Source organism: Streptomyces antnestii (assembly GCF_004005495.1).
GTDB classification, from domain to species: domain Bacteria; phylum Actinomycetota; class Actinomycetes; order Streptomycetales; family Streptomycetaceae; genus Streptomyces; species Streptomyces antnestii.
Map to the genome: position 1 here is coordinate 57,672 of NZ_RZYA01000022.1, position 91,874 is coordinate 149,545.

The window sequence follows — 91,874 nt, forward strand, 5'->3', positions numbered from 1 at the left end:
GGCCGCCCCGCTCCCCATGCCAGGCACTACGCCTCCCGCCGCTCCCCCTGACAGGCCCTACGCCTCCCGCCGCACGTCGGCCCAGGCGCCGGGGAGCGCGCCGGCCACGTCCTGGGCCGCGACGGGCGCGCCGCCGGAGACGCGCCGGGCGGCAAGTCCATGCAGATACGCGGCCACAGAGCCGGCGTCGAGCACGCCGAGCCCCGCCGCGAGCAGTGACCCGGCGAGGCCGGACAACACGTCACCGCTGCCCGCGGTGGCCAGCCAGGGGGTCCCCGTGGGATTGACCCGCACCGCGCCGCCGTCGGGCCCGGCGACGAGCGTGGTGGAGCCCTTCAGGAGCACGGTGGCGTGATAGCGCGCGGCCAACTCCCGCACGGCGGCGAGCCGCTCCGCCTCCACGTACTCGCGCGGCGTGCCCAGCAGGGCGGCCGCCTCCCCGGCGTGCGGGGTCAGCAGCGTCGGCGCGGCCCGGCCCCGTACGGCCCGTGCGTCGGCGAGCCGCAGGCCGTCGGCGTCGATCAGGACGGGCACGTCGGCGGCCACCACGTCCGCGAGCCGCGACGCGTCGTCGCCGAGCCCGGGCCCGGCCACCCATGCCTGCACCCGCCCCGCCTTCCCGGGCGAGCCCTCCGAAACCAGCGTCTCGGGGAACCGTGAGACGACCGCGCCGGCCGCGGGCCCGACGTACCGGACCGCCCCGGCCCCACCGTGCAGCGCCCCGGCGACGGCGAGGACGGCGGCGCCCGGATAGCGGGCCGACCCGGCGACGACACCCACGACACCCCGCCGGTACTTGTCGCTCTCCTCGGTGGGCACGGGCAGCAGACGGGCCACGTCGTGGTGCTGGAGCGCCTCCAACTCGGCCTCGCCGTCCGCCGGTTCGAGCCCGATGTCCACGAACCGGACGGCGCCCGCGTACTCCCGCCCGGGATCGACGAGCAGCCCCGGCTTGTACGCCCCGAAGGTGACCGTCACATCGGCCCGCACCGCCTCCCCGGTGACCTGCCCGGTGTCGGCGTCGATGCCGCTCGGCAGATCCACGGAGACGACGACCGCGGGGGACTGCGCCGCGGCACGCGCCAGCGGCACCGCACGCTCCCGCAGCCCGCCCCGCCCCCCGATGCCCACGATCCCGTCGACCACGAGGTCCGCGCCGTCGAACACCGCCTCACCGGAGCCGGCGACGCGCCCCCCGGCGGCGCGGAACGCGGCGAGCCCTGCCCGGTGCGCGCGCTCCGCGTCGAGCAGGACGGCGACCACCCCGGCCCCACGGCGGGCGAGCCGGGCACCGGCGTACAGGGCGTCACCCCCGTTGTCCCCCGACCCGACGAGCAGCACGACCCGGGATCCGTAGACCCTGCCGAGGAGTTCGGCGCAGACGACGGCGAGGCCGGCCGCGGCCCGCTGCATCAGGGCGCCTTCCGGGAGCCGCGCCATGAGGGCACGCTCGGCGGTCCGTACGGTGTCCACGCTGTAGGCGGTACGCATAACCGCGAGTATCTACCCCTCGGCGATCACGACCGCCGAGGCGACACCGGCGTCGTGGCTCAGCGACACGTGCCAGGACTTGACGCCCAGCTCCTCGGCCCGCGCGGCGACGGTCCCGCTGACCTCCAGGCGCGGCTGCCCGCTCTCCAGGACGCACACCTCCGCGTCGGTCCACCGCAGCCCGGGCGGCGCCCCCAGCGCCTTGGCCAGCGCCTCCTTGGCGGCGAACCGGGCGGCGAGCGAGGCGATACCGCGCTGATGACCGCTGGGCAGCAGCAACTCCCGCTCCACGAAGAGCCGTTCGGCCATTCCGGGCGTGCGCGCGAGAGACGCCTCGAACCGCTCGATCTCGGCGACGTCGATCCCCACACCAATGATCAAAATCCCAGCCCCTACTCCACCGTCACGGATTTGGCCAGGTTCCGGGGCTGGTCCACCTCGTTCCCCCGGGCCGTGGCCAACTCGCAAGCAAACACCTGCAGCGGCACCGTCGCAACCAGCGGCTGGAGCAGCGTCGGCGTGGCGGGGATCCGGACCAGATGGTCGGCGTAGGGCACGACCGCCTCGTCCCCCTCCTCCGCGATGACGATGGTCCGGGCCCCGCGCGCCCGGATCTCCTGGATATTGGACACGATCTTGTCGTGGAGCACGGACCGGCCCCGGGGCGAGGGCACGACGACGACCACGGGCAAGTCGTCCTCGATCAGCGCGATGGGCCCGTGCTTGAGTTCACCCGCGGCGAAGCCCTCCGCGTGCATGTAGGCGAGCTCCTTCAGCTTCAGCGCGCCTTCCAGGGCGACGGGATAGCCGACGTGCCGCCCGAGGAAGAGCACGGTCTTCTTGCCGGACAGCGACCGGGCCAGCTCCCGTACGGGCTCCATGGTCTCCAGGACCCGCCCGACCTCGCCGGAGATGGCGGCCAGGTCCCGGATCACAGCGCGGATCTCGTCGCCCCACTTCGTGCCGCGCACCTGCCCGAGGTACAGCGCCACGAGATAGCAGGCCACGAGCTGTGTGAGGAACGCCTTGGTCGACGCGACCGCCACCTCGGGCCCGGCGTGCGTGTAGAGCACGGCGTCGGACTCGCGTGGGATCGTCGCCCCGTTCGTGTTGCAGATGGCGAGCACGGTGGCGCCCTGCTCACGCGCGTGCCGCAGCGCCATCAGCGTGTCCATGGTCTCGCCGGACTGCGAGACGGCGATGACGAGCGACCGCCCGCCCAGGATCGGATCCCGGTACCGGAACTCGCTCGCGAGCTCCACCTCGCAGGGGATACGGGTCCAGTGCTCGATGGCGTACTTGGCGATCAGGCCGGCGTGGAACGCGGTCCCGCACGCCACGATCACGACCTTGTCGACCGCCTTCAACACGGCCGCCGGGATCCGCAGTTCGTCGAGCGTCAGCGCCCCGTCGACCCCGATCCGCCCGAGCAGCGTGTCCGCGACCGCCTTCGGCTGCTCGGCGATCTCCTTGAGCATGAAGGAGGCGTAGCCGCCCTTCTCGGCGGCGGACGCGTCCCAGTCGACGTGGTACGTGCGTACGTCGGCGGGCCGCCCGTCGAAGTCGGTGACGCTCACCCCGTCCCGGCGCAGCTCGACGACCTGGTCCTGGCCCAGTTCGATCGCGGACCGCGTGTGCTCGATGAAGGCCGCGACGTCGGACGCGAGGAACGCCTCCCCCTCCCCCACGCCCACGACCAGGGGCGAGTTGCGCCGGGCGCCCACGACCACGTCCGGCTCGTCGGCGTGCACGGCGACCAGGGTGAACGCCCCCTGCAGACGCCGGCAGACGAGCCGCATGGCCTCCGTGAGGTCCGCGCACCCGGAGAACTCCTCGGCGAGCAGATGCGCGACGACCTCGGTGTCCGTCTCGGACGCCAGGACGTGCCCGCGGTCGGCCAGCTCGGCGCGCAGCTCGGCGAAGTTCTCGATGATGCCGTTGTGGACGACGGCGACCCGGCCCGCGTTGTCGTGATGCGGATGCGCGTTCGCGTCGGTCGGGCCGCCGTGCGTGGCCCACCGCGTGTGGCCGATACCCGTGGCCCCGGCCGGCAACGGCCGCTCCGCGAGCGCCTTCTCCAGGTTGGCGAGCTTGCCGGCCTTCCGCGCCGAGGCGAGGCCACCGTCGGCGAGCACCGCGACCCCCGCCGAGTCGTAACCCCGGTATTCGAGCCGCCTGAGACCGGCGAGCACGACGTCGAGCGCCGACTGAGATCCGACGTATCCCACGATTCCGCACATGGCGGCAGCCTACGACCGCACGGTCAGCCGCCCCGGACGATCCGGTCCCGCGCGTCCTCAAGGAGCCCCAGATACTCCACTTCCTCGCAGCGCGGCTTGCTGCCCATCTCGTAGAGGTCGAGGCAGTCGTCGAGGTCCTCGCGCAGGTCCTCGTCGGGCAGGTCCAGGGCGAGCTCGCTGTGCACCTGTCCGGCGAAGTCCTCGTCGACGGGGCCGGGTCTGCGCCGGACGAGGTCACGTAAGCGCGGCACGGTCATGACGGTCCCCTCCCAGCCCGGGCGGCGCGGGTCGGCCCCGGGTGCCGGGAACGTATCCCTGTTCCTCCGCCCGGTCCAGACCTGTGGCCGAGAATCGGTCACGAACCGTCCACACGACCCCCACCGGACCCCCGTTCCGACGCAAAGGTGACGCACCCCACCCCCCACCCCGTCCACACAGCCGTAACAATGGACTGTGATCTCTTCGGTCTCTGTGCCCGCGACGGCACCGCGGAGCGCCCACCGGCACAAGCCGGAGGCGACTCCCTACGTCGACCTCACCCGCACCGAGTGGAGCGCGCTGCGCAACAAGACGCCGCTCCCCCTCACCGCGGATGAGCTGGAGAAGCTGCGCGGCCTCGGCGATGTCATCGACCTGGACGAGGTCCGCGACATCTACCTGCCGCTCTCCCGCCTCCTCAACCTCTACGTCGGCGCCACCGACACCCTCCGCGGCGCCCTCAACACCTTCCTCGGCGAGACCGTCGAGAAGGCGTCCCAGTCCGGCACGCCCTTCGTCATAGGGGTCGCCGGCTCCGTGGCCGTCGGCAAGTCGACGGTCGCCCGCCTCCTCCAGGCGCTCCTGTCCCGCTGGCCCGAGCACCCGCGCGTGGAGCTCGTCACCACGGACGGCTTCCTGCTCCCCACCAAGGAGCTGGAGCGGCGCGGCCTGATGTCCCGCAAGGGCTTCCCCGAGTCGTACGACCGCCGCGCCCTGACGCGTTTCGTCGCCGACATCAAGGCCGGCAAGGACGAGGTCTCGGCGCCCGTCTACTCCCACCTGATCTACGACATCGTGCCCGGCCAGAAGCTCACGGTCCGCCGCCCCGACATCCTCATCGTCGAGGGCCTGAACGTGCTGCAGCCGGCCCTCCCCGGCACGGACGGCCGCACCCGCGTCGGCCTCGCCGACTACTTCGACTTCAGCGTGTACGTCGACGCGCGGGCCGAGGACATCGAGCGCTGGTACCTCAACCGTTTCAAGAAGCTCCGCCAGACGGCCTTCCAGAACCCGTCCTCGTACTTCCGCAAGTACACCCAGGTCTCCGAGGAGGAGGCGCTGGACTACGCGCGCACGACCTGGCGGACCATCAACAAGCCGAACCTGCTTGAGAACGTGGCCCCCACGCGCGGCCGCGCGACCCTCGTCGTGCGCAAGGGCCCCGACCACAAGGTCCAGAGGCTGAGCCTGCGCAAGTTGTAGGAAGCTACGCTTCGCGCATGCTGCACCTGCGCCTGATCTCCCCGGCCGACCGGACCGACGCCGTCGTCAGCCTGATCGAGAACACGGTCGGCGCCACCCACCTCGTGGTGCTGCCGGACGCGGCCCGCACCCCCGCGGGCGACGTGGTGATGTGCGACGTCGCGCGGGAGGCCGGCGACGAACTGATCGGCGGTCTGCGCGGCCTCCGCCTCGACACGACGGGCTCGATCGCCGTCGAGAACATCGACCTGTCGCTGTCGCGGCGGGCCGACAGGGCGGAGGAGGAGGCGCCGGGCGAGGGCGCGGACGCGGTCCTGTGGGAGCAGCTGACGGACGCGACGCACGAGGAGTCGACGCTCACCGTCACCTACGTGGCGTTTCTCGCCGTCGCGACGATGCTCGCGGCCTGCGGTGTGATGCTGGACAACGCGATCCTGATCGTCGGCGCGATGGCCGTCGGCCCCGAGTTCGGGCCGCTCGCCGGAATCTCCACGGCGCTGGTGCAGCGCGCTCCACGGCTGGTGCTGCGCTCGCTGTGGGCGCTGCTCGCGGGGTTCGCCGCCGCGATGGTGGTGACGGCCGGGTTCAGCTGGCTGATGGACCTCTTCGGCCTGTCCACGCGCTCGATGATCGAGGCGGGCCGGCCGAACACGGCGTTCATCTGGAAGCCGGACTGGATGTCGTTCGTCGTGGCGTTCCTCGCGGGGATCGCCGGCACGCTGTCCCTGACGTCGGCCAAGTCGGGCGCCCTGATCGGCGTCGCGATCTCCGTGACGACGGTCCCGGCGGCGGCGAACGCGGCGGTGGCCTTCGCCTACACGGAGTACGCCCAGATGTGGGGCTCCACCGGCCAGCTCCTGGCGAACCTCGGTGGCATCGTCCTCGCCGGCACGCTCACGCTGCTCGCCCAGAAATGGTTCTGGGCGAGGCAGCGCCGGCGTACCCCTACGGCTGAACCGGCCTAGCCCAGCGCGGACTTGACGACGTCGGCGAGGCGTCCCGCGACCGCACGGGCCTGCTCGATGTCGGCGGCCTCGACCATGACGCGGACCAGCGGCTCCGTGCCGGACGAGCGCAGCAGCACCCGGCCCGTCGCGCCCAGCTCGCGCTCGGCGTCGGCGACGGCGGCGGCCAGCTCGGCGGAGGTGGTGACACGGGTCTTGTCGACGTCGCGCACGTTGATCAGGACCTGCGGGAGGCGCTCCATCACGGAGGCCAGGTCCTGGAGGGTGCGGCCGGTCTCGGCGACGCGGGCCGCGAGCAGCAGACCGGTGAGCGTGCCGTCGCCCGTCGTCGCGTGGTCGAGGATGATCACGTGCCCGGACTGCTCGCCGCCCAGCGCGTAGCCGTGCTCCTTCATCGACTCCAGGACGTAACGGTCGCCGACGGCGGTCGCCACGAACTGGATGCCCTCGCGCTCCATGGCCAGCTTGAAGCCGAGGTTCGACATGACCGTCGCCACGACCGTGTCCTCGCGCAGCGCGCCGCGCTCACGCATCGACAGGGCCAGCACGGCGAGGATCTGGTCGCCGTCGATCTCGGCGCCCGTGTGGTCCACGGCGAGGCAGCGGTCGGCGTCACCGTCGTGGGCGATGCCGAGGGCCGCGCCGTGCTCCACCACGGCGGCCTTGAGGAGGTCGAGGTGGGTGGAGCCGCAGCCGTCGTTGATGTTCAGGCCGTCCGGCTCCGCGCCGATCGTGACGATCTGGGCACCGGCCCGCGTGAACGCCTCGGGCGAGACCCGGGCGGCGGCGCCGTGCGCCTCGTCCAGGACGATCTTCAGTCCGTCGAGCCGGTTGGGCAGCACGTCGATGAGGTGGGCGACGTACGCGTCGAGGCCCGCGTCGTAGTCGCTGACGCGGCCGACACCGGCACCGGTCGGGCGGTCCCACGGCGCACCGGTGCGGTGCTGCTCGTAGACCGTCTCGATACGGTCCTCCAGCTCGTCGGCGAGCTTGTGACCGCCGCGCGCGAAGAACTTGATGCCGTTGTCCGGCATCGCGTTGTGGCTGGCCGACAGCATCACGCCGAGGTCGGCGCCCAGCGCGCCGGTGAGATGCGCCACCGCGGGGGTGGGCAGCACGCCGACCCGCAGGACGTCGACGCCCGCGCTCGCCAGACCGGCGACGACCGCCGCCTCGAGGAACTCGCCCGACGCCCGCGGGTCACGACCGACCACGGCCACCGGACGGTGCCCCTCGAACGTTCCCGCCTCGCCGAGCACATGCGCCGCCGCCACGGAGAGTCCGAGCGCGAGCTCGGCCGTCAGATCCGCGTTGGCGACACCTCGTACGCCGTCCGTACCGAACAGTCGTCCCACTGGTGTCCTCCGAACTTTCAAAATTCTCGAAGAAGCGTCGGAAATCATCCGAGCATGCAAGTATCTGAGCGCCTTGTGCCGTTATACGCCCAGGGCCGGTATATACGAACGCCCCGGTGGCACACAGCGTGCCGCCGGGGCGAACGAAACGAACAAGCAGCAGCGATTTAGCGCTTGCTGTACTGCGGAGCCTTACGGGCCTTCTTGAGACCGGCCTTCTTGCGCTCGACCGCACGGTCGTCACGCTTCAGGTAACCGGCCTTCTTCAGGGCGCCGCGGTTGTTGTCCACGTCGGCCTCGTTCAGCGCACGGGCGACACCGAGACGGAGCGCACCGGCCTGACCGGAGACGCCGCCACCCGAGATGCGGGCGATGACGTCGTAGCGGTTGTCGAGCTCGAGCACCTTGAAGGGCTCGTTGACTTCCTGCTGGTGGACCTTGTTCGGGAAGTAGTCCTCGAGCGTGCGCCCGTTGACCTTCCACTTGCCGGTGCCGGGCACGATGCGAACGCGCGCGATGGCGTTCTTGCGGCGGCCCAGGCCGGCGGCCGGCTGCGGGTCGCCGAAGCGCGCGGCGTTCGACTCCGAGGTGTACTCACCCTCGACGGGGACCTCGGACTCGGTGGTGTACTGCTCGACGTCGACAATCTCGGTCTCTTCGACCGGCTGCTCAACGGTGGTCTCGGCCACGATTCTCCTCAGATTCTTTTCTGTCTTTGGGGGTGTGGCCGGAACTACTGCGCGACCTGGGTGATCTCGAACGGCACCGGCTGCTGCGCAGCGTGCGGGTGCTGGTCGCCCGAGTAGACCTTCAGCTTGGAGAGCACCTGACGGCCCAGGGTGTTCTTGGGGATCATGCCCTTGATGGCCTTCTCGACGGCCTTCTCGGGGTTCTTGTCCAGCAGCTCGTCGTAACGGACGGAGCGCAGACCGCCCGGGTAACCGGAGTGGCGGTAGGCCAGCTTCTGGGTCTTCTTGTTGCCGGACAGGTGCACCTTGTCCGCGTTGATGATGATGACGAAGTCACCAGCGTCGACGTGGGGGGCGTAGATCGGCTTGTGCTTGCCGCGCAGAATGTTCGCGGCAGTGGTCGCCAGACGACCCAGGACGACATCCTGAGCGTCGATGACGTACCACTGGCGAGTGATGTCGCCGGGCTTGGGGCTGTACGTACGCACTTAGCAGCCTTCTTCTTCAGTGGATGGGTGCTGAAAATGGCATCACTGAAGCGATCGTGCAGCTGGGGACGACAGTGCCGGGTTCAGCGCCCGTATGCCGCCCACTGGTAACTGCTCCAGGGAACCTGTGCATGACCCCTCACTCAGGAGCGAGCAAGCCAATACACACAACGACTAGGCAGGATACCCGCGCTTTCCCCTACGGGTCAAAACGCGGACCTGGACCCCGGCATCGCCGGGTCCGCCGCACCAGACGGCCCTGCCCTCGCCAGGGTAACCGCACCACGGCGGAGCCTGCACCGCACCAGTACTCCCCCGCCCTCTAAGATGCGCCCCATGAGTTTTGGGCAGGGGGGACCCCAGTGGGGGCCCGGGGGCAGCGGTGGTTCACAGGGACCGGACTGGGCGGCACTCGCCGAGGCGTCCGAGGCGCGCAACCGGCGCCGGCGCTGGCTGATGATCGGCGGCGGCGCGCTGGCCACCCTCGCGGTCGGCTCGGCCGTCGCGTTCGCCATCGTCACCGCGAACAGCAAGAACTCGGCCTCGAACAAGCCGGCCGACCAGCTGCCGACGACCGCGGACATCCCGAGCGACACGGCCGCGTCGGACCCCACGTTCGCCGAGACCACGCCGCCGCCCCCGCTCGACCCCAAGGACTTCATCTCCAGTGCCAAGAAGGACACGGCGCCGCTCGGCCCCGGCACCCTCTTCCCCGGCACCAAGCTGACCGTCGGTGACCGGGTCTACAAGAAGGGCGCCACAGCCGACACGAAGAGCTGCGCGTCGGCCACCCACGGCGCGCTCGGCGACGTCCTGACGGGCAACGGCTGCACCCGCCTGATCCGCGCCACCTACGCCAAGGACGGCGTCGCGGTCACCGTCGGCGTCGCCGTCTTCGACACGGAGGCCAAGGCCACCAAGGCCAAGAACCAGTACACCAAGGGCACCGTGACCTCCCTGTCCGGCTCCGGCGTCCCCGACTTCTGCCGTACGACGATCTGCCGCTCGACCACCAACTCGTACGGCCGCTACGCGTACTTCACGACCGCCGGGTTCACCGGCGGCGGGCGCGACGTGACCACCAAGGACCGCGGGGTCTTCACCACCGGCGACGACCTCGCCGAGTTCACGTTCCGTCAGATCACGCGGCGCGGCGAGGCGCAGGCATCGGCGGCGGCCGAGGCGCCCCAGTAGGGGCGGCTCAGCAGCACCCCGGGTCCGCGAACGGCGCCCCGGGCAGCGTCCGCCTGTTCCGGGCCTCCTTGCTGCGCGCGGCGAGCAACTCGTCGGCCGGATAACCCACTTCCTCGAGCGTCAGACCGTGCGGCCGCACCACGTGCACCGCCGAGTCCCGCACACCGGCGGCCAGCACCTTCCCCGGCCAGTCCGGCGGACGGTGCCCGTCACCGACGAACAGCATCGCGCCGACGAGCGAGCGCACCATGTTGTGGCAGAACGCGTCGGCCCGCACGGTCGCTTCGAGGATCCCGTCGGCCGACCGCTCCCACCGCAGCTCCAGCAGCGTACGGATCGTCGTGGCACCCTCACGCCGCTTGCAGTACGCGGCGAAGTCGTGCTCCCCGATCAGCCGGTCCGCCGCCGCGTTCATCGCGTCCATGTCCAACGCCCAGTCGTGCCACAGGACATGACTGCGCAACAGCGGGTCCACGCCACCGGGGTTGTCGGTCACCCGGTACACGTACCGGCGCCACACGGCGGCGAACCGCGCGTTGAACCCGCTCGGCGCCTCGGCCACCTTCCACACCCGCACATCGTGCGGCAGCCGCCCCGCGAGCCGGCGCAGCAGCTTGTCCTGGTGCTCGGCCCACACGTCCTCCGGCAGATCGACATGCGCGACCTGCCCCCGCGCGTGCACCCCGGCGTCGGTCCGCCCGGCCACGGTCAGCTCGTACGTCTGCGCGGACCGCGTCACGGTCCTCAGCGCGTCCTCGATCTCACCCTGCACGGTCCGCCGGCCGCTGGCCTGCTTCGCCCACCCGGAGAAGTCCTTGCCGTCGTACGACAGATCAAGCCGCACCCGCACGAACCCGGGCTCTACCTCGTCACTCACACACAAATCCTCTCAGGCAACGGCAGGGGCATACGAAAGCGGGCCCGCCCCGAAGGGCGGACCCGCTCACACATCAAGGCAGCTGCCTGAAGAAGCCTCAGGCCTCTTCGGTCGCCTCGACGGCGGCCGGAGCGGCAGCCTCGGCGTCCTTGGCGGCACGCTTGGTGGCGGCCTCGGCCTCACCGGTGGCCTGCTGCGCGACGGTCAGCGCCTCGACCAGCTCGATGACAGCCATGGGCGCGTTGTCGCCACGGCGGTTACCGATCTTGGTGATACGGGTGTAACCACCCGGGCGGTTCTCGTAGCGCGGGGCGATCTCGGTGAAGAGCGTGTGGACGACGCTCTTGTCCGTGATGACCGTGAGCACCTGACGGCGGTTGTGAAGGTCACCCTTCTTCGCCTTGGTGACCAGGCGCTCCGCGTACGGGCGCAGACGACGGGCCTTGGCCTCGGTCGTCGTGATCTTGCCGTGCTCGAAGAGCGACTTCGCGAGGTTCGCGAGAAGCAGCTTCTCGTGCGCAGCGCTGCCGCCCAGACGGGCACCCTTGGCGGGCTTCGGCATGATGTTTCTCCTAGGTGTCTGCCCCGGCCGTATGAGGTACCGAGGTCAGTGTCCGAGCAGGCAGGTTTGCCTGTCGGAGACCCCGCGCCCCCTAAGGGGCGCGGGGAACTGCGCGACCAGCCGAAGCCGGTCTGCAGCCAAACTCAAAACCGATCAGTACTGCTCGGTCTCGACAAAGCCGGCGTCCGCGTCATCGTCAGCGCCAAAGGCGTCGGCGGCGGCGGTCGGGTCGAACCCGGGAGGCGAGTCCTTGAGCGCAAGACCCATGCCGGCCAGCTTCGCCTTGACCTCGTCGATCGACTTCGCACCGAAGTTGCGGATGTCGAGCAGGTCCGCCTCGGAGCGGGCGACGAGCTCACCCACGGAGTGGATGCCCTCGCGCTTGAGGCAGTTGTACGACCGAACGGTGAGCTCGAGCTCCTCGATCGGCAGCGCCAGATCGGCGGCCAGGGCGGCGTCCGTCGGGGACGGACCCATGTCGATGCCCTCGGCGTCGATGTTCAGCTCGCGGGCGAGACCGAACAGCTCGACCAGGGTCTTACCGGCCGACGCCATGGCGTCACGCGGACGCATGGCCTGCTTCGTCTCGACGTCGACGATCAGCTTGTCGAAGTCGGTCCGCTGCTCGACACGCGTGGCCTCGACCTTGTACGTGACCTTCAGGACCGGCGAGTAGATCGAGTCGACCGGGATGCGCCCGATCTCCTGACCGACCTGCTTGTTCTGAACGGCGGAGACGTAGCCGCGACCGCGCTCGACGGTCAGCTCCATCTCCAGCTTGCCCTTGCCGTTGAGCGTGGCGAGGACGAGGTCGGGGTTGTGCACCTCGACACCGGCCGGGGGCGCGATGTCGGCGGCGGTGACCAGACCCGGGCCCTGCTTGCGCAGGTACATCACGACCGGCTCGTCGTGCTCCGAGGAGACGACCAGCTGCTTGATGTTGAGGATGAGGTCGGTGACGTCTTCCTTGACGCCCGGCACGGTGGTGAACTCGTGCAGGACACCGTCGATACGGATGGACGTGACCGCCGCACCCGGGATCGAGGAGAGAAGGGTCCGGCGAAGGGAGTTGCCGAGGGTGTAACCGAAGCCCGGCTCCAGCGGCTCGATCACGAACCGGGAGCGGAACTCGTCGACGACCTCTTCGGTCAACGAGGGACGCTGAGCAATCAGCATGTTGCGATCCTTCAGTCAGGGGCACCCACTATTTGATGCCCTGATTCTTGGTACAAGGGTACGGGCGATACGGCCCGTAAGAGCCGTACCGCCCGAAATCCTCAGCTCAAGCGCAGTGCGTCAGACGCGGCGGCGCTTGGGGGGACGGCAGCCGTTGTGCGGCGTGGGGGTGACGTCCTGGATCGAACCGACCTCGAGGCCCGTGGCCTGGAGGGAGCGGATCGCGGTCTCGCGGCCGGAGCCCGGACCCTTGACGAAGACGTCAACCTTGCGCATGCCGTGCTCCTGGGCGCGACGCGCGGCCGACTCGGCGGCCATCTGCGCGGCGAACGGAGTGGACTTGCGCGAGCCCTTGAAGCCGACGTGGCCGGCGGAGGCCCACGAGATCACGTTGCCGGTCGGGTCCGTGATGGACACGATCGTGTTGTTGAACGTGCTCTTGATGTGAGCGTGCCCGTGAGCGACGTTCTTCTTTTCCTTGCGGCGCACCTTCTTGGCAGCGCCCTGACGACCCTTGGGGGGCATCTATTACTCCTACGGGAGGTGGTCGGTCCTGCAGCGACAGCTGTCGATAGACCGCTGAGCGAGGACTACTTCTTGCCCGGCTTCTTCTTACCGGCGATGGCGCGACGCGGGCCCTTGCGGGTACGAGCGTTCGTGCTGGTGCGCTGACCGCGGACGGGCAGGCCACGACGGTGGCGAAGACCCTGGTAGCAGCCGATCTCGACCTTGCGGCGGATGTCGGCCTGGATCTCGCGACGGAGGTCACCCTCGGTCTTGATGTTCGCGTCCACGTACTCGCGGATCTTGATCAGGTCCTCTTCGGACAGATCGCGAACACGGGTGTTGCGGTCCACACCGGTGGCGTCCAGCGTCTGCTGGGACAGCGTGCGGCCAATGCCGAACACGTACGTGAGGGCGACCTCAACGCGCTTTTCGCGCGGGAGGTCAACGCCTTCAAGGCGTGCCATTCAAGGCTCCTGTTGATACTCGGAGGTCTGCAGCAGGACCATTCCCAGGTGCCGTATGAGGTACATCCTGGGTCCCCGGCCTCCGACCGGGGGTGTCGCCCTCCATTACCGATGGATCTGAAGAGGGACGGGTCCTGCAAGTGTGCTTACTTGCGTCGCGCGAAAATCTGCGAACTGCAGTCGTGCGTCAGCCCTGGCGCTGCTTGTGGCGCGGGTTGTCGCAGATAACCATGACCCGGCCGTGACGGCGGATCACCCTGCACTTGTCGCAGATCTTCTTGACGCTCGGCTTGACCTTCATTGGGTGAGGTTCTCCGGGTCAGTGCCATCACCCCGTAGAAGCGGGGTGCGGGCAAGATCTACTTGTACCGGTAGACGATCCGGCCACGCGTCAGGTCGTACGGAGACAGCTCCACCACGACCCGGTCGTCAGGGAGGATACGGATGTAGTGCATACGCATCTTGCCGCTGATGTGAGCCAGGACCTGGTGGCCGTTCTGGAGCTCCACCTTGAACATGGCGTTCGGGAGAGACTCGACGACAGTGCCTTCGATCTCGATGGCACCTTGCTTCTTGGCCACGCTTTGCCCTTCGAATCGACTACCTTGATCGACTCAGCACGTACATGCAGGCATGCGTGTGCACGAGAGCCGACGAGTCAGTCTACGTCAGGGCACCCCGAAAGACGAATCGAAGAAGTCTGCCCCACACCCGAGATCCTTACGCCAACGGATCGAGCGGCTGCGCCGGCCTCCGACCGGCGGGCGGGGGCCGGCCGTCGCGTCACGCCAGCGGATCCGGCGCCGCCGTCACGCCCAGCTCGGCCAGCTTCGCCTTGCCGCCGTCCGGCGATGTGAGTACCAGCGGGCCCTCTTCGGTCAGGGCGATCGAGTGCTCCCAGTGCGAGGACCAGGTGCCGTCGGTCGTGATGACCGTCCAGTCGTCCTCGAGCACCTCGGTCCGCGGCGTGCCCAGCGAGACCATCGGCTCGATCGCGAGGCAGAAACCGGGGACGAGCTTCGGGCCTTTGCCGCGGCGGCGCTCGACGTAGTTCAGCAGGTGCGGGTCCATGTGCATCTCGGTGCCGATGCCATGACCGCCGTAGTCCTCGACGATGCCGTACTTGCCGCCGCCGGGCTTGGGCTGGCGGCGGATGTAGGCCTCGATCGCGCGGGAGATGTCGACAAGCCGGTTGCCGTTCTTCATCGCGGCGATGCCGGCCCACATCGACTCCTCGGTCACCCGGGACAGCTCGACGAGCTCCGGAGCGTGACCGGTACCGACGAACGCGGTGTACGCGGCGTCGCCGTGCCAGCCGTCGATGATCGCGCCGCAGTCGATGGAGATGATGTCACCGTCCTTGAGGACGGTCTTGTCGTCCGGGATGCCGTGGACGACGACCTCGTTGACCGAGGTGCAGATGGTCGCCGGGAATCCCCCGTACCCGAGGAAGTTCGACTTCGCCCCGTGCTCGTCGAGCACCTTGCGCGCGACCTGGTCCAGGTCCCGGGTGGTGGCACCGGGAACTGCGGCTTCACGCGTCGCGGCGTGGATCGCGGCCACGACCAGGCCCGCCTCACGCATCTTGGCGATCTGCTCGGGCGTCTTGATCTGCACCATGGGGGCCTGCGCTCTCCGTCTTCCGTCTACGGGTTTACCTGGACAACACTACGGCCGCGGCGCCCTGGGGGTCCCCCCGGACGAAGTCTGGGGGCGGGCACCGCGGCCGTAGCTGCGTAACGACTACTTGTCGCGCTTGAGGGCGTCCATGGCCCGCGCGGTCACCTCGTCGACCTTGCCGAGCGCCGAGATCGTCACGACCAGGCCCTGGGCCCGGTAGTAGTCGATGATCGGCTCGGTCTGCGTGTGGTAGACCTCGAGGCGGTTACGGACAGTGTCCTCGCTGTCGTCGTCCCGCTGGTACAGCTCGCCGCCGCAGACGTCACAGACGCCCTCGACCTTCGGCTGCGAGTACGTCACGTGGAAGACGTGCGACGAGTCCTTGCGGCAGATGCGGCGGCCCGCGATGCGCTTGACCACCTCGTCCTCGGGGACCTCCAGGTCCAGAACCGCGTCGAGCTGCACATCGTCGGCCTTGAGCGACGCGTCGAGGGCCTCGGCCTGCGACACATTGCGCGGGAAGCCGTCGAGCAGGAAGCCGTTCACGGCGTCCGGCTGTGCCATGCGGTCCTTGGCCATCCCGATGGTGACCTCGTCCGGCACCAGGTTGCCGGCGTCCATGAACGCCTTCGCCTGCTTGCCGAGTTCCGTGCCCTGGCTGATGTTGGCACGGAAGAGGTCGCCCGTGGAGATGTGCGGGATCGACAGGTTCTTGGCAAGGAACGCGGCCTGCGTTCCCTTGCCCGCACCGGGCGGCCCGACGAGGACGATACGCATCAGCGGAGGAACCCTTCGTAATTGCGCTGCTGAAGCTGGCTCTCGATCTGCTTCACCGTTTCCAGCCCGACACCCACGATGATCAGGATGCTGGTACCACCGAACGGGAAGTTCTGGCTTGCCCCGAAGCCAACCAACGCCATCGTCGGTACGAGAGCGATCAGACCCAGATACAGCGAACCCGGCCAGGTGATCCGGTTGAGCACGTAACTGAGGTACTCAGCGGTGGGCCGGCCGGCCCGGATGCCCGGGATGAAGCCACCATACTTCTTCATGTTGTCCGCAACTTCCTCGGGGTTGAACGAGATCGCCACGTAGAAGAAGGCGAAGAACACGATCAAGAGGAAGTACGAAACGATGTAATAGGGGTGATTTCCCTTGGTCAGGTGGTCGTTGATCCAGGTTTTCCACCCGGAATTACCTCCCGCGAACTGCGCGACGAGGGCCGGGATGTAGAGCAGCGACGAAGCGAAGATGACAGGGATCACACCCGCCTGATTGACCTTCAGCGGGATGTAAGTGGACGTACCGCCGTAAGACCGGCGACCGATCATGCGCTTCGCATACTGGACAGGAATGCGGCGCTGCGCCTGCTCCACGAACACCACCAGGCCGACCATGACGAGGCCCACCAGGATCACGGTGCCGAACTCGATCCAGCCGCCGGCCAGGTCGCCCGTCTTCTTGATGGTCCACAGGGCGCTCGGGAAGGTGGCGGCGATCGAGATGAACATCAGGATCGACATGCCGTTGCCGATGCCGCGGTCGGTGATGAGCTCACCGAGCCACATGACGATGGCCGTACCGGCGGTCATGGTGATGACCATCGTGATGGTCACGAAGATCGACTGGTCCGGAACGATCTGGTTCGCGACGGGGCAGCCCTGGAAGAGGGCGCCGCTGCGGGCGGTCGCGACGAGGCCGGTGCCCTGGAGGATGGCGAGCGCCACGGTCAGGTAGCGCGTGTACTGCGTGATCTTCGCCGTACCCGCCGAGCCCTCCTTCTTCAGGGCCTCGAGCCGCGGGATCACGACAGTCAGCAGCTGCAGAATGATGCTCGCGGTGATGTACGGCATGATGCCGAGCGCGAAGATCGTGATCTGCAGGAGCGCGCCGCCACTGAACATGTTGACGAGACCGAACAGCCCCTGGGTGCTGCTGGCCGCGTCCATGCAGGTCTGGACGTTCTTATAACTCACACCCGGAATCGGTACGTGCGTACCGACTCGGTAGATCACGATGATGCCGAGCGTGAAGAGCAGCTTCTTGCGCAGGTCGGGCGTCTTGAACGCCCGGGCGAACGCGGTGAGCACGGTGCCTCCTGCGACCCCCGCGCACGTGCGTCAGAGGTGACGGTCTTGAGGTTCGATGAATGAGGGACTACGTAGTACGTAACAGTCGAGCGCCGGGTGAAGTTCCGTCAGAACTCGTCGCCTTCAGAACACATCTCCCGGCCCGGGGCGCGAGCCCCAGACGGATACAGCACAGTGCAGGCCACCATACCGGCGACCGTGCCCCCCTTGGAACGACCAACCGGGGATGCCCCATATGTGGGGCATCCCCGGTCGGGAAACGCTCATGTCATCGAGACGTCTGAAAAAGTCAGACGAGCTCGGTGACGGTACCGCCGGCGGCGGTGATCTTCTCCTTGGCGGAGCCGGAGACGGCGTCGACCGTCACCTGCAGTGCCACGGAGATCTCGCCCTGGCCGAGGACCTTGACGAGGCTGTTGCGGCGGACCGCACCCTTGGCGACGAGACCCTCGACGGTGACTTCGCCACCTTCGGGGTACAGAGCCGACAGCTTGTCGAGGTTCACGACCTGGAACTCGGTCTTGAACGGGTTCTTGAAGCCCTTGAGCTTCGGGAGACGCATGTGGAGGGGCATCTGGCCACCCTCGAAGCGCTCCGGAACCTGGTAGCGGGCCTTGGTGCCCTTGGTACCACGACCGGCCGTCTTACCCTTCGAGGCCTCACCGCGACCCACACGGGTCTTCGCGGTCTTGGCGCCGGGGGCGGGACGGAGGTTGTGGATCTTGAGCGGGTTGTTCTCCGCCATGATCAGTCGACCTCCTCGACCGTCACGAGGTGCCGCACGGTGTTAGCCATGCCGCGGAACTCGGGACGATCCTCCTTGACGACCACGTCGTTCAGGCGCTTGAGCCCGAGCGAACGCAGGGTGTCGCGGTGGTTCTGCTTGCTGCCGATGTACGACTTCGTCTGCGTGATCTTGAGGCGGGCCATTACGCACCCGCTCCCGCACGCGCACGAAGCAGAGCCGCGGGGGCGACGTCCTCGAGGGGCAGACCACGGCGAGCCGCGATCTCCTCGGGACGCTGCAGGCCCTTGAGGGCCGCCACGGTCGCGTGCACGATGTTGATCGCGTTGTCGGAGCCGAGCGACTTCGACAGGATGTCGTGAACGCCGGCGCACTCCAGGACGGCGCGCACCGGGCCACCGGCGATAACACCGGTACCGGGGGAAGCAGGCTTCAGCAGGACGACGCCCGCAGCCTTCTCGCCCTGGATCGGGTGCGGGATGGTGCCCTGGATACGGGGGACCTTGAAGAAGTGCTTCTTGGCCTCCTCAACACCCTTGGCGATGGCGGCCGGCACCTCCTTGGCCTTGCCGTAACCGACACCGACGGTGCCGTCACCATCGCCCACCACGACCAGCGCGGTGAAGCTGAAGCGACGACCACCCTTCACAACCTTGGCGACGCGGTTGATCGCGACAACGCGCTCAACGTACGCGGTCTTCTCGGCGGCAGCAGCGCCACCGTCGCGACCCTTCCGGTCCCGCCGCTCGCCGCCACCGGCACCGCTTCCGCGGCGCTGGGGTCCAGCCATTGGAATTACCTCTCTTCGTTTTCCGCTAGCTACGGAACCGGATCAGAACTTCAGACCGGCTTCGCGGGCGGCGTCCGCCAGGGCGGCGATGCGCCCGGCGTACTGGTTACCACCACGGTCGAACACGACAGCCTCGACGCCCGCGGCCTTGGCGCGCTCGGCGACCAGGGCACCGACCTTGACGGCCTGCGCGGACTTGTCGGCCTCGACACCACGGATCGAGGTGTCCAGGGTCGACGCCGACGCGAGGGTGTGACCCTTAACGTCGTCGATGACCTGGGCGACGATGTGGCGGTTCGAACGCGTCACGACCAGGCGCGGACGCTCAGCCGTACCCGAGATGTGCTTACGGATACGAATGTGACGGCGCTTGATGGCAGCACGCTTGTAAGCGTCGCCCTTAGCAATCTTGACACCGTATGCCATGGCTTACTTACCCGCCTTTCCGACCTTGCGGCGGATGACTTCGCCTTCGTACTTGACGCCCTTGGCCTTGTACGGGTCGGGCTTGCGCAGCTTGCGGATGTTGGCCGCAACCTCGCCGACCTTCTGCTTGTCGATGCCCTCGACCGAGAACTTGGTCGCCGATTCGACCTTGAACGAGATGCCCTCGGGCGCCTCGATCAGGATCGGGTGGCTGTAGCCGAGCGAGAACTCCAGGTTGGAGCCCTTCGCCAGGACGCGGTAACCGACACCGCTGATCTCGAGCTTCTTCACGTAACCCTGGGTCACGCCGGTGATCATGTTCGCCACCAGCGTGCGGGACAGACCGTGGAAGGCCCTGTTCTGACGCTCGTCGTTCGGGCGGGTGACGTTCAGAACGCCGTCCTCGCCCTTAGCGATCTCGATCGGCGCCACGATGGTGTGGGAAAGGGAGCCCTTGGGGCCCTTCACCACGACCGTACGGCCGTCGATGGTGACGTCCACGCCGGCGGGAACCGTGATGGGGAGCTTGCCAATACGCGACATTAGCTATTCCTCCGTTCCCGACTACCAGACGTAGGCGAGGACTTCCCCACCCACGCCCTTCTTCTGCGCCTGCTGGCCGGTGAGCAGACCGTGGGACGTGGAGATGATCGCCACGCCCAGGCCGCCGAGCACCTTCGGCAGGTTGGTGGACTTTGCGTACACACGCAGACCCGGCTTCGAGATCCGCTTGATGCCCGCGATGGAGCGCTCACGGTTCGGACCGAACTTGAGCTCGAGAACGAGGTTCTTGCCGACCTCGGCGTCCTCGGTCTTCCAGCCGGTGATGAAGCCCTCCTGCTGGAGGATCTCCGCGATGTGCGACTTGATCTTGCTGTGCGGCATCGCCACGGAGTCGTGGTACGCCGAGTTCGCGTTACGCAGACGAGTCAGCATGTCCGCGATCGGATCAGTCATGGTCATGAATTGGCCTTCGGCCTCTCTCGCCGGGGTTTCCTGTATGCGCCATCCCTCTCCCCACACAGAGGCGGGACGGGTGCGGCGCGGGGACCTACGGCGTAGTAAGTCGGTATGGGCGGCGGGCGCCCAACCCCACAAGCCTACGGCATGTGAAGGAGGGTTCCCGCCGACCAAATACTTACCGAGAGCGTCCGGGGAATCCCAACTAGGGGATTACCAGGAGCTCTTGGTCACGCCCGGCAGCTCGCCACGGTGAGCCATCTCACGAAGGCACACGCGGCACAGGCCGAACTTGCGGTACACGGAGTGCGGGCGGCCGCAGCGCTGGCAGCGGGTGTAGCCACGCACACCGAACTTGGGCTTACGAGCAGCCTTGGCAATAAGAGCCTTCTTCGCCATCTCGCTTACGCCTCCTTGAAGGGGAAGCCGAGGTGACGGAGAAGCGCGCGGCCCTCATCGTCGTTGGTCGCCGTGGTGACCACGGTGATGTCCATACCCCGGACGCGGTCGATCTTGTCCTGGTCGATCTCGTGGAACATGACCTGCTCGGTGAGACCGAAGGTGTAGTTGCCACGGCCGTCGAACTGCTTGGGGGACAGACCACGGAAGTCGCGGATGCGCGGAAGCGCGAGCGACAGGGTGCGGTCCAGGAACTCCCACATGCGGTCGCCACGGAGCGTGACGTGGGCACCGATCGGCTGGCCCTCACGCAGCTTGAACTGCGCGATGGACTTGCGGGCCTTGGTGATGGCCGGCTTCTGACCGGTGATCGTGGTCAGGTCACGGACGGCACCGTCCATGAGCTTCGAGTCACGGGCGGCGTCGCCGACACCCATGTTGACCACGATCTTCACGAGGCCGGGGATCTGCATGACGTTCTCGTACGAGAACTCCTCACGCAGCTTGCCCGCGATCTCCTCGCGGTACTTCGTCTTGAGACGCGGGGTCGTGGTGGTAGCCATCAGATGTCCTCACCCGTCCGCTTGGCAACGCGGATCTTGTTGCCCTCGTCGTCGAAGCGGTAACCGACACGCGTGACGACCTTGTTGCCGTCCTTCTCCACGACCAGCTGGACGTTGGAGACGTGGACAGGGGCCTCGGTCGTGACGATGCCACCGGCCTGCGAACCGCTGGCGGTGGGGCCGGCCTTGGTGTGCTTCTTGACCCGGTTGACACCCTCGACCAGGACGCGGTCCTCGCGGGGGAAGGCCGCGATGACCTTGCCCTGCTTGCCCTTGTCCTTACCGGTGATGACCTGTACCAGGTCGCCCTTCTTGATCTTCATGCTTACAGCACCTCCGGCGCGAGCGAGATGATCTTCATGAACTTCTTCTCGCGCAGCTCACGGCCCACCGGGCCGAAGATACGGGTGCCACGAGGGTCGCCGTCGTTCTTGAGAATGACAGCGGCGTTCTCGTCAAAGCGGATGTACGAGCCGTCCGGACGGCGGCGCTCCTTGACGGTGCGAACGATGACAGCCTTGACGACGTCACCCTTCTTCACGTTGCCACCGGGGATCGCGTCCTTGACGGTGGCGACGATGACGTCACCGATGCCCGCGTAGCGGCGACCCGAGCCACCGAGAACACGGATGGTGAGAATTTCCTTCGCACCCGTGTTGTCGGCGACGCGAAGTCGCGACTCCTGCTGGATCACGTCTATCTCCTGTTTGTCTGCCGGTTCCCGGCAGGGGCCTTATCCCTTACGGGAGTCGAGCCCCTGCCGAGCCTGGCGGAACTGAACCTGAAGGAAACCCTTCAGGTAATTACTTGGCCTTCTCGAGGATCTCGACGATGCGCCAGCGCTTGGTCGCCGACAGCGGACGCGTCTCCATGATGAGGACGCGGTCGCCGACGCCGGCAGCGTTCTGCTCGTCGTGCGCCTTGAGCTTGTTCGTACGGCGGATGACCTTGCCGTACAGCGCGTGCTTGACGCGGTCCTCGACAGCGACGACGACGGTCTTGTCCATCTTGTCGCTGACGACCAGACCCTCACGGGTCTTGCGGAAGCCGCGGGCGGCAGTCTCTTCAGTCACGTTGCTCTCGCTCATCAGGCGTTCTCCACCGTCTCGATGCCCAGCTCGCGCTCACGCATGAGGGTGTAGATCCGCGCGATGTCCTTGCGGACGGCCTTCAGCCGACCGTGGTTCTCGAGCTGACCGGTCGCCGCCTGGAAACGGAGGTTGAACAGCTCTTCCTTGGCCTCGCGGAGCTTGTTGAGGAGCTCCTCGTTGCCCAGTTCGCGCAGCTCGGACGCCTTGGTACCGGCCGACATCACGACTCACCTGCCTCGCGCCGAACAATCCGGCACTTCATCGGAAGCTTGTGAGCAGCGCGGGTAAGCGCCTCACGCGCAATCTTCTCGTTCGGGTAGGACAGCTCGAACATGACCCGTCCCGGGTGCACGTTCGCGATCCACCACTCGGGGGAACCCTTACCGGAACCCATGCGGGTCTCGGCGGGCTTCTTCGTGAGGGGACGGTCCGGGTAGATGTTGATCCAGACCTTGCCGCCACGCTTGATGTGGCGGGTCATCGCGATACGAGCCGCCTCGATCTGGCGGTTGGTCACGTACGCCGGCGTGAGGGCCTGAATGCCGTACTCGCCGAACGCAACCGTCGTACCACCCTTGGCCTGACCGCGGCGCTTGGGGTGGTGCTGCTTGCGGTGCTTGACCCTACGGGGGATCAGCATTTCGGTCAGGCCTCCGTTCCGGTGCTCTCAGCCGGAGCGGCAGCGGCGGGCGCGTCAGCCTTGGGGGCCTCGGCGGCCGGAGCCGACTGCTGCTGCGGCTTGCGGCCGCGGCCGCCACGCTCGCCACCACGGCCACCACGGCCGGCGGGACGGTCGCCAGCGCCGCCACCACGGGCCGGGCGGTTACCCGCACGGGCCGCAGCGTTCTCGGCGCGGACCTCGGCGATGTTCTTGACGTCGCCCTTGTAGATCCAGACCTTGACGCCAATACGACCGAAGGTCGTCTTGGCCTCGAAGAAGCCGTAGTCCACGTTCGCGCGGAGCGTGTGCAGCGGCACACGGCCCTCGCGGTAGAACTCCGAGCGGGACATCTCGGCGCCGCCGAGACGGCCACCACACTGGATCTTGATGCCCTTGGCGCCGGCCTTCATCGCCGTCTGCATGCTCTTACGCATGGCGCGACGGAAGGAGACGCGGGAGGACAGCTGCTCGGCAACAGCCTGAGCGACCAGCTGAGCGTCGGTCTCGGGGTTCTTGACCTCGAGGATGTTCAGCTGGACCTGCTTGCCCGTGAGCTTCTCGAGGTCACCGCGGATGCGGTCGGCCTCGGCGCCACGGCGGCCGATGACGATGCCCGGACGAGCGGTGTGGATGTCCACACGCACGCGGTCACGGGTGCGCTCGATCTCAACCTTCGAGATGCCGGCGCGCTCCATGCCGGAGGTCATCATGCGACGGATGGACACGTCTTCCTTGACGTAGTCCTTGTACAGCTTGTCGGCGTACCAACGGGACTTGAAGTCCGTGGTGATACCGAGCCGGAACCCGTGCGGGTTTACCTTCTGGCCCATTACCGGGTTCCTTCCTTGCTGCTGACGACCACGGTGATGTGGCTGGTCCGCTTACGGATCCGGTAGGCACGGCCCTGAGCACGCGGACGGAACCGCTTCAGGGTCGGGCCCTCATCCACGTACGCCTCGCTGATGACCAGCGAAGAGGCGTCGGTGTGGTCGTAGTTGTGTGCAGCGTTGGCGATGGCGCTGTCCAGCACCTTGCCAACCGGCACGCTCGCGGCCTGCGGGGCGAAACGCAGGACCGCCTGAGCCTCCGTGGCATCCATGCCACGGATGAGGTCCACCACGCGGCGGGCCTTCATGGGCGTGACGCGGATGTACCGCGCCTGGGCCCTGGCTTCCATGGTTGTCCCTTCAGTGTTCGTCATAGTCGATTCCACCCCGCGTTAGCGGCGCTTCGACTTCCGGTCGTCCTTGACGTGACCCCGGAAGGTGCGCGTCGGCGAGAACTCGCCGAGCTTGTGGCCGACCATCGACTCGGTGACGAACACCGGGATGTGGGTCTTGCCGTTGTGCACCGCGATGGTGTGACCCAGCATGGCCGGGATGATCATCGAGCGACGGGACCAGGTCTTGATGACGTTCTTGGTACCGGCTTCGTTCTGAGCGTCCACCTTCTTTACGAGGTGGCCGTCAACGAAGGGTCCCTTCTTGAGACTGCGCGGCATCTAAACCCGCTCCTAGCGCTTCTTGTTCGTCTTGCGGCGGCGGACGATGTACTTGTTCGAAGCCTTCTTCGGCGAACGAGTACGACCCTCCTTCTGACCCCACGGGGAGACCGGGTGGCGACCACCGGAGGTCTTGCCCTCACCACCACCGTGCGGGTGGTCAACCGGGTTCATCGCCACACCGCGGACGGTCGGACGAACGCCGAGCCAGCGCTTGCGGCCGGCCTTGCCCCAGTTGATGTTCGACTGCTCGGCGTTGCCGACCTCGCCGATCGTGGCGCGGCAGCGGGCGTCGACGAGACGGATCTCGCCGGACGGCATACGAAGGTGGGCCATCGTGCCCTCCTTCGCCAGCAGCTGCACGGAGGCACCCGCGGAGCGGGCGAACTTCGCGCCACCACCGGGACGGATCTCGATCGCGTGGATCGTGGTACCGACCGGGATGTTGCGGAGCGCCAGGTTGTTGCCCGGCTTGATGTCGGCCCCAGGACCGTTCTCGACGCGGTCACCCTGCGACAGGCCACGCGGAGCGACGATGTAACGCTTCTCGCCGTCGGCGTAGTGCAGCAGCGCGATGCGCGCGGTGCGGTTGGGGTCGTACTCGATGTGCGCGACCTTCGCCGGCACGCCGTCCTTGTCGTGACGACGGAAGTCGATCACTCGGTAGGCGCGCTTGTGTCCGCCACCCTGGTGGCGAACGGTCACACGACCGGCGTTGTTACGGCCGCCCTTGCTGTGCAGCGGGCGGACCAGCGACTTCTCCGGCGTGGACCGCGTGACCTCGACGAAGTCGGCGACGCTGGAGCCACGACGGCCCGGCGTAGTCGGCTTGTACTTGCGGATTCCCATTTCTCAGTCCTCGTCCGATATTCGGACCAAGGCGCTCCGTTAGGAGGCCTGGCCGAAGATGTCGATACGGTCGCCCTCAGCGAGGGTCACGATCGCGCGCTTGCTGTCCGCACGCTTGCCGAAGCCCGTCTTGGTGCGCTTGCGCTTGCCCTGACGGTTGATCGTGTTGACTCCGGTGACCTTGACCGAGAAGACCGCCTGGACGGCCTGCTTGATCTGGGTCTTGTTCGCACGCGGGTCCACGACGAAGGTGTACTTGCCCTCGTCGAGAAGCGCGTAGCTCTTCTCGGAGACGACCGGCTTGAGGAGGACGTCACGGGGATCCGTGAAGCTCTTGCTCAGCGGCGTCTCGACGGTGTTCTTGCCCTCGGCCTCGTGGCGCTTCGCCTTGGCGATGCGCGCGGCCTTGGCGGCCTTGGCCGCCTTGGGGGCAATGCTCGGGTGACGCGTAGCCATCAGGCTTCGCTCCCTTCGGTGTCATTGGCCTGCGGGCCGGACACGAAGGACTCGAAGGCGGCCTGGGTGAAGACCACGTCGTCCGAGACGAGAACGTCGTACGTGTTCAGCTGGCCCGGCTCCAGGATGTGGACCTGGGGCAGGTTGCGAGCGGAGAGCAGCGAGGCCTCGTCGGCACGGTCGATCACCAGGAGCAGGTTCTTGCGCTCTGAGATCTTGCCGAGCAGCGACTTGGCGGCCTTGGTGGAGACTCCGCCGTCGACCACGCCGGTGACGACGTGGATGCGAGCGTTGCGGGCCCGGTCGGTGAGGGCGTGGCGCAGGGCCGCGGCCTTCATCTTCTTCGGGGTCCGCTGCGAGTAGTCACGCGGCTGCGGGCCGTGGACGACGCCACCGCCGGCGAACTGCGGCGCACGGGTCGAACCCTGGCGCGCGCGGCCGGTGCCCTTCTGGCGGTAAGGCTTGCGCCCACCACCGCGGACCTCGCCACGACGCTTGGTCTTGTGCGTGCCCTGACGGGCAGCGGCCAGCTGAGCGACGACGACCTGGTGGAGAAGCGGGATGCTGATCTTCTCTACGTCGAAGATCTCCGCGGGGAGCTCGACCGTCCCGGCCTTGTCGCCAGCAGGCGAAAGGATGTCAATGGTGCTCATCGGTTCCTCAAACCCCCTTGGCCGCGGTGCGGACCAGGACGAGGCCACCGTTCGGACCGGGAACTGCGCCCTTGATGAGGAGCAGACCCTTCTCCGCGTCAACGGCGTGAACGGTCAGGTTCTGGGTGGTGACCCGCTCGTTGCCCATGCGACCCGCCATGCGCATGCCCTTGAAGACACGGCCGGGGGTGGCACAGCCACCGATGGAACCGGGCTTGCGGTGCACACGGTGGGCACCGTGGGACGCCTTGCCACCCTTGAAGTTGTGGCGCTTCATGACACCGGCGAAGCCCTTGCCCTTGCTCTTCGCGGTGACGTCAACCTTGACGCCCGCCTCGAAGACCTCGGCAGTGATCTCCTGGCCCAGCGTGTACTCGCTGGCGCCGGAGGTACGGAGCTCCACCAGGTGGCGGCGCGGGGTTACGTCGGCCTTGGCGAAGTGACCCTTGAGGGGCTTGTTCACCTTGCGCGGGTCGATCTCGCCGAAGGCGATCTGGACCGACTCGTAGCCGTCAGTGTCGTTCGTACGGACCTGGGTCACGACGTTCGGACCGGCCTTGACCACGGTGACCGGGACGACACGGTTGTTGTCGTCCCAGACCTGGGTCATGCCGAGCTTCTCGCCCAGGATGCCCTTGATCTGCTTAGCCATCTCTTCCGCGCCTCTCAGAGCTTGATCTCGATGTCAACGCCGGCCGGAAGGTCCAGGCGCATCAGCGAGTCAACGGTCTTGGGCGTCGGGTCGAGGATGTCGATGAGGCGCTTGTGCGTGCGCATCTCGAAGTGCTCGCGAGAGTCCTTGTACTTGTGCGGCGACTTGATGACGCAGTACACGTTCTTCTCAGTGGGCAGCGGCACCGGGCCTGCGACCGACGCACCAGTGCGGGTCACCGTCTCGACGATCTTCTTCGCCGAGGAGTCGATGACCTCGTGGTCGTAGGCCTTGAGCCGGATGCGGATCTTCTGTCCCGCCATGGCTACTAGTAGTCCTGTCTCTCGAAACGCTCTGGAACCTGATGGGTTCTATTCCGTCCTCCTCCGACCCACGCGGTCGGGCGTGTCGCAGTCTCACTGCAGAAATTTCCTTACGGATTTCCCTGCGAGGGACTGCGGCCCAAGGACCGCGAAGCCGGGGGAAGAAACCCACCGGGCGCCTGGCTGAACCACCTCGCTGCACTTCCCGAAAGATTCCCGTACGTCCGCCCTAGCGCTGCCTGCGGATCTTTCGATCTTCTGACAGATGGGGCGACGAGTACTGTGGGACTCGCTTCCGGTCCTCCCGGCGGGAGGCGCGCAGCATCGGCACTCAACCGAGCAACCCCGACAGTCTGCCATAGCACTGCGGCGCCTGGCCAATCGAGCCGTAGAGAGTACCCGGGGAGTGACGAAGGTCAAACCGGGGCTCGCGGAGGCGTGTGGCGCAGGTCATTGAGCCTTACGCCGGCTTGCCCACCCGTCTCACCCGAGCCGCCACAGGGCGTACGCCGCGAGCAGCATCACGAGCCCGGCGAACGCCATGAGCACGCCGAGGAACCGCAGGTACCCCACGCTCCCGAACATGGTCGGGGACCCGTCGAGCCGCCCCATCGCCGCCCACGCGTCCGCGTTCCTCCGCCGAATCCGCTCGGACCGCCGGGTCGCGATGCCGCGCACGTCGAACGCCCAGTTCACTCCGGCCCAGACCGCGACGAGCCCCGCGAGGAGGAAGACGGAGAGGAGGACGGGGGACGGGTCGTGCGCCCCTGCGGCGAGCACGGATCGTCGCCGAGCTGGCCGCCAACGCCGCCGCCCACGGCCGCGTCCCCGGCCGCGACTTCCGCCTCGCGCTCCACGGGTCCCCCGACACCCTCCGCATCGAGGTCACGGACACCCGCCCCGAAAGGCTCCCAGCGCCCCAACACCCGTCCGCCGAAGCCGAGTCAGGGCGCGGACTGGTGCTCGTAGACGCCCTCGCACACCGCTGGGGAGTAGCCGACGACCGCTTCCCCCGCAAGACCGTCTGGGCCGAACTGAGCCTCACGCCACCGGAACCCGCCCCCTCGTGCCCCGGTGCCACCGGCGCCTTTCCCCAAGAAACATGAGAGGGAGAAAGAACCCGCACCAAGCCCCACCCCACCCGCCCTGAGCCTGCGCTCACTCACGCGGGTGAACATCACCGGTTCCGCTAGCTTTCTCTACCCCCAACTCCCCTACTGTCAGCGGCAGTAAGCCAGGGAAGAACAGCAAAACAACCCCAGACATGCGACGGCCCCCGGCCGGGAGTAGCAATCCCGATCGAGGGCCTGACCACCGAGGAAGTAGGAGCTTCCCGATGGATACCCAGAACCTTAGCGCGCCCTCGCGCGCCCAGTCCCGCGTTGCCGGGAAACCGCGCCCGAAGCGCGCCCTCGCGCCCCACGGCATCACCCACGCCAACATCCGCCACACCACCCGCTTCACGGTGATCGGCAACCACCTGGCCCAGCACCCCGAGCTCTCCCTCGTCGCGATCGGGCTTGCCGCCCACATCCAGTCGCTGCCGACCGGCGCCCGCGTGGACATCAAGACGCTCACCGCGCGCTTCCCCGAAGGGGCGACCCGCATCGCCGGCGCCCTGCGCGAGCTGGAGGCCCACGGCTACCTCCGTCGCGAGCGCCACCGCGTGCCCGACGGACGCATCGTCACGCGTACGGTCTCCTGCAATCAGCCAACCGCCGCCCGGCGACACTCCCCCGCTCCGGTTCCTCCCTCGACCCACCCGCCCGAGATCCCAGCCACAGCACACTCACCCCGCCCGAAGGCGCCCCGCCCCCTCCCTGCCGTACCGCACCCCTCCTGTCCGGCCCCCGCCCTCCTCCAACAGGCCACCGACCTCCTCGCCGGCCTGCACCGCCAGGCGCCCTGCCTGCTCCTCTCGGCCCACGACACGGCCCACCTCACCCCCGGCGTCGCCGCCTGGCTCGAACGCGACGTCACCCCCACCGCCGTACGCCAGGCCTTGACCGGCGACCTCCCGTCCGAAGGCGTACGCCGCCCGGCCGCGCTCCTCGCCCACCGCCTGACAGCACTGCTGCCACCACCACCCCCGTTCCGCGCCCCGGCCGAGTCCCCGGCGCCCGTCCGGCACCCCCTCCGGAACTGCGACACGTGCGACCGCGCCTACCGGGGCCCCGGCCCAGGCAAGTGCCGCGACTGCCACGCCACCGGCGATACGCCTGCACCGAATCGGCGACACACCCACTGACCAGGGAGAACACCCGACATGTTCGCGTCGCCCCACCCCGTGCGTCCCGGCCGACTAACGTGGCACGTGCACTCCCGGGAGGACTCCATGAGCACGCAGGCCGACCACGGACAAGAGCTGATTCCCCGCCCCGAGCAGACCCCGGACGCCCTGCGCGCCGCCCTCGCCGTCGTCGCCCCCGCACGTCTGCCGGAGATGCAGCGGACCAAGGACGAGGCTTTCGCCAAGGCAGTCGAGTGGCAGTCCCTCAGCCCGGTGCAGAGCTGGGTCCTTGTTTGGGCCCGGGACATCGAGATCGCCCGCCGCCCCGACTTGTCCGCCCGGCACGCACGCGCCACGCGGGATCTGGAGCGCGAGGACGCCGCGCTCGCTCATGAAGCGCTGCGCGAACTGAGCGCAGTCCTGGACGAAGCCATGAAGGCGGTACGGGCTTGAGCTGGCGCTGGGAGTACGTCTTCGCGGCAGCGGCGGCCGCCCCCAGCGCACCACCCGCCTTCCTCGCTGAAGTGGAGCGCAAGGCCGAGGAGTTGGTCAGAACGGCAGAGGCGCTGCACTTACACGGCCGCAGCCATGAGGGAGCCGACCCACCAGGCGACGACGTCATCGTCCGCGGCGGGATGTTCCGGTACCAGATCGTCGTCCGCAGCGAGCGGGTCTACATCGTCCAGCTCACGTGCATGGGGCGCTGAAGGGCTCCGGCTCCGGGCCGATCCACACCAAGGGAAAGAACTCGGGACTGCCGCCGTGACACGGTCGTCGGCCTCGCCTGGCAGGACGGGCGGCTCACCCCGAAACCGCCGGCCCGCCAAGACTCCCGCTTCGGGTGAACAGAACATGTCCGTGCATGGAACCCAGCCCCACTGACAAGCCTCTTCTCGATTGAAAGACGCAGGACGAAGGACCGAGAAGCAGCGCACATTCCGACCGCTGCGCACGGCGGACGGAGGACAGCGCATGCGGCGACAAGCAGAGACTCGAAAAGGGCGAATACCCGGACGCCGCGCCGTACTGCTCGGCTCCGCCGCTGTCGCCGCGACCACCGCCGCCGGCGTCGTCGTGGGCCGCACGGCGGCGTCCCCGCCATCGCCCCGCGCCACCGCCCCCTCCCCCGCCTCCGGGCGCCCCGCCGCCGAGGGCGATCACGCCCTGCTGCTCCAGGTCCTCGCGCACCCCGACGACGACCTGTACTTCATGAACCCGGACACCGCGCAGGCCATCGCCGCCGGCGTCCCCCTCGTCTGCGTGTACGTCACCGCGGGCGAGGCCGACGGCGTCAACAAGATCCCCGGCCGCCCGCATCCCCCGGCCGACAAGGCCGCCTACGCCTCCGCCCGCCACCAGGGCCTCCGCCAGTCCTACGCCGCCCAGTTCGGCCTGCCCGTCTTCAGCCGCTGGCGCACCGAGGTCGCCACGCTCGCCGGCGGCCACCAGGCCGAGGTGAACACCCTGGAGCACCGCGGCCGCCGCGTCGAGCTCGTCTTCCTCGACCTGGCCATGCACACTCCGGCCGGCCACATGGGAACCCCGGCCCTGTGGCGCGAGCGCGGCCTGCCCCTGCCTACCGTCGTCGTCAACGGCTCACCGCTGCGCCGGGCGCAGACGTACGACTACGACGGCCTGGTCGACGTACTCGTGGCCCTCTTCGAGCGCTACCGGCCCACCCTCGTGCACACGCTCGACCCCGACCCGGACATCCAGCACAGCGATCTGCGCACCCGCATCCGTGACAGCGAGCAGGCCGGTTACTCCGACCACGGCGACCACACCGCGGTGGCCGCGTTCACCTGGGCAGCGCTGATCCGCTGGGCGCAGCGCACGTCCGACGGGCCGCCCCCGTTCGCGGTCACCGCCTTCCGCGGCTACTACAACCACCACTGGCCGGACAACCTCCCCGAGGCCGTGCTGCACGCCAAGGCCGAGCGCCTCGTCCCCTACGGGGCAGCCCCTGACTGGCAGTGCGGCAACCCCTCCGGCTGCGGCGACTACAACGTCGGCGGGGACCGCCCCCTCACCAACCGCAAGGGCTGGATCCGCTCGACCCACTACCGCTACCCGGGGCCCAGGATCGCCCTCACCCAGGAACCCGACGGCAGGCTCACCGGCTACGGAGTGCTCGGCCTGCGCGCGGTCCGCTGGCGCGAGAGCGAGGAGGGTGTCTTCGGTCGGCCGACGGACCTCGGGGGCGGGCCGCTCGCGCCCACTCTCGGCGCCGCGACACTCTCCGACGGGCGGCAGCTGCTGTTCGGCCTGCGGCTCGCGGCCCTCGAAGGGCGCGGCGGCTCGGACCTGCGCGAGATCGCGCTCCTCGAACAGCGCGCCGCCGGCGGGAAGTTCGGCGCCTGGACCGGCCTGGGCAACCCGGAGACCGATCCCGTACGGGGCCGCCGCATCGGCGTCCCCGTCGCCGTCACCGCCCCCGACGGGCGCGTCCACCTCTTCGTGCGCGACGCGGGGCAGGGCATCAGTACGCGCGTTCGTAACCTCGACGGGCGCTGGTCACCGTGGCGCGGCCTGGGCGGCGGGCCCGTACAGGACGGCCTGACCGCGGTCGTGGGCGCGGACGGCGGCGTCCACGTGTACGCGCCGGGACGCGACACCGTGCACCACTGGACGCCGCAAGGCCCCGCCCCGCTCGCCGGGCTGCCGGTCCCCGCCGACGCGGTTGCCGCTGCGGGCGACCGGCTCTACTACCGGACCCCCGCCTCGTCCGCGCTGACCGCGACGGCCGGGCCGGCGGTCGGCTTCCCCGGCTACGGCCCCGTGACCGCCGACGGCCCGTATCTCTTGGGCCGGGACGCGAGCGGCAGGCTCCAGCTCCTGCGCGGCGGCGGCCGGATCCAGCACGCCGCCCGCGACCTGGTCAGCCTCGACGGCCCCGCCCTGCGCGCCACCCCGTCGGGCCCGGTGGCCGCGGGCCTCTCCCCCGCCGCCCGCCCCTGGCTGTGGCGCCCGACCAGGTCGACCGGCACCGGAAGCGGCACGGCCCGCAAGGTCTGATCCCGGTACAGATCCCGGGTACACGAAAGGGCCCGTACGACCGAAGTCGTACGGGCCCTCTCAGGTGCTCGCTGGAGCTACCAGGTCAAACCGTCAGGTAATTACTTGACGATCTTGGTGACCTGGCCGGCGCCCACGGTCCGGCCACCCTCACGGATGGCGAACTTCAGGCCCTCTTCCATGGCGACGGGCTGGATGAGCTCCACCTTCATCTCGGTGTTGTCACCCGGCATGACCATCTCGGTGCCCTCGGGGAGGGTCACCACGCCGGTCACGTCCGTCGTGCGGAAGTAGAACTGCGGACGGTAGTTGTTGAAGAAGGGGGTGTGACGGCCACCCTCGTCCTTCGACAGGATGTAGGCCTGGGCCTCGAACTCGGTGTGCGGCGTGACCGAACCGGGCTTGATGATGACCTGGCCGCGCTCGACGTCCTCGCGCTTGATGCCACGGAGGAGCAGACCGACGTTCTCACCGGCCTGGCCCTCGTCGAGCAGCTTGCGGAACATCTCGATGCCGGTGACCGTGGTGGTGGTCTTCTCCTGCTTGATGCCCACGATGTCAACGGTCTCGTTGACCTTGAGGACACCACGCTCGATACGGCCGGTGACGACCGTACCGCGACCGGTGATCGTGAAGACGTCCTCGATCGGCATGAGGAACGGCTTGTCGACGTCACGCTCGGGCTGCGGGATCGACTCGTCGACGGCGGCCATGAGGTTCAGGATCGACTGACCCCACTCCTTGTCGCCCTCGAGCGCCTTGAGCGCCGAGACCTTGACGACCGGCAGGTCGTCGCCCGGGAACTCGTACTCGGAGAGGAGCTCACGGACCTCGAGCTCGACGAGCTCCAGGATCTCCTCGTCGTCCACCATGTCGGCCTTGTTCAGGGCGACGACGATGTACGGAACGCCGACCTGGCGGGCCAGGAGCACGTGCTCCTTGGTCTGCGGCATCGGGCCGTCGGTGGCGGCGACCACGAGGATGGCGCCGTCCATCTGCGCGGCACCCGTGATCATGTTCTTGATGTAGTCCGCGTGACCCGGGCAGTCGACGTGCGCGTAGTGACGCGTCTCCGTCTGGTACTCGACGTGCGCGATCGAGATCGTGATACCGCGCTGGCGCTCCTCAGGAGCCTTGTCGATCTGGTCGAAGGCCGAGGCCTCGTTCAGGTCCGGGTACGCGTCGTGCAGCACCTTGGTAATGGCGGCCGTGAGGGTCGTCTTACCGTGGTCAATGTGACCGATGGTGCCGATGTTGACGTGCGGCTTAGTCCGCTCGAACTTCGCCTTCGCCACTGGGTCCTCCTGTGGAGTGGTTCTGTACGCCTTGCTTCATCGGCGCCAGGTGATCTTTGCTGGGAAACCCGCCGCCGGGGTCCGGGGTGACGAACCCCAGCGGTCGGTGTCAAGCCTAAAGCGTGAACTCGGGTGAGTTACTCGCCCTTGGCCTTCGCGATGATCTCCTCGGCGACGTTCCGCGGAACCTCGGCGTAGGAGTCGAACTGCATCGAGTAGCTTGCGCGACCCGACGTCTTGCTGCGGAGGTCTCCGACGTAGCCGAACATCTCCGAGAGGGGCACGAGGCCCTTCACGACGCGAGCGCCGCTGCGCTCCTCCATGGCCTGAATCTGGCCACGGCGGGAGTTGATGTCGCCGATGACCTCACCCATGTAGTCCTCGGGCGTGGTGACCTCAACGGCCATCATCGGCTCGAGCAGCACGGGCTTGGCCTTGCGCGCGGCCTCCTTGAAGGCCTGCGAACCGGCGATCTTGAACGCGAGCTCGGAGGAGTCGACCTCGTGGTAGCCACCGTCGAGAAGGATGACGCGGACGCCAGTCATCTCGTAGCCGGCCAGGATGCCGAACTGCATGGCCTCCTGCGCACCCGCGTCCACCGACGGGATGTACTCCCGGGGGATGCGGCCACCGGTGACCTTGTTCACGAACTCGTACGTGGCGTCGCCGCTGTCGATCGGCTCGATCGCGATCTGCACCTTGGCGAACTGACCGGTACCACCGGTCTGCTTCTTGTGGGTGTAGTCGTGACGCTCGACGGCCTGACGGATCGTCTCGCGGTAAGCGACCTGCGGCTTGCCGACGTTCGCCTCGACGCGGAACTCGCGCTTCATGCGGTCGACGAGCACCTCGAGGTGAAGCTCGCCCATACCACCGATGATGGTCTGGCCGGTCTCCTCGTCCGAGTGGACCTGGAAGGAGGGGTCCTCCTCCGAGAGGCGCTGGATGGCGACACCCAGCTTCTCCTGGTCGCCCTTGGACTTCGGCTCGATGGCGACCTGGATGACCGGCGCCGGGAAGTCCATGGACTCCAGGATGACCGGGGCCTTGTCGTCACAGAGCGTCTCACCCGTGGTGGTCTGCTTCAGACCCATGACGGCGACGATGTCACCGGCGCCCACCGACTCGATCTCCTCACGCTTGTTCGCGTGCATGCGGTAGATCTTGCCGATGCGCTCCTTCTTGCCCTTGACGGAGTTCAGCACGGCGGTGCCGGACTCCAGGCGGCCCGAGTAAACCCGGACGAAGGTGAGCTTGCCGAGGTGCGGGTCGCTCATGATCTTGAACGCCAGCGCCGAGAGGGGCTCCTCGTCGGACGGCTTGCGCTTGACGACCGTCTCCGGGTCCTTGACGTCGTGGCCCTCGATGGCCTCGACGTCCAGGGGGGAGGGCAGGTAGCGCACGACGGCGTCGAGCAGGGGCTGAACGCCCTTGTTCTTGAACGCGGTGCCGCAGAACACGGGGGTGACGGTGGTGTCGCCGCCCTTGCCGGAGGCGATGGTGATGCGACGCACGGCCGCGTACAGCTGGTCCACGGAGGGCTCGGTGCCCTCCAGGAACAGCTCCATCATCTCTTCGTCGTTCTCGGCGACGGCCTCGAGGAGCTTGCCGCGGTACTCCTCGGCGGCCTCGGTGTGCGTGGCCGGGATGTCGACGATGTCGTACGCCTCGCCCTTGGCCGCCTCGGCGGACCAGACGAACGCCTTCATCGTGACGAGGTCGACGACACCCTGGAAGTCAGCCTCTGCACCGATGGGCAGCTGCATGACGAGCGGGGTCGCACCGAGGCGGTTGACGATCATGTCAACGCAGCGGTGGAACTCGGCACCCGTACGGTCGAGCTTGTTGACGAAGCAGATACGCGGCACGCCGTAGCGGTCCGCCTGACGCCAGACAGTCTCGGACTGGGGCTCAACGCCGGCAACGCCGTCGAACACCGTCACGGCACCGTCGAGGACGCGGAGCGAACGCTCCACCTCGACGGTGAAGTCCACGTGACCCGGGGTGTCGATGATGTTGATCGTGTGGTCGACGTCGTTCAGCGGCCAGTGACAGGTGGTGGCAGCAGAGGTGATCGTGATGCCACGCTCCTGCTCCTGCTCCATCCAGTCCATGGTCGCGGCACCGTCGTGGACCTCACCGATCTTGTACGACACACCGGTGTAGAACAGGATCCGCTCGGTGGTGGTCGTCTTGCCCGCGTCGATGTGGGCCATGATCCCGATGTTGCGGACCTTGGCCAGGTCAAGTGAAGTGGTAGCCATATCGGCTCAGTCTTCTCTCGGTCTCGATGTGGGTTGCGACTACCAGCGGTAGTGCGCGAAGGCCTTGTTGGACTCGGCCATCTTGTGGGTGTCCTCACGCTTCTTGACAGCAGCGCCAAGACCGTTCGAGGCGTCGAGCAGCTCGTTCATGAGGCGCTCGGTCATGGTCTTCTCACGGCGGGCGCGGGAGTAACCCACGAGCCAGCGCAGCGCGAGCGTGTTGGCGCGACCGGGCTTGACCTCGATCGGCACCTGGTAGGTGGCGCCACCGACACGGCGGGACTTGACCTCGAGGGTCGGCTTGATGTTCTCCAGCGCGCGCTTCAGCGTGATGACCGGGTCGTTGCCCGACTTCTCACGCAGACCCTCCATGGCGCCGTACACGATGCGCTCGGCGGTGGAGCGCTTGCCGTTCAGCAGCACCTTGTTGATGAGGGAGGTCACCAGAGGAGAACCGTAGACCGGGTCGATGATGACCGGGCGCTTCGGGGCGGGGCCCTTACGAGGCATTCTTACTTCTCCTTCTTGGCGCCGTAGCGGCTGCGGGCCTGCTTGCGGTTCTTGACACCCTGGGTGTCAAGCGAACCGCGGATGATCTTGTAACGAACACCAGGCAGGTCCTTCACACGGCCGCCACGCACGAGCACGATGGAGTGCTCCTGCAGGTTGTGTCCCTCACCCGGGATGTAGGCCGTGACCTCGATGCCGCTGGTCAGACGCACACGCGCGACCTTACGGAGGGCCGAGTTCGGCTTCTTCGGGGTGGTCGTGAACACACGCGTGCAGACGCCGCGACGCTGGGGCGAACCCTCGAGTGCGGGCGTCTTGTTCTTCTCGACCTTGTCCTGCCGGCCCTTCCGGACCAGCTGCTGGATCGTAGGCACTACTTCTCCGGTTTCTGTGTGCCGAATAGTAAAGCTAACCTGGAACATTCCCCGACCCACGCGGTCGGGTGTGTCGAATACTGTGAACTCCCGCCGCCAAGCGGGAAGGGCGCAGATTGCGGTGGCCCATCCAGACTCCCGCAGCGGCTGACGACACGCACAGGAGCCCAGGCACACCCCAGGCACAAGGTCTGAGCGTACCTACCTCATCGGGTTCGGTCAAAACAAATGCGGCGAGGGCAGACACGCCGACCGTTCACACGTTGTCAGTCGGGGCCCCACAGCGCCGTATACGGCCCCCTGAGGGCCGAAATCAGCTTGATCCTTTACGCGAATTGAGACTTTCGTCCCATCCGCCACCCGCCGGCGCCACCCGCACACGAACGCCGAAGGCGCCCACCCCGCACGAATGCGAAGTGGGCGCCCTTCAGCAGACTTCAGCCCACGTCAGTAGACGTAGACCCACGCCTTACTGGTTGTACGGACCGTAGTCGTAGTCCTCCAGCGGGACGGCCTGGCCGGAGCCCGTGCCGAACGGCGAGTAGTCGATGTCGTCGTAGCCGACGGCCGAGTACATCGCGGCCTTGGCCTCTTCGGTGGGCTCGACCCGGATGTTGCGGTAGCGGGACAGACCCGTACCGGCCGGGATGAGCTTACCGATGATGACGTTCTCCTTGAGGCCGATGAGGCTGTCGGACTTGGCGTTGATCGCCGCGTCCGTCAGGACTCGGGTCGTCTCCTGGAAGGAGGCGGCCGACAGCCAGGATTCCGTCGCCAGCGAGGCCTTGGTGATACCCATCAGCTGCGGACGGCCGGAGGCGGGGTGACCGCCCTCGGTGACCACACGACGGTTCTCGGTCTCGAACTTCGAGCGCTCGACGAGCTCGCCCGGCAGCAGCTCCGCGTCGCCGGACTCGATGATCGTCACACGGCGCAGCATCTGCCGGATGATGATCTCGATGTGCTTGTCGTGGATCGACACACCCTGCGAGTTGTAGACCTTCTGGACCTCGCCGACCAGGTGGACCTGGACGGCACGCTGACCCAGAATGCGCAGCACGTCGTGCGGGTTGGTGGCACCCACGGTGAGCTTCTGGCCCACCTCGACGTGGTCGCCCTCGCCCACGAGCAGACGGGCACGCTTCGAGATCGGGAACGCCGTCTCGTCGCTGCCGTCGTCCGGGGTGACGACGAGCTTCTTGGTCTTCTCGGTCTCCTCGATACGGACGCGGCCGGCCGCCTCCGAGATCGGGGCGACACCCTTGGGCTGACGGGCCTCGAAGAGCTCGACAACACGGGGCAGACCCTGGGTGATGTCGTCACCGGCCACACCACCGGTGTGGAAGGTACGCATCGTCAGCTGGGTACCGGGCTCACCGATGGACTGGGCGGCGATGATGCCGACCGCCTCACCGATGTCGACGAGCTTGCCGGTGGCCAGCGAGCGGCCGTAGCAGAAGGCACAGGTGCCGACCGCGGACTCACAGGTCAGGACCGAACGGGTCTTGACCTCCTCGACGCCCGCGTTGACCAGCGCGTCGATGAGCACGTCGCCCAGGTCCACGTTGGCCGGCGCGATGACCTTGCCGTCGATGACGACGTCCTCGGCGAGCATGCGGGCGTAGACCGAGGTCTCGACGTCGTCCGTCTTGCGCAGCGTGCCGTCGGCACCGCGCTCGGCGATCTTCAGCTTGAGGCCACGCTCGGTACCGCAGTCCTCTTCGCGGATGATGACGTCCTGCGAGACGTCCACCAGACGACGGGTCAGGTAACCCGAGTCGGCGGTACGCAGGGCGGTGTCCGCCAGACCCTTACGGGCACCGTGCGTGGAGATGAAGTACTCCAGAACGGTGAGGCCCTCACGGAAGGACGCCTTGATGGGACGAGGAATCGTCTCGTTCTTGGCGTTCGACACCAGACCACGCATACCCGCGATCTGACGCATCTGCATCATGTTTCCTCGGGCACCCGAGTCGACCATCATGAAGATGGGGTTCGTCTTCGGGAAGTTCGCGTTCATCGCCTCGGCAACCTCGTTGGTCGCCTTGGTCCAGATCGCGATGAGCTCCTGAGTGCGCTCGTCCTTGGTGATCAGACCGCGCTCGTACTGCTTCTGGACCTTCTCGTCCTGCGCCTCGTAACCCGCGACGATTTCCTTCTTCGCCTCGGGAACGACGACGTCGGAGATGGCCACGGTGACACCGGAACGGGTCGCCCAGTAGAAGCCCGCCGCCTTCAGGTTGTCGAGCGTCGCCGCCACGATGACCTTGGGGTAGCGCTCGGCGAGGTCGTTGACGATCTCCGAGAGCTGCTTCTTGCCGACCGAGTAGTCGACGAACGGGTAGTCCTCGGGCAGCAGCTCGTTGAAGAGCGCGCGGCCGAGCGTCGTACGCAGACGGAAGCTGTCGCCCGACTGGTACTCGGCCTCACCCTCCTCGGCGACCGGCGGGGTCCAGCCGCGCGGCGGGATGGTGCCCACCGGGAAGCGGATGTCGACGGCCGACTGCAGCGCGAGCTCGCCGGCGTCGAACGCCATGGTCGCCTCGGCCGTGGAGCCGAACGCGCGGCCCTCGCCCTTGACGTCACGGAGCTCACCGTCGGTGGTCAGGAAGAACAGACCGAGGACCATGTCCTGGGTCGGCATCGTGACCGGACGGCCGTCGGCCGGCTTGAGGATGTTGTTCGAGGACAGCATCAGGATGCGGGCCTCGGCCTGCGCCTCCGCGGAGAGCGGCAGGTGCACGGCCATCTGGTCACCGTCGAAGTCCGCGTTGAACGCGGTGCAGACGAGCGGGTGGATCTGGATGGCCTTGCCCTCGACCAGCTGCGGCTCGAAGGCCTGGATGCCGAGGCGGTGCAGCGTCGGCGCACGGTTCAGGAGAACCGGGTGCTCGGCGATGACCTCTTCCAGGACGTCGTACACGACCGTGCGGCCGCGCTCGACCATGCGCTTGGCGCTCTTGATGTTCTGCGCGTGGTTCAGGTCGACCAGACGCTTCATCACGAACGGCTTGAAGAGCTCCAGCGCCATGGCCTTCGGCAGACCACACTGGTGCAGCTTCAGCTGCGGGCCGACGACGATGACGGAACGCGCCGAGTAGTCGACTCGCTTACCGAGCAGGTTCTGACGGAAACGACCCTGCTTGCCCTTGAGCATGTCGGACAGCGACTTCAGCGGACGGTTGCCGGGGCCCGTGACCGGGCGACCACGACGGCCGTTGTCGAAGAGCGCGTCGACGGCCTCCTGAAGCATGCGCTTCTCGTTGTTCACGATGATCTCGGGGGCGCCGAGGTCAAGGAGTCGCTTGAGGCGGTTGTTGCGGTTGATCACGCGGCGGTACAGGTCGTTCAGGTCGGAGGTCGCGAAGCGGCCACCGTCCAGCTGCACCATCGGACGCAGGTCCGGCGGGATGACCGGCACGCAGTCGAGCACCATGCCCTTGGGGCTGTTGCTGGTCTGCAGGAACGCGGAGACGACCTTGAGGCGCTTGAGCGCACGGGTCTTCTTCTGGCCCTTGCCGGTACGGATGATCTCGCGGAGGCGCTCGGCCTCCTCCTCGAGGTCGAAGGACTCCAGGCGCTTCTGCAGGGCAGCGGCACCCATGGAGCCGTCGAAGTACGTGCCGAAGCGGTCACGCAGCTCGCGGTAGAGCAGCTCGTCACCTTCGAGGTCCTGGACCTTGAGGTTCTTGAAGCGGTTCCACACCTCGTCGAGGCGGTCGATCTCGCGCTGCGCACGGTCGCGCAGCTGCTTCATCTCGCGCTCCGCGCCTTCGCGCACCTTGCGGCGCACGTCGGCCTTGGCACCCTCGGCCTCGAGCTCGGCCAGGTCGGTCTCGAGCTTCTTGGCGCGGTTCTCCAGGTCGGAGTCGCGACGGTTCTCGATCTGCTGACGCTCCACCTGGACGTGCGCCTCGAGGGAGGGCAGGTCGCGGGTACGGCGCTCCTCGTCCACGAACGTGATCATGTACGCCGCGAAGTAGATGACCTTCTCGAGGTCCTTCGGGGCGAGATCAAGCAGGTAGCCGAGGCGCGACGGAACGCCCTTGAAGTACCAGATGTGCGTGACAGGGGCGGCCAGTTCGATGTGGCCCATCCGCTCACGACGCACCTTGGCGCGAGTGACCTCGACGCCGCAGCGCTCGCAGATGATGCCCTTGAAGCGGACACGCTTGTACTTACCGCAGTAGCACTCCCAGTCCCGGGTCGGACCGAAGATCTTCTCGCAGAAGAGTCCGTCCTTCTCGGGCTTGAGGGTGCGGTAGTTGATGGTCTCAGGCTTCTTGACCTCGCCATGGGACCAGGTCCGGATGTCGTCCGCGGTGGCAAGGCCGATCCGCAGCTCGTCGAAGAAGTTGACGTCGAGCACTGTGCGTCAATCCCTCTTTCGGGGTTGTGCCCCTCGCGTTAGCGAGAAATAAGGCGCTTCATCATGGTCTGAACGGTCCCGGGGATGGCCGGGGGCTCCTTGTGGGAGCCCCCGGCCAGGCCCGTCAGACCTCTTCGACGCTGCTCGGCTCGCGCCGGGACAGGTCGATACCGAGCTCCTCCGCAGCGCGGAAGACATCCTCGTCGGTGTCGCGCATCTCGATGGACATGCCGTCCGAGGACAGCACCTCCACGTTGAGGCAGAGCGACTGCATTTCCTTGATGAGCACCTTGAAGGACTCGGGAATGCCCGGCTCGGGGATGTTCTCGCCCTTGACGATGGCCTCGTAGACCTTCACGCGGCCGGTCACGTCGTCGGACTTGATCGTCAGGAGCTCCTGGAGTGCGTACGCGGCGCCGTAAGCCTCAAGCGCCCACACCTCCATCTCACCGAATCGCTGGCCACCGAACTGAGCCTTACCACCCAGCGGCTGCTGGGTGATCATGGAGTACGGACCGGTCGAACGGGCGTGGAGCTTGTCGTCGACCAGGTGGTGCAGCTTGAGGATGTACATGTACCCGACCGAGATCGGGTCCGGGAACGGCTCACCGGAGCGGCCGTCGAACAGCTTGGCCTTGCCGGACGGCTGGACCAGGCGGTCACCGTCGCGGTTCGGGATCGTGGCCTCGAAGAGACCGGAGATCTCGTCCTCGCGGGCACCGTCGAAGACCGGGGTCGCGACGTTGGTGCCGGGGGCGACCTGGTCGGCGCCGATGGCCTGCAGGCGCTTGGCCCACTCGTCACCGAGGCCGGAGACGTCCCAGCCGCGGCTGGCGAGCCAGCCGAGGTGGATCTCCAGGACCTGTCCCGGGTTCATTCGGGACGGGACACCCAGCGGGTTGAGGATGATGTCGACCGGAGTTCCGTCCTCGAGGAACGGCATGTCCTCGATCGGAAGGATCTTCGAGATAACACCCTTGTTGCCGTGGCGTCCGGCGAGCTTGTCACCGTCCGTGATCTTGCGCTTCTGCGCCACGTAGACACGAACCAGCTGGTTCACGCCCGGCGGCAGCTCGTCGCCCTCTTCACGGTCGAAGACGCGGACGCCGATGACCTTGCCGATCTCGCCGTGCGGCACCTTCAGCGAGGTGTCGCGCACCTCGCGCGCCTTCTCACCGAAGATCGCCCGGAGCAGGCGCTCCTCGGGGGTCAGCTCGGTCTCACCCTTGGGCGTGACCTTGCCGACGAGGATGTCGCCGGCGACGACCTCGGCACCGATACGGATGATGCCGCGCTCGTCGAGGTCGGCGAGGACCTCTTCGGAGACGTTCGGGATGTCCCGGGTGATCTCCTCCGGGCCGAGCTTGGTGTCACGGGCGTCGACCTCGTGCTCCTCGATGTGGATCGAGGAGAGGACGTCGTCCTGCACGAGGCGCTGCGACAGGATGATCGCGTCCTCGTAGTTGTGACCCTCCCACGGCATGAACGCCACGAGCAGGTTCTTGCCGAGCGCCATCTCGCCGTTCTCGGTCGCGGGACCGTCGGCCAGGACCTGGCCCTCGATCACGCGGGCGCCCTCGTCCACGACAACCTTCTGGTTGACGGAGGTGCCCTGGTTGGAGCGGGAGAACTTGGCGAGGCGGTACGTGGTGTACGTGCCGTCGTCGTTCGTCGTGGTGATGTAGTCCGCGGAGACTTCCTGGACCACACCGTCCTTGTCGGCCTTGAGCACGTCGCCGGCGTCGGTGGCGCAGCGGTACTCCATGCCGGTGCCGACGAGCGGGGCCTCCGACTTAATCAGCGGCACCGCCTGACGCATCATGTTCGCGCCCATGAGGGCACGGTTGGCGTCGTCGTGCTCGAGGAACGGGATCATGGCCGTCGCGACCGACACCATCTGGCGCGGCGAGACGTCCATGTAGTCGACGTCGTCGCCCGGGATGTAGTCGATCTCTCCGCCACGACGGCGGACCAGGACGCGGTTCTCGGTGAAACGCATGTCGTCGGACAGGCCGGCGTTGGCCTGGGCGATGACGAAGCGGTCCTCCTCGTCGGCGGTCAGGTAGTCGACGTCGTCGGTGACGACACCCTCGACGACCTTGCGGTACGGCGTCTCGACGAAGCCGAACGCGTTGACGCGGCCGTACGAGGCGAGCGAACCGATCAGACCGATGTTCGGGCCTTCAGGCGTCTCGATCGGGCACATGCGGCCGTAGTGAGACGGGTGCACGTCACGGACCTCGAAGCCGGCCCGCTCACGGGACAGACCACCCGGGCCAAGAGCCGACAGGCGACGCTTGTGGGTGAGACCCGACAGCGGGTTGTTCTGGTCCATGAACTGCGACAGCTGGCTGGTGCCGAAGAACTCCTTGATGGAGGCGACGACCGGCCGGATGTTGATCAGGGTCTGCGGCGTGATCGCCTCGACGTCCTGGGTGGTCATCCGCTCGCGGACGACGCGCTCCATACGAGCCAGACCCGTGCGGACCTGGTTCTGGATGAGCTCGCCGACGTTACGCAGACGACGGTTGCCGAAGTGGTCGATGTCGTCGGTCTCGACGACGATCGAGGCACCGCTGTCACCCACGGTCTCGGTCTCACCGGCGTGCAGCTTCACCAGGTACTTGATCGTCGAGATGATGTCCTCGACGGTCAGGACGCCGGCGTCCAGCGGGGCTTCGCCACCCAGCTTCTTGTTGACCTTGTAGCGGCCGACCTTCGCGAGGTCGTAGCGCTTCGGGTTGAAGTAGAGGTTCTCGAGCAGCGTCTGCGCGGCCTCACGGGTCGGCGGCTCGCCCGGACGCAGCTTGCGGTAGATGTCGAGCAGCGCGTCGTCCTGGCCCTGGGTGTGGTCCTTCTCCAGGGTGGCGCGCATGGACTCGTACTCGCCGAACTCCTCGAGGATCTGCTCGGTCGTCCAACCGAGAGCCTTGAGCAGGACGGTGACGGACTGCTTGCGCTTGCGGTCGATGCGGACACCGACCATGTCGCGCTTGTCGATCTCCATCTCCAGCCAGGCACCACGCGAGGGGATGACCTTGGCCGAGAAGATGTCCTTGTCGGACGTCTTGTCGATGGAGGAGTCGAAGTAGACACCCGGCGAGCGGACGAGCTGCGACACCACGACACGCTCGGTGCCGTTGATGACGAAGGTGCCCTTGTTGGTCATGAGCGGGAAGTCGCCCATGAAGACCGTCTGGGACTTGATCTCGCCGGTCTCGTTGTTGGTGAACTCAGCCGTGACGAAGAGCGGGGCGGCGAACGTGAAGTCGCGGTCCTTGCACTCGTCGATGCTGTTCTTCGGAGGCTCGAAACGGTGGTCGCGGAACGTCAGCGACATCGACCCGGAGAAGTCCTCGATCGGAGAGATCTCCTCGAAGATCTCCTCCAGACCGGACTTGGTGGGGACGTCCTGACCGGACTCAAGAGCCGCCTCGACCCGACTCTGCCAGGCGGTGTTGCCGAGCAGCCAGTCGAAGCTCTCGGTCTGCAGCGCGAGCAGGTTGGGAACCTCGAGGGGCTCCTTGATCTTTGCAAAGGAGATGCGCAGCGGGGCGGTGCTTGCGCCGTTGTTCGTATTCGCGGTCGAGGCAGTGCGCGAGGCGGCCAAGAGGGGGTCCTTCCGAGGGCTCGGACTCACTACGCGCGTACCGGTCCCAAGCTGGCACGGGACGGGACGGAAATCCCCGGTCAGGGAGGCTTCAGTCCACGGTGCTCGAGCGAGGGTATGCCCCTGGTGACGGGCAGGAGGCAGCTAACAGGCAGCGCAAAGGGTCAGTGTAGCCACTTGGCTCACTGATGTCCAGTGCGGGTTTTTTGAGACCCTCGTTGTCCTCAACGACCCTCGTCAGACCCTCGTTGTTCTCAACATCTGCGACACGTCACTTACAGAGCGCACATCCTTACTGCCCTCTTCGCCGTCGATCCATGCCTCGGATCCGGATCCTTGTGACGACGCGTCCTGAGAATTGCGCGCTGCGTGCGGTTCGTCAAGGCCCCCATCCCTCCGGACGGGATCGCCGTGACCACCACCGACCGGCTCACACCGGCTCCAGGCACAACGAAGATCACCATACTCGTCGCAACCGTCAGTGCAAGGCAGCCGCCTCAGGAGCCCCCGGGAACGCCGAAGGGCGACCACCCAGATGGGTGATCGCCCTTCAGTACGTTCGCGTTACAGCCCCACGCGGGAGCCGCTCAGCAGCGAGTCAGGAGGCTCGCGAGGTGTTACTTGACCTCGACGGAGGCGCCGGCAGCCTTGAGGGACTCGGCAGCCTTCTCAGCGGCCTCCTTGGCGACCTTCTCGAGGACCGGCTTCGGGGTGCCGTCGACGAGGTCCTTGGCCTCCTTGAGGCCCAGGGAGGTGAGCTCGCGCACGACCTTGATGACCTGGATCTTCTTCTCGCCGGCGCCGGTGAGGATGACGTCGAACTCGTCCTGCTCCTCGGCAGCCTCGGGGGCAGCGCCACCGGCGGCGGGGCCGGCAACGGCGACGGCCGCGGCGGCGGTGACGTCGAACTTCTCCTCGAAGGCCTTCACGAACTCGGAGAGCTCGATGAGGGTCATCTCCTCGAACTGCGCGAGCAGGTCGTCCTGGGACAGCTTCGCCATGATGGCGTCCTTCCACTAATTCGGCTGGTGCCGATGTACATGTAGGCGGGCGTACGTTCGGCCCGCTGCGACCGTCGCCCTAGTGGGCGGCGATCATTGCGCGAGCCGAGTTACTCGGCACCGCCCTGCTCGGCCTGCTTGGCACGAAGCGCCTCCGCGGTGCGGACGAACTTCGACGGGAGCGCCTGGAAGACCTGGGCAGCCTGAGTCTGCTTGCCCTTGAAGGCGCCCGCCAGCTTGGCGAGCAGAACCTCGCGGGACTCGAGGTCCGCAAGCTTCTTGATCTCATCGGCGGACAGCGCCTTACCGTCAAGGACACCGCCCTTGATGATGAGGTTCGGGTTTTCCTTGGCGAAGTCACGAAGACCCTTCGCCGACACCACCGGGTCACCGGTGATGAAGGCAACCGCCGTCGGACCGTTGAAGAGGTCGTCCAGCGTGTTGATCCCGGCCTCGTTGGCCGCAATCTTGGTCAGCGTGTTCTTCACCACGGCGTACTGGGCGTTCTCACCGAGCGAACGACGCAGCGTCTTGAGCTGCGCCACGGTGAGACCCCGGTACTCGGTCAGCACGGCGGCGTTCGAGCTGCGGAACTGGTCCGTGAGCTCGGCTACCGCGGCAGCCTTGTCGGGCCTTGCCATAGAGCGTCGGCCTCCTTCCGGGTGATGAGGACCGCTCAGAAGGGGCTGTACAAAACAAAACGCCCCGGCGCAGGCGCACGGGGCGTAGCTCGACCGGTCTTTGTTCGGTGAAGAACAGCGTCCGGGAACTTTCCACAGTCACCTGCGCAGGTCGTCCGCTTTCAGCAGATCCTTCGGTCGCCGCTTCCTCTTGCGAGGGCACGGCAACGACCAGCGGTCTTTGGCTTCTCGAGGAGACTACGTGACGGGGTCCGGCTCAGGCAAATCCGCCCGAACGACGTCCCCATGTAGTACGCGTCGGGCAGGAAGCGGGACTGGGAGGGCGAGCCGCCCATCAGGCGGGTGGCCCCGGCCATCGAGCCACCCGTCGTGGCCACGCTCAGGGTGCCGCGTGCGGCCCGCAGCGCCCCGGTGACGTTCTCGTCGGCCTCGGGGGCCTTCGGCGCGCCGCAGGACACCAGACCGGCAAAGGCCGGGACAAGGCGAAAACGGGAACGGGCCCCGCACCTCGAAAGGTGCGGGGCCCGGAACCGACTTCGGTGAGCTACGAGGCTCAGACCGCGGCCGGGTCCTCCTCGACGAGGAGGTTGCGGGTGCGGTTCGGGTCGACCGGAACGCCGGGGCCCATCGTGGTGGCGATGGCGGCCTTCTTGATGTAACGACCCTTGGCGGCGGACGGCTTCAGACGAAGGATCTCGTCCAGGGCCGCGCCGTAGTTCTCCACCAGCTGGGTGTCGTCGAAGGACACCTTGCCGATGATGAAGTGGAGGTTCGAGTGCTTGTCGACGCGGAACTCGATCTTGCCGCCCTTGATCTCGTTCACGGCCTTGGCCACGTCCGGGGTCACGGTGCCGGTCTTCGGGTTCGGCATGAGGCCACGGGGACCGAGCACGCGGCCGAGGCGGCCGACCTTGCCCATGAGGTCCGGGGTGGCGACGACGGCGTCGAACTCGTTCAGGCGGTTGCCCTTGGAGATCTCGTCGATGAGCTCGTCGGAGCCGACGATGTCGGCGCCCGCGGCTTCCGCGGCCGCAGCACGGTCACCGGTCGCGAAGACCAGGACCCGGGCGGTCTTGCCGGTGCCGTGCGGGAGGTTCACGGTGCCACGGACCATCTGGTCGGCCTTGCGCGGGTCGACACCCAGACGGAAGGCGACCTCGACGGTGCCGTCGAACTTCGTCGCGGAGGTCTCCTTGGCGATACGGACGGCCTCGAGCGGGGCGTAGAGCTTGTCCCGGTCGATCTTCGCGTCCGCAGCGCGGAGAGTCTTGCTGCGCTTCACTTCTACTCCTGGAGTTCAGGTATGGAGTTCGTGGTCCGGGCCGGCGCTGGCCCTGCCACTGAAAGGTCTTACGGGGGTGAGGGTCAGCCCTCGACCGTGACGCCCATGGAACGCGCGGTACCGGCGATGATCTTCGCGGCGGCGTCCAGGTCGTTGGCGTTGAGGTCGGCCATCTTGGTGGTGGCGATCTCGCGGACCTGCGCGTCGGTGATCTTCGCGACCTTGGTCTTGTGGGGCTCGCCGGAGCCCTTCTCGATGCCGGCGGCCTTGAGGATCATCTTCGCGGCCGGCGGCGTCTTGGTCACGAAGGTGAAGGAACGGTCCTCGTAGACCGTGATCTCCACCGGGATGACCCAGCCACGCTGCGACTCGGTCGCGGCGTTGTAGGCCTTGCAGAACTCCATGATGTTGACGCCGTGCTGGCCAAGCGCGGGGCCGACCGGCGGGGCCGGGTTGGCGGCACCAGCCTGGATCTGGAGCTTGATAAGCCCCGTGACCTTCTTCTTCTTGGGAGGCATGTGCTCTCTCCGGGTCCTAGTGAGAGTTTTCAGCCGACATCCGGTCATCCGGATGGAGGCATACCGCACCACGATAACGGGTATCTATGTGCGGCCAAAAACCGAGCAGGTCAGACAGGCTTTGAGAGCCCGTCTGACCTGTTCGGAAGTGCTTGTTCCAGAAGGTGCCGGCAGGGGCTAGTTCTTCTGGATCTGGTCGAAGCTGAGCTCGACCGGGGTCTCGCGGCCGAAGATCTCGACGAGGCCCTTGACCTTCTTCGAGTCGGCGTTGATCTCGTTGATCGTGGCCTGCAGCGTCGCGAACGGGCCGTCGGTGACGGTGACCGAGTCGCCGACCTCGAAGTCCAGGACCTGGACCTCGACCTTGCGGGACGGAGCCGGCTTGCCCTCGGCCTCGGCGGCCTCACGGGCGGCCTTCTCCTCGGCCTCCGGGGCGAGCATCTTGACGATCTCGTCCAGGGTCAGCGGGTACGGGTCGTAGGCGTTGCCCACGAAGCCGGTGACGCCGGGGGTGTTGCGGACGACGCCCCAGGACTCGTTCGTCAGGTCCATGCGGACGAGCACATAACCAGGCAGCTTGTTCTGCTTGATCGTCTTGCGCTCGCCGTTCTTGATCTGCGCGACCTCTTCCTGCGGCACCTCGGCCTGGAAGATGAAGTCCTCGACGTTCAGCGAGACGGCGCGCTGCTCGAGGTTGGTCTTCACGCGGTTCTCGTAACCGGCGTACGTGTGGATGACGTACCACTCGCCGGGCAGCGTGCGGAGTTCCTCACGCAGGGCGGCGATGGGGTCGACCGGCTCGGACTCCTCGACGGTCTCGTCCTCGGCGGCGTCCTCGGACTCGTCCTCGAGGGACTCCTCGGCGGCCTCGTCCTCGTCGGCTTCGGCGGCGGCCTCGTCCTCGACGTGCACGGCGGCCTCTTCGGCAGCCTCACCGGCGGCGGCGTCGGCAGCCTCGGCCTGGTCCGGGTCCTCGGCGTCCGCCGCCTCGACGATGTCGAGCTCGTCCTCAACGGACTCGACGGGCTCGATCGCCTCGTTCAGGTTCGGGTCAGACACTGTGGCTGCTTCTTCCTGGATACATGGGGGTGGAACACGCGAAAGGGGCGCCGGGTCCGGCGCCCTTCGCTCTCGGCTCAGCCGAAGATGTACTTGACGGCGTGGTTGAAGCCATAGTCAATCACGGTCACCAGAGCGATCATGATGACGACGAAAACGATCACCACACTGGTGTACGTGGTGAGCTGGTTACGAGTCGGCCAGACGACCTTGCGGAGCTCCGCGACGATCTGGCGGTAGAAGAGCGCGAGACGGCCGAAGGGGCCCTTCTTGCCGCGCTTGCCGCCCTTGCGGGCCTTCTTTTTGGACTCCGGCGCCTCGTCCTGGGCATCAGGCATGTCGATGGAGCCCACGGCGTCCGTCACGCGTCCTCACCTGAATTCCCGGTCGTGGCCGTGCCGCGTCCGGTTGAGCCGCACGGCGATGCATTTGCAGTACGTACATGCGCACACATCCTGGCGAAGGAGTGTGTAGCAGGGCCGGAGGGACTTGAACCCCCAACCGCTGGTTTTGGAGACCAGTGCTCTACCAATTGAGCTACGACCCTTTGTCTTCCCCAACGTACCGCATCCTTCTGGCTGCACGTCGTGTGCCCGGAAAGTGCGGTCGGTGAAGGCCAACGAGCAGTGAGTGTACGTGCTCCGAAGCCCTCCGTCGAACAGATGGGGATCAGAAGTGGATCAACAACGGATCGTCCGGTCCGTGAAACCCGTGTGCCGGGCGGCTTTCCGGTCTGGAACGATGGGTTCATGAGCGCTGCTGCTACTCCCTCCTCCTCGCCCACCGAGCGCCGGGTCTCCGCCCGAGTCGGCGCGATCTCCGAGTCCGCGACCCTGGCCGTCGACGCCAAGGCCAAGGCCCTCAAGGCCGCCGGGCGTCCGGTCATCGGTTTCGGCGCGGGTGAGCCCGACTTCCCGACCCCGGACTACATCGTCGAAGCGGCCATCGAGGCCTGCAAGAACCCGAAGTACCACCGGTACACGCCCGCCGGCGGCCTGCCCGAGCTGAAGGCCGCGATCGCCGCGAAGACGCTGCGCGACTCGGGCTACGAGGTCGACCCCTCGCAGGTCCTGGTGACCAACGGCGGCAAGCAGGCCATCTACGAGGCCTTCGCCGCGATCCTCGACCCGGGCGACGAGGTCATCGTCCCGGCGCCGTACTGGACGACGTACCCCGAGTCGATCCGTCTCGCCGGTGGTGTCCCGGTCGAGGTCGTGGCCGACGAGACGACCGGCTACCGCGTGTCCGTGGAGCAGCTGGAGGCCGCGCGCACCGAGCGCACGAAGGTCGTCCTGTTCGTCTCGCCGTCGAACCCGACCGGCGCGGTGTACAGCGAGGCCGACGCCGAGGCGATCGGCCGCTGGGCCGTCGAGCACGGCCTGTGGGTGCTCACGGACGAGATCTACGAGCACCTGGTCTACGGGGACGCGAAGTTCACGTCCCTGCCGGCGCTCCTGCCCGAGCTGCGCGAGAAGTGCATCGTGGTGAACGGCGTCGCCAAGACGTACGCGATGACCGGCTGGCGCGTCGGGTGGATCGTCGGCCCGAAGGACGTCGTGAAGGCCGCGACCAACCTGCAGTCGCACGCCACGTCCAACGTGTCGAACGTCGCGCAGGTCGCCGCGCTCGCCGCCGTCTCGGGCGACCTGACGGCCGTCGCGAAGATGCGCGAGGCCTTCGACCGGCGCCGCAAGACCATGGTGCGCATGCTGAACGAGATCGACGGCATGTTCTGCCCCGAGCCGGAGGGCGCCTTCTACGCGTACCCGTCGGTCAAGGAGCTCATCGGCAAGGAGATCCGCGGCAAGCGTCCGCAGAGCTCCGTCGAGCTGGCCGCGCTCATCCTGGAGGAGGCCGAGGTCGCGGTCGTCCCCGGTGAGGCCTTCGGCACGCCGGGCTACCTGCGCCTGTCGTACGCGCTGGGTGACGAGGACCTGGTCGAGGGTGTCTCGCGGATCCAGAAGCTGCTGGCGGAGGCGCGCGACTGACGCGCGCCGCACGCGTGAGGCGGGCCGCCCCCGGGTCATCCGGGGGCGGCCCGTTTCTTCGTTCGGAGGGGGCCACGAACGAGGAAAGGCGCTTCCCGGGCGGTGGGTGTGTGCGGCAAGATCCTGGGATGGAGCGAGTACCACGTGATGTACGGCAGCTGCCCAAGGCCCATCTGCATCTGCACTTCACCGGGTCGATGCGGCCCACGACCCTGCTCGAACTCGCCGACAAGTACGGGGTCAGGCTGCCCGACGCCCTGACCGGGGCCGAGCCGCCGAAGCTGCGGGCCACCGACGAGCGCGGCTGGTTCCGCTTCCAGCGGCTGTACGACGCGGCGCGGTCCTGTCTGCGCGAGCCCGAGGACATTCAGCGGCTCGTGCGGGAGGCGGCCCTCGAGGATCTCGCGGACGGGTCCGGGTGGCTGGAGATCCAGGTCGACCCGACGTCGTACGCGCCGCGGCTCGGGGGGCTGATTCCGGCCCTGGAGGTCATCCTGGACGCCGTCGAGACCGCATCGCGGGACACGGGTCTCGGCATGCGGCTGCTGGTGGCCGCGAACCGGATGAAGCACCCGCTGGACGCCCGCACGCTGGCCCGCCTCGCCGTGCGCTACGCGGACCGGGGCATCGTCGGCTTCGGGCTCTCCAACGACGAACGGCGGGGCATGGCGCGGGACTTCGACCGGGCGTTCGCCATCGCCCGGGACGGCGGTCTCCTGGCCGCGCCGCACGGCGGCGAGCTGACCGGGCCGGCGTCCGTGCGTGACTGTCTGGACGACCTGGATGCCGCGCGGATCGGGCACGGGGTGCGGGCCGCCGAGGACCCGCGGCTGCTGCGGCGCCTCGCCGAGCGGGGAGTGACCTGCGAGGTGTGCCCCGCCTCCAATGTCGCGCTCGGCGTCTACGAGAAGCCCGAGGATGTACCCCTGCGCACTTTGTTCGAGGCCGGGGTGCCGATGGCGCTCGGCGCCGACGATCCGCTCCTGTTCGGCTCGCGCCTGGCCGCCCAGTACGAGATCGCCCGTCAGTACCACGACTTCGACGACACGGAGCTGGCCGAGCTCGCGCGCCAGTCGGTGCGGGGCTCCGCGGCGCCGCAGGACGTCAAGGCGAAGCTCCTGTCGGGGGTCGACGACTGGCTGGCCGATCCGGCCTGAGGATTCGGCGTCGCTCTACGCGATGCCCGCGAGCAGGGTGCGGGTCAGGGATGCGGCGAACTCGTCCAGGGGCTGCGGGGGCTTGCGGTCGGGGGCCATGTCGTACGCGAAGGCGCGCTGGGCGCAGGCTCCGAGGAGGAGGGACGCGGCGGCGTACGTGTCGGCGTCGGGGCGGACGCGGCCCGCGCTCTGCTCGGACCTGAGGTAGGCGTCCAGGCCCTGGATCGGCCGGTGGGGGCCCGTGCCGAGCTCGCGCATCGCCTCCTCGTGGCGGCGCTTGAGCTGGGGTTCCGCGTACAGGGAGGCGGCCATCGGGAAGGTCTGCTCGTAGAAGAGGGCGGCCTCGCGGGCGATCTCCGTGAGGTTCTCCTCGACGGTCCGCGTGCCCGGCTCCCCGGTCAGCTCGGTCAGGAGCGGTCCGAGCTTGGGCAGCCGCTCGCTGAGAACGGTCACGAACAGCTCTTCCTTGTTCGCGAAGTACTTGTAGAGCGCCGCTTCCGAACAACCCGCCGCCTTGGCGATCTCCTTGGTGGTCGCGCGGGCAAGGCCGATGCTCAGCATGAGTTCATGGGCCGCGTCGACGATGCGGACCCGGGCCGGCTTCTGGTGCATGCGGGCTCCAACCAAGCTTGACGAGCAGGTGAGTATCCACTCACTCTAGAGGTGAGTGAACACTTACCCACCCTAGGAGGGTGTGCCATGAGGCTCACTGTTTTCGGAGCGACCGGTGGCATCGGGCAGGAGATCGTCCGACAGTCCCTGGCGGCGGGACACCAGGTCACGGCGGTGGTCCGGGATCCCGCGCGGTTCACGGTGACGGGTGCGAATCTCGACGTGTTCCGGGCGGACGTACGGGATCCGGAGGCCCTGCGCCCCGCGGTCGCCGGGCGCGACGCGGCCCTGTCGGGGCTCGGCGCCCGCCGGCGCGCCGACGCGGGCATCGCGGCCGAGCTGACCCGGTCGGTGCTGCGGGCGGTGGAGGCGGAGGGCGTACGGCGGCTGCTCGTCGTCAGCGCGGCGCCGGTCGGCCCCGAGCCGGAGAACTCACCGCTCCTCGACCGCGCCCTGCTCGGCGTCATCAACTCGCTGCTCAAGCCCGTCTACGACGATCTGCGGGCCATGGAGCGCGAGCTGGCGGGCAGCGCCACGGACTGGACGTCCGTGCGCCCGCCCAAGCTCACCGACAAGCCGGTCACCGGCACGTACCGGACCGTCGTCGGCGGGAATCCGCGCAGCGGCCGCAGCATCTCGCGGGCCGACGTGGCTCACGCGATGCTGGCGATGATCGACGACCCGGCGACGGTGAAGCAGGGCGTGGGGGTCGCGTACTAGCGGCCCTGCTTCGAAAAGCTCAGAGACTCACGCCCACCGTGACCGGCTCGTTGACCAGCGTCACGCCGAAGGCGTCGTGGACGCCGGCCACGACCTCGCGGGCCAGGGCCAGGAGGTCGTCGGTGGTCGCCTCGCCGCGGTTGGTGAGGGCGAGCGTGTGCTTGGTGGAGATGCGGGCGGGCCCGGAGCCGTAGCCCTTGGTGAAGCCGGCCTTGTCGATGAGCCAGGCCGCGGAGGTCTTCGTCAGCCCCTCGCCCGCCGGGAACGCGGGGGCCTTCACGTCGGGACCGAGACGCTCGGCCACGCGCGCGTGGAAGGCGGAGGTCTCCGCGTCCGTGAGGATCGGGTTGGTGAAGAACGACCCGGCCGACCAGGTGTCGTGGTCCTCGGGGTCGAGCACCATTCCCTTGCCCGCGCGCAGCTTCAGGACGGTCTCTCGGGCGAGCGCGGCGGGGACCCGGTCGCCAGCCTCGACACCGAGGGTGCGGGCCGTCTCCGGGTACTTGACCGGGGCGCTCATGCCGCCCGCGTCCTCGAGCCCGAACCGCACGCGCAGCACCACGAAGCGGTCCGGGTCGGCCTTGAAACGGCTGTGCCGGTACGAGAAGGCGCACTCCTCGTTCGGAATCGTGACGGTCTCGCCGGTCTTCCGGTCGTAGGCGACCACCTCGGTGATCGTCGACGAGACCTCCTGGCCGTACGCGCCCACGTTCTGGATCGGCGTGGCGCCGGCGGAGCCGGGGATTCCGGCCAGGCACTCGATGCCGGCGAGCCCGGCCTCGACGGTGCGGGCGACCGCGTCGGTCCATACCTCTCCGGCCGCGAGTTCGAGCCTCGTACCGTCGAGGGAGAAGCCCTTCGTGGCGATCCGCAGGGCCGTGCCCGCGAAGCCCTTGTCGCCGATGACCAGGTTGCTGCCACCGCCGACGATCAGCAGCGGCGTACCGGCCTCGTCGGCCTCACGGACGGCGGCGATCACCTCGTCGTCGGTCGTCGCCGTCAGCAGTCGCGTCGCGGGACCGCCGAGTCGGAAGGTGGTCAGGGGGGCGAGGGGGGCGTCGTGGAGTTCCTGCACGGGCTCAAGAGTACGAGAACGGCCCCGCCGGCAGTGGCGGGGCCGTTTCTCGTACGGCTGCGTGTGTGCCTACTGGGCGAGCTGCACCACGGCGCGCGACATCCCGAGGACCTTCTGGCCCGCGCTCATGGCGGTGAGGTCGACACGGACGCGGCCGTCGTCGAGCTTGGCGGCGACCTTGCCGCTGACCTCGATCTCGGCGCCCTTGTCGTCGTTCGGGACGATGACGGGCTTGGTGAAGCGCACCCCGTACTCCACGACGGCGGCGGGGTCGCCGACCCAGTCGGTCACGACGCGGATCGCCTCGGCCATGGTGAACATGCCGTGGGCGATGACGTCCGGGAGGCCGACCTCGACCGCGAACTTCTCGTTCCAGTGGATCGGGTTGAAGTCCCCGGAGGCGCCCGCGTACTGCACGAGCGTGGCCCGGGTCACGGGGAACGTCTGGGCCGGCAGCTCGGTGCCGATCTCCACGTCCGCGTACTGAATGGTCGTCGTCATGGTCACGCCCCCTCGGCCGCGCGCGACACGAGCTTGGTCCAGGCGGTCACGACGTGCTCGCCCGCCTCGTCGTGGACCTCGCCACGGATGTCCAGGATGTCGTTGCCCGCGAGGGACTTGATCGCCTCGATCGTCGAGGTGACGGTGAGCCGGTCGCCGGCGCGCACGGGGCGCGTGTAGGCGAACTTCTGGTCGCCGTGCACGACGCGGCTGTAGTCGAGGCCCAGCTGCGGGTCCTCGATCACCTGGCCCGCGGCCTTGAATGTGATGGCGAACACAAAAGTCGGCGGGGCGATCACATCGGAGTGGCCGAGCGCCTTGGCCGCCTCCGGATCGACGTACGCGGGATTGGCGTCCCGCACGGCCTCCGCGAATTCACGGATCTTCTCCCGGCCGACCTCATAGGGGTCGGTGGGCGGGTAGGACCGTCCCACGAAGGACTGGTCGAGCGCCATGGACTCGGCACCTCCTGGATTTGCGCTGTTGCCGAACATTGCCGGACGTTGCCGGATGCTGCGGGATCTTACGGCGACTGGTCGAACGCGATAACGACACGAGGCCGCCCCCCGGTAAAGGGGACGGCCTCGTGTACGAGCCTGAGTCAGCGCGTTTCGCGGTGCGCCGTGTGCTGGTTGCAGCGCGGGCAGTGCTTCTTCATCTCAAGACGGTCCGGGTCGTTGCGCCGGTTCTTCTTGGTGATGTAGTTCCGCTCCTTGCACTCCACGCAGGCCAGCGTGATCTTCGGGCGGACGTCGGTGGCAGCCACGTGAGTGCTCCTTGGACGGACGGATTGACGGATGAACGCACAAATAGTAGCCGACCGGAGGACCGACCCCACAATCGGCTACTGTGTGTAGCGGTGACCGGACTTGAACCGGTGACACAGCGATTATGAGCCGCTTGCTCTACCGACTGAGCTACACCGCTTTGATGCGATGCCCCTCACCCTGAGGTGAGGGAACTTCACACCAGAGCCCCAATACGGAATCGAACCGTAGACCTTCTCCTTACCATGGAGACGCTCTACCGACTGAGCTATTGGGGCGAGCGATGAAGACATTACACGCTCGCCCGCCGATCGCCCAAATCCGTTTCCCGGCCGCCCTCCGCGGGCACAGCCGCACCCCTTCCGGAGCCGCAACAACCGCCTCCGCACGCCTCATCCGTACCGCGGCACGACAGCGGTACGACTATTGCGCTCCTCCTCGAAGCGGGCCTGCCGCAGCTCTAGGCTCGACCCGCGCTGCGTGATCTTGTACGCCCTGCCGGTCCCTCCTCTGCCCCGACGGGGAGGCCACCGCCCACGCGGCCGCCGCCCCCGAGCACCAGGAGCGCGATGCCCGACAGCCAGCCGCAGCACCCCCACTCCCCCGGCAACGACTCGACCGCCGAGAGCACCGCCCTCCTCCTGTGCGGAGCCCGGCTCACCGACGGCCGGACCGTGGACGTGCGGCTCGACGACGGGCGCATCGAGGCCGTCGGCACGGCCGGAAGCCTCACCACCCACTCCGCGCGCGTGGACCTCGCCGGCTATCTGCTGCTCCCCGCCCCCGCCGAACCCCACGCCCACGGCGACACGACGCTGTCCGCGGAGACGGAGGGGCCGGTCTCGTACGACGGGCCCGACGTGCAGCGGCGGGCGACCGAGGCCGCCCTGCTGCAGCTCGGACACGGCGCCACGGCGCAGCGCGCGCACGTACGGATCGGGGACGTGCAGGGGCTCGGCCCGCTGGAGGCGGTGCTCCAGGCGCGGCGGTCGCTGCACGGCCTGACCGACCTGCGGACCGTCGCCATGCCCAGGCTGCTGACGGGCCTCGCCGGGGCCGACGGGCTCTCGATGCTGCGGGACGCGGTGAAGATGGGCGCCTGCGTGGTGGGTGGCTGCCCGGATCTCGACCCCGACCCGACGGGCTACGTGGAGGCGGTCCTGGAGGTCGCGGCGGAGCACGGCTGCCCGGTGGACCTGCACACGGACGGTCACGACCCGGCGCGGCTCGGGCGGATCGCGACGATGACGGGCGGGCTGCGGCCCGGCGTCACCATCGGGCCGTGCGGCGGGCTCGGGCGGCTGCCGCGCGAGGTCGCCGCCCGCACCGCCGATCAACTGGCCGCCGCGGGCGTCACGGTGGTCTGCCTGCCGCAGGGCGGCTGCGCCGGGGTCGACGGCCGCGACACCGCCCCGGTACGGCTCCTGCGCGCGGCCGGGGTGCGGGTCGCGGCGGGCAGCGGGGCGCTGCGGGACGTGGCGAACCCGGTGGGGCGCGGCGACCCGCTGGAGGCCGCTTACCTGCTGGCCTCGCGCTACGGGCTGCGCCCCGAGGACGCGTACGACTGTGTGAGCGGGGCGGCGCGGGCGGCGCTCGGGCTGCCGGAGGTGCGCGTGGAGGCGGGTTTCCCGGCGGAGCTGATCGCCGTACGGGGTGAACGGCTCGCGGGGGCGCTCTCGCTGGCGTACAGCCGGATCGTGGTGCACCGGGGGCGCGTGGTGGCGCGGACGAGTGCGGTGCGGGAGTACTGCGACTCCGCCGCGGCGCTCGATCTGCCCCGGCAGGGGCGGATGGCGAAGCCGGAGGGCGGGGGCAGCGAGCGGGCCTGAGGGCGCGGGGCGGTGGGAGGAGCAAGGTGCCTTTACCCACTCATTATTGACGCTCCGTCATGTCGGGCTCCGGGGGGCGGGTGCGGGACAAGTCCGCGGGGCGCGGGGCTCGTCGCGCGGCGAACGGGGGCGGCCCGGCGTACGGTCGGAAGCATGCGCATTGTCATCGCTGGGGGTCATGGTCAGATCGCGCTGCGGCTCGAGCGTCTGCTCTCCGCGCGCGGAGACGAGGTCGCGGGCATCATCCGCCGCTCCGAGCAGGCGGGCGACCTGCGGGAGGCCGGGGCCGAGCCCCTGGTGTGCGACCTGGAATCGGCGACCGTCGAGGAGGTCGCCGCGCTGCTGGAGGGCGCGGACGCGGCGGTGTTCGCGGCCGGCGCGGGGCCCGGCAGCACCGCCGGGCGCAAGGACACCGTGGACCGCGGCGCGGCCGTGCTGTTCGCGGACGCCGCGGAAGCGGCCGGGGTGCGGCGCTACCTCGTGGTCTCGTCGATGGGCGCGGACCCGGCCCACCAGGGCGACGACATCTTCGACGCGTATCTGCGGGCCAAGGGCGAGGCGGACGCGTCCGTACGGAGCCGGCCGGGACTCGACTGGACGATCCTGCGCCCCGGGATGCTGACCGACGACGCGGGCACCGGCCTCGTACGCCTGGAGGCCTCCACCGGGCGGGGTCCGGTGCCGCGGGACGACGTGGCGGCGGTGCTCGCGGAGCTGGTGGACACGCCCGCCACGGCGGGCCTCACCCTGGAGCTGGTCTCGGGGTCCGCGCCGGTGTCGGTGGCGGTCAAGTCGATCGCGGGGAACTGAGCGCGGCCCAGGAGGCCGTTCAGAAGGCGCTTCGGAGGCGGTCCAGGAGGCGCTTCGGAAGGCGCTTCAGAAGAGCGGGAGCTGGCCGGGCACCGTCGGGACCGCGTAGCCGTCGAGGGAGGGCTGCGCGGCGCCGAGCTGCGCGGGCCTGCGGGAGCCGGGGCAGGACACCAGCTCACCGGCGGCGCGGGCGCCCGGCGGATCGTGACGGGCGTACCGGCCGGCCACGACGGCGATCTCCCGGCGGCACTCGGGGCAGTTCCTGCGGCGGGACGACGAGGGTGCAGACATGCGATCAGTCTGCGCCACGGTTTGTCCGTACATACGAAGAAACCCCCTCCGGACTGTGAAGTCACAGTCCGGAGGGGGTTTCCCACCATGTGGCGGCGCCAGGATTCGAACCTGGGAAGGCTGAGCCGGCAGATTTACAGTCTGCTCCCTTTGGCCGCTCGGGCACACCGCCATGGGTTCGCTGCCTTGGATCTCCGCTGTGGGGCGGTGCTCCGTGGCAACGACGTAAACGATACCTGATGGACGGGGGTGCTTCGCCACCCGATTGATCGGCACCCGGGGGCGGCGTGGTGGCTAGGCTTGACGCACGCGTACGCAAGCTGTTTCACACCCCGATACAAGGAGCCACAGGACATGGCCGACTCCAGTTTCGACATCGTCTCGAAGGTCGAGCGGCAGGAGGTCGACAACGCCCTCAACCAGGCCGCCAAGGAGATCTCGCAGCGCTACGACTTCAAGGGCACGGGCGCCTCGATCTCGTGGTCCGGCGAGAAGATCCTCATGGAGGCCAGCGGCGAGGAGCGCGTCAAGGCGATCCTCGACGTCTTCGAGACCAAGCTGGTCAAGCGCGGGATCTCGCTGAAGGCCCTGGACGCGGGAGAGCCGCAGCTCTCCGGCAAGGAGTACAAGATCTTCGCCTCCATCGAGGAGGGCATCTCGCAGGACAACGCCAAGAAGGTCGCCAAGATCATTCGCGACGAGGGCCCCAAGGGCGTCAAGGCGCAGGTCCAGGGCGACGAGCTGCGGGTCAGCTCGAAGAGCCGGGACGACCTGCAGGCCGTGCAGGCGCTGCTCAAGGGCCAGGACTTCGATTTCGCGCTGCAGTTCGTGAACTACCGGTGAGGACTTGCCTCAACTGTCGCTGAGGCAGGGTCAATTGCCCTGACGTGATGGCCTGCCGCCGCTCCCGGTGCGAGGCTGGTGGGACTTGATTCCCGCTGCCCGCAGGGCACAGGAGGTTGTTGTGGCGGCAGAACCCACGGTCGGCGCGGGCTCCACCCTCGAACTGGCGCTCCACGGGCCGGATCCGGAGCCCGAACTGGCCGCTCTCCAGCAGGCGCTGACGGCCGCGGGGGCCGCCAGTGTCGACCGGGTACGGCTCACGGCGCCCGCCTCCGACCAGCGCGTCGCCGAGCTGGTCCAGGTGTGCACGCTGCTCGTCGGCGGCGTGGTGGACGTGGTGGCGATCGTCGAGGCGGTGCGCGGCTGGCTCGCCGGGCGCCGGGAGGCGGCGGCGCGGCGGCCCGCGCCGGCCGGGGCGGACGACGTGGTCCCGTCCGTCGTCATCACCGTCGGCGACCAGCGCCTGGAGATCACCTATCCGTCGGACCGGGCGCAGAGCGACGCCATCGCGCGCTTTCTCGACCTGCACCGGCGGGACGGGCGATGACCACCCTCGACGTGCGCACCTCGGCGCACGGTCCGGGGCGCACCCAGTACGCGTACGGGCTGAAGTCCGGTGGCGGGTCCGTGGTGGGGCCGCTGGAGCAGGAGCATGCCGTCGATGTGAGCCAGGACCTGGTCAAGGACCTGTGCAAGGAGATCGACGAGGCGCTCAAGAACGCCGATGACGGTGACGCGACGCTCGGCAGAGTGCTCCGGCAGAAGGGGCGGCTTCTCTTCGACTCGCTCTTCCCGCGCTCCGGCGGGCCCGAGATGGTGCGCCAGCTGAAGGAGTCGACGGGGCCGCTTCTGGTGAGCACCAACGAGTCTTTGGTTCCCTGGGAGTTGCTGCACGACGGGGACAGTTTCCTCGGGCTCGTGCACGAGCTCGGGCGGCGGTCCGTCGTGAGCCGGCCGGTCGTGGGCGGGCGGGCCTGTACGCAGGTGCGGCGGGCGCTGGTCGTCGGCGACACCCTGGGGGATCTCGCGTCGGCCCGTGAGGAGACCGAGCGGATCAGCGCCTGGCTCCGGGAGCACGGCGTCACGTGCACGGTCCTCATCGGGCGGGACGCCACCCTGACCCGGGTGATCCAAGAGCTGGCCGAGGACGAGGAGCCGTACGACCTCTTCCACTACTCGGGGCATGTGTCCGGGGCCTCCGGGGCGGCCGGGCTCATGGTGCACAACCGCAAGCTCATCGACATGGACGCGCTGCAGCCGCTGGCCGGGCTCGGGGCGCCGCCCGTCGTGTTCATCAACGGCTGCGCGTCCGCCGAACCCTCGCTCGAACCGGGTGCCCGCGCCCTCGCCGAGGCCTCGCTCACCATGAGCGCCTGCATGTCCTTCATGGTCATGGGCGCGAAGACGGTGGTCGGTACGCGGACGCCGGTCGGGGACGCGAGCGCGCTGCGCTTCGCCGAGGCCTTCTACGGGCAGCTCCAGGACCAGATCACGGCCGGCGCCGCGATGCGGCAGGCGCGGGCCGACCTGGAGCGGCGGGCGGACTGGGCCTGGGCGTCGTTCGTGCTCTACGGGGATCCCGAGGTGCGGATCTCGACCGCGGCCGCCGACGTCGCCGCGCCGCTCCCGCCCGCGCCGGAGCGCCCCGAGTTCACGCCCGAGGCAGCCGAACTGCTGCGCAGGACCAGGAAGTTCGCGGCCGTACGGGGACTCGTGACCTCGGTCGACCTGCTGATGGCTCTCCTCGAGGACGACGAGGTGCGGGAGCGGGCCGCCGGGCGCATCGGCGCCCAGCGCATGGACCTGCTCGCCAAGGTGCTACGGGAACTGCAGGGGCAGCGGCCGAGCGACTCGACCCAGGTGGGCACGAGCAGCGCCTCGCTCGCCTCCGTGAACGGGCACGGGCACGGGCACGGCAAGCGGATCGCGCTCTCCGACACGGTGACCCGGGTCCTCGACGGGGCCGAGGCGCGGGCGCAGGAGGCCGGCCGGGACATCGGCGTCGACGACATCTCGCTGGCGTTCCTCGCGACCGGCGGCGGCAGCTGCGCCGAGCTGCTCCAGCTCTTCGGGGTCGCGCCCGAGCGGCTGCTGCTGCCGGGCGCCGACGCGCCGGCGCCCGGCGACGACGAGCGGGTGGACATCGCGGCGCTCGACCCCCGCGCGGCCGCCGCCGTGCAGTGCGCCCGGCTCCTCGCGTCGGTGCAGCGCAAGAAGATCAGCACGTACATGATGCTGCGCGCGTTCGGGATCGTCGGGAGTGAGGCGCTGCGGGGGGCGCTCGCCGCGCAGGGGGACGACGGCGCCGCCGCGTTCCGGAAGCTGGCCGGGCTCGGGAGTCCCCGGCCCGGGGAGTTCTCGTCGCGGACCCTCGGCAAGGTCCAGGAGGTGTGCCGGGACGCGCAGGAGCCCGTCGGCGAGCAGGAGTTGCTGATCGCGCTGCTCACCGACGAGGACTCCACGGCCCGGACGATGCTGCGGCGCCTGGGGGTGGCGCCGGAGCTGGTCATTCAGTCGTTGCAGGCTCCTTCTCCGTGAAATCAGTGGGCTCCGGGGGCTCCGGGGGCTCCGTGGGCTCCGTGTGCTCCGTGTTCGGGGGCTCCGTTCCGGACTCCAGGTGGGCCAGGCCCTTCAGCGCCGTCGCGTCGCCGGGCCTGCGGACGAGGACCTGACGCCAGTGGTGACGGGCCTCGTCCGGGTCGTCCAGGAGGAGACAGGCGAGGGCCAGGGCGCTGCGCGCCTCGGCGTCGCCCGGGCACCAGTGGACGACGGCGGCGAAGTGGTCACGCGCGATGGTCGTGCGGCCCGACCTGGCCGCTTCCAGGCCGTCGTTGAAGAGTTGCGCGGGGTGGGCGCGCAGGCGGGCCCAGGCGCGCAGGGGCGTGCCGCAGGACTGACAGGTCTCCGCCGTGGCCGTGTTGGCGGCCCGGCAGCGCGGCAAGGGGCAGGCGAGGCGGCCCGGGTCCGGCGTCACAGGGTCCCCCTCGGCGTCGCATCGGACATCACAGGCTCCCCCTCGGCGTCGCATCGGACATCACAGGCTCCCCCTCGGCGTCGCATCGGACATCACAGGCTCCCCCTCGGCGTACGGGACCCGGCCTCGTCGAGGGGGATGCCGGTGGCCTCGTTCGTGGTGCCGAGCAGGATCTGGGCGAGCTGGCGCAGGCGCGCGACCAGCTTGCCGGCCTCCTGGACCACCTGGTCCGGGTTGGTCGCGAGGAGCGGTACGAGCTGTTCGAGGCGGCCCTTGACGGTGGCCAGGTCGCTCTCCTCCGAGGCCCTGCGGCGGGCGACGGCGACCCGGCTCAGCTGCTCCACCTGCTGGAACCCGAAGCGCAGCAGGCTCTCGGCGCGGTCCTGCGCGGAGGGCTCCCCGCCGCCCGAGGAGGAGCGCAGCAGGCCCCGCAGATAGGTGAAGTGGCCCTGGAGCTGGGCGATCGCCTCGCCGTACCGGCGCTGGTCCCCGGCGGCGTGGGCGCGTTCGCCCTCGGTGCGCTGGGCCTCGATGGCGCGGCTCACCTCGGCGCCGTCGAACGGCTTGCCCCCGGCCGGGCCCTCCTCGCTCAGGTGGGCGTGCAGGCGCTGGCAGTCCTCGACGAGGGAGTCGAACTCCCGCTTGGGCGGGCGCAGTTCCTGGTCGGTCTCGCCCAGGCCTGCCACGATCTCCTCCAGTTCGCGGAACTCGTGGACCGCCGCGGAGACGTCGCCCCGGTCGCGGGCCGCCTCGAAGGCGCGCCGGGCGGTGGTCCACTTGACCCGGACCACGTTCTGCGGGCCCGCCGCCAGATAGCCGACGTTCTCCTCGAAGCGGTGGTAGAGCGCCTCGACCACGGGCGCCTCGGGCATCGGCGGGTCCACCGGCACTTCGAGCAGGGCGTCGAAGGTGGTGCCCTCACCGATGGAGCCCTGGACGGTGATGGACATGTTCTCCTGCATGGCCACGTTCATCCGGATCGCCGTTCCGCGCGGCGTCGACGAGGGGACCGTCACCTTGATCACCTGGATGGGCACCGCCTGCTGGAACAGGCGCAGTTCCACCTGTTCCTTGCCGGGATGTCCGAAGTCGTAGTCGGTCGCGAAGGGCAACTGCTGCATGGCCGGGACCAGTTCACGGCGGCCGGTGCGTCCGTCGCCCTTGTCCACCTCCAGGAGGATCGCCTTGGAGTTGATGGCCGCTCCGCCGGTACCACCGTCGGGCGGCAGCTCGCCGGTGCTGTGGGCGAGTGCGCGGCCCGCCGTGGCGACCAGGTCGCCCTCGGCGTCGTACACCTCGAAGGTGAGCAGGCTCTCCGCGTCCGGCTGGACCGGGATCTGGGCGAAGGCGAACGCGCCCTCCTCGGAGAGGTCCGCCTGGTCCTCGAAGCCCGCGGTGGTGAGGCGGACGTAGCCACCGGTGAGGTCGACGCCACCGGTGAGCACCTGCACGGAACCGCCGACGTGGGTGGCCGCGGAGCCCGTGGTGGCGCTGCCGCGGAACGAGACGCGGACGGTGCGGTCCTCGTCGTAGACGGCGAGGCCGCCGACGGCCGCCGCGCGGACCGCCGCTCCCAGGGCGACGGCCGTGTCGGCGTGGTCGCAGACCGGGGCCTCGCAGGCCGCGCGGACCTGGCGGGCGGAGCCGGGCGCGGGGTTCGCGCACAGCTCCTGCGTCACCATCTCCCTCACCAGCGGCATATGGGTGGAGCCGCCCGCCAGGATGATGTGGTCGACGTCGGCGAGGGTGATCCCGGCCCGGTCCTCGGCGCGGCGCAGCGCCTCGTCGCAGTACGCGAAGGTCCGCTCGATCAACGGGCGGGCGATGTCGTCGAGTTCGGGACGCTCCAGGAGCGCGTCGATGACCACCGGCCGCTTCTCCTGGTCGGTGAGCCGCCCGGTGTCGCGCAGCATGTAGTCGGGCTGGTCCGTGAGGGCCTTCTTGGCGCCCTCCGCGAGGATCTTCAGCTGGCTGAAGCGGAGCCGGTCCTCCGGGTCGTTCTCCGGGTCGAGGTCGAGGGCGTACCCGTCCGCCTGGAGCATCTTCTGGAGGTGGCGGGCGAACGCCTCGTCGATGTCATCGCCGCCGAGGCGGTTGTTGCCGCTGATGCCGAGCACCTCGAACGTGCCCGCGGTGCAGCGCAGGACGCTGACGTCGAAGGTGCCGCCGCCGAGGTCGTACACGAGGAACGTGCCGTCGCGGGTGGCGGTGCGCCAGCAGTAGTGGCTGGCGGCGGCGGTCGGCTCGTGGAGCAGGCCGAGGACTTCGAGCCCGGCCTCCTCCGCGGCCTTGCGGGTGGCGTCGATCTGCGGCTGGTCGAAGTACGCCGGCACGGTCACCACGGCGCGGTCCACGATCCAGCGGACGTCCGGGCTGTCGAACGCCGCCACGTCCGTCTCGATCCGGCGCTTCATCTCGGCCAGGATCGCGGCCGAGACCTGCGCCGGGGTGTACTCCTCGCCGGCCAGGTCGACCGTCGTACGGCTGCCCATCAGACGCTTCACCGACGTGACCGGCTCCGGGCTGCTGCCCTTGCGGGCGAACGCCTTGCGGCCCACGACGAGTTCACCGCCGGCCGGGCTGCGCCAGACGCAGCTGGGCGTCGTGTACGACTTCGAGACCGGATCGCGGTGGATCACGATCTCGCTGTCGGCGGGGTTCATGACGGCTACCGCGCTGTTGGTCGTGCCGAGGTCGATGCCTACGGCCTTGCTGACGATCTGCTGGCTCATGTGGGGTGACCGCTCCTTCTGTCAGGCGTCCGCGGGGTCTTCGGCGTTTTCGGATACGGGGTTCTGCGCCGGCGCGCCCATGACGACCTGCGCGAAGCGCACCACGGCGCCCTCGTGGAACACCGCGCACTCGTTCGTCTCCGCCACCACCTCGGCGTCGAAGTCCGGGCTCTGCCGCCAGTGCACCGGGTCCGCCCAGTCCAGGACGTCGTCGGCGGGAAGGCCGAGCGGGTCGCGCACCTCCACCCCGGCGCCGCGCAGCAGGTCGAGCATCCGGTCCTTCACGTTCCTCAGCTCGCGGTGCCGCAGCTGTTCGCCGACGGCCGCGAGCGGCTCCTCGGACCGGGTGACCTGCTGCTCCAACGTGCCGACGAGCGCGGCCAGTTCGAAGAGCGTCGCGTGGACCCGGGTCGCCGCCGCGGCGGAGGCGCCGCGGGCCACGGCGAGGTCCTCGTGGCGGCGCTGGAGTACGCCGGCCAGCTCGGCCTCGGGCGCGGTGGTCGCGCCATGGACCTCCGGGACGGGGCGCTCGGCGAAGTCGTCCCAGGTGGGTAGCCCTGTCGCGGGAGACGGTTCAGCCGAAGAGGACATCGCGCACCTCCAGTTCCCGCTCCGGGTCCTGGGCGAGGGCAGCCGCCGGGGACGTGCCCAGGGCCCAGCCCGCCCCCGCGACGGGCGCCTGCGCGAGGGCCCGGACGGTACGGCGCAGCGCCCCGGGCAGGTCGAAGTCGCCGGGGCGCAGCTGCCGGCCGCCGAGGTCCGCCGGGTAGGTACGGTGGGCGCGGGCGAAGGCGGTCCAGCGGCGGTCGCGGTAGTCGGTGCCGGGCGGCTCGGTCACCTCGTACCGCAGCCGGGTGCGGGGATTGCGGATGAGTTCGCGCATCGCCCAGTCGTAGAGGTCGCGGTCCTGTGCGGTGGACGCGGTCTGGATGCCTTCCTCGGCCCGTTCGACGATCTGCGCCTCGGTGGCGTCGACGGGGAGTCCGAGTACGTGGAAGGGGTTGGGCCGGCTCTTCGCCGAGGTGGGTGACGCTGGTGACGTGGATGAGGTCGGTGAGGCGGGTGAGGTCGGTGACGCGGGTGACGCTGGTGTCGTCATGAGCGCAGCCTTCGCAGGATGTCTTCGATTCGGGTGATGTTGTCCCGGGTCGCGGCGTCCGGGGAGATCCTCTCCGCCCGCCGCAACAGGTTGATGGCGGCCTGCAGTTCACCCTCCATGGCGTTGGGGCCGATACGGACCGAGCGTTCGACGCTGCTCAGCGCGGCGTTGCTCATGGCCACCGCGCGGTTGTTCATCCCGGTGGCGACGGCACGGAGCGCCTTGGCGGCCTCCTCGCGCATCTTGGGGTCGTCGCCGGAGGCGGCCACGCGCTCCGCGTCGCGCACCGAGCGTTCCGCCTCGTCGAGCCGCTCGGCGTCGAGCAGCACGTAGCCCTGGTTGATCAGGGTGCTGGCGCGGAGGCGGTCGAGGGTCCTCGCCGTCCCGTCGTCGCGCGGGACGCGGTCCAGCTCGACGAGGGCCTGGGGGTAGCGGCGCGCCTTGATATGCGCGAGCGCGGCGCTGAACAGGGCGTCCCGGCGGTACTGCGCGAGGAGTTGGGTGGCGTTGGTGTTGGCCGGGTTCCACTCCAGGGCCAGTTCGAAGTATCCGACGGCCTTGGTGGCGTCCGGGTCGAGGAGTCCGCGGTCCACGTAGTGCGTGGCGAGGAGCTGGTTCTCGCGCAGGTGCGGGCGGCCCTTGACGGCGCTTCGCGCGAGCAGTTCCGCGAAGCGCACGGCCCGGGTGACGACGGAGCGCATCGCGTCCCGGTCGTCCAGCTCGTAGTGGCAGTTCTGCCACTGGTTGTGCCAGGTGAGAAGGGTGCACAGGACGCCGGTGTCCGCGAACCCGTGGTCGACGGCGGTCGCCAGGCTTTCGATGCCCGCCTCGTAGTCCTTGTCCATGCCGTCCGGCAGGGCGCTGATCCGCTCGGGGTCCTCGGCCAGGCGCTCCGCCGCGAGAACCAGGTCCGCCGACCAGTCGTCGAGCAGCGCGCCCGCGCTGGCCGCGATCCCGGCGAAGAGTGCGTCGTCGACGCCGGGCAGCACCCCGGCCAGCGGCCCCTCCGCGAGCAGGGTGCGTGTGACGTCGGAGCCCTGGCGCAGCGCGGTCAGGCAGTTCAGGTGCAGGCGGGCCTGGTCCTCCCGGTGTTCGGCGAGGGCGCGGGCGCCGTGGCCGCGGTGCAGGGTCAGCAGCTCGTCGGTCAGGGACGTCCGCAGATACGCGGCCTCGGGAGCCGTCGCCGCGTCGGAGGGTGCGCCGTCGGAGCCGGCGCGCCCGTCGAACGCTTCCGCTTCCCAGAACGCCGGGTGGCACAGCAGCAGCGCCCACAGGACGGTCGCCGTGACCAGGTCCTCGTCGGCGGATCCCGTACGGGCCAGCTTCGCCAGGGCCTCTTCCCGGTAGACCACGGCCAGCGAGTGCAGTACGCGGATGTCGCCGCGGGCCGCCCTCCCCGCGAAGAACCGGGTCAGCTGCGCCCCTATGAGCTCCGTCCGCTCCGTCGCCAGCGCCTCCCACACGGGATGCCCGGCCATGGCGTTCTCCAGGGCCGGGAGCCTTCCTGGGCGTTCCCAGGACTGGGCGGCGTCCGGGAAGAGATGGCTCAGGAGCGCGTCGCAACGGTCGCTGCGCTCCAGGTCGGCGCGGTGGGCGTGAGCCGGGTGCGCGTCGGGGAGGTACCGGGCCGCCCGCTCCAGGAGCTCCAGGGCCCGCGCGGGGTCCCCGGCGGCGTGGGCGGTGACGGCTCGGTGGCAGAGGTAGGTGCCGTATTCGGTGGGGGCGTCTGTGCCTGTGTCTGCGTCTACGTCCGCGGCAGTGTCTACGTCTGCGTCGGGGGTGTCCGGGGCTGGGGCGGGCGCGTTCACGATGCGTCGCCACAGTCCGTCGGCCGTCACATGGTCACCGACGGCGGCGGCGCACCGGGCGAGGGTGACGGGGTCCAGCGGTACGGGGTCCAGGGCTACGGGATCGGTCCCCGCCGGGAGGTTGCCCTTGGGGAGGCCGTCCGCGAGACGGCGTATGACCGCCGCCAGGTTCTCGGCGCGGCCGTCGCGGCGCCTGGCGCGGGCCACCCTGGCGCACAGCGCGGGCAGGACGGCGCCCAGGTCGACGAGTCCCTTCAGGTCGTGGTCGCGCAGGGCCGCGGTGAGCGTCTCGGCGGCCTTCGCCTTCTGCGCCGGGAGGTGGCCGGCCGCCTGGACGACGAGGAGGGGGGCGGGCAGGGCGGGGTGGTCGGCGGCGGGCAGCGCCGCCGGTGGTGCGCCGTCGAGGGCGCCGGCGAGGAAGTCGACGATGCGGCCGGCGTCGGTCCCGGCCCCGTCAGCGGCCCGCAGCAGGCGTACGGCGCCCGGCCTGTCCCCGTTGTCGAGGGCGGTGGCCGCGAGGGACAGGGCGAGCAGCGGGTCGCCCCCGAAATCAGCCTCCGCCCTTACCTCCCCGTCGGCCTCCGCCACCACCCCCGTACCCCCCAGAGAAGCCGCCCTCCGCGCCTCGCCCCTGACCTCCGGCAGCGGCCACGCCTCCGCGAGGCGTCGCAGTAACTCCGCCAACTCACCCTGGAGCACCGCACTTTCAGCCAGCAGGCAGGCCCGCCCCAGCGCCACGGCCAGGGCCTTCACCGCACCGGCATCACCGGTGTCACCATCACTCTCGCCGTCACCGCCCGTCCCCTCCCCCTCCGCCCCCGCCACCCCCGCCCACTCCACCAGCGCCTCCGCCAGGACCGGTTCCGCCCGCTGCGGTTCCACCATGAGCTGGGCGAGGCCGAGCGGCCAGGCCGTGCGGGGGTGGTGGCGGACCACGCGCCAGGGTGCGCCGCCCGCACCGGGCCGCCCGGCGCGCTCCGCGAGGCCGCGGGCCGCGCGGGCGAGGAGCGCGGCGTCGGCGGGGACCGGCGGAAGGGCGCCGGCACCGGCGACGTGCGCGTCGATGAGGCGCGCCGCGGCCCGTTCGGCGCGCTGCACGGCCCGCTCGGTCTCGCCGGCGGCCCACAGCGCGGCGGCCTCGCGCAGGCCCAGTACGCCGCTTTCGTAGCGCGCCCGCGGGAGGGGCAGGCGGTCGAGCCGGTGTCCGGGCTCGGCGGCGCGGCCGAGGGCCAGTTCGGCGCGGGCGCGCACGAGTTCGGCCTTGGGTCCGCGTACGCCGTCGAGGAGGTCCGCCGCGCGGGCGGGGCGCCCGGCGTTGAGTTCGGTCACGGCGAGGACGAGGGTGGCGCGGTCGTGGCCCTGGCCGTGGGCCTGTTCGAGCAGGGCGCGGGCCTGGTCGGGGTCGCCGGGGAGGGCCAACAGGCCGCGCCACAGCAGCTGTTCGGGCAGTGGCAGGCGGCCGAAGAGAGAGAGGGCGGTGAGGTGGCCCGCCGTGCCCGGCCGGCCGGCGGCGACCTCGACGCCGAGGAGGGTGCGCAGGGTCTCCAGGAGTTCCGGGACGGTGGCGTCCTCGGCGCCGAGCGGGTCCCAGGCCAGGTCGACGCCGGGTTCCTGCCCTCCGGCGAGTTTCAGCCGGGCCGTGACGACGGCGGTGAAGGCGTGCGTGGCGCCCTTCATGGCCGTACGGTCCTCGGGGGCCGCGGGCCGGCCGGGGTCGGCGTCGGCGAGGAGGCAGCCGAGCGGCCAGGTGCGCGCGCCGCCGCCGGCCAGCAGGGCGCGGCAGCGGCGGCCCGCCTCTTCCCGTTCGCCGCATAGGAGTTGGGCCCAGGCCGCGTGATAGGCGAGGCCGGGCCGGTCGGGGAACGCGTCGGCGGCGACGACGAGGTTCTTGGCGGCCAGGTCGGCGTTGCCTTCGAGGAGTTGGGCGCGGCCGAGGGCGTAGCGGCCCCAGGGGCGGCTGTCGGGGCCGTCGGCGATCGTGGCGAGCCGTACGGCGGTCAGCGGGGCGGGGGCGGCCGGGCCCGGGGGTCCGTCGCGGCCGGGGTTGAGGTCCAGCCACTCCAGCATCCGGCACAGGTCGGCGAGTTCGGCGGTGCGCGGGGTGCGGGCGGCTTCGCGTCCGCGCAGGGCGCGGAGCGCGTCGGCGTACTCACCGGCGTGCAGGTGGGCGGCGAGGAGCCCGCGCAGCGCCTCCCCGTCGGTGGGGTCGGCGGCGCAGGCGCGGGTGAAGTGGTCCGCCGCGAGCGCCGGCTCGCGGCGCAGCAGCAGGGCGCCGAGGCCGAGGGTGCGGTCGAGTCCCGCGACCCGCAGGCCCGCCTCGGACAGCCGGCCGGCGAACGCGAAGGCCCGCTCCACCCGCCCCGTGGCGTCGGCGAATCCGGCGCCGAGCAGCCGCCCCACCGCCTGATGCACCTCGGGCGGCACGGAGGCGTAGCGCGTCAAAATGTCTACGTAGACGGCAAGTTGGTCGTCGCCCTCGGCGCCGAGCCGGGCCAGCGCGGTGGCGGCGATGGAGCGGGACTCCTCGTGGACGAACGCGCTGCGGTAGAGCCGCGTGTACAGGGACACCGCGAAGTCGTGGTCGCCGGGGGCGGACCGGGCGACGGCGGCGGAGGCCAGCGGGACCCAGCTCTGGTGGAGGCCGATCCGGCCCTCGGCGGCGAGGCGCTCACCGGCCCGGGCGAGGCGTTCCAGGTCGGCGGCCTCGACGAGCGGCAGGAAGCGGGGGCCGAGGAACGACTGCTGGAGGGACGGCCACAGGTCGGCGGTGCGGTCCGGGATCTCCTCGAAGCCGGTGAGGACCCCGCGCAGCCCCTCCAGGCCGACGCCCGGATCGGTCCTCTCGTCGACGGCGCTCGCCCAGGCGTTCTCCAGGCGGCCGCGCCGGGACAGACCTTTCCTCAGGGACCGCTGTGGCTCCACCCGTCACCCCCGGTCCCGCTCGGCGCGGGCCTGGCGGGCGAACCGTTCGGCCTGGAACCGGTTCCCGGCCTTGCGGAAGGCCTCCTCCGCGCGGCGGGCGAGCCTGGCGCGGTCCTGGCCGGACGGCATCAGGGCGCGCCCCCGGACGAGTTCGCACGCGTCGGCCCAGGAGTGGGCCGCCGCGAGGTGGTCGCCGCCCGACTCGTGGACGGGCCCGAGCTCGACGAGCAGGGCGAGGCGTATCGGGTCGGCGATGTCGTGGCGGGCGAGTGCGCGCCGGAGCGTGGCCGCCGCGGCCGCCCACTGCCGCTGAGCCCGCAGCCGCCGTGCCTCTTCGAGGTCGGCCTCTCCGGGCTGCCGGACGACGGGCCGGTCGAGGACCACGTCCAGGGCGGCGATCACGTCCTCCGCGCTGCGGTGGCGCTGTGCGGGCCTCGGTTCGAGCAGGCGCATCACGAGGGCGTCCAGGGCGGGCGGGACGAGGTTGTTGTGGACCGAGGGGCGTACCGGCGGTGCGCCCCGCTTCTGTTCCTGGAGCCAGTCGCCGTGCGCCGCGTCGGGCAGCGAGGGCGGCGGGGTCAGATGGGCGTACGCGTGGCGGCCGGTCAGGCCCTCGTACATCAGGAGCCCGAGCGAGTACAGGTCGGACTCGGGGACGCTGGAGCCGGCCGCGGTCTCGGGCGCCATGTACTGGAGGGTGCCGACGGTGCCGGGGACGTGGCCGAGCTCCAGCATCCGGGCGGCGAGCCCGAAGTCGATGAGCCGGACCCAGTTGTCGCTGCCCAGCAGGACGTTGTCGGGCTTCAGGTCGCGGTGCAGCAGGGGCGGGTCGAGGCGGTGCAGGCCGCGCAGGGCCACACAGATCTGCCGCGCCCACTTGACCATCAGGGGCGCCGGGACGCGTCCCATCGCGGCGAACTCGCCGGCGAGGGTGGCCCCGGGCACGTACTCCATCGCGAGGAAGGCGCGGCCCCCGAGGCCCTGGGCCAGGCCGCCGTCGTACACGTGCACGAGGTGCTGGCGCGCCTCGGCGTCGGTCATGCTGTCCATCGCCTCGGCGAGCAGCAGGACGTCCTGGAAGAGCTCCGCCGCGTTCTCCTCGGTCAGGCCCGAGCGCCGGGAGAGCTTGCAGGCCACACTGCGCACGGGGTGGCCCAGGATGTACTGGTCGGCGCGGAAGACGGCGCCGAAGCCGCCGCCGCCGATCCACTCGCTCAGCGCGTAGCGGCCGTCGACCACCCGGCCCTGGAGTCCCCGCAGATCGGACTCATCCGGTGGGGCCTGGTTCATCACGCGCCTCCCCCTTTCCGCTGTCGCCGGACGTGGTCAACCCGCCTTCCCCAGAGGACAGTTGGGCACCGTCCGCCGGTTCCTCCGGCGGCAGGAATCTCACTCGTGTGCGGGACGTGGCCGCCGACGCGCCGGGCACGGAGAACAGTTCATCGCGCGCGGACGTGCGCGGCGGGGGCGCGAACTCGACCACGATCCGGTCGCAGGCCTGGAACTCCTCGGGGCGCTCCTCGGCCGCCGCGAGTACGGGGTTCTCGACCAGGTCGGAGAGCACCTTGGCCATGATGCGGCCGCCCTCGCGGCCGCCCGCGTCGGAGTTGAGGCCGTGCCCGAGGTCGCCGGCGTGGCGCACCAGCTCCTCCGGCACGATCAGCTCCTTCTCGCGCTTCTCCCGCCAGAAGGCGCGCTGCCGGTCGAGGACCTTGCGGCCGATCGCGGTCATCGCCTCGCCGTCGAGCGGCCGGAAGACGATGACGCGACGGATCCGGGCCAGGAACTCGGGGGTGAAGACGGGCGTGCCGTCCCGGCTGCGCTCCGCCGCGAGCTTCTTGCGGACGGCGACGGAGATCTCCTCGTCCGAACTGTCCTCGCCCAGACGGGAGATGATCTCGTGCCCGGCGTTGGTCGTGAGGATGAAGATGGCCCGGTCGCCGTGCGCCTTCACGCCCCGCTGGTCGGTGATCCAGCCCTCGTCGAAGAGGTTGAGGAAGGGCCGCAGCACCTCGGGGTGGGCCTTCTCCGCCTCGTCGAGGAGGAAGACGCAGTACGGGTCGCTGTTGAGTTCATTGATGAGCCGCCCGCCGCGCTCGTGGCCCACGTACCCGGGCGGGGAGCCGAGGATGCCGGACACGCTGTGCGGCTCCGTGTAGTTCTCCATGGGGTAGGTCTGGAGCCGCTTGGACGCCGAGTAGAGGCCGGCGATCCGCTTGGCCAGCTCCGTCTTGCCGACCCCGGTCAGGCCCGCGAAGAGCAGGACCGACGCGGGCCCCGAACTGACCGCGGCCAGGCCCGCCTTGATCCGCCGCAGCTCGTCCGCGACCACCCGGACCGCCCGCTCCTGGCCGACCACCTCGGCACGCAGCGCCGTCGCGTAGTCGACCCGCTCCCCGCCCGTGCCGGCGATCTGCTCGCGCGGCATCCCGGACAGCTCGGCCACCACGTCGGCGACCTCGGACAGGGTCACGGCGCTGCGCTCGTCCCCGAGCTGCCGGCGCGCGTAGTCGAGGTCCTCGCAGGCACGGCGCAGCACCTTGACGGCGGACAGCGGCAGCCGCTGGTGCCGTACGAAGTCGCCCGCGAGGACCACCGCCCTCGCCACCGCGTGGTGCTCGACCCGAATGCCGGTGAACTCCTTCTCCAGGGCGTCGGCGGCGAGGCGCACCATGTCCCGCGCCGCGTCCCGCTCCGGCTCGGCCATGTCGATACGGGAGGTCAGCTCCTGGAGGACGTGGTCGGCGGCGACCAGGTCCTCGTAGTCGTGTCCGGCGAGCACCCCGATGAGGTGGATGCTGCGCTCCTTGAGGGCGCGGCGCAGTTCGAGGAGGTGGTCGGTGCCGTGGCGGCCGCGCAGCAGGGGGCCCAGGCCGTCGACGCAGACGACGAGGTCGGTGCGGCCCGCGACCTGGCCGATCAGGGCGGTGAGCTGGTCTCCGCTGTCCTCCGCCGCGACGTCCTTGCAGTCGACGCGCAGGAACCGCTTGCGGCGCAGGAACGGGATCTCGCCGGCCGTGGCCCGCCGGGCGAGCTCGCGCAGCAGGGTGGTGGTGCCGATGCCGGGCAGGCCGGTGATCAGCACGTGGTTGTTCTCGCTGCGGTGCAGGGCGCGGCACAGCGGCTCGAAGTAGCCGTCGAGGTGGGCGGCCGGGCCGACGGCCCCGGTCCTGGCCAGCCAGGTGAGGTCCTCGGAGGGCGGCAGGAACGCGGGCAGCCGGAAGGGCACCTCGCGGGGCGCCGCCGACCGGGACTCGCTCAGTACGTCGCGGACGCTCTCCCGCAACCGCTTGATGTCGAGACGCAGCGGCTCGGCGGCGAGCGCGGCGGCGAGGCGCTGCGGAGGGCTGTCCAGGAGGGCCGCGAGGAGGTGCGGGGTGTCGGTCCGCTCCGCGTCCCAGCGGGCGGCCGTCGTGCGGGCCGCGTGCAGCACGTCCCGCAGGGACTCGCCGATCCCGTCGCGGTCGAGGCGGGGGGCCGCCGTATCGCCCCGCTCGGTGATCCGGAACGCCTGGGTGATCGTCTCGACGGCCTTCACCAGGCCGACCTGGAGCGGCAGCTGGAGCCGGAAGACACGCTCCGCCGGCCCTTCGGTCTCCGCGAGGAGGGCCAGCAGGCAGTGCGGGGGCAGCAGCCGGTCGTAGCCGAGCTCGGCGGCGCGCCGGGCGGCCAGCTCCAGTACCGCCCAGGCGTCCTCCGTGAACTCCTCCGAGCGCAGCCGGCCCGACGCGTCGTCGTACAGCTCGGGCGGTTCGGCGGCCTGGACGCCCACCTGCCGGCGCAGTGCCTCGGCGGCGCGCTCCAGGTCGAGGAGCGGGGCGAGGAACTCCCGCTCGTCGGCGGAGGGGGTGTCGAGGACGCAGGCCAGCAGGAGTTCCAGGCGGGTCTGTGCGCCTACGCCGTCCCGCTCGCAGCGCCTCTCGAACTCCTCGAAGGCCGCCTCCAGTTCGGGGGCTACGTGTTCCCGTGCGCCGTCGAACGCGTAGCCGTTGCCCGCCGGGGCGTACACGGCGAGCGTCTCCAGGAGGTGGTGCGGGGCCGCGCCCTCGGCGAGCGCGCCCTCGATGGCGGGGAGCAGCGCCAGGTCGCGGGAGTCGAGCACCGCGTGGAGGAGGTCGCCGGGGCGTAAGCGCTCGGTGGCGCGCTCCGCGGCGGACAGCAGGACGGCGGCGGTGCGCTCGTCCCCGAGGGCGTCGGGGTCGAGGAGGCCGTCCGTGAACAGGCGTACGGAACGGCTTACGGGACGGCGGCCTTCGGGTCCGTCCTGACTGTCTGCGGTCTGTGCGGGAACATGCTGCATCTTCGCGCGCAGGCCGCGGCTTCACGACGATTCGGGCCTGCCTGCCCACCTCCCCCGTGCTCCGACCATGCTTCCACAGGGAGCACGCGGGGTCTCTTCGCTACGCGAAAGAGAGGACAACTCTTTGGCCACGCAGGCGAGTTGACCCCGTCAGGGTTCTCCCCGTCAGGGTTCCCCCTGTCAGGGGTCTCGCCCGCGCGCCTACCGGCCCGCGAACGGCTGGTCCGTGCGGACGATCTCGCGGCCGAGCGGCATCAGGGAGATCGGGATCAGCTTGAAGTTGGCGATGCCCAGAGGGATGCCGATGATCGTGATGCACTGGGCGATGCCCGTCACGATGTGGGCGAGGGCGAGCCACCAGCCGGCCAGGACCAGCCACAGCACGTTCCCCACGCAGGAGGGCGCGCCCGCGTCCCTGCGCTCGACCGTGGTCCGGCCGAACGGCCACAGCGCGTACCCGCCGATCCTGAACGCGGCGATACCGAACGGGATGCCGATGATCGTGATGCAGAGGATCAGACCGGCGACGAGATAGCCCAGGAACAGCCAGAAGCCGCTCAGGACGAGCCAGATGATGTTGAGGATTGTCTTCATCGGTGAGGACCTGCCATCTGCTCGAGGCGGGCGATGCGCTCCGCCATCGGCGGGTGTGTGGAGAACATCTTGGCCATGCCCTGTCCGGGACGGAAGGGGTTCGCGATCATCATGTGGCTCGCGGTCTCGATCCGGGGCTCCGGAGGGAGGGGCAACCGCTTGGTGCCCGCGTCCAGTTTGCGCAGGGCGCTCGCCAGGGCCAGCGGGTCGCCGGTGAGCTGGGCACCGGACGCGTCGGCCTCGTACTCCCGGGAGCGGCTGATGGCGAGCTGGATGACCGTGGCCGCCAGGGGCCCGAGGATCATGATCATCAGCATGCCGAGGAGGCCGGGACCGTCGTCGTCGCTGGAGCGGCCGATGGGGATCAGCCAGGCGAAGTTGACCAAGAACATGATCACGGAGGCGAGCGCGCCGGCGACCGACGAGATCAGGATGTCGCGGTTGTAGACGTGGCTCAGCTCGTGTCCGATGACGCCGCGCAGCTCCCTCTCGTCGAGGATCCGCAGGATGCCCTCGGTGCAGCACACCGCGGCGTTGCGCGGGTTGCGGCCCGTCGCGAACGCGTTGGGCGCCTCCGTCGGCGAGATGTACAGGCGGGGCATGGGCTGGCGGGCCTGCGTGGAGAGCTCGCGGACCATGCGGTACAGCGCGGGGGCCTCGAACTCGCTCACGGGACGCGCGCGCATCGCGCGCAGGGCCAGCTTGTCGCTGTTCCAGTACGCGTACGCGTTCGTCACGAGGGCGATTCCGAGGCTCACGATCAGTCCCGTACGACCGAAGAAACTGCCGATGACGATGATGAGGGCCGAAAGGCCCCCGAGGAGTACGGCGGTCTTCAGCCCGTTGTGCCGGCGGTGCACGGTAGGCCCTCCATGTGGTGCGGCAGGGGAACCCGCTGCTTGCTGGTGCTTGGTGCTTCCACTGGGTGCTTTCCCTGCCCAGTGGACCCTCCCGATCTGGTCAACGCCAGACGAGAAGGACGAGTTCCCTTGTGTGCGCGGAGGGCGCGTGTAGTCCGTACGGGTGGGGGGTGTGCTGCGGGACCCTCAGCGCTGGGCGGGGAGACCGGCGAGGGCGAGGGCCTCGGGGTCGGCCTTGAGCTCGCTGGTGCAGTGGCCGCAGCGGGTGGCGATCGCCGGGATCTGGGTGTAGCAGCGCGGGCAGTCGCGCTGGGCCGCCTTGATGTCGACCGGCTTGTCGCGGTCCATGCGGGCCTGGAACTTCATCATCGGGACGACGACGAGGAAGTAGAGCACCGCCGCGGTGATCACGAAGGCGATCGCCGCCGCGACGAACTTGCCGTACGGGAAGTCCGTGCCGTCGACCGAGAAGTGGGCGTCACTGAAGTCGCCGGTCGAGGCCGTGGCGAGACCGATGAGCGGGGCGATGAACGCCGTGCTGAATCCGGTCACGACGGCCGTGAAGGCGGCACCGACGGCGAGGCCGATGGCCATGGTGACGATGTTCCCGCGAAGGATGAAGTCCTTGAACCCGCTCAGCACGGCAGTGTCTCCCTGGGTACGACGATGAGGTAGAGGTCGCTACGAGGGTGCCTAGAAGAGGCCCGTCGAAGCAAAACGGAGAACGATCTGGGGGGCTCCGGAGAGGGCAACCCCGATGATCGCGGTGAGCCCGATCGCGGCCGTGAGCGGGGCCGGGACGCGCTGTACCTGCTGTTCTCCCACGGGTTCCTCCGCGGGTCCCTCCGCGGGACGGAAGAGCGTCGCCGTCCACCGGAGGTAGTAGTAAAGAGCGATCACCACGTTGACGGCCATGACCACGGCGAGCCAGCCGAGGCCCGCGTCGACGGCCGCCGAGAAGACGGTGACCTTCGCGAAGAGGCCGATGATGCCGGGCGGCAGGCCCGCGAGGCTGAGCAGGAAGAAGCCGAGGACCAGCGCGGCGAGCGGCCGGGACGCGTACAGGCCCCGGTAGTCGCTGATCCGGTTCAGGGGCTTCGTACGGGCGACGAGGGCGGCCACGGCGAAGGCGCCGAGGTTCACGGCGGCGTACATGAGGGCGTACGCGACGGTCGAGCCGATGGCCTTGCCGGCGTCCTTGGAGTAGGCGGCCGCGGCGATCGGGACGAGGAGGTAGCCGGCCTGGCCCACGGAGGACCAGGCGAGCAGCCGTACCGCGCTGTACGCGCGCGTGGCCTGCTGGCGCAGGGCCGCCACGTTGCCCACGGTCATGGTCAGCGCGGCGAGCGCCGCGAGGGCCGGGCCCCACACGTCGGCGTACGACGGGAAGGCGACGACGGTGACGAGGATGAGGCCGGAGAAGCCGACCGCCTTGCCGATCACCGACAAGTAGGCGGCGACCGGCAGTGGCGCCCCTACGTAGGTGTCGGGCACCCAGAAGTGGAAGGGGGCGGCGGCGGTCTTGAAGGCGAAGCCGACGAGAGTGAGGGCGACGCCCGCCTGGGCCAGGGTCTGGAACTGCCCGTCGACGTGCGTCAGGGCGGTGGCGATCCTCGTGAGGTGCAGGGTGCCCGTCGTCGCGTAGACGAAGCTCACGCCCAGGAGGGTCACCGCGGTCGCCGTGACCGAGGACAGGAAGAACTTCAGGGCCGCCTCGGCGGAGCGCCGGTCGTCGCGCTTGATGCCGACGAGGGCGAACGCCGGAAGGGAGGCCACTTCCAGGGCGACGACGAGGGTCGCCAGGTCGCGGGACGCGGGCAGCAGCGCGGCGCCCGCGGCGGAGGAAAGCAGCAGGAACCAGAACTCCCCTTCGGGGAGTTCCCTGGTGGTGTTCTTCACGTCCTTGATGCCGGTGACGGACAGCAGGGCGGTCAGCAGGGCGCCGGCCAGGACGAGGAACTGGATGACGAGCGTGAAGTGGTCGGCCGTGTAGCTGCACGCCGCCTGCTCGCCCTTGAGCGTGTCGAGGCAGAAGGTGGAGCGGTCGCCGTCCAGGAGGGGCAGCAGCGAGAGCGCGGCGGCGGCCAGGCCCGCGACGGAGACCCAGCCGAGCAGTGCCTTGCGGCGGTCGCCGAGGAACAGGTCCGCGACGAGCACGGCGAGCGCCACGACCGCCGCGATGGTGGGCGGCGCGATCGCGAGCCAGTCGACGGACTGGACGAGGGACGCCACCGAGGGCGCGGCGACGGCGGTCACTGGGTGCCTCCTGCGAGGAGCTTCTGCACGGCCGGGTCGGTGAGGCCGATCAGGGCCGCGGGCCACAGGCCGCCGACGACGGTGAGGGCGACGAGCGGGGTCCAGGCGGCGAACTCGTAGCCCTGGACGTCGGCGAGTTTCGGGGTCTCGGCCGCGTGCGGGCCCATGCAGACCCTGCGGACGACGACGAGCAGGTACGCGGCGGTGAGCAGCGTGCCGAACGCGGCGATCGACATGAACGTGAGGAACGCGGGGCGGCTCAGGTCGGCGGCCGGCTTGAACGCGCCGAACAGGGCGAGCATCTCGCCCCAGAACCCGGCGAGGCCCGGCAGGCCGAGCGAGGCGACGGCCGCGAAGGCGAGGAGGCCGCCGAAGCGGGGCGCCTTGCCGTAGAGCGCCATGCCGCCCTGCTCCGCGAGGGTGTCCAGGTCGGTGCTGCCCGTGCGGTCCTTGAGGGCGCCGACGAGGAAGAAGAGCAGGCCGGTGATGAGGCCGTGGGCGATGTTCGCGAAGAGCGCGCCGTTCACGCCGGTCGGGGACATCGTCGAGATGCCGAGCAGGACGAAGCCCATGTGGCCGACGGACGAGTATGCGATGAGGCGCTTGAGGTCGCCCTTCGCGCCGGTCCGCGCGAGGGCCAGGCAGGCCAGGGACCCGTAGATGATCCCGACGACGGCGAACGCCGCGAGGTACGGGGCGAAGGTGTGCATGCCGTCGGGCGTGATCGGCAGCAGGATCCGGACGAACCCGTACGTGCCCATCTTGAGCAGCACGCCGGCGAGGAGGACCGAGCCGACGGTGGGCGCGGCGGTGTGGGCGTCCGGCAGCCAGCTGTGCAGCGGCCACATCGGGGTCTTGACGGCGAGTCCGATCCCGATCGCCAGAACGGCGATGACCTGCACGGACGTGCTCAGGCCGCGGCCGTTGTCAGTGGCGAGTGCCACCATGTCGAATGTGCCGGACTTGAGCCCGATGAGGAGGATCCCCAGCAGCATCACGACGGAGCCGAGGAGCGTGAAGAGGATGAACTTCCAGGCCGCTCGGGTCCGTTGCTCACCGCCCCAGCGGGCGATGAGGAAGTACATCGGGATGAGGACCATCTCGAAGGCGAGGAAGAAGAGCAGCAGATCGAGGACGGCGAAGGTCGCGAGGGTGCCGGACTCGAGGACGAGGATCAGCGCGACGAATGCCTTGGGGGACGGCCCGGCGGGCATTTTGAAGTAGCTGTACAGCGCGCACAGGAAGGTCAGCAGCGCGGTCAGGACCAGGAGGGGGAGCGAGATGCCGTCGATGCCGAGGTGGATCCGCACGTCGAGTGCGGGGATCCAGCTGATGTCGGTCGTGGCCTGCATCTTTGACGGGTGGTCATGGTCGAAGCCGAGCGCGAGGACGATCGCGGCGAGAAGGATCACGCCGGTCACGGTCACGCCGTGGCGAAGCACGGCCTGGTCGGGGGACTTCCCCTTCAGCCCGGGCGGGGCCGGGAGAAGGGCGGCGACGGCGCCGACGAGCGGGCCGGCGACGATCACTGCGAGAAGGATCTGCATCACGGATTCGCTGATATCGATCACGGCTGCTCACGCTCCGGCGGTGGCGACGAGGACGACGGCGATCGCCAGGACGACGGTCCCTGCGAGCAGGGCGCTGAGATAGGTCTGCACGTTGCCGGTCTGGGCCCGGCGGACGGCCCGGCCCAGCCAGTCGGGCAGGGCGGCGGCGCCGCGTACGTAGGTCTCGACGACCTCGCGGTCCAGGAAGCGGACCAGTGAGGCGGCGGCCGTGACCGGTCGGACGAACAGGGCCGAGTAGACGGCGTCCACGTGGAAGCCACGGGCGGCGTGGCGGTGCAGCGGACCTAGCAGGAGACGGCCGGGGTCCGCCGGGTCGGGGACGTACGCGACGTCGCCGTACGCGGCCGCGTGGGCGGCCATCGCCTCGGCCTCGACGATGCCGCCGCCCGCCTCGGGGTGGGCGACGACCGCGCCCAGCGGAAGCCGCGCGGCGAGGGCCGTGGTGTGGCGCCAGGCCGCGTAGGTGACGAGTCCGCCGACCAGGGCGACGCCCGTGCCGAGGACGGAGGTGGTGAGGGTCGGGGTCAGCGAGCGGCCGTCGAACCAGCGGGGCAGGACACCGACCGTGAGGCCGAAGGCGAGCGAGGGGATCGCCAGGACCCACAGGACGGCGTTCATCGCGACGGGCTGCCTGCCGTGGTCCGGTGCCTCGGCGCCCCGGCCCCGGAAGGCGAGGAGCCACAGGCGGGTGGCGTACGCGGCGGTGAGCAGGGCCGTGACGAGGCCGGCGACGAGGACGATCCAGCCGGCCGAGGACGGGATCGCCTCCGCGTGGCCGGTGGCCGCGTGCTCGGCGGCGCCGAGGACGGCCTCCTTGGAGAAGAAACCGCTGAACGGCGGGATCGCGGCGAGCGCGAGGAGCGCCACGGTCATCGTCCAGTAGGCGTCGGGGACGCGGTCGCGCAGGTCCTTCATGCGGGACATCTCGGCGAGCGAGTTGGTGCCGGCGGCGTGGATGATCACGCCGGCCGCGAGGAACAGGAGCGCCTTGAAGGCGCCGTGCGACAGGAGGTGGAAGACGGCGGCACCACGGTCGCCGACGGCGAGGGCACCGGTCATGTAGCCGAGCTGGCCGATCGTCGAGTACGCGAGGACGCGCTTGATGTCGTCCTGGGCGAGGGCGGCGAGGGCCGAGCCGGTCATCGTGACGGCCGCCATGACGGCGAGGACGACCAGGGCGGCGCCGGAGGCCGTGAAGACGGGGAGGAGCCGGGCGACGAAGTAGACACCGGCGGCGACCATCGTCGCGGCGTGGATCAGCGCGGAGACCGGCGTGGGGCCGGCCATCGCGTCGGGCAGCCAGGTGTGCAGCGGGAACTGCGCGGACTTGCCCGCCACGCCCGCGAGGAGCAGCAGGGCGATCAGCGTGGGGTGGTCGAGGCCGCCGCTCGCGACGGCGCCGAGGACCGTCGTGATGCGGAAGGACCCGGCGTCCACGGCGAGCGCGAACAGGCCGATCAGGAAGGGGACGTCGCCGAGCTTGGTGACCAGGAACGCCTTGAGGGAGGCGGCGCGCGCCTCGGGCGTCTCCCAGTAGTGGCCGACGAGGAAGTACGAGCAGATGCCCATGACTTCCCAGCCGACGAGCAGCACGATCAGGTCGCCCGAGTAGACGACGACGAGCATCGCGGAGGTGAAGAGGGAGACGAGCGCGGCGTACGACGGGTAGCGCGGATCGTCGCGCAGGTAGGCCGTCGAGTAGATCTGCACGCACGACGCGACGACGCAGACCAGGACGGCGACGAGCGCGGCGAAGCCGTCGATGTGGAGCGCGAGTTCGACGGGGACCGAGCCGGTCGGGGTGAGTTCGGTGGCCGCGTCGATGGACCGGCCGCCGCCCTGCCGCACGGCGACGACGACGGCGAGCGCGAGCGCCGCGAGGGTCGGCAGCACGGCGAGGGGCCGTACGAAGCCGGGGAGGGTGCGGCCCAGGAGCAGGCCGGCCGCGGCGGCCAGGAACGGGAGGAGGGGGACGAGTACGGCGAGGGTCGTGGTGGTCACGCGGTGGCCTCGGCCTTCTCGTCCGTCACGGCCACGGCCGAGGCGTCCGGAGCGGAGCCGTCCGGTCCGTCGTCCGGGGACTCGGCGGTGTCGCGGAGCTTGTCGATGTCGGAGGTGCCGCGGCCCCGGTACACGGCGAGGACGATCGCCAGGCCGATGCCGATCTCGGCGGCGGCGATGGCGATCGTGAAGAGGGTCAGCGCCTGTCCGGAGTGGAGGGTGTCGCGGGCGGCCTTGCTGAGCCACACGTCGAAGGCCACGAGGTTGAGGTTGACGGCGTTGAGCATCAGCTCCACGGACATCAGGACCAGGATCGCGTTGCGGCGGGCCAGCACTCCGTACAGGCCCGTGCAGAAGAGGAGGGCGGAGAGGACGGCGGGATAGGCGAGGTGCATCAGCGGTTTCCCTCCCGGGTCCTGGCGGTCGTGGCGGTCTTGGCGGTGTTGGCGGTCCTGTCGGACTTGCGGGACAGGACGATCGCGCCGACCAGGGCCGCCAGGAGGAGGACCGACAGGGCCTCGAAGGGGAGCACCCAGTGCTGGAAAAGGATCGATCCGGTCACGGCGGTGGTGCCCTGGGCGGCGCCGTCCAGGTCGACCCAGGTCGTGCGGAACGCGTCCACGACGACCCAGACGAGAGCGGCGGCCGCGGCGACGGCGACCGTCAGCGCGGCCCACCGGTTGCCCGAGTCGGCGTCCGGGGAGCGGCCGATGGGCGCCCGCGTGAGCATCAGCCCGAACAGGAGGAGGACGACGACGGAACCGACGTAGATGAGGACCTGCACCCAGGCGATGAACTCGGCCGTGAGCAGCAGGTACTCGACGGCGAGACCGCCGAGCGTGACCACCAGCCACAGGGCGGCGTGCACCAGCTGCCGGGTGGTGACGGTGACGATCGCCGCGCCGAAGGTGGCCAGGCCGACGAGGAGGAACGCGATCTCGACGCCGGTCGGCGAGAGGAAGCCGTGGGTCTGCGTGGCCGCCGCTGCGAGGGTGTTCACGCGGGCCCCTCCTCTCCGGGCGCGGACTCGCCGGGGGCGCCCTCGGTGGTAGCGCCCTCGGTGGTGCCGCCCTCGGTGGTGGCCTCTTCGGCGGCGGCAGCAGCAGCAGCGGCCTGCGCCGCCGCCAGTTTGTCGGCGGCCTTGCGGGCGGTGGCGAGCTCCTTGGGTTCCTCGGCCGCCGGGTCGAGCGCGGGCGGGGCCGGGACCGTCCACATCCACTCGCGGAGCTTGTCGCGCTCGTGGGTGAGTTCGTGGATGTCCGTCTCCGCGTACTCGAACTCCGGGGACCAGAACAGCGCGTCGAAAGGACACACCTCGATGCAGATACCGCAGTACATGCACAGGGCGAAGTCGATGGCGAACCGGTCGAGGACGTTGCGGCTGCGCTCGCGGCCGCCCTCGACCGCCGGCGGGACCGTCTCCTTGTGGGAGTCGATGTAGATGCACCAGTCGGGGCACTCACGGGCGCACAGCATGCAGACCGTGCAGTTCTCCTCGAACAGGCCGATGACGCCACGCGTGCGCGGCGGCAGTTCGGGCTGGACGTCCGGGTACTGCTCGGTGACGTGCTTCCGCGTCATCGTGCGGAGGGTTACGGCCAGCCCCTTGGCGAGGCCGGAGCCGGGGATCGGAGCCATGGTTACTGGATCGCCACCTTCACGATGCCGGTGAGCGCGATCTGCGCGAGGGCGAGCGGGACGAGGAGGGTCCAGGAGAGCTTCTGGAGCTGGTCCTCGCGGAGACGGGGGTAGGTGACGCGCAGCCAGATCACGACGAACGCGAGGACGGCCGTCTTCAGCAGGGTCCACACCCAGCCGAGGCCCTCGGCGCCCCACGGCCCGTGCCAGCCGCCCAGGAACAGGACGGTGGTGAGGCCGCACAGGACGACGATCCCGGCGTACTCGGCGAGCAGGAACAGGGCGAATCGCAGCCCCGTGTACTCAGTGTAGGCACCGAAGATGATCTCGGAGTCGGCGACCGGCATGTCGAAGGGCGGGCGCTGGAGTTCGGCGAGCCCGGCGACGAAGAAGACGAGGGCGCCGACGATCTGCCACGGCACCCACCACCAGTGGAAGGCCGCCACGATGCCGACCAGCGAGACGGTTCCGGCGGCCATCGCGACCGAGGCGGCGGCGAGCAGCATCGGCAGTTCGTAGGCGAGGAGCTGCGCGGCGGTACGGAGTCCGCCCAGGAGGGAGAACTTGTTGGCCGACGCCCAGCCGGCCATGAGCGAGCCGAGCACTCCGACGCCCATGACGGCGAGCACGAAGAAGATGCCGGCGTCGACGACCTGTCCCACCGCGCCCTCGGCCGGGCCGATGGGGATGGCGAGGAGAACCAGGAGGTACGGCAGGAGCGCGACGGCGGGCGCGAGCTGGAAGATACGGCGGTCCGCATCGGCCGGGACGACGTCTTCCTTCTGCGCGAACTTCACGCCGTCCGCGACGAGCTGGGCCCACCCGTGGAACCCGCCCGCGTACATGGGGCCGAGGCGGCCCTGCATGTGCGCCATCACCTTGTGCTCGGTCTGGCCGACGACGAGGGGCAGGACGAGGAAGGCGACGAAGACGACGATGAGCCGCAGAGCGACGTCGAGCACGTCGTTCACTCCGTTCCTCCTGTGGGGGTTTCGGGATTCTCAGGCGGGGTGTCAGGGGTTTCCGGCTCCGCCGGCTCGGGCTTCGTCCCTGGCTCGGGCTTCGTCCCTGGCTCGGGCTTCGTCCCTGGCTCGGGCTTCGCCCCCGGCTCGGGCTTCGTCCCCGGCTCGCGCTCGCGCTCGGGCTCGGCCCCGGGTGCGTCGAAGGCCGGGCGCGCGTGGTGCCACGGCGCGTCACTGCTACCGGCCTTCGGCACGGGCTCAGGAGTGGTGGCCGGCGCGGGCGGCGTCTGCGAAGCCGACCCCTGCGACGCGCTCCGCGAACGCCTCGGCGGCGCGGCGGCCGTACCCGGCGCCGCCCCCGCGTCCGGCGCGCCCGTCTGGCTCGCCGAGCCCTCCCCCGCCGTACGCGTACGGCGCACCGGACGGTCGCCCGCCGCGCGGCCAGCGCCGCGTGCCGGGCGGGCCGGCGCGGGTGGCAGCTGGCCCTTGAGCGGGCCCCATTCGTTCGGGTCGGGAACACCGGGCGGCAGCATCTGCCGCCGCTTGGGCCCCCCGTGCTCGGACTCCCCCGGCTCTTTGGCGCCCGGCCACGCCTTCACGACACGCGCCGCCAGCACGAAGTCCTTGCGCAGCGGGTGCCCCTCGAAGCCTTCGGGGAGCAGCAGCGGAACGAGATGCGGGTGGCCGGTGAAGTCGACGCCGAACATCTCGTGCGTCTCGCGCTCGTGCCAGGCGGCGCCCGCGTACACGTCGACGGCGCTCGCGAGGACCGGCGCCGCGTGCGGCACCGTCGTACGCAGCATCAGACGGTGTACGGAACCGGGGGCGACGGCGGCGACGTGGGCGCACACGCGGAACCCGGTCTCCGGTTCGTCGACCGCGCTCAGCCAGTCGAAGTAGGTGCACCCCAGCGTCGTACGGGCCGTCTCCAGGGCGGTGAGCCAGGCGTCGGCGGGGACGTCGACCGTCAGCAGGTCGTACGCCTCCTCGACGGTGGCCCCGGCACCGAACAGTTCCTCGACGGGGCCCGGCAGCCAGCTCATCGGTCACCGCCCGAAGGAGTCGTACCCGGCACGGGAGGCTTCACCAGGCCGCTGCTCAGCGCGGCCGGCGACGGCCGGCCGGCTGCCGCGTCGGCGCCGTAGCGCTCGCCGAGCGACTCGCGCGCGATCTTCTCCTGGAGCTTGAGGATGCCCTGGAGCAGTGCCTCCGGACGCGGCGGGCACCCGGGCACGTACACGTCGACCGGGATGATCTGGTCGACGCCCTTGGTGACCGAGTACGAGTCCCAGTAGGGGCCGCCGCAGTTCGAGCAGGCGCCGAAGGAGATGACGTACTTGGGCTCGGGCATCTGCTCGTACAGGCGCTTCACGGCCGGGGCCATCTTGTCGGTGACCGTGCCGGAGACGACCATCAGGTCGGCCTGGCGCGGGCCGGGCGCGAACGGGATGACGCCGAGCCGGATGAAGTCGTGCCGGGCCATGGACGCCGCGATGAACTCGATGGCGCAGCAGGCCAGGCCGAAGTTGAAGACCCAGAGCGAGTAGCGGCGGCCCCAGTTGAGGACCACCTTCATGGGCTCGGGGGCCAGGCGGGACAGTACGCCCAGCTTCTTCGGAGCGACAGGCTCCGGCAGGAGCACCGGCTCCGACGGGTTCACGTCCATGTCAGGACGCCCTTCTTGTATGCGTACAGCAGGCCCACGGCGAGGAAGCCGAGGAAGATGAACATCTCCACGAGCGTCGCCGCGCCGAACTGCGGACCGGCGAAGACGGTCGCCCACGGGAAGAGGAAGATCGAGTCGACCGCGAAGATCACGTAGAGGAACGCGTAGACGTAGTAGCGGACCTGGGTGTGGGCCCAGCCCTCGCCGACGGGGTCGACGCCGCACTCGTACGTCAGATGTTTCTCGTGGGTCGGGACCACCGGCCTCAGCAGCCGTCCCGCGCCGAAGGCGACGGCCACGAACAGGACGCCGACGGCGACGAGCACGCCGACGACGGAGTACGTCTGGAAGTAGCCCGCGGCGACCATGGTCGATTCCGGCACGTCCGCCCCTCGCTCCGTGGTGTTCGACGATCTGTACGCACGGGAGTCTAGGGCCTGTTAAAGAGACGGTAAGCAGCCCGTCCAGGGTTGAGGTGGGGTTATCCCCCGCCGGGTCCGGCAGCCCGCCTCATGGCGCCCTCGTGCCGGGCCCGGCACGCTGTCGCATATGACCGCTCGCATCATCACCTCAGAGCCGGAGGCCGTGGACCGTCCGCCGGCCCCGCGCTTCGCCTTCGACCGGCATACCTGGAAGGAGATCGTGTATCTCCTCACCAATCTGCCGGTTACCCTGCTCGGCTTCGTCTATGTCGTGACGACGCTGTCCATCGGCGTCGGCCTGGCCGTGACGGTGATCGGTCTGCCGGTGCTCGCGGCCGGTCTGCTGGGCGCGCGCCTGCTCGGCCGGGCGGAGCGGGCGCGGGCCCGTGGGCTGCTCGGGCTGCGCGTCGAGGAGCCGAGCCCGCTGCCGAGGGCCAGTGTGGACGGCTGGTTCGGCCGCCTCTGGTCCGGCCTGAAGGACCCGGTGGGCTGGCGGACGATGCTGTACTCGTTCATACGGCTGCCGTGGGGCGTGCTCACGTTCACCGTCACGCTGGTCGGCCTGTTCGTGCTGTGGCCGGTCCTTCCGTTCGTCGTGAGGGGCCTCGCGAACGCGGACCGGGCGATGGCGCGGGCCCTGCTCTCGCCGTCGGACGAGCTGGAGCGGCGGATCGCCGAGCTGGAGTCGGACCGGGGCGTCGTGGTCGACACGGCCGCCGCCGACCTGCGCCGCATCGAACGCGACCTGCACGACGGAGCCCAGGCCCGCCTGGTCAACCTCGCGATGGGGCTCGGCCTGGCGAAGGAGAAGCTCCTGGAGGACCCGGACGCCGCCGCGGTCATGGTGGACGAGGCGCACGGCGAGGTGAAGCTGGCCCTCCAGGAGCTGCGCGACCTGGCCCGCGGCATCCACCCGGCCGTCCTCACCGACCGCGGCCTGGACGCCGCGCTCTCCTCCGTGGCCACGCGCTGCACGGTCCCGGTGAAGGTGACGGCGGACCTGCCGGAGCGGCCCGCCGAGGCGATCGAGGGCATCGCGTACTTCACGGTGTCCGAGCTGCTGCAGAACGTCAGCAAGCACAGCGGGGCGCGGTCGGCGTCGGTCGACGTGTGGCGCTCCGCCGACCGGCTCCTCATCCAGGTACGGGACGACGGGCGCGGCGGCGCGAGCCTCGACAAGGGCACCGGCATGTCCGGCCTCGCGGACCGGCTGGGCGCGGTGGACGGACTGTTCGTCGTGGACTCGCCGGCGGGCGGCCCGACCACGGTCACCGCCGAACTGCCCTGGCGCGACCGCGCGTAAAGGTGCGGCGGAGGTAGGGAAAACCCCCGGTCCAAGACGCCGACCGGCTCCATGGCCGCGGGGCGCCGCCGCGGGGAGTCTGGACGTATCAAGGCGGACGAGCAGAACGGACGGACCCCACCCATGACCACGCCCACGCAGCACGGACAGGGATACGGCTACCGCGACGCGGTGGCCGGGGAACGGCGCCGCCGGCTCCCGGCCGGGCTCCGCGCGCCGGTCGAGGCCCGCACGTTCCGCGAGTTCGGCTATCTGCTCCTGAGCCTGCCGCTCAGCATCATGACGTTCGTGTACGCGGTGACGATGGTGTCGCTCGGCGCCGGGCTGCTGATCACGTTCCTCGGGATCCCGGTGCTCGCCGCCGCCCTCGCCGGGGCCCGCGGGTTCGCCGCGATGGAGCGGTCGAGGGCCCGCGCGCTCCTCGGCCTGGACGTCGGCTCGCCGGGCCCGCTGCGGGCCCGCGGCCACGGCCCCATGGCCTGGACGGTCGCCCTCCTCAAGAGCGGCGAGTCCTGGCGGAACCTGCTGTACGGGATCCTGCACTTCCCGTGGGCCGTCTTCGCGTTCAACGTGGCGCTGGTCTTCTGGACGGTGGGCTGGACGCTGCTGACGTATCCGCTGTGGCAGTGGGTCTTCCCCATGTACACGGGCCAGGGCGGGATCCAGCTGTACGGCGACGGCGCGCACGACATCTATCTGGACAACCCCTTCGAGATCACGGTCACCGCCGTGGTCGGCCTGCTGATCACCATGGCCGCGCCGTGGGTCATCAGGGCGCTGACCTGGGTGGACCGGCTGCTCGTGAGCGGGCTCCTCGGCCCGTCGCGGCTCGGCGCGCGCGTCGTGGAGCTGGAGTCGGACCGGGGCGTCGTGGTCGACACGGCCGCCGCCGACCTGCGCCGCATCGAGCGCGACCTGCACGACGGCGCCCAGGCCCGCCTGGTCAGCCTCGCCATGGACCTCGGCGTCGCGAAGGAGAAGCTGGCGGAGGACCCGCGGGAGGCGGCGCGCATGGTGGACGAGGCGCACGGCGAGGTGAAGACGGCGCTCCAGGAGCTGCGCGACCTGGCCCGCGGCATCCACCCGGCCGTCCTCACCGACCGCGGCCTGGACGCGGCACTCTCCTCCGTGGCCTCCCGCTGCACGGTCCCTGTCCAGGTCGACGTCGACCTGCCCGCGCGGCCCGCGCCCGCGATCGAGGGCATCGCCTACTTCACGGTGTGCGAGCTCCTGCAGAACGTCAGCAAGCACAGCCGGGCGACCCGCGCCACGGTCGACGTGTGGCGGGTCGAGAACCGGCTGATGCTCCAGGTGGCGGACAACGGCGTGGGCGGCGCGGACGCCGCCGCCGGCTCGGGCCTCGCCGGACTCGCCGGGCGGCTCGACGCGGTCGACGGGATCCTCCTGGTCGACTCGCCGTCCGCGGGCCCGACCCGCGTCACCGCCGAACTCCCCTGGCGCCGCGCCTGACCCCCGTCCGTCTCCCATGCATACAGGCCCTTACCGGCCAATCCCGTGGCTGCGGCCCCACGCGGTCCGGATGCTGAGATGCTGGGAGCCGTTGCACAGGTGGGACTGGCTGTGGGGGGCCGAGAAACGTGGAGGACAGGGTGCGAGTGGTCATCGCCGAGGACTCAGTGCTGCTCAGGGAGGGCCTGACCCGGTTGCTGACCGACCGCGGGCATGACGTGGTGGCGGGCGTGGGAGACGGGGACGCGCTGGTCAAGACGATCACCGACCTGGCCGCGCAGGGCGAACTGCCGGACGTGGTGGTGGCCGACGTGCGGATGCCGCCGACGCACACGGACGAGGGCGTGCGCGCCGCCGTCCTGCTGCGCAAACAGCACCCGGGACTCGGGGTGCTGGTCCTTTCGCAGTACGTGGAGGAGCAGTACGCCACCGAGCTTCTGGCCGGATCCAGCCGTGGCGTGGGCTATCTGCTCAAGGACCGGGTGGCCGAGGTGCGCGAGTTCGTGGACGCGGTGGTGCGGGTGGCGCAGGGCGGGACGGCGCTCGACCCGGAGGTGGTGGCCCAGCTCCTCGGGCGCAGCCGTAAGCAGGACGTGCTGGCGGGGCTCACGCCGCGCGAGCGGGAGGTCCTCGGCCTGATGGCCGAGGGGCGGACGAACTCGGCCGTCGCGCGTCAACTCGTCGTCAGCGACGGCGCGGTGGAGAAGCACGTCAGCAATATCTTCCTGAAGCTGGGCCTGTCCCCGAGTGACGGGGATCACCGTCGCGTTCTGGCTGTCCTCACCTATCTGAACTCCTGACGACCTGACACCCTGTCAGATATGGCGGAGCCGGTGCCCTTCCCGGGGCGGCAGGGCCTAGAACCAAAGGATGAATGGGCGCGTCTTCGAAGAGGGGGCCATGGGGGTGGGAAAATCATGACAAACAAGGCCAAAAAGCTGTCTCATTGTCGCGTCCACCATGCGAACTATCCAGGGAAGGCGACCCTTACCGACGTAGAGTGGGCCATGGAGGGGCCGGTCGGCCGGCCACTCCCGCAGAGCCGCCTCGAGGGAGGTCCAGTTCAGTGACCAGCCAGGTCAGTAGCCCGGCCGAGCAGGCCGATGAGGCAGTGGTCGGAGAGCAGCGCAAACACCCGGGCGACAAGGACGTACGGCGCCTGGACCGGGTGATCATCCGGTTTGCGGGTGACTCGGGTGACGGGATGCAGCTGACGGGGGACCGGTTCACGTCGGAGACGGCGTCGTTCGGGAACGATCTGTCGACGTTGCCGAATTTCCCGGCGGA

95 protein-coding genes, 4 tRNA genes and 2 pseudogenes are annotated in these 91,874 nt (G+C 69.6%); 20 read left to right on the top strand and 81 right to left on the bottom strand.

Annotation, left to right across the window (positions count from 1 at the left end; translation table 11 throughout):
- Positions 1-57: 57 nt before the first annotated feature.
- From EOT10_RS32965 to EOT10_RS32980, 4 genes are read right to left on the bottom strand one after another with little or no spacing between them, the layout of a single operon-like run.
- Positions 58-1,491 carry an NAD(P)H-hydrate dehydratase gene (locus EOT10_RS32965; RefSeq protein WP_127832062.1) on the bottom strand — a complete coding sequence of 478 codons (1,434 nt, stop codon included), beginning with the start codon at positions 1,489-1,491 and terminating at the stop codon, positions 58-60.
- Positions 1,492-1,503: 12 nt separating this feature from the next.
- Positions 1,504-1,875, bottom strand: a complete 372-nt coding sequence (locus tag EOT10_RS32970; RefSeq protein WP_127832143.1) for a holo-ACP synthase — start codon at positions 1,873-1,875, stop codon at positions 1,504-1,506.
- Between the two features lie 8 nt (positions 1,876-1,883).
- Positions 1,884-3,731, bottom strand: a complete 1,848-nt coding sequence (gene glmS / locus EOT10_RS32975) for a glutamine--fructose-6-phosphate transaminase (isomerizing) (RefSeq protein WP_127832063.1) — start codon at positions 3,729-3,731, stop codon at positions 1,884-1,886.
- A 23-nt stretch (positions 3,732-3,754) separates the two neighbouring features.
- Complete coding sequence (locus tag EOT10_RS32980) at positions 3,755-3,988, bottom strand: hypothetical protein (RefSeq protein WP_127832064.1); 234 nt, start codon at positions 3,986-3,988, stop codon at positions 3,755-3,757.
- A gap of 214 nt (positions 3,989-4,202) precedes the next feature.
- Between EOT10_RS32980 and coaA the strand changes: the two genes are divergently transcribed.
- Both coaA and EOT10_RS32990 read left to right on the top strand, forming a co-directional pair.
- Positions 4,203-5,192 carry a type I pantothenate kinase gene (gene coaA, locus EOT10_RS32985; RefSeq protein WP_127832065.1) on the top strand — a complete coding sequence of 330 codons (990 nt, stop codon included), beginning with the start codon at positions 4,203-4,205 and terminating at the stop codon, positions 5,190-5,192.
- Between the two features lie 17 nt (positions 5,193-5,209).
- Positions 5,210-6,157 carry a DUF389 domain-containing protein gene (locus tag EOT10_RS32990; protein WP_127832066.1) on the top strand — a complete coding sequence of 316 codons (948 nt, stop codon included), beginning with the start codon at positions 5,210-5,212 and terminating at the stop codon, positions 6,155-6,157.
- Here the strand turns inward: EOT10_RS32990 and glmM are convergent.
- The 3 genes from glmM to rplM form a co-directional block, all read right to left on the bottom strand.
- On the bottom strand, positions 6,154-7,512 hold the full coding sequence (glmM, locus tag EOT10_RS32995) for a phosphoglucosamine mutase (protein ID WP_127832067.1): 1,359 nt from the start codon (positions 7,510-7,512) through the stop codon (positions 6,154-6,156). The genes EOT10_RS32990 and glmM overlap by 4 nt on opposite strands.
- A 167-nt stretch (positions 7,513-7,679) precedes the next feature.
- Complete coding sequence (gene rpsI / locus EOT10_RS33000; protein ID WP_100594864.1) at positions 7,680-8,201, bottom strand: 30S ribosomal protein S9; 522 nt, start codon at positions 8,199-8,201, stop codon at positions 7,680-7,682.
- Between the two features lie 44 nt (positions 8,202-8,245).
- Positions 8,246-8,689, bottom strand: coding sequence for a 50S ribosomal protein L13 (gene rplM, locus EOT10_RS33005; RefSeq protein WP_127832068.1), 444 nt, complete (start codon positions 8,687-8,689; stop codon positions 8,246-8,248).
- Between the two features lie 336 nt (positions 8,690-9,025).
- Here rplM and EOT10_RS33015 point away from each other — a divergent pair, with 336 nt between their 5' ends.
- Positions 9,026-9,883 carry a hypothetical protein gene (locus tag EOT10_RS33015; RefSeq protein ID WP_189492369.1) on the top strand — a complete coding sequence of 286 codons (858 nt, stop codon included), beginning with the start codon at positions 9,026-9,028 and terminating at the stop codon, positions 9,881-9,883.
- A 7-nt stretch (positions 9,884-9,890) separates the two neighbouring features.
- Here EOT10_RS33015 and truA read toward each other — a convergent pair whose 3' ends face one another.
- The 32 genes from truA to EOT10_RS33180 all read right to left on the bottom strand — a co-directional run bounded on the left by truA (position 9,891) and on the right by EOT10_RS33180 (position 28,028).
- The gene (gene truA / locus EOT10_RS33020; RefSeq protein ID WP_127832071.1) at positions 9,891-10,760 is read right to left on the bottom strand and encodes a tRNA pseudouridine(38-40) synthase TruA; all 870 of its coding nucleotides are present in this window, start codon (positions 10,758-10,760) and stop codon (positions 9,891-9,893) included.
- Positions 10,761-10,857: 97 nt separating this feature from the next.
- Complete coding sequence (rplQ, locus tag EOT10_RS33025; RefSeq protein WP_127832072.1) at positions 10,858-11,322, bottom strand: 50S ribosomal protein L17; 465 nt, start codon at positions 11,320-11,322, stop codon at positions 10,858-10,860.
- A 153-nt stretch (positions 11,323-11,475) separates the two neighbouring features.
- On the bottom strand, positions 11,476-12,498 hold the full coding sequence (locus EOT10_RS33030; protein ID WP_003966937.1) for a DNA-directed RNA polymerase subunit alpha: 1,023 nt from the start codon (positions 12,496-12,498) through the stop codon (positions 11,476-11,478).
- Positions 12,499-12,618: 120 nt separating this feature from the next.
- Positions 12,619-13,023, bottom strand: a complete 405-nt coding sequence (gene rpsK, locus EOT10_RS33035) for a 30S ribosomal protein S11 (RefSeq protein ID WP_003948617.1) — start codon at positions 13,021-13,023, stop codon at positions 12,619-12,621.
- A 65-nt stretch (positions 13,024-13,088) separates the two neighbouring features.
- Positions 13,089-13,469: a 30S ribosomal protein S13 gene (rpsM, locus tag EOT10_RS33040; RefSeq protein WP_127832073.1), complete on the bottom strand. Its 381-nt coding sequence runs from the start codon at positions 13,467-13,469 to the stop codon at positions 13,089-13,091.
- Between the two features lie 187 nt (positions 13,470-13,656).
- On the bottom strand, positions 13,657-13,770 hold the full coding sequence (gene rpmJ, locus EOT10_RS33045; RefSeq protein ID WP_003974245.1) for a 50S ribosomal protein L36: 114 nt from the start codon (positions 13,768-13,770) through the stop codon (positions 13,657-13,659).
- Between the two features lie 58 nt (positions 13,771-13,828).
- Complete coding sequence (gene infA, locus EOT10_RS33050; RefSeq protein ID WP_003948620.1) at positions 13,829-14,050, bottom strand: translation initiation factor IF-1; 222 nt, start codon at positions 14,048-14,050, stop codon at positions 13,829-13,831.
- Between the two features lie 202 nt (positions 14,051-14,252).
- Positions 14,253-15,089, bottom strand: a complete 837-nt coding sequence (map, locus tag EOT10_RS33055) for a type I methionyl aminopeptidase (RefSeq protein WP_127832074.1) — start codon at positions 15,087-15,089, stop codon at positions 14,253-14,255.
- A gap of 123 nt (positions 15,090-15,212) precedes the next feature.
- On the bottom strand, positions 15,213-15,866 hold the full coding sequence (locus EOT10_RS33060) for an adenylate kinase (protein ID WP_127832075.1): 654 nt from the start codon (positions 15,864-15,866) through the stop codon (positions 15,213-15,215).
- Complete coding sequence (secY, locus tag EOT10_RS33065; RefSeq protein WP_127832076.1) at positions 15,866-17,179, bottom strand: preprotein translocase subunit SecY; 1,314 nt, start codon at positions 17,177-17,179, stop codon at positions 15,866-15,868. The genes EOT10_RS33060 and secY overlap by 1 nt, the downstream gene beginning before the upstream one ends.
- A gap of 289 nt (positions 17,180-17,468) precedes the next feature.
- Positions 17,469-17,924: a 50S ribosomal protein L15 gene (gene rplO, locus EOT10_RS33070; protein WP_127832077.1), complete on the bottom strand. Its 456-nt coding sequence runs from the start codon at positions 17,922-17,924 to the stop codon at positions 17,469-17,471.
- 2 nt (positions 17,925-17,926) lie between these two features.
- The gene (rpmD, locus tag EOT10_RS33075; RefSeq protein ID WP_041985698.1) at positions 17,927-18,109 is read right to left on the bottom strand and encodes a 50S ribosomal protein L30; all 183 of its coding nucleotides are present in this window, start codon (positions 18,107-18,109) and stop codon (positions 17,927-17,929) included.
- Positions 18,109-18,714, bottom strand: coding sequence for a 30S ribosomal protein S5 (gene rpsE / locus EOT10_RS33080; RefSeq protein ID WP_005313527.1), 606 nt, complete (start codon positions 18,712-18,714; stop codon positions 18,109-18,111). The genes rpmD and rpsE overlap by 1 nt, the downstream gene beginning before the upstream one ends.
- Positions 18,715-18,756: 42 nt before the next feature.
- Positions 18,757-19,140 carry a 50S ribosomal protein L18 gene (gene rplR / locus EOT10_RS33085; protein WP_127832078.1) on the bottom strand — a complete coding sequence of 128 codons (384 nt, stop codon included), beginning with the start codon at positions 19,138-19,140 and terminating at the stop codon, positions 18,757-18,759.
- A gap of 3 nt (positions 19,141-19,143) precedes the next feature.
- A complete protein-coding gene (gene rplF / locus EOT10_RS33090; protein WP_127832079.1) occupies positions 19,144-19,683 on the bottom strand; it encodes a 50S ribosomal protein L6 in 540 nt (179 codons plus the stop codon).
- A 21-nt stretch (positions 19,684-19,704) separates the two neighbouring features.
- Positions 19,705-20,103, bottom strand: a complete 399-nt coding sequence (gene rpsH / locus EOT10_RS33095; RefSeq protein ID WP_127832080.1) for a 30S ribosomal protein S8 — start codon at positions 20,101-20,103, stop codon at positions 19,705-19,707.
- Positions 20,104-20,313: 210 nt separating this feature from the next.
- Positions 20,314-20,499, bottom strand: coding sequence for a type Z 30S ribosomal protein S14 (locus EOT10_RS33105; protein WP_003948630.1), 186 nt, complete (start codon positions 20,497-20,499; stop codon positions 20,314-20,316).
- A gap of 5 nt (positions 20,500-20,504) precedes the next feature.
- Complete coding sequence (gene rplE, locus EOT10_RS33110) at positions 20,505-21,062, bottom strand: 50S ribosomal protein L5 (RefSeq protein WP_127832082.1); 558 nt, start codon at positions 21,060-21,062, stop codon at positions 20,505-20,507.
- On the bottom strand, positions 21,062-21,385 hold the full coding sequence (gene rplX / locus EOT10_RS33115) for a 50S ribosomal protein L24 (protein WP_127832083.1): 324 nt from the start codon (positions 21,383-21,385) through the stop codon (positions 21,062-21,064). The genes rplE and rplX overlap by 1 nt, the downstream gene beginning before the upstream one ends.
- Before the next feature lie 2 nt (positions 21,386-21,387).
- Complete coding sequence (rplN, locus tag EOT10_RS33120; RefSeq protein ID WP_003974257.1) at positions 21,388-21,756, bottom strand: 50S ribosomal protein L14; 369 nt, start codon at positions 21,754-21,756, stop codon at positions 21,388-21,390.
- Positions 21,757-21,865: 109 nt separating this feature from the next.
- Entirely contained in the window at positions 21,866-22,150 is a 285-nt protein-coding gene (rpsQ, locus tag EOT10_RS33125) for a 30S ribosomal protein S17 (protein WP_100594880.1), read from the bottom strand.
- Positions 22,150-22,374: a 50S ribosomal protein L29 gene (rpmC, locus tag EOT10_RS33130; protein WP_059079052.1), complete on the bottom strand. Its 225-nt coding sequence runs from the start codon at positions 22,372-22,374 to the stop codon at positions 22,150-22,152. The genes rpsQ and rpmC overlap by 1 nt, the downstream gene beginning before the upstream one ends.
- The gene (gene rplP, locus EOT10_RS33135) at positions 22,374-22,793 is read right to left on the bottom strand and encodes a 50S ribosomal protein L16 (protein WP_127832084.1); all 420 of its coding nucleotides are present in this window, start codon (positions 22,791-22,793) and stop codon (positions 22,374-22,376) included. Before rplP ends, rpmC begins: the two co-directional genes overlap by 1 nt.
- A 5-nt stretch (positions 22,794-22,798) precedes the next feature.
- Complete coding sequence (rpsC, locus tag EOT10_RS33140; RefSeq protein WP_127832085.1) at positions 22,799-23,644, bottom strand: 30S ribosomal protein S3; 846 nt, start codon at positions 23,642-23,644, stop codon at positions 22,799-22,801.
- Complete coding sequence (rplV, locus tag EOT10_RS33145; protein ID WP_004571827.1) at positions 23,644-23,991, bottom strand: 50S ribosomal protein L22; 348 nt, start codon at positions 23,989-23,991, stop codon at positions 23,644-23,646. Before rplV ends, rpsC begins: the two co-directional genes overlap by 1 nt.
- 42 nt (positions 23,992-24,033) lie before the next feature.
- Entirely contained in the window at positions 24,034-24,315 is a 282-nt protein-coding gene (gene rpsS / locus EOT10_RS33150; protein WP_015035577.1) for a 30S ribosomal protein S19, read from the bottom strand.
- Positions 24,316-24,327: 12 nt separating this feature from the next.
- Entirely contained in the window at positions 24,328-25,164 is an 837-nt protein-coding gene (gene rplB / locus EOT10_RS33155) for a 50S ribosomal protein L2 (protein WP_127832086.1), read from the bottom strand.
- 39 nt (positions 25,165-25,203) lie between these two features.
- Positions 25,204-25,620 carry a 50S ribosomal protein L23 gene (rplW, locus tag EOT10_RS33160; RefSeq protein ID WP_127832087.1) on the bottom strand — a complete coding sequence of 139 codons (417 nt, stop codon included), beginning with the start codon at positions 25,618-25,620 and terminating at the stop codon, positions 25,204-25,206.
- The gene (rplD, locus tag EOT10_RS33165) at positions 25,620-26,273 is read right to left on the bottom strand and encodes a 50S ribosomal protein L4 (protein WP_127832088.1); all 654 of its coding nucleotides are present in this window, start codon (positions 26,271-26,273) and stop codon (positions 25,620-25,622) included. Before rplD ends, rplW begins: the two co-directional genes overlap by 1 nt.
- Before the next feature lie 7 nt (positions 26,274-26,280).
- The gene (gene rplC, locus EOT10_RS33170) at positions 26,281-26,925 is read right to left on the bottom strand and encodes a 50S ribosomal protein L3 (protein WP_127832089.1); all 645 of its coding nucleotides are present in this window, start codon (positions 26,923-26,925) and stop codon (positions 26,281-26,283) included.
- 14 nt (positions 26,926-26,939) lie between these two features.
- The gene (gene rpsJ, locus EOT10_RS33175) at positions 26,940-27,248 is read right to left on the bottom strand and encodes a 30S ribosomal protein S10 (RefSeq protein WP_003948644.1); all 309 of its coding nucleotides are present in this window, start codon (positions 27,246-27,248) and stop codon (positions 26,940-26,942) included.
- A 483-nt stretch (positions 27,249-27,731) separates the two neighbouring features.
- A complete protein-coding gene (locus EOT10_RS33180; protein WP_127832090.1) occupies positions 27,732-28,028 on the bottom strand; it encodes a hypothetical protein in 297 nt (98 codons plus the stop codon).
- Positions 28,029-28,030: 2 nt separating this feature from the next.
- Between EOT10_RS33180 and EOT10_RS33185 the strand changes: the two are divergent.
- The 5 genes and pseudogenes from EOT10_RS33185 to EOT10_RS33205 form a co-directional block, all read left to right on the top strand.
- Positions 28,031-28,354, top strand: a pseudogene (locus tag EOT10_RS33185) (ATP-binding protein); the annotation flags it as partial.
- A gap of 230 nt (positions 28,355-28,584) precedes the next feature.
- Positions 28,585-29,496, top strand: coding sequence for a helix-turn-helix domain-containing protein (locus tag EOT10_RS33190; RefSeq protein WP_127832091.1), 912 nt, complete (start codon positions 28,585-28,587; stop codon positions 29,494-29,496).
- Positions 29,497-29,583: 87 nt separating this feature from the next.
- The gene (locus tag EOT10_RS33195) at positions 29,584-29,931 is read left to right on the top strand and encodes a hypothetical protein (RefSeq protein ID WP_189492373.1); all 348 of its coding nucleotides are present in this window, start codon (positions 29,584-29,586) and stop codon (positions 29,929-29,931) included.
- Positions 29,928-30,185 carry a hypothetical protein gene (locus EOT10_RS33200; RefSeq protein WP_127832093.1) on the top strand — a complete coding sequence of 86 codons (258 nt, stop codon included), beginning with the start codon at positions 29,928-29,930 and terminating at the stop codon, positions 30,183-30,185. The genes EOT10_RS33195 and EOT10_RS33200 overlap by 4 nt, the downstream gene beginning before the upstream one ends.
- A 265-nt stretch (positions 30,186-30,450) precedes the next feature.
- The gene (locus EOT10_RS33205) at positions 30,451-32,493 is read left to right on the top strand and encodes a PIG-L family deacetylase (protein ID WP_127832094.1); all 2,043 of its coding nucleotides are present in this window, start codon (positions 30,451-30,453) and stop codon (positions 32,491-32,493) included.
- Between the two features lie 101 nt (positions 32,494-32,594).
- On the opposite strand, the gene tuf is transcribed toward EOT10_RS33205, so the two are convergent.
- The 13 genes from tuf to EOT10_RS33275 all read right to left on the bottom strand — a co-directional run bounded on the left by tuf (position 32,595) and on the right by EOT10_RS33275 (position 49,963).
- Positions 32,595-33,788, bottom strand: a complete 1,194-nt coding sequence (gene tuf / locus EOT10_RS33210) for an elongation factor Tu (protein WP_116511070.1) — start codon at positions 33,786-33,788, stop codon at positions 32,595-32,597.
- A gap of 137 nt (positions 33,789-33,925) precedes the next feature.
- On the bottom strand, positions 33,926-36,052 hold the full coding sequence (fusA, locus tag EOT10_RS33215; RefSeq protein ID WP_127832095.1) for an elongation factor G: 2,127 nt from the start codon (positions 36,050-36,052) through the stop codon (positions 33,926-33,928).
- Positions 36,053-36,091: 39 nt separating this feature from the next.
- Positions 36,092-36,562 carry a 30S ribosomal protein S7 gene (gene rpsG, locus EOT10_RS33220; protein WP_116511074.1) on the bottom strand — a complete coding sequence of 157 codons (471 nt, stop codon included), beginning with the start codon at positions 36,560-36,562 and terminating at the stop codon, positions 36,092-36,094.
- A gap of 2 nt (positions 36,563-36,564) precedes the next feature.
- Positions 36,565-36,936: a 30S ribosomal protein S12 gene (gene rpsL, locus EOT10_RS33225; RefSeq protein WP_003948652.1), complete on the bottom strand. Its 372-nt coding sequence runs from the start codon at positions 36,934-36,936 to the stop codon at positions 36,565-36,567.
- A gap of 469 nt (positions 36,937-37,405) precedes the next feature.
- Complete coding sequence (locus EOT10_RS33230; RefSeq protein WP_127832096.1) at positions 37,406-41,305, bottom strand: DNA-directed RNA polymerase subunit beta'; 3,900 nt, start codon at positions 41,303-41,305, stop codon at positions 37,406-37,408.
- Positions 41,306-41,429: 124 nt separating this feature from the next.
- Positions 41,430-44,915, bottom strand: coding sequence for a DNA-directed RNA polymerase subunit beta (gene rpoB, locus EOT10_RS33235; RefSeq protein WP_127832097.1), 3,486 nt, complete (start codon positions 44,913-44,915; stop codon positions 41,430-41,432).
- A gap of 617 nt (positions 44,916-45,532) precedes the next feature.
- Positions 45,533-45,916: a 50S ribosomal protein L7/L12 gene (gene rplL, locus EOT10_RS33245; protein ID WP_093540770.1), complete on the bottom strand. Its 384-nt coding sequence runs from the start codon at positions 45,914-45,916 to the stop codon at positions 45,533-45,535.
- A gap of 110 nt (positions 45,917-46,026) precedes the next feature.
- Positions 46,027-46,557: a 50S ribosomal protein L10 gene (gene rplJ, locus EOT10_RS33250; protein WP_127832098.1), complete on the bottom strand. Its 531-nt coding sequence runs from the start codon at positions 46,555-46,557 to the stop codon at positions 46,027-46,029.
- A gap of 553 nt (positions 46,558-47,110) precedes the next feature.
- Positions 47,111-47,839 carry a 50S ribosomal protein L1 gene (gene rplA, locus EOT10_RS33255; protein ID WP_127832099.1) on the bottom strand — a complete coding sequence of 243 codons (729 nt, stop codon included), beginning with the start codon at positions 47,837-47,839 and terminating at the stop codon, positions 47,111-47,113.
- An 83-nt stretch (positions 47,840-47,922) separates the two neighbouring features.
- Positions 47,923-48,357 (bottom strand): 50S ribosomal protein L11, encoded by a 435-nt coding sequence (gene rplK, locus EOT10_RS33260; protein ID WP_127832100.1) that lies wholly within the window; start codon positions 48,355-48,357, stop codon positions 47,923-47,925.
- Between the two features lie 177 nt (positions 48,358-48,534).
- Entirely contained in the window at positions 48,535-49,416 is an 882-nt protein-coding gene (gene nusG / locus EOT10_RS33265; RefSeq protein WP_127832101.1) for a transcription termination/antitermination protein NusG, read from the bottom strand.
- A gap of 77 nt (positions 49,417-49,493) precedes the next feature.
- Positions 49,494-49,781: a preprotein translocase subunit SecE gene (secE, locus tag EOT10_RS33270; RefSeq protein ID WP_127832102.1), complete on the bottom strand. Its 288-nt coding sequence runs from the start codon at positions 49,779-49,781 to the stop codon at positions 49,494-49,496.
- A gap of 109 nt (positions 49,782-49,890) precedes the next feature.
- Positions 49,891-49,963, bottom strand: a tRNA-Trp gene (locus EOT10_RS33275).
- A 202-nt stretch (positions 49,964-50,165) separates the two neighbouring features.
- On the opposite strand from EOT10_RS33275, the gene EOT10_RS33280 reads away from it, so the two are divergent.
- Both EOT10_RS33280 and EOT10_RS33285 read left to right on the top strand, forming a co-directional pair.
- The gene (locus EOT10_RS33280; protein ID WP_127832103.1) at positions 50,166-51,404 is read left to right on the top strand and encodes a pyridoxal phosphate-dependent aminotransferase; all 1,239 of its coding nucleotides are present in this window, start codon (positions 50,166-50,168) and stop codon (positions 51,402-51,404) included.
- Positions 51,405-51,532: 128 nt separating this feature from the next.
- Entirely contained in the window at positions 51,533-52,561 is a 1,029-nt protein-coding gene (locus tag EOT10_RS33285; protein ID WP_127832104.1) for an adenosine deaminase, read from the top strand.
- A 15-nt stretch (positions 52,562-52,576) separates the two neighbouring features.
- Here the strand turns inward: EOT10_RS33285 and EOT10_RS33290 are convergent, their stop codons facing one another.
- On the bottom strand, positions 52,577-53,173 hold the full coding sequence (locus EOT10_RS33290) for a TetR/AcrR family transcriptional regulator (RefSeq protein ID WP_127832105.1): 597 nt from the start codon (positions 53,171-53,173) through the stop codon (positions 52,577-52,579).
- An 87-nt stretch (positions 53,174-53,260) separates the two neighbouring features.
- Here EOT10_RS33290 and EOT10_RS33295 point away from each other — a divergent pair, with 87 nt between their 5' ends.
- The gene (locus EOT10_RS33295; protein ID WP_127832106.1) at positions 53,261-53,893 is read left to right on the top strand and encodes an NAD(P)-dependent oxidoreductase; all 633 of its coding nucleotides are present in this window, start codon (positions 53,261-53,263) and stop codon (positions 53,891-53,893) included.
- Between the two features lie 19 nt (positions 53,894-53,912).
- Here the strand turns inward: EOT10_RS33295 and EOT10_RS33300 are convergent, their stop codons facing one another.
- The 6 genes from EOT10_RS33300 to EOT10_RS33325 all read right to left on the bottom strand — a co-directional run bounded on the left by EOT10_RS33300 (position 53,913) and on the right by EOT10_RS33325 (position 56,514).
- Entirely contained in the window at positions 53,913-54,968 is a 1,056-nt protein-coding gene (locus EOT10_RS33300; protein ID WP_127832107.1) for a UDP-N-acetylmuramate dehydrogenase, read from the bottom strand.
- Between the two features lie 69 nt (positions 54,969-55,037).
- Complete coding sequence (locus tag EOT10_RS33305; RefSeq protein ID WP_127832108.1) at positions 55,038-55,469, bottom strand: MaoC family dehydratase; 432 nt, start codon at positions 55,467-55,469, stop codon at positions 55,038-55,040.
- A gap of 2 nt (positions 55,470-55,471) precedes the next feature.
- Positions 55,472-55,924, bottom strand: coding sequence for a MaoC family dehydratase N-terminal domain-containing protein (locus tag EOT10_RS33310; protein ID WP_127832109.1), 453 nt, complete (start codon positions 55,922-55,924; stop codon positions 55,472-55,474).
- Positions 55,925-56,070: 146 nt separating this feature from the next.
- Positions 56,071-56,235: a 50S ribosomal protein L33 gene (rpmG, locus tag EOT10_RS33315; protein WP_100594914.1), complete on the bottom strand. Its 165-nt coding sequence runs from the start codon at positions 56,233-56,235 to the stop codon at positions 56,071-56,073.
- A gap of 88 nt (positions 56,236-56,323) precedes the next feature.
- Positions 56,324-56,396, bottom strand: a tRNA-Met gene (locus EOT10_RS33320).
- Positions 56,397-56,441: 45 nt separating this feature from the next.
- A tRNA-Thr gene (locus tag EOT10_RS33325) sits at positions 56,442-56,514 on the bottom strand.
- 291 nt (positions 56,515-56,805) lie between these two features.
- Between EOT10_RS33325 and EOT10_RS33330 the strand changes: the two genes are divergently transcribed.
- Together EOT10_RS33330 and EOT10_RS33335 are read left to right on the top strand one after the other, a co-directional pair.
- A complete protein-coding gene (locus tag EOT10_RS33330; protein WP_127832110.1) occupies positions 56,806-58,065 on the top strand; it encodes an amidohydrolase family protein in 1,260 nt (419 codons plus the stop codon).
- A 153-nt stretch (positions 58,066-58,218) separates the two neighbouring features.
- On the top strand, positions 58,219-58,875 hold the full coding sequence (locus EOT10_RS33335) for an SDR family oxidoreductase (RefSeq protein ID WP_127832111.1): 657 nt from the start codon (positions 58,219-58,221) through the stop codon (positions 58,873-58,875).
- A gap of 66 nt (positions 58,876-58,941) precedes the next feature.
- Here the strand turns inward: EOT10_RS33335 and EOT10_RS33340 are convergent, their stop codons facing one another.
- Positions 58,942-59,166 (bottom strand): hypothetical protein, encoded by a 225-nt coding sequence (locus EOT10_RS33340; RefSeq protein ID WP_127832112.1) that lies wholly within the window; start codon positions 59,164-59,166, stop codon positions 58,942-58,944.
- Positions 59,167-59,256: 90 nt separating this feature from the next.
- Positions 59,257-59,338: transfer RNA gene (locus tag EOT10_RS33345), tRNA-Tyr, on the bottom strand.
- Between the two features lie 182 nt (positions 59,339-59,520).
- On the opposite strand from EOT10_RS33345, the gene EOT10_RS33350 reads away from it, so the two are divergent.
- The 3 genes from EOT10_RS33350 to EOT10_RS33360 all read left to right on the top strand — a co-directional run bounded on the left by EOT10_RS33350 (position 59,521) and on the right by EOT10_RS33360 (position 62,547).
- Entirely contained in the window at positions 59,521-60,009 is a 489-nt protein-coding gene (locus EOT10_RS33350) for a YajQ family cyclic di-GMP-binding protein (RefSeq protein ID WP_127832113.1), read from the top strand.
- Between the two features lie 121 nt (positions 60,010-60,130).
- A complete protein-coding gene (locus EOT10_RS33355) occupies positions 60,131-60,556 on the top strand; it encodes a hypothetical protein (protein ID WP_127832114.1) in 426 nt (141 codons plus the stop codon).
- Positions 60,553-62,547 (top strand): CHAT domain-containing protein, encoded by a 1,995-nt coding sequence (locus tag EOT10_RS33360; RefSeq protein WP_127832115.1) that lies wholly within the window; start codon positions 60,553-60,555, stop codon positions 62,545-62,547. The genes EOT10_RS33355 and EOT10_RS33360 overlap by 4 nt, the downstream gene beginning before the upstream one ends.
- On the opposite strand, the gene EOT10_RS33365 is transcribed toward EOT10_RS33360, so the two are convergent.
- The 20 genes from EOT10_RS33365 to EOT10_RS33465 all read right to left on the bottom strand — a co-directional run bounded on the left by EOT10_RS33365 (position 62,516) and on the right by EOT10_RS33465 (position 87,760).
- Entirely contained in the window at positions 62,516-62,983 is a 468-nt protein-coding gene (locus tag EOT10_RS33365; RefSeq protein ID WP_127832116.1) for a hypothetical protein, read from the bottom strand. The two genes, EOT10_RS33360 and EOT10_RS33365, sit on opposite strands and share 32 nt — an antisense overlap.
- A 92-nt stretch (positions 62,984-63,075) precedes the next feature.
- Positions 63,076-65,715 (bottom strand): Hsp70 family protein, encoded by a 2,640-nt coding sequence (locus EOT10_RS33370; protein WP_127832117.1) that lies wholly within the window; start codon positions 65,713-65,715, stop codon positions 63,076-63,078.
- 21 nt (positions 65,716-65,736) lie between these two features.
- Positions 65,737-66,306, bottom strand: coding sequence for a hypothetical protein (locus EOT10_RS33375; protein ID WP_127832118.1), 570 nt, complete (start codon positions 66,304-66,306; stop codon positions 65,737-65,739).
- Positions 66,290-66,814: a hypothetical protein gene (locus EOT10_RS33380; protein ID WP_127832119.1), complete on the bottom strand. Its 525-nt coding sequence runs from the start codon at positions 66,812-66,814 to the stop codon at positions 66,290-66,292. Before EOT10_RS33380 ends, EOT10_RS33375 begins: the two co-directional genes overlap by 17 nt.
- Positions 66,811-71,544, bottom strand: a complete 4,734-nt coding sequence (locus EOT10_RS41460; protein ID WP_189492376.1) for a hypothetical protein — start codon at positions 71,542-71,544, stop codon at positions 66,811-66,813. The genes EOT10_RS33380 and EOT10_RS41460 overlap by 4 nt, the downstream gene beginning before the upstream one ends.
- A gap of 3 nt (positions 71,545-71,547) precedes the next feature.
- Positions 71,548-72,834, bottom strand: coding sequence for a serine/threonine-protein kinase (locus EOT10_RS33395; RefSeq protein WP_127832120.1), 1,287 nt, complete (start codon positions 72,832-72,834; stop codon positions 71,548-71,550).
- Entirely contained in the window at positions 72,812-75,844 is a 3,033-nt protein-coding gene (locus tag EOT10_RS33400; protein ID WP_127832121.1) for an AAA family ATPase, read from the bottom strand. The genes EOT10_RS33395 and EOT10_RS33400 overlap by 23 nt, the downstream gene beginning before the upstream one ends.
- Before the next feature lie 201 nt (positions 75,845-76,045).
- The gene (locus tag EOT10_RS33405; RefSeq protein ID WP_127832122.1) at positions 76,046-76,438 is read right to left on the bottom strand and encodes a YccF domain-containing protein; all 393 of its coding nucleotides are present in this window, start codon (positions 76,436-76,438) and stop codon (positions 76,046-76,048) included.
- The gene (gene htpX / locus EOT10_RS33410; protein WP_127832123.1) at positions 76,435-77,298 is read right to left on the bottom strand and encodes a zinc metalloprotease HtpX; all 864 of its coding nucleotides are present in this window, start codon (positions 77,296-77,298) and stop codon (positions 76,435-76,437) included. The genes EOT10_RS33405 and htpX overlap by 4 nt, the downstream gene beginning before the upstream one ends.
- A 186-nt stretch (positions 77,299-77,484) precedes the next feature.
- Positions 77,485-77,940 (bottom strand): MscL family protein, encoded by a 456-nt coding sequence (locus EOT10_RS33415; RefSeq protein WP_127832124.1) that lies wholly within the window; start codon positions 77,938-77,940, stop codon positions 77,485-77,487.
- A 51-nt stretch (positions 77,941-77,991) separates the two neighbouring features.
- Positions 77,992-79,554 carry an NADH-quinone oxidoreductase subunit N gene (locus tag EOT10_RS33420; RefSeq protein ID WP_127832125.1) on the bottom strand — a complete coding sequence of 521 codons (1,563 nt, stop codon included), beginning with the start codon at positions 79,552-79,554 and terminating at the stop codon, positions 77,992-77,994.
- Positions 79,551-81,125 (bottom strand): complex I subunit 4 family protein, encoded by a 1,575-nt coding sequence (locus tag EOT10_RS33425; protein WP_127832126.1) that lies wholly within the window; start codon positions 81,123-81,125, stop codon positions 79,551-79,553. The genes EOT10_RS33420 and EOT10_RS33425 overlap by 4 nt, the downstream gene beginning before the upstream one ends.
- 6 nt (positions 81,126-81,131) lie before the next feature.
- On the bottom strand, positions 81,132-83,126 hold the full coding sequence (locus tag EOT10_RS33430) for an NADH-quinone oxidoreductase subunit 5 family protein (protein ID WP_127832127.1): 1,995 nt from the start codon (positions 83,124-83,126) through the stop codon (positions 81,132-81,134).
- Complete coding sequence (gene nuoK, locus EOT10_RS33435; protein WP_127832128.1) at positions 83,123-83,521, bottom strand: NADH-quinone oxidoreductase subunit NuoK; 399 nt, start codon at positions 83,519-83,521, stop codon at positions 83,123-83,125. The genes EOT10_RS33430 and nuoK overlap by 4 nt, the downstream gene beginning before the upstream one ends.
- Positions 83,521-84,126, bottom strand: a complete 606-nt coding sequence (locus EOT10_RS33440) for an NADH-quinone oxidoreductase subunit J family protein (protein ID WP_127832129.1) — start codon at positions 84,124-84,126, stop codon at positions 83,521-83,523. The genes nuoK and EOT10_RS33440 overlap by 1 nt, the downstream gene beginning before the upstream one ends.
- Positions 84,123-84,764: a NuoI/complex I 23 kDa subunit family protein gene (locus EOT10_RS33445; RefSeq protein ID WP_127832130.1), complete on the bottom strand. Its 642-nt coding sequence runs from the start codon at positions 84,762-84,764 to the stop codon at positions 84,123-84,125. The genes EOT10_RS33440 and EOT10_RS33445 overlap by 4 nt, the downstream gene beginning before the upstream one ends.
- A 2-nt stretch (positions 84,765-84,766) precedes the next feature.
- Entirely contained in the window at positions 84,767-85,735 is a 969-nt protein-coding gene (locus EOT10_RS33450; protein WP_127832131.1) for a complex I subunit 1/NuoH family protein, read from the bottom strand.
- On the bottom strand, positions 85,732-86,769 hold the full coding sequence (locus EOT10_RS33455) for an NADH-quinone oxidoreductase subunit C (protein WP_127832132.1): 1,038 nt from the start codon (positions 86,767-86,769) through the stop codon (positions 85,732-85,734). The genes EOT10_RS33450 and EOT10_RS33455 overlap by 4 nt, the downstream gene beginning before the upstream one ends.
- The gene (locus tag EOT10_RS33460; protein WP_127832133.1) at positions 86,766-87,392 is read right to left on the bottom strand and encodes an NADH-quinone oxidoreductase subunit B; all 627 of its coding nucleotides are present in this window, start codon (positions 87,390-87,392) and stop codon (positions 86,766-86,768) included. The genes EOT10_RS33455 and EOT10_RS33460 overlap by 4 nt, the downstream gene beginning before the upstream one ends.
- The gene (locus EOT10_RS33465) at positions 87,383-87,760 is read right to left on the bottom strand and encodes an NADH-quinone oxidoreductase subunit A (RefSeq protein ID WP_127832146.1); all 378 of its coding nucleotides are present in this window, start codon (positions 87,758-87,760) and stop codon (positions 87,383-87,385) included. The genes EOT10_RS33460 and EOT10_RS33465 overlap by 10 nt, the downstream gene beginning before the upstream one ends.
- Before the next feature lie 181 nt (positions 87,761-87,941).
- Here EOT10_RS33465 and EOT10_RS33470 point away from each other — a divergent pair, with 181 nt between their 5' ends.
- From EOT10_RS33470 to EOT10_RS33485, 4 genes and pseudogenes are all read left to right on the top strand, one after another.
- On the top strand, positions 87,942-89,117 hold the full coding sequence (locus EOT10_RS33470) for a sensor histidine kinase (RefSeq protein ID WP_127832134.1): 1,176 nt from the start codon (positions 87,942-87,944) through the stop codon (positions 89,115-89,117).
- A gap of 123 nt (positions 89,118-89,240) precedes the next feature.
- A complete protein-coding gene (locus EOT10_RS33475; protein ID WP_127832135.1) occupies positions 89,241-90,587 on the top strand; it encodes a sensor histidine kinase in 1,347 nt (448 codons plus the stop codon).
- Between the two features lie 140 nt (positions 90,588-90,727).
- On the top strand, positions 90,728-91,387 hold the full coding sequence (locus EOT10_RS33480) for a LuxR C-terminal-related transcriptional regulator (protein WP_317617379.1): 660 nt from the start codon (positions 90,728-90,730) through the stop codon (positions 91,385-91,387).
- A gap of 266 nt (positions 91,388-91,653) precedes the next feature.
- Positions 91,654-91,874, top strand: a pseudogene (locus tag EOT10_RS33485) (2-oxoacid:acceptor oxidoreductase subunit alpha); the annotation flags it as partial.

Excerpts from the sequence above, each read along its gene's own strand:
- EOT10_RS32965 (WP_127832062.1), bottom strand. The coding sequence starts at position 1,491 with ATGCGTACCGCCTACAGCGTGGACACCGTACGGACCGCCGAGCGTGCC.
- glmS (WP_127832063.1), bottom strand. The coding sequence starts at position 3,731 with ATGTGCGGAATCGTGGGATACGTCGGATCTCAGTCGGCGCTCGACGTC.
- EOT10_RS32980 (WP_127832064.1), bottom strand. The coding sequence starts at position 3,988 with ATGACCGTGCCGCGCTTACGTGACCTCGTCCGGCGCAGACCCGGCCCC.
- EOT10_RS32990 (WP_127832066.1), top strand. The coding sequence starts at position 5,210 with ATGCTGCACCTGCGCCTGATCTCCCCGGCCGACCGGACCGACGCCGTC.
- EOT10_RS33015 (WP_189492369.1), top strand. The coding sequence starts at position 9,026 with ATGAGTTTTGGGCAGGGGGGACCCCAGTGGGGGCCCGGGGGCAGCGGT.
- rplQ (WP_127832072.1), bottom strand. The coding sequence starts at position 11,322 with ATGCCGAAGCCCGCCAAGGGTGCCCGTCTGGGCGGCAGCGCTGCGCAC.
- EOT10_RS33030 (WP_003966937.1), bottom strand. The coding sequence starts at position 12,498 with ATGCTGATTGCTCAGCGTCCCTCGTTGACCGAAGAGGTCGTCGACGAG.
- rpsK (WP_003948617.1), bottom strand. The coding sequence starts at position 13,023 with ATGCCCCCCAAGGGTCGTCAGGGCGCTGCCAAGAAGGTGCGCCGCAAG.
- rpsM (WP_127832073.1), bottom strand. The coding sequence starts at position 13,469 with ATGGCACGCCTTGAAGGCGTTGACCTCCCGCGCGAAAAGCGCGTTGAG.
- rpmJ (WP_003974245.1), bottom strand. The coding sequence starts at position 13,770 with ATGAAGGTCAAGCCGAGCGTCAAGAAGATCTGCGACAAGTGCAGGGTG.
- map (WP_127832074.1), bottom strand. The coding sequence starts at position 15,089 with ATGGTGCAGATCAAGACGCCCGAGCAGATCGCCAAGATGCGTGAGGCG.
- EOT10_RS33060 (WP_127832075.1), bottom strand. The coding sequence starts at position 15,866 with ATGCGTATCGTCCTCGTCGGGCCGCCCGGTGCGGGCAAGGGAACGCAG.
- rplO (WP_127832077.1), bottom strand. The coding sequence starts at position 17,924 with ATGGCGGAGAACAACCCGCTCAAGATCCACAACCTCCGTCCCGCCCCC.
- rpmD (WP_041985698.1), bottom strand. The coding sequence starts at position 18,109 with ATGGCCCGCCTCAAGATCACGCAGACGAAGTCGTACATCGGCAGCAAG.
- rpsE (WP_005313527.1), bottom strand. The coding sequence starts at position 18,714 with ATGGCTGGACCCCAGCGCCGCGGAAGCGGTGCCGGTGGCGGCGAGCGG.
- rplR (WP_127832078.1), bottom strand. The coding sequence starts at position 19,140 with ATGGCATACGGTGTCAAGATTGCTAAGGGCGACGCTTACAAGCGTGCT.
- rplF (WP_127832079.1), bottom strand. The coding sequence starts at position 19,683 with ATGTCGCGTATTGGCAAGCTCCCCATCACGGTTCCCGCCGGCGTGGAC.
- rpsH (WP_127832080.1), bottom strand. The coding sequence starts at position 20,103 with ATGACCATGACTGATCCGATCGCGGACATGCTGACTCGTCTGCGTAAC.
- EOT10_RS33105 (WP_003948630.1), bottom strand. The coding sequence starts at position 20,499 with ATGGCGAAGAAGGCTCTTATTGCCAAGGCTGCTCGTAAGCCCAAGTTC.
- rplE (WP_127832082.1), bottom strand. The coding sequence starts at position 21,062 with ATGGCTACCACCACGACCCCGCGTCTCAAGACGAAGTACCGCGAGGAG.
- rplX (WP_127832083.1), bottom strand. The coding sequence starts at position 21,385 with ATGAAGATCAAGAAGGGCGACCTGGTACAGGTCATCACCGGTAAGGAC.
- rpsQ (WP_100594880.1), bottom strand. The coding sequence starts at position 22,150 with ATGAGCGAGAGCAACGTGACTGAAGAGACTGCCGCCCGCGGCTTCCGC.
- rpmC (WP_059079052.1), bottom strand. The coding sequence starts at position 22,374 with ATGTCGGCCGGTACCAAGGCGTCCGAGCTGCGCGAACTGGGCAACGAG.
- rplP (WP_127832084.1), bottom strand. The coding sequence starts at position 22,793 with ATGCTGATCCCCCGTAGGGTCAAGCACCGCAAGCAGCACCACCCCAAG.
- rpsC (WP_127832085.1), bottom strand. The coding sequence starts at position 23,644 with ATGGGCCAGAAGGTAAACCCGCACGGGTTCCGGCTCGGTATCACCACG.
- rplV (WP_004571827.1), bottom strand. The coding sequence starts at position 23,991 with ATGGAAGCCAGGGCCCAGGCGCGGTACATCCGCGTCACGCCCATGAAG.
- rpsS (WP_015035577.1), bottom strand. The coding sequence starts at position 24,315 with ATGCCGCGCAGTCTCAAGAAGGGACCCTTCGTTGACGGCCACCTCGTA.
- rplB (WP_127832086.1), bottom strand. The coding sequence starts at position 25,164 with ATGGGAATCCGCAAGTACAAGCCGACTACGCCGGGCCGTCGTGGCTCC.
- rplW (WP_127832087.1), bottom strand. The coding sequence starts at position 25,620 with ATGGCTACGCGTCACCCGAGCATTGCCCCCAAGGCGGCCAAGGCCGCC.
- rplD (WP_127832088.1), bottom strand. The coding sequence starts at position 26,273 with ATGAGCACCATTGACATCCTTTCGCCTGCTGGCGACAAGGCCGGGACG.
- rplC (WP_127832089.1), bottom strand. The coding sequence starts at position 26,925 with ATGGCTAAGCAGATCAAGGGCATCCTGGGCGAGAAGCTCGGCATGACC.
- rpsJ (WP_003948644.1), bottom strand. The coding sequence starts at position 27,248 with ATGGCGGGACAGAAGATCCGCATCCGGCTCAAGGCCTACGACCACGAG.
- EOT10_RS33190 (WP_127832091.1), top strand. The coding sequence starts at position 28,585 with ATGGATACCCAGAACCTTAGCGCGCCCTCGCGCGCCCAGTCCCGCGTT.
- EOT10_RS33195 (WP_189492373.1), top strand. The coding sequence starts at position 29,584 with ATGAGCACGCAGGCCGACCACGGACAAGAGCTGATTCCCCGCCCCGAG.
- EOT10_RS33205 (WP_127832094.1), top strand. The coding sequence starts at position 30,451 with ATGCGGCGACAAGCAGAGACTCGAAAAGGGCGAATACCCGGACGCCGC.
- fusA (WP_127832095.1), bottom strand. The coding sequence starts at position 36,052 with ATGGCTACCACTTCACTTGACCTGGCCAAGGTCCGCAACATCGGGATC.
- rpsG (WP_116511074.1), bottom strand. The coding sequence starts at position 36,562 with ATGCCTCGTAAGGGCCCCGCCCCGAAGCGCCCGGTCATCATCGACCCG.
- rplL (WP_093540770.1), bottom strand. The coding sequence starts at position 45,916 with ATGGCGAAGCTGTCCCAGGACGACCTGCTCGCGCAGTTCGAGGAGATG.
- rplJ (WP_127832098.1), bottom strand. The coding sequence starts at position 46,557 with ATGGCAAGGCCCGACAAGGCTGCCGCGGTAGCCGAGCTCACGGACCAG.
- rplK (WP_127832100.1), bottom strand. The coding sequence starts at position 48,357 with ATGCCTCCCAAGAAGAAGAAGGTCACGGGGCTTATCAAGCTCCAGATC.
- EOT10_RS33280 (WP_127832103.1), top strand. The coding sequence starts at position 50,166 with ATGAGCGCTGCTGCTACTCCCTCCTCCTCGCCCACCGAGCGCCGGGTC.
- EOT10_RS33285 (WP_127832104.1), top strand. The coding sequence starts at position 51,533 with ATGGAGCGAGTACCACGTGATGTACGGCAGCTGCCCAAGGCCCATCTG.
- EOT10_RS33290 (WP_127832105.1), bottom strand. The coding sequence starts at position 53,173 with ATGCACCAGAAGCCGGCCCGGGTCCGCATCGTCGACGCGGCCCATGAA.
- EOT10_RS33295 (WP_127832106.1), top strand. The coding sequence starts at position 53,261 with ATGAGGCTCACTGTTTTCGGAGCGACCGGTGGCATCGGGCAGGAGATC.
- EOT10_RS33305 (WP_127832108.1), bottom strand. The coding sequence starts at position 55,469 with ATGACGACGACCATTCAGTACGCGGACGTGGAGATCGGCACCGAGCTG.
- EOT10_RS33310 (WP_127832109.1), bottom strand. The coding sequence starts at position 55,924 with ATGGCGCTCGACCAGTCCTTCGTGGGACGGTCCTACCCGCCCACCGAC.
- EOT10_RS33330 (WP_127832110.1), top strand. The coding sequence starts at position 56,806 with ATGCCCGACAGCCAGCCGCAGCACCCCCACTCCCCCGGCAACGACTCG.
- EOT10_RS33335 (WP_127832111.1), top strand. The coding sequence starts at position 58,219 with ATGCGCATTGTCATCGCTGGGGGTCATGGTCAGATCGCGCTGCGGCTC.
- EOT10_RS33340 (WP_127832112.1), bottom strand. The coding sequence starts at position 59,166 with ATGTCTGCACCCTCGTCGTCCCGCCGCAGGAACTGCCCCGAGTGCCGC.
- EOT10_RS33350 (WP_127832113.1), top strand. The coding sequence starts at position 59,521 with ATGGCCGACTCCAGTTTCGACATCGTCTCGAAGGTCGAGCGGCAGGAG.
- EOT10_RS33360 (WP_127832115.1), top strand. The coding sequence starts at position 60,553 with ATGACCACCCTCGACGTGCGCACCTCGGCGCACGGTCCGGGGCGCACC.
- EOT10_RS33370 (WP_127832117.1), bottom strand. The coding sequence starts at position 65,715 with ATGAGCCAGCAGATCGTCAGCAAGGCCGTAGGCATCGACCTCGGCACG.
- EOT10_RS33375 (WP_127832118.1), bottom strand. The coding sequence starts at position 66,306 with ATGTCCTCTTCGGCTGAACCGTCTCCCGCGACAGGGCTACCCACCTGG.
- EOT10_RS33380 (WP_127832119.1), bottom strand. The coding sequence starts at position 66,814 with ATGACGACACCAGCGTCACCCGCGTCACCGACCTCACCCGCCTCACCG.
- EOT10_RS33395 (WP_127832120.1), bottom strand. The coding sequence starts at position 72,834 with ATGAACCAGGCCCCACCGGATGAGTCCGATCTGCGGGGACTCCAGGGC.
- EOT10_RS33400 (WP_127832121.1), bottom strand. The coding sequence starts at position 75,844 with ATGCAGCATGTTCCCGCACAGACCGCAGACAGTCAGGACGGACCCGAA.
- EOT10_RS33405 (WP_127832122.1), bottom strand. The coding sequence starts at position 76,438 with ATGAAGACAATCCTCAACATCATCTGGCTCGTCCTGAGCGGCTTCTGG.
- nuoK (WP_127832128.1), bottom strand. The coding sequence starts at position 83,521 with ATGCACCTCGCCTATCCCGCCGTCCTCTCCGCCCTCCTCTTCTGCACG.
- EOT10_RS33445 (WP_127832130.1), bottom strand. The coding sequence starts at position 84,764 with ATGGCTCCGATCCCCGGCTCCGGCCTCGCCAAGGGGCTGGCCGTAACC.
- EOT10_RS33455 (WP_127832132.1), bottom strand. The coding sequence starts at position 86,769 with ATGAGCTGGCTGCCGGGCCCCGTCGAGGAACTGTTCGGTGCCGGGGCC.
- EOT10_RS33460 (WP_127832133.1), bottom strand. The coding sequence starts at position 87,392 with ATGGACGTGAACCCGTCGGAGCCGGTGCTCCTGCCGGAGCCTGTCGCT.
- EOT10_RS33465 (WP_127832146.1), bottom strand. The coding sequence starts at position 87,760 with ATGGTCGCCGCGGGCTACTTCCAGACGTACTCCGTCGTCGGCGTGCTC.
- EOT10_RS33470 (WP_127832134.1), top strand. The coding sequence starts at position 87,942 with ATGACCGCTCGCATCATCACCTCAGAGCCGGAGGCCGTGGACCGTCCG.
- EOT10_RS33475 (WP_127832135.1), top strand. The coding sequence starts at position 89,241 with ATGACCACGCCCACGCAGCACGGACAGGGATACGGCTACCGCGACGCG.